This window comes from Natronolimnohabitans sp. A-GB9 (assembly GCF_030848565.1).
GTDB lineage: Archaea > Halobacteriota > Halobacteria > Halobacteriales > Natrialbaceae > Natronolimnohabitans.
The window spans coordinates 1-82,732 of the sequence record NZ_JAVDDV010000012.1 but is presented as its reverse complement, the minus strand read 5'-3'; the positions used below and the strand labels follow the sequence as shown (position 1 = coordinate 82,732).

The following is an 82,732-nucleotide window of genomic DNA, read 5'->3' as shown; positions in this document are numbered from 1 at the left end:
CTCTATAGCAAAACCCGGCGACACCGAGATGGGAGTCGATTCGACAAGGGTGGATGTCACGAACGCGCGATCGAAGACCTGGCGACCTGTTCGTGGCGTTCTACGGATATCTGCGGTGGAGTCATCCTCGAGACGCGACGCGAGAAATAGCTGCCGTTTTCTATAATAGAATAATACTTATGGGTTCTGTGTGAGTACAGTCACACATGGGAGAACGGGCAAAACACCCTGTGCGGACGACCGAGAAATCGTTACGACTCATCGAGGTACTCAACCAGTTCGGGGAAGCGCGACTGACGACGCTGGCGGACGAACTCGAGATGGGCAAAAGCGCCGTTCACAACCACCTCAGCACGCTCGAGAAACACGGCTACGTCGTCAAAGACCCCGACAGCAAGACGTACCAACTCAGCCTCAAATTCCTCGATATCGGCGGCCAGATACGGGGCGAGAAAGACGTCTACAAGGTCGCGGAACCGAAAGTCGAGGAGCTCGCCGAAGCCTCGGGCGAGCTCGTCCATCTCGTCGTCGAGGAGGACGGCAAAGGCGTCTATCTGTGCCGGTCGAAAGGCGAGCGTGCAGTCGAGTTGGACACCTACGTCGGCTGTCGACACCACATGCACAGTACGGCGTTCGGGAAGGCGATCCTCTCACACCTGCCGAGAGAGCGGGTCGACGAGATCATCGACCAACACGGCCTTCCGAGGGTGACACCCCAGACGATCACGTCTCGAGACGAACTCTTCGAGGAATTAGAACGAACGCGCGAGCGTGGCTTCGCGGTCGACGACGAGGAGCGACTCGAGGGACTTCGCTGTATCGCCGCACCGATCAGGTTCAACTCGGATGTCATCGGTGCGATCAGCGTCTCCGGACCGACGACACGGATCGACGACGACTGGGAGTCAAACGAGTTCGTCGATCAGCTCTGCCGGGCGGTGAACGTGATCGAACTGAACAAGTACAACGTGTAGTACGCCGACGGCGACACGTTTCGCGCTTTGCTCTCTTGACTCGAGAGAGCGAACCCATCACGCTCGAGACGTAGTGTTGGTTGCTACCAAACGACTTTAATATTAGAACGTAATACTGTCAACTGCACTCATGAGTACCCATACCGATCGTCTTCACGACCGGAAATTCGTTCGTACGTTCTTTACTACACCGACTGCCGTGGAAGGAGAGGACGACTCTGCCAAGATGCTACGGCGAGCTGCCCAGCTTCGGGGAATGGAAGCTCCGGACGTCTGGGTGCCGGACAACGAGGACGCGACGGCGCCCTCGATGCGTGATGAAGGGGTCGAGAACATGATCGACGTGATCTCCGAACACGGGGCCGACTTCCCCGGCGAGATTCACCCCCGTGTCGTCTGGCACCGGGAGAGTCCCACCACTCGATATCAGGGCTTTCAGCAGATCCTGGAACTCGCCGACCCCGACAACGGCGCCGTCGAACACCTCGATGGGTTCGTGATTCCGGAAGTCGGTGACATCGACGACTGGAAGAAGGCCGACGAGTTCGTCACGATCGTCGAAAACGAGTACGGGTTGCCCGAGGGAAGCCTGGCCATGTCGGTCATCGTCGAGAGTGGGGAGGCCGAACTGGCACTCGCCGACCTTCGCGAGGAGATGGGCAACCCCTCGAACAACTTAGAGCGCCTGTTTCTGCTCGTCGATGGCGAGGTCGACTACACCAAGGACATGCGCGCGATCACGCCCACTGGTGAACTGCCGCCGTGGCCCGAACTTCGCCACAACACCTCCCGTGGTGCGAGCGCGGCCGGGCTGATCGCGATCGACGGCCCGTACGACGACATCCGTGACGTCGACGGCTACCACGAGCGCATGACCGAAAACCAGGCCAAAGGGATGCTCGGTATCTGGTCGCTGACTCCCGGCCAGGTCGTCGAGGCCAATAAGTCACCGCTGCCACCCGAGACCGGCAGCTGGCACCTCGAGGTCGACGACCGAGAGGTCGAACTCGAGGAGGAAGACGGTCGTTACGTGTACGACGGCGACGAGATCGACCTCGAGGAAGCGAGCGACGACCGATACCGGCTTCGCGTCGGCAGTGACGAACGTGAACTCGACGGCGACGAGCTCACCCAGGAACTGCTGGATCGGACCTCCTATATCCCGAGTCTGAACGATATCGTCGACTCGATGGAGGAGTTCGAAGCGGCCAAAGAAGCCGGCAAGGGTGCGATCGCCATGGAGCGATCCGCGACGCTTGCCATCGACGGTATCGAAGTCGATATCAGCAACGACCGCATGTGGGACGAGGCCACGTATCAGGCCGCCCAGACGCCGATCACGCTGTTCCAGGACGTTTACGAGAACCGGCCCGATCAACACGAGAAGTTAGCGGAGATCTACGGTGAGGACCTCGTCGAACGCGCGCTGGTCGTCGGATGATACGGACGGCGCTACCCGATCGCACGTGAACGGCCGCCACCGGCGGCGAGAGACAACGAGGGACTATCGGACAGCTACTGTCTGGGCCCCGATAGGATTAGTGACCGTCACGTCACTCGAGTGACCGGGGGACAGTACCCCGTCCGAATTCTATCGAATATCGTTCGGTCGCGGTCGTGACGATGCTGGGCCACTCGCTGGTCCACTGGTTCGAAACCTCGATCCCGTTCTTCGGCCTCGAGACCCGGAACAGTTCCATATGGTAATAGCTGAACTATCATAACAAGATACTGATTTCCGACCCATAGTATTGCTCCATAATCGCAATATCGATCGATATACAAATCTATACGAATCTTCATCCAAGCATTATTATAACATTTGATTCACATACCCAGTACACCCATATTTTGTATTGTTAGTTCATATGGGATGTTGTACCGATTTGTAGATCCTGATTTCGTTCTGCTCGGCCATCAGTAGATCGTAGCACAATTTCGATATTCAGCCTCGTATTTGTAACAAAATTGTAGGAATTATTTACGCTGCTCTGATAGCTCACAGTTTATTTAGGAGTTGTGAAAGCACTGCAGGTTCTCTTCAACCAGGACGGTTCGTCAGCCACACCACCGAAACGATGAGTAATAGGAGGGGTATCTGCTGCGGTGTGCAGTTGATTATATTGTGTACTTTTGAACAACTACGTCTGGTGATTTCGCTTATAGTAATATCTATGATGCTTACTCGAGTGCGGTTCAGGCGGATCTGTTGAATCCACACCAGATAAGGAGGAACTGACTGCTGAAGCGATGCAGCACGAGAGCTAGTTCAATCTTCGAATGGGACGTCTCGACGCCTCTGATCAGAATCCTACTTTTGTTTAGATTTGATTATTGAGTAGTAGGTGACTCATTTCTAGATGTACCAGCACGGTACAGTATAATAGCCACTGCTTCGACAAGGAGAACAAGTAGAATACTACCCACGATAAACACAGCAGCGATACTCAGGATAAAGATGCTACCGGCTAAAACAAGCGGCGAGCGGCGGTTGTGAGTTGAAGCCTCACGATATACGAAGCGTGCAATGAACGCTTGGATGGCAAGGTAGATGGGGGCACCGATTCCGAATGCAGGCATATAGCAAATTCCTTATCGAGGAGACATATGCTTTCGGGTTATCGTTCAGTTTGCATATCTACTGTCGGCGCTATTTATCGAAGAGTCACTCGAAATCAATTCTTTGAGAACTCTCTATGACTTCCTTTAGAATCGAAAAACCAATGGTTGACTGTGTTTGTTATTTATCCCAACATTTAATACTGAATCACGTTGAGAGAAAATATGGGGAATAAGACGTATTCCATACCAAGTCATGAACGAATTATGGATGGTATTATATTGGCATATATCTCAATTATATTACTTTTCGTATTTTTCGAGAGCGTGGTGTCTATACTTCTTCTTTTAACACTAATGGTTGGATTTACGCTCTATGGTCTGGAAATTCAATCTGATGAACGGCGTTTCGTGGGTCGGATTGGGGTTGTTGGCTACTTCACTATACTGTTCATTATTATGGTAGCTTGAATGGAATAGTTCTGATTGAGTTCTCGAGCGGTCGATCGACACGCCGTGAGCGAAGCGAGGCCAACGTGGGGGGACCTCGGACTGGCGAACGGGGAGCAAAGTGACCCGTGAGCGAAGCGAGCGCAAGTGAGTCGTCTGCACTCAGCGATCACTACCCCTTACAGATCGCCGCTCATACGCTCTACTACTGGAGTCGGAACGTGATCGTTCGTTCACCCGTCGTCGCGTTTGCTTCGACGTCGACGGCCACTGGTTGCCCGATCTCGACGTCGGTTCGGTCGGCATCGGCGACGATACCTGTTATCCTGACGGGACCGAACGACGCGATCGCCGTGACGTATGGCGCGTCGTCGTCGAACTGTGGCGTCGGCACGGCGACCGACGTGTGCGTGACGATCTCGCCGGTCGCCGGGAGCGGTCGCCGTGTCAGTTCGCGATCGCCACAGTGGGGACAGACCCGTCGCGGCGGGAGGAGTCCGTGTCCGTTCGAACACTCGAGGTAGTAGCCGTCCCCTTCCTCGAGGGCGTCGAGGAACTCGTCGAACGCGCCGTCGCGGACGTCGCTCATGCAACCACCTCCAGCGTGGACGCTGGTATCGTTGCATTCGCAGCGCTCATGCAACCACTCCCAGAGCAAAGCGCTGGTATCGTTGCATTCGCAGTGCTCATGCAACCACTCCCAGAGCAAAGCGCTGGTATCGTTGCATTCGCAGTGCTCATGCAACCACCTCCAAAACGTGAACCGTCGCACTGGCGACCGTGCCGCCAGCATTGTGGGCGACGCCAAGCGTTGCGTCTTCGACGGCGTCAGCGCGCGGATGCGATCCCTCGAGCAGCGAGGCCACCGCGATGAGCTGGGCTGCGCCGGTCGCACCGACAGGATGGCCCTTCGCTTTGAGGCCGCCCGAGAGGTTCACCGGAAGCCTGCCGTCCCGACAGGTTTCGCCGCGGCGGGCCGCACCGATCCCCTCTCCATAGCTGTAGAGTCCGAGTCCCTCGAGTGCGAGGACTTCCGCGATCGTAAAGCAGTCGTGGACCTCCACGAGATCGACGTCGGATGGGCCGACGTCGGCGTCGTCGTAGGCCTCCTCGGCGGCGTCGCGGGTCGCCGGCGTCTTCGCGAGCTCCCGTCGATCCTGTAAGGCCATCGTATCGCCGCCGTGTCCCGATCCCGTGATCGCGACCGTCGTCTCGAGGTCGTGTTCGGCGGCGTACTCCGCGGACGTGAGCACGAGCGCAGCCCCACCGTCGCTGATCGGGCAGGCGTCGTACAGCCCAAGCGGCGCCGCCACTTCGGGCGCTTCGATGACGTCGTCGACAGAAATCGCCTGCTGGAAGTGTGCGTGGTCGTTGACGAGTGCGTTCTCGTGGTTCTTGACGGCGATGTGAGCGAGGTCCTCGTGGCTGCCACCGAAGCGATCGAAATACGCCTGTGCCATCAAGGCGTACGCCGCGGGGAACGTGATACCGGCCCTGATCTCGTGGAGATCGTCGGCTGCACGGGCGAGTGCGTCGGTCGCGCCGGCGGTTCCAACGTTGCTCATTCGTTCCATCCCACCGGCGACGACGACGTCGGAGTCGCCGCTTCGGACCGCCCGAACGGCGTCGCGGATCGCCGCCCCACTCGAGGCACACGCGCTTTCGACGCGCCTGCTCGGAGCCGTCGTTCCGAGTGCCTCCGCGGCGATGGGACCCTGGTGGCCCTGATTTTCGGTGATCGTCCCGACGAAGTTCCCGTAAAACACCTCGTCTACGTCCTCGGGCTCGAGTCCGGCATCGTCGAGGGCGGCGCGTCCCGCCGCTGCAAACATGTCCCGCCCCGTCCGATCCTGGTGTGGTCCGAACGGAGTCATGCCTGTTCCCGCGATGATCGTATTCGACATTTGCTACCGTGAATTGATTGTACAGATATGGTTATAGATGTGTCGAACCCAGCCGATACGAACGGCGCTACGGAATTGGCAGTCAGTTTCACGTCCATACAGCCGGCACACTTATATGAGTCGTCCGAACAGACACACGTGATGAACGTCGAGACGATCGACCGCGTCGGTGTCGTCGGCGCGGGAACGATGGGCAGTGGTATCGCACAGGTCGCCGCCACGAACGGCTACGACGTCGTGATGCGCGACATCGAACAGGAGTTCGTCGAGAACGGCTTCGACTCGATCGAGTCGAGTCTCGCCCGACTCGAGGACCGCGACGAACTCGAGGAAGAGCCGGCGACGATCACCGATCGGATCGAGGGAACGACCGACCTCGAGGACCTCGCCGACTGTGACATCGTCGTCGAGGCTGCCGTCGAAGACCTCGAGATCAAGCAGGACGTTTTCGAGGATCTCGACGAGGTGATGGACGACGATGCGGTGTTGGCGACGAACACGAGTACGCTCTCGATTACCTCGATCGCCAGTGCGACCGACCGTCCCGAACGCGTCGTCGGGCTGCACTTCATGAACCCGGTTCCGGTGATGGAGGGTGTCGAGGTCGTCGTCGGCGAGAAGACGACGCCGGCGGTCGTCGAGCTAGCACACGACCTCTCGGAAGACCTGGGGAAGACGACCTGGGAGTCGGACGACAAACCCGGCTTCGTGACGAACCGGATCCTGATGCCCTGGATCAACGAGGGGATTCGAGCGTACGACGAAGGCGTTGCGAGCAAGGACGACATCGACGCGGGGATGGAACTCGGGACGAACGTACCGATGGGGCCGCTGACGCTTGCAGATCATATCGGCCTCGACGTCTGTCTCCACGCATCCGAGACGCTCCACGAGGAACTCGGTGATCGGTACAAGCCTGCCTATCTTCTCAAGCGGAAGGTCGAGGCGGGCGAACTCGGGAAAAAGACCGGGAAAGGGTTCTACGAGTACGACTGATACGGACTGCTGTAACTGGTTACCGCCGATCGCCAGGATGGGATCGGCGATCGGCGGTAATTGACTACAGTAGACCGTATGACTCCGTTGCGATTTCGGATACCCGTTTTCGAGACGCTACTGCGCTATAGATGCTCGTAGATCAGTATCTTTGGGGGACTGGATCGGCGTCTTCGAGGGATGTGGATCAGCGTCTTTGAAATGGCCGCGAACAAAGCGTCCTGCTATCGTGACAACAGGGCGTTACCACGCCCTCCCCAGCCGATTCGCTCGTTCGCGATGCTCACTCGCTTATCCCTCGCACGATTTTGGCAGGCAGCCTCGCTGTTCTCGGCTGCCTGCCGGCGCGCGCCGTTGTACTGATTGTGATCGCTCGAGTGGTCCGTAGAGCAACCGCACTGGTCGCTCGAGGCTCGCCACGATCGTCGAGATGCGGATTGGCCCTACTCCTTGAGGTGGCGAGCGATGATCTTCTTCTGGATCTCGCTGGTTCCCTCGTAGATCGTCGTGATCTTGGCGTCACGGTAGTAGCGTTCGACGTCGAAGTCCTTCGTGTAGCCGTAGCCACCGTGGACCTGGACGGCCTCGTTTGCGACGTCGACCGCGGTTTCGCTGGCGAAGTACTTCGCCATCGCCGCGGACTTGGGATCGACGCCGCTCTCGTTTTTCCGTGCGGCGTCGCGGGTCAGCAGTCGGGCCGCCTGGACGTCGGTCTGCATGTCGGCGAGTTTCTGACCGATCGCCTGGTGTTCGATGATCGGCTGATCGAACTGTTCACGCTCGTTTGCGTACGCGACCGCGGCGTCTAAGGCTGCTTGTGCGACGCCGACGGCCTGGCTTGCGATCGCGATCCGACCGCCAGTCAGGATCGAGAACGCGGCTTTGAGACCGTCACCGACCTCGGTCAGGCGGTTCTCGGCAGGGATCCGGACGTCGTCGAAGATCAGCGTCGTCGTGTCGCTGGCCCGGAGCCCGAGTTTGTCCTCTTTTTTCCCGACCTCGAGGCCGTCGACGTCTTTTGGCACCAAAAACTGCGTGACCGTGTCGGGGTCGTCCCGATCGGTCTTGGCAAAGAGGATGACGACGCCCGCTCGCTCGCCGTTCGTGATCCACTGTTTCTTCCCGTTGATGACGTACTCGTCGCCCTCGAGTCGGGCTTCCGTACTCATCTCGGCTGGGTTCGAACCCGCCTCGGGTTCGGAGAGGGCAAAGGCCCCGACCGGCCGTCCGTCGACCATCTCGGGGAGCCACTCCTCTTTGTGGGCGTCGGTCCCGAACTGTCGGATACACGACGTCGCGAGACAGTGGACCGACAGCGCCGTCGCGACCGCGAGATGACCGTAGGCCAGCTCCTCGTTGATGAGGCTGTACGTGACCTCGTCGACGTCGAGCCCACCGTACTCCTCGGGGACGGTCATTCCCGTAAAGTCCAACTCCGCGAGCCCGTCCCAGACGTCTTCGGGGAACGCCTGCGTTTCGTCCGCTTCGCGAACGTCCTCGGCGACTTCGTTCTCGACGAACTCCCGTATCGTGTCTCGGATCAGCTCCTGCTCACTCGTGAGTTCCATGCCTCGACATTCGTGAGTGGGCTACTAAAGTGTGCGATTCGAATAGAATAGATACTTAGAAATGTGATCCACTCCGAACGTCAGACGCATGACAACGCTTCAGTCGAGGGCAGACGCTATCGAGCGTATCGATGACGGTGACACCGTCGGTGTCGGTGGGTTCGTCGCGGTCGGGATTCCCGAGTATCTCCTCGAGGGGCTCGGCGAGCGCTACGCCGAGACGGGATCGCCGGGCGATCTCACCCTCTTCCATCCGGCCGCCGAAGGCGATCGACAGGGTCGTGGCCTCTCCCATCTCGTCCAGGACGGGATGATCGAACGGACGATCGCCAGCCACTGGGGATTCACGCCGGATCTGATGGAGCAGGTCGTCGAAGGCGAGGTCGAGGCGTACAACTTCCCGTTCGGTGCCATGGATCACCTCCTGCGGGACACCGCCGCGGGGAAACCCGGTACGATCTCCCACGTCGGCCTCGGTACGTTCGTCGATCCGCGCCAGGAAGGTGGGAAAGCGAACGACGCCACGGAAGAGGACCTCGTCGAACTCATCACGATCGACGACGAGGAGTACCTCTTCTACCAGTCGGTCCCTATCGACGTCGCGATCGTCCGGGGAACGACTGCCGACGAGAACGGGAACGTGACGATGGAACGGGAGGCCCTCGAGTCGAACGTCCTCGCCATGGCCCAGGCGGCCCACAACTCCGGCGGGACCGTCCTGGTACAGGTCGAACGCGTCACCGAAGCGGGGACGCTCGATCCGAAGGACGTGGCGATTCCGGGCGTCCTCGTCGACGCGGTCGTCGAGGCGCCGTCCTCACACCACCCACAGACCTACGCCGAGTCGTACAACCCGGCCTACAGCGGCGAGGTTCGTCCGCCGGCTGCCGGCGCGGACGGTGACGACGGCGACGACGAACCCCTCGGCGTGCGAAAGATCATCGCCCGACGGGCGGCCATGGAGCTCGAACCGGACTCGGTGATCAACCTCGGCGTCGGCGTGCCCGAACACGTCCCCGTGGTCGCCGCCGAAGGAAACATCGACGACGAGATCACCCAGACCGTCGAGTCCGGTCCGATCGGTGGCTCCGCCTCCGGCGGAATCAGCTTCGGGACGGCCACCGGCTACGAGGCGCTTGTCTCCTCGACACAGCAGTTCGACTTCTACGACGGTGGCGGACTCGACGTCGGATTCCTCGGGATGGCACAGGTCGACGGCGATGGGAACATCAACGTCAGCCGCTTTGGCTCACAGCTGCCGGGTTGTGGCGGGTTCATCAACATCACACAGAACGCCGACACGGTCGTCTTCTGTGGCACGCTCACGACGAACGGCCTCGAGGTGACCGCCGGCGACGGCGAACTCGAGATCGAACGCGAGGGAGACCAGCCGAAGTTCCTCGAGTCCGTCGAACAGATCACCTTCAGCGGGGAGTACGCCCGCGAGATCGACCAGCCGGTCGTCTACGTCACCGAACGTGCCGTCTTCGAACTCCGCGAGGAGGGCCTGACCCTCGTCGAACTCGCGCCGGGTGTCGACCTCGAGGCGGACGTGTTGGCACAACTCGAGTGTGAGCCCGCAGTCGTCGACGACGTCGGCGAGATGGATCCGCGTCTCTTCCAGGACGAACCGATGGATCTGACCGACGCCGTCAACTGATCCGGTCTCTGTGCCGTGTCTCGGTGCGACCGCGGGATGGTCGCGGGTGCACCGAAACTGACGGACGGCGGTCCGTACGACCGGCGTCACTCCTCGGAACTGATAGCCAATAGTTAACTTCTCACGATTCGAACCGGCGGTTACCATGGTCGATTACGAGAACCTCGTCGTCGAGCGCGACGACGGCGTCGCGACGGTAACCCTCGACAGCACTGCCGGACGAAACGCACTCACACTCGAGATGGCCGACGAACTGGTGTCGGCCGCCACGACGCTCGGTGAGGATCCCGACGTCCGGTGTATCGTCCTCACTCACACTGGAGACTTCTTCGGAACCGGCGCCGACCTCTCACAGCTCTCCGGCGGTGCGGAAGACGCACCACGGCTTCGAACGCTGGCCGGACGCGCCCACGAAGCGATCGTCCAGTTCCATCGGACGGAGACGCCGATCGTCGGCGGGATAAACGGCGTCGCGGCCGGCATCGGGTTCAGTCTCGCACTACTGCCCGATCTGGTCGTCCTCGGGGACGATGCGACGCTGCAGTTTGCCTACCCGGGGATCGGACTGACAGGCGACGGCGGAGCGACGTTTTTCCTCCCCCGACTCGTCGGGCTCCGGACTGCAAAGGAGATCGTCCTCCGAGACAAGCCGATCGCACCCGACGAGGCCGTCGACCTGGGGCTTGCGACCGAAGTCGCGCCATCGGGTGAGTTCGAGGAACGGTTGACGGCGGTCGCCGCCGACATCGCGGACGGCCCGACACACGCACTCGGAACCGCCACCCGGCTGCTCACCGACAGTTACGATCGGAGCCTCGAGTCACAGCTGGCCGCAGAAGCGGACGCGATCGCCGATGCGGCACGGACGGAAGACTACGAACGCGGTCTCGAGGCGTTTTTCGGTGACGGCGATCCCGACTTCGTCGGCCGCTAATACTGCCGGACAGCAGTCAGTACGAAGTCGGTCGTGAATTCGCGAGCGATTTTCGAATAGTTCTGTCCGACGGCGTAACCGGCCGGACGGGACGGAACCACCGCCGTCCTCGAGAAGAGGAACATCTATAGGCGAACCGGCTGAACGTGTCACACATGGACTTTCGCTTTACCGACGAGCAGCGCCAGATCATCGATATGGTCCGCGAGTTTGTCGATGAGGAAGTGGTCCCGGTCGCCGACGAGATCGACCACGAGGACGAGTTCCCCCACGACCTCGTCGACGACCTCGCCGAACTGGGACTGATGGGAATGCCCTTCCCCGAGGAGTACGGCGGTGCCGGACTCGACTATCACGCGTATCCGGCAGCCCTAGAGGAGATCGCCCGCGGATCGGGCGGACTGGGGACGATCGTCGCAGCCCACATTTCACTCGCAGGGAACATGCTCTACGAGTTCGGCGACGAGTCCCAGAAAGAGGAGTACCTCACGCCGCTGGCCGAGGGACGGGATATCGGCGCGTTCGCCCTCTCGGAGGCCGGTGCCGGCAGTGACGTCCCCGCGATGGAGACGACCGCGGAGAAGTGCGAGGCGACAGCCTCGGAACGGAGCGACGTAGCCGCGGAGAAAGACGGCGACGGCTACCGCATCAACGGCGGGAAGCTGTGGATCTCCAACGGCTCGGTCGCGGACACGGTGACGCTGTTCGCCAAGACCGATCCCGACGCGGGCACCAAAGGAGTCTCTTCGTTCGTGGTCCGTCCCGAGGAAGACGACGGGTTCATCGTCGAGGGGACGGAGGACAAGCTCGGTGACAAAGGTTGTCCGACCGCGGAACTTCGGTTCGACGACCTCTGGGTCCCCGAAGATCGGCTGCTCGGCGAGGAAGGCGACGGGTTCGTGCAAGCGCTGAAGACCCTCAACGGCGGCCGGATCACCATCGCCGCCCGATCTGTCGGGATCGCACAGGCGGCTCTCGACGAAGCCCGCGAGTACAGCCAGGACCGCGAGCAGTTCGACCAGCGGATCGCCGACTTCCAGGCGATTCAGCACAAACTGGCCGACATGGACACGAAGACACGTGCCGCACGATTGCTTATGCACGATGCGGCCGACAAGAAGATCCGGGGTGAGAACTTCATCAAGGAGGCCGCACAGGCGAAACTCTACGCCAGTGAAGTCTCGCGCGAAGTCGCCAACGAAGGGATCCAGATCCACGGTGGATACGGCTACACGAAGGACTTCGCCGCCGAGCGCTTCTATCGAGACGCCAAACTCAACGAGATCTACGAGGGAACCAGCGAAGTCCTTCGGAATACGATCGCACAGCAGTTATTGGACTGAGACGGTCTCCTGTCGTCACTGCCCACCGATCGCTGTCCCCGTGTGGCGATCGGCGGGACAGCAGTCCGTATGAAAGCGACCGACGACGCTTCGCTCACCGCTTTTTCGCTCGTCTCTCCCGTTCATCTCCCACTCCGAACCGTCGATCCCGCCGGCGATGTCGAGGTCGTTCTCGAGTCACGTGGTTTGCCCGCGAGCAGATCCTCGAGTAACGCGTCGTGAACGCCGGTTACCGGTCTGGGGCGTTCTCGCGAACGAACTCGACGGTCTCCTCGATGGAGGTTCCGGGGCCGAAGATAGCTGCGACACCCGCTGCTTTGAGTTCCTCGCGGTCCTCCTCGGGGATGACGCCACCGGCCAGGACGAGCGTGTCCGCCTTGGCGCCGTACTCCTCGAGTCCGTCCATGATCTTCGGGATCAGCGTGTCGTGGGCGCCCGACAGGATGGAGATTCCAAGGACGTCGACGTCCTCCTGGACGGCCGCCTGGACGATCTCCTCCGGTGCCTTGTGCAGTCCCGAATAGATGACCTCGAAGCCGGCGTCACGAAACGCCCGCGAAACGACGTGTGCGCCACGATCGTGCCCATCGAGTCCGACTTTCGCTACCATACAACGGATGCTTTGTTGACCCATCTCAGTGCTCATATTTCCGCCTTTCGTATGGGTCCGTATGACTCTATCGAAACGAAGAATCAATACAAGCGTCGTTGGAGTACTTCAACGTGTGTTTCATACGATTACCTGTCGTCACTGCCCACCGATCGCCGACCCCGCCCTGGCGATCGGCAGAACAGCGGGACAGCAGTCCGTATCAGACGGGCGTGATGTTCTCCTGATAGGCGCCGTGGTGGTCCTCGAACACCTGCATGATCTCGCCCATCGTCGCGTACGCTTTCACCGCGTCGATGATCGAGGGCATGACGTTCTCGTCGTTCTCGATCGCATCCGACAGTGCCTCGAGAGTCGCATCGACTTCGGCGTCGTCGCGCTCGTCTTTGACGTGTTCGAGGCGGTCGAGTTGGCGATCTCGCGTCGTCTCGTCGACCTCGAGGATGTCCGGCGAGGTGTCTTCCTCGATGGTGAACTCGTTGACGCCGACGACGACTTCCTCACCGCGTTCGACCCGTTGCTGGTACTCGTAGCTCGCTTCGCCGATCTCGCGATGGAAGTATCCCCGATCGATCCCCTCGAGGACGCCGTCACGGATGGAGCCGTCGCCCATCTCCCTGATCTCCTCGAGATAGGCCATGATCTCTGCTTCGAGTTCGTTCGTGAGCTTCTCGATGGCGAAACTCCCGCCCATCGGATCGACGATGTCGGCCGCTCCCGACTCCTCGGAGATGATCTGTTGGGTACGGAGCGCGACCCGGACGGCTTTCTCGCTTGGCAGGGCCAGTGCCTCGTCGAAGCTGTTGGTGTGTAGCGACTGCGTACCGCCGAAGACCGCGGCCAGCGCCTGGATGGTCACTCGAGCGATGTTGTTCAGCGGCTGTTGGGCGGTCAGGGACTGGCCTGCAGTCTGGGTGTGGAACTTCATGCGTTTCGACTCGGGTTTTTCGGCGTCGTACCACTCCTCCATCACACGGGCGTAGACGCGGCGTGACGCGCGGAACTTCGCGATCTCCTCGAAGATCGAGTTGTGACAGTTGAAGAAAAAGGACAGCTGCGGGCCGAACTCGTCGACGTCGAGTCCGCGGTCGAGGCAGTCTTCGACGTAGGCGAACCCGTCGGCGAGCGTAAACGCTGCCTCCTGGACGGCAGTCGAGCCGGCCTCGCGGATGTGATAGCCGGAGATAGAGACCGGGTGGAACTTCGGCGTCTCGTCGACGGCGAACTCGATGGTGTCGGTGACGATATCAAGCGAGGGCTCCGGCGGAATCACCCACTCGCGCTGGGCGATGAACTCCTTGAGCATGTCGTTTTGTAGCGTTCCACGGATCTCCTCGCGTGGGACCCCCTGCTGGTCGGCCAGCGCGATGTACATCGCGTAGATCACTGCCGCCGACGGATTGATCGTAAACGACGTCGAAACCTCCCCGATATCGATCCCGTCGAAGAGAATCTCCATGTCCCGCAGCGTATCGACGGCGACGCCTTCCTTGCCGACCTCGCCCTCGCTCATCCGATGGTCCGAGTCCAGACCCATCAGTGACGGCATGTCAAACGCCGTCGAGAGTCCAGTTTGGCCCTCGTCGATGAGATAGTGAAACCGTTCGTTCGTCTCTTCGGCAGTCCCGAAGCCGGCGAACTGTCGCATGGTCCAGGTCCGTCCGCGGTACATCGTCGGATACGGACCCCGCGTGTACGGTGGCTCACCCGGGAAGCCGATATCCTCGTCGAAGTCGACGTCTGCGATGTCGTCCGGCGTATAGAGGCGGTCGACCTCGTGGTTCGAGACCGTCCCAAATCGGTCCTTTCGCTCGCCGTGAGCCTCGAGAGTCGGCTCGAGAGTGTTTTCTTCCCACTCCGTTTGCTGCTGGCGGATATCGTCGAGTTCCTGATCGTCGAACATTGAGAGGAACGTCATTATCGATATTCTAAAACTTTATTGTAAACGGTATTATGTATGTGCTGGATCGACAGGCCTGCCAGTTCGAGCGAACCAGTGTGAACACGCCGATTATCGTCGGCTGACCGATCCCACGTTCCGCTTCGATCCCGTCGTCAGCGTCATTTTTAAGCCACCCTACTATCAGTCAATTATACTGTTCGAAAGAACTAACTTTCCGGTCGTGGGGTGTGCCAATCATGGGCATAGATTGCACTGCCACCGTCGCGGAGTTCGAATGGAATGTGCCGGAATCGTATACAGTGACATCGACCGTCGACGAGTACGCCGACGAGATCAGAGATCGCGCCGCTATTCGGTTTCTGGACGCGGACGGCGACCGAACGGAGCGGACATACGCGGACCTCCGGGACGACATGTGCCGTTTCGCGAACGGCCTCGAAGAGTTGGGAATCGGCAACGGGGATCGAGTACTCCATCTGTTTCCCCGCCATCCCGACGCGTTCGCGATTCAGTTGGGCGTCCTCGCAGTCGGAGCACTTCTGGTCCCCTGTTCGTCTCAGCTCCGGGCCAACGACATCGCGTTCCGTGCAAACGACTGCAACGCCACAGCGATTGTCGTCCACGAGTCGCTCACCGATATGGTCGATCCTGTCCTCGAGGAGACGCCGCTCGAGCGAGTCATCGTCCTCGACGGAACCGACGACGGGGACGAACAGCGGTCGACCTTCGAATCCATCGTCGACGACCAGCCAGCCGAGTACGATGGGCCCGAACTCGGCGCCGACGAACCGATGTCGATCAACTACACAAGCGGTACGACCGGCCAGCCGAAGCCGGTACTGCACAAACACCGCTGGATGTACTGCTTCAACCGTGTCAACGCGCCGTACTGGTGGGGTATCGACGAGGAGACGAACCTCGAGGACGAGTTGCTGTGGGCGACGACCGGAACCGGCTGGGCGAAATGGTTCTGGAGCCCGGTCGGTGTCGGGCTGACGACCGGCGCGACACAGCTCGTCTACGACGGCGCATTCGAGCCCGAGACGTTCCTCGAAATCCTCGAGACGGAAGGCGTCACGAAGCTCTGTGCCGTCCCCACGCAGTATCGAATGCTCACCAACGCCGATCTCGAGGCGTACGACGTCGAGTTGAACGATACGCTCTCCGCGGGTGAACCCCTGAACCGCGAACCGATAGAACGCATCGAAGCGGCCTGGGGCGTGACGCCACGGGACGGCTACGGGCAGACCGAGACCATCGCACTCGTGGCCAACTATCCAGGCATCGACGTCAAGCCCGGCAGCATGGGCAAGCCCACGCCGGGTGTCGGCGCGACGATCATCGACGTCGACGAGGAGGAACCGGTCGAACCCGGCGAGGTCGGCGAAATCGCGGTTCCTGTCGACTCTCCCGCGATCTTCGACGGTTATTACGAGAAACCGGACCTCGACGAACGGACGCTTTCGGGCGACTATTACCGGACTGGTGATCTGGCGTCACGAGACGAGGACGGCTACTTCTTCTTCGAGGGCCGGGCCGACGACATCATCATCTCGTCGGGCTACCGGATTGGCCCCTTCGAAGTCGAAGACGCCCTCGTTAGCCACGATGCCGTCGCCGAGGCGGCCGCAGTCGGTAGCCCTCACGACGAGCGCGGAAGCATCGTCAAAGCCTACGTCGTCCTCGCCGATGGGTACGAAGCAAGCGAAGGGCTCACGAACGAACTGCAGGCGTTCATGAAAGCGGAGACGGCACCGTACAAGTACCCCCGTCGAATCGAGTTCGTGGACGAACTTCCCAAGACCTCGAGCGGGAAGATCCGTCGTATCGAACTCCGCGACCGGGAACAGGAGAACCACAGCCAGAGTAGTCACTGAAAGTCAGTGCGCATTCGGTCGCACTCGAGACGCCCTCGCAGGACGACAGGCGTCGGAACGCGATCGGTGTGTGAAGTGGTTTTACGGACTCCTGTACGTCGTTACCGGCGCAACCGCGACCCGGGCTGTGGTTGCACGGTAACTCGTTACAGCAATCCGTATTGTCCGGCAGTATATCAGACGTAGTCCAGGTTCACCTGCGTCACGTTCGCCGCTCGCTGAACGACGTCGGCGATTTCCTCCCGGCGTTCCTGGTCGATCCGACTCCGGGGCCCACAGACACAGAACGCACCGCGTACCCGGTCGCTCTTGTCGAGGATCGGCGCCGCGATACAGACCATACCGGCGATGCGTTCTCCTTCGTCGATCGCATAGCCCTGGCTGCGGATCCGTTCTAACTGTTCGAACAGGACGTCGGGATCGGTGATCGTCTGTGGCGTCACCTCGACGAGTCCGTGTCGATCGACGATCTCGTCGACGCGGTCGGCCGGCATGTATGCGAGCATCGCTTTTCCTGGCGCCGTGGCGTGCAACGGCATGCGGGCACCCGGGTACGCGAACAAGTTGATCGCGTCCGGTCCCTCCTGAACGGCCAGAATTACCGCCTGATCGGCCTCTTCGATCAGCAGCGTCGCGTGTTCACCGGTCTCCTCGGCAACCGTCTCGAGCTCGTCACGGACCGCTTTGAACACCTCCAGTCGGTGTCGTTCCCGGTGGCCAACCTCGAGAAATCGCGTCGTCGTCCGATACTCCGTGCCGTCTTTCGTTACGTATCCCGTCTCGACGAGCGCCTGCAGGTAGTCGTGGGCCGTGCTCACTGGCATATCTAGTTGCTCGGCTAGCTCCGAGACCCCTCGGCCGCCGTTTTCCGCGAGTTCGTCGACGAGCATGAACGCCCGTCGAACTGATTGGTTCGAGCTTTCGGTCATACGAGTGTGCTGTTCCGCCGACTGTAGAAAGCTTTCGGTTATCCCGGAAAGACCTTCGGGAGTATGTTCAGTCAGTCGACCGTTTCCGGGTCGACAGTCAGTACCCGATACCAGCCGATGAGAAGAATGCTGCCTCTCAGCCGTTAGTAGCCGTGAATTCAGCAACCCTGTTCGTTTCAATAGTCGTTATCTCCTTGATCCGGAATAGTCGAATCCCGCTCTCGGTACTCGCTCGATGTCTTCGAATCGTCGCCGCTACGATCGGTCTCGAGTTCGTTTTCGTCAGGGGAGTGAATCCGTACTATCTCGGAGACTGCCGAGAACGGGACTCAGCGTCGACCTCGATGCTGTTTCGGTAGACTCGGAACACTATCCGAACACGCTATCGGAGGAGAACACGGATTCTCCGCATCTACAGGTCTGAAATCTCCGTTCCCGATCAGACAGCGTTTCACCATTGCCGGACCGGTTCGTGTGACACTGTACTGCTTATCCCCACTCACACCGAGTATTACGATAGTATGGTTGTAAATAGATCGAACGTGTTCCTCGTTACACTGGTTCGTTCTCGAGGACAGCGGGGACGAACACCTCGACTGCCGATCGATTACAGTCCAATCGCTGGAACCGATTTCGTCCGGTTCGGCGCGTCATTGATCGTGTTCGGCGAATGCGTTTCCGGCGTCTTCGGCCATCTCTTTCGCTTCGATATGGGAGTAGGAATCTCGAACCACGGCTTCGCTGTTGTCCAGCAGACGAGCGGCAGCGGTAAACCCGCGCTGTCGAACCATCACTTCGCCAGCACCGCGGCGACCTCCGTGAGGTGCGAGATAGCCGTGTTTGTCGTCGAGATCGATCTCGGCTCGTTCACACAGACGCCGCATGATCCGGCGGGCACCGTCAGTGTTGATCGACGGTGGCGTCAGTTCGTACTCGCGAAGCGCGTCGAAAACCGCTACTTGACCGGTGAGATCGTCGACGAACGCCTCGATCTCGTCTGCCGACCGGCCGTGTTCGTCTCGGAGACCGGTACGGAGCGTTCCGTAGAGCGTCGGCAGATGAAACGTCGGGAACACCGGCCAGTCGTCACTGGCAGGATCGAGAATTCGTTTGTATCGCGAAATAGGATTTACTGCCTGTTCCGTCACCGATCGATCGGACCAGTTCTGTTTCTTCGCGAGCACCGTCATCGTCCGATCCTCGAGGGAGACGTCACCCCAGCGAAGCCCGTTTCGCCGATCGTCTTTCGGGTCGGCGAAGATCTCGCCGCCGCGGACACCGGAGTAACAGAGCACATAGACGAGCGCCCGATCACGAAACGCCTTGATCGCGTCGAACCCACCTTCATCAACTGCGTCGTGGGCCTGTGCATCGACGTGGCGCGTGATCAGCGTCCGGTGTTCGTCGGTCCAGGCCTGCTGGTCGCCGGACCGTCGGCCGTCGGTTTCGGGAAGTGGCTCCGTCGCAACGTTTCGCTGTGCGTAGTTTGCCTCGAGGAGTCCCTCGCGAACGCACCAGCCGATATACGCGCTGACGTTGGCATAGTACGTGTTCACTGTACCCGGAGCGAGCTCACGGCTCGTGAGTTCGCGTGCGTACCGACGGAACGTTCGCTCGTCGAGATCGGCGAACGTGCCACTACAACGGGGATCGCCGTCGAGCCACTCGAGAAAGTCCTCGACACAACGCTCGAGGTTCCGCCGATAGTTTCCGCTTTCGTCGCCGCCTTTGGACTTCGATCGCAGGAACTCCGCCAGCGGTGTTGCCACCGGTGTCGATCCGGAACTCATCGGCACTCACCCTCGAGAGCGCAGCGCGTGCTAAATTTCATCGTTCGTGATCGACAGAGGGGACGGACACTCATAAAACTACACTTGATTATTGCACTAATCAAGTGTGTTCGACTCGAGGCCCTATTCACCCGAATTCAGCAGGGAGAGGCCGGAAAGGATCCGAATCAAAACGTTGTAAATGCCATATAGCTATATAGAAAAGTAACGAGAGCGGTTGAGACTACAGAGGGTTTAGCAGGCCTGTAGTGCGTATATTCTGGCGACGCAGTCCACTGGTCGTCTTTCAGACACCCTCTTCAGCCGCCAACTCCTATGACTCTTAGAACTGTTCCAGCGATCTTTTGGGATCGCGTTGATTCTCTTCCGTATCAAACCGGAGAAAAGTCTCCGTGGAGCTAAAGACTGTCTGATAAGTAACCCTACCGCCAGTTGGTCCAGCCGTCAAAATAAATTGCTGTACAATAAGCGAGTGTAATTATCAGCTGTTTCACCTAATGAGCTATCCGACGAGGTTTCGAGTGAAATAATATACTGTTGGACAGCACTATTCGACGATCGGTCGCGCGACTGCGGCCATCCCGAGGTGACGGCCTGTACGGAACGTGTGTTAGAACGGAAGTCAGCGATCGAAAACGTCGAAGTAATCGTCGATACTCGATGGGGATAATATTATCAGATCAGACATTTTTTGTCAGTTATGTCTCGAGGTCAGAACCTGACCGCGAATATAATATAGTTGATTTGATAGTTATCACTCGTCAAGTCCGATAAGTAGTTGGGTCACCGACACCGAACGGTCCCTTACAGGTGTATGATAAACTAACACTAATTATAACTAGCCATATATTTGTATGAGACAACAATACTGGGTTACGGTAGATTCGAGGACGATACAATCGACGACAGTATCACGTACTCATCCTATATGAATAACGTATATTAGCCGGCAGACCGAAAACGAGTATCGGTCTCGCTGCCGTTATCGGTTTCACACTCCAGTATTGTTTTGTAGTATATCCCCACTACCATAGAACGAAGCTGGAGCAACCCACTCGACGATCGAAGCCACATATTTGAGTGTTCTGTATTATAACACATATGAAGATCGTCACTTTTAGTGACGTTGAGTAAATAGATCGGATCTCTTTCATATTGGGCCGTTCTCCGAATCAGCGTAGAAAACGACACGAGAGCGAAGGACCGTCGTGAGCAGTGAGTCTGTCCTCTAGTGGCGGTCCACGCCTGCACTGCTGGGTCGAATCCTGCGGTGTCGTCCGATTCGACCCAGCAGTCGACGGGTGGAACGGTACTAGCTCAGCGCATCGGCTCGTCGCCGACGTCCGGGTTCTGTCGGGTGAATTCGACGAGTCGGTCGACGTACGCTTCGAACGGGGGGACCTCGAGTCCGCTTCCGGCGAGTGCACGCGTCGTCGCCGGGCAGGCGTATCGCGTCGGGTGGTCGAGATACGCGAGCGTGTTCGGATCGACGTCGACCGAGGCACGCTCGAGGGCACGTACGCCGGCTCGTGCGATCGATTCGGTCGTCGGGAGCGCCACGTGACGGCGGTCGGCAGCCTCGGCGAGCGCGTCGATGAACTGCGGAACGGGAAGCGGTGTGGGGTCACAGAGCTGATAGACCTCGCCGATCGACGCCTCGCGATCGCTCAGCATGGCGATCGCATCGACGACGAAGTCACGCGGGACGACGTTCAGTTCCGCGTCGCTCGAGCCCGGCAGCGTCACCGCCACCGAAAGCCAGCGCGGTTGGGCAAGCAGTAACTCGAGCAAGTTGTACGGGCCGTCGAACTTGTCGGTCTCGCCCGTTTGGCTATCGCCGACGACGATCGCGGGGCGGTAGACCGTCGCCGGAAATCCGTCGGCCATCCGCTCCTGGACGGCGACCTCCGCGCGGTATTTCGTCTCCTCGTAGTGGTTGTTGAACGACTGGCCCTCCTGAAGGTGGGCTTCGGTGAACACGCCGTCGTATCGACCGCTGACGTAACAGGTACTGACGTGGTGAAAGTGATCGACGCCGAGTTCGGCGGCGACCCCGAGGACGTGTTCGGTTCCGCGGACGTTGACCGCCTCCGCCAGGTCGGCGTCTACCCCGAGGTCGTACACCGCCGCGAGGTGGTAGACGTCCCGTACCGTCTCGAGGGCCTCGAGGTCGTCCCCGAGGCCGAGGTCGGACTCGGTGATGTCCCCCTCGTGCAGGCGGATCGCGTCGGCGGCATCGACGGCGTCAGTACGGTCGATGATCGCCCGTGCCCGGCGCCGCGCCGTCTCGAGGTACTGGGGCTGGACCAGACAGGCGACCGGTCCGTCGCCACGAGCGAGTATGCGCTCGAGCAGCGCCGAGCCCAAAAAGCCCGGAAAGCCAGTGAGGAAGACCTCGGGATCGGTCACGGCAGCCACCTCACGAGCCGGCGCTGGAGGGTCGTCAACCCGGTCATGAACGCGGCGAACCAGCCGGGTGACACGCCCGGCGGGGCGTCGAACGGTCCGATTCGCGAAGTCGCGATCGTCCGTGCGTCGACGTACCGTCGAAGCCCCTCCGGGCCGTGTCGACGGCCGAGTCCGGAGTCACCGAACCCGCCCATCGGGGCATCGACGGCGGCCCAGCCGACCGTATAGGGATCGTTGATACAGACGGTGCCACAGTCGATCTCGTCTGCGACTCGACGGCCACGCGCCCGATCTTCGGTCCAGACGCTGGCGTTGAGCCCATAGGGCGTGTCGTTGGCCCGCTCGATCGCCTCACTCGTCTCTGCGACGGGGTAGACGGAGACGACCGGTCCGAACGTCTCCTCGCAGGCGATCCGCGAGTCGGGGTCGACGTCGGTCAGGATCGTCGGCTCGTAACAGAACGGACCGACGTCGGGACGGTGGCGGCCACCCGAGAGCAACGACGCGCCGTCGTCGACGGCACCCTCGACGTATGCTTCGACGAGTTCGAGGTGGTCGCCGTCGATCAGCGAGCCGACGTCGGGCCCGTACGCGAACTCGAGACCGAGGCTCAGTTTTCGGGTCGCGCCGACGAACGCGTCGAGAAACGGCTCGTATCGGTCCTCGTGGACGTAGATCCGTTCGGGCGCCAGACAGAGTTGGCCCGCGTTCGTAAACGCCCCCTTGACCGCGCCGCGGGCGGCCGTCTCGACGTCGGCGTCCTCGAGGACGACCATCGGGTTCTTGCCGCCGAGTTCAAGCGAACAGCCGATCAGGTTGCGACCCGCCTGCTCAGCGACGGTTCGTCCAGTCTCGGTGCCACCGGTGAAGGCGACGTACTCGACTGCGTCGATCAGGGCGGAGCCGACGGTCGGTCCGTCGCCGGTGACGACCTGGAAGAGGCCATCCGGGAGCCCGGCTTCCTCGAGAAGGCTCGCAAGCGCCAGCGCGATAAACGGCGTGCGCTCGTCGGGCTTACAGACGACGGCGTTGCCGGCGAGCAGCGCCGGGACCGCGTCGGTCATCGCAAGCGTCAGTGGATAGTTCCAGGGGGAGATTACGCCGACGACGCCGACGGGATCGTAGGTGACACTGGCGTCGGCCACGAACGGGATCGCCCCCGATCGGTCCGCATCCGCGAGTATCGCGGGCCCGTTCGCGGCGTAGTACGAACACGTCAGGGGGACGTCGAGCACTTCCTCGAGTGCGTGGTGGCGGGCCTTCCCGGTCTCGAGTTGGACGATATCGAGCAGTTCCGTGCGACGGTCGGAGACGAGATCACCGAAACGCTCGAGGACGGCCGCCCGTGTTTCGATCGGCGTCTCCGCCCAGGACGACTGTGCCGCTCTGGCTCGCTCGGCGACACGTTCGACGTCCGCAGCCGTGCAGCTGGGAACCGTTCCGATCTCGTCGTCGGTGATCGGCGTTCGAACCGGGATCGGCGACCGATCGCCGGTCGGTTCGATACGCGACGCGAGGTCCGTGAGGTGATCGGGGGCGAGACCCGTTTCTCCGTACACCGGCGGGCCTGTTGTCCGGGCCATACCGGCCTTAACACGTCGGCCCATCTATATGTTCGTCGACGTCCCAGCGAACGAGAACTGTTCTCCACCGCTATTCGTCGAGTTCCGTCGACAGCCGCCAGAGCGCGCGATAGAGCGTCCACATGTCACACTCGGCGTCGGTGGCAACCGAGTGGCAACTCTCGAGATACGTCTCGTATCCCTCGATCGAAGAGAAGTCCGAGAACGTGTCTGGCAACCGACCGGCGGCGTCGAGAACGGCGACCTCCCGCTCGCCGACGACGATATACGACGTCGGATCGACAAACAGCAGGTAGGCGGAGGCGAGCGGAACGTCGACGCCCTCGAGCGTGGTTAACCGGGATACCTGTTCGGCGGTGTCCGAGAGTGCGGTGACGTCGTCGATGACACGCTCGACCGTTTCGAAGTCGTTTCGTCCGAATCGCTTTTCGGCCGCCCGGCGTTCTTCGTGAGAGATACCACCGAGGTGGCGTCGGTAGTACCACCTCACGACCCACTCCGCGTCGCGCCAGCCGAACTCACCGCGTTCGAACGCGTCGGGCAGGCCCTCGATTCGCTCCTGCTCGACTGGGTACAGCGGTTCCTCGTCCCGGTATTCGTCGGCTTTCGCCGCGACGGTCGCAGGTGTAAGCTCCACGGTACTCGGTTCGTTTACGGAGTCGACTATGAATGTTTGCCACCGACGACCGTCTCGTCGGTCGACGGTCGGTACGGATTGCTGTACCGATGTACCGGCACAACCGCCGCCCGGGTCGCGGTTGCGCCGGCAATGACGTACAGTAAACCGTCGGATCGCCCGGCACTCGAGTACGTGATATGGACGATCCGACGGCAAAGACATGCGACTCGAGTGACACTCGTATACAGGAGACATGCTTTGTGTTAGAAAGAATCATGGTTCTGGAGAGAGTAATCGCTACACCGCGACTCACAACCGTGGTCGAAACCTGACTTATGTCCGATGATACTCAAGATCCGGTAAAGACGATCTGTCCGTACTGTGGTGTCGGCTGTGGAATCACGGTCCAGCAGGGCGAGGAACCGAGTGACGTCCAGTTCATGCCGTGGGGCGACGCGCCGGTCAACGAAGGGCGTGTCTGTATCAAAGGCGGTGCGGCGACGGAGGTCGTCGACCACGAGGACCGACTCACCGAACCGCTGATCAAGGAAGACGGCGAGTTCCGCGAGGCGACGTGGGAGGAAGCCTACGAGTACGTCGTCGACGAACTCGAGCGCATCCGAGCGGAGCACGGTCCCGACGCGGTGGGCTTTTTCGGCTCCTCGAAGACGATGAACGAGGAGAACTACCTCCTGCAGAAACTCGCCCGCCGCTACGGGACGAACAACGTCGACAACTGCACGCGGATGTGTCACGCCTCGACGGTCTGGGCGTTACGGACGAGTCTGGGCGCCGGCGCGATGACAAACAGCATGGCGGATCTCCGGGACGAGGCCGACGTCTTCTGGATCCAGGGGGCAAACCCCGGCGAGCAGCATCCGATCGCCAACAGCCAGTACTTCCGCCAGGCAGTGCTTGACGGCACGACCGTCATTCAGGTCGATCCCCACGCGAACAAGACGACACGGTCGTTCGGCATCGACGACAGCGATCGACACCAGCACCTCCAGTTGAATCCAGGGACCGACATCCCGCTGTTGAATATCGTCCTCAAGACGATCCTCGAGCACCACGAGGAGCACCCGGAGGACGGCTGGATCGACGAGGAGTTTATCCAGAAGCGCACCGACGGGTTCGAGGATCTGCAAGCGACGCTTGCGGAGTTCGACAAGGCGGCCGCCGCCGAGGAGTGTGGGCTCGACCTCGAGGAGATCGAGCGAGCCGCCGAGAAGTACGCGAAAGCCGACAACGCCGCGATCTTCACCGGGATGGGCATGAGCCAGCACGCCTGTGGCGTCGACAACGTCCAAAACGAGATCAATCTCGCGTTGATCACGGGCAACCTCGGTCGACCCGGGACGGGGGTCAACCCGCTTCGCGGTCAGAACAACGTCCAGGGGACGTCCGACGTCGGTGCGATGCCCAACGTCCTTCCGGGCTATCAGTTGGTCGACGACGATGAGGCTCGCGAAAGCGTCGAGGAGGTCTGGGGGTTCGAGGTTCCCGACGAACCCGGCCTGACGAACGTCGAACTCTCCCACGAGTTCGGTGACTCGGTCAAGGGGCTGTACGTGATGGGAGAGAATCCCGTCATGAGCGAACCCGACGCCAACAGCGTCGCCGAGCGGATCGGGGATCTCGAGTTCCTGGTCGCCCAGGACATCTTCATGACCGAGACGGCGAAGTACGCCGACGTCATCCTGCCGGCGACGACCTGGGCCGAACGCGGCGGGACCGTCACCAACACCGATCGGCGCGTCCAGCGCATGCGTGGCGTCGAGAACGTTCACGAAAACACGAAACACGACCTCGAGATCGTTTCGGAGGTCGGGAAACGACTGTTCGACGACGGCGAGGAGCAGTTCGACTTCGACGACCCCGAAGCGGTCTTCGAGGAACTCCGGCAGGTCTGTCCCATCTACCACGGGATGACCTACGACCTGCTTGGCGAAGACGGCCTCCACTGGCCGTGTTACGAGCCTGGCGACGAAGGTGACCCGTACCTCTACGAAGACGAGTTCGACACCGAGAGCGGACTCGGCCAGATCGAGGGCGTCAGTCATCAGCCGCCGGCAGAAACGCCAGACGAGGAGTATCCGCTGATCCTGACGACGGCTCGTCTCGAGGAACACTACAACACTGGGACGATGAGTACTCGTTCGCCGACGCTCAACCGTCAGACGCCCGAGAACTTCGTCGACGTCCACCCCGCCGACGCCGAACGCTACGGCATCGAGGACGGCGACGAAGTGACGCTCACGTCGCGACGCGGCGAGATTACCGTCGAAGCACAGGTCACCGAGGATATCAAGGAGGGCGTGATCTGGACGACGCCACACTTCGCAGCCGCCTCCGCGAACAAACTCACCAACGACGTCCTCGACGAACGCGCAAAGATCCCCGAATACAAGGCTGCCGCCGCCGAGATCGAAGTCTCGATCGGCGACGATACTGGAAAAGCCGCCGACGACTGAGACGGACCTCTACATCGACTCCCTGACACTTATAGGCGGGTCGTGGGTGTCGGCACTGACGGTCGGTGGTCGTCCGAGACGGACGACAGCGCAGTACGGCCGACCCAAACGTTCTTGCTCCCGAGCGTTACACGTTATCGAACGACAAGAATGAAGGCTACTGTCAAGCCACTCTCGAATCGCCGGGGGGAGTCCGTCGCCGTCCTCGAGCGGGACGCGTTGGCCACGCTCGAGGTCGAATCCGGCGACTACGTCGCTCTCGAGGGGCCAACGGGCGAGTCGACGGTCGTCGAGGTGATGTCCCGCCCGCCGGAGACGGTCGACGAGCGGACGATCCGACTCGGCGACACACAACTCGAGATACTCGAAGTCGAGGTCGGCGATACCGTCACCGTCGAATCGGTCGCCGTGCGGTCGGCCGAACGGGTCGAGATCGCGTTACCCGACGACCTCGACCCCGAGGTGGCGCTGTCGCTCTCCCAGCAGAACGTACTGGTCGATCAGGTGGTGTCGGCGGGGGAGACGGCGACGGTTCCGATCACCGACGAACCGGAGGCCGGAAAGCGAGACGAGACGCAAACGGCACCGGTCGAGATCGTCGACGTCGAACCGACCGGTCCCGTCCGCGTCGAGGAGTGGACGGCGATCGTCGTCGCACCGGAGCCGGCCTCGACGGGAGAGACAGGAAAAGCAGGGACGGCGGCAAGCGGGCGTGAGACGGCGACAAAGGGTGCCGACGAGACGGTCGTCGGAAGCCAGAATACGGACGCTACCTACGACGATATCGGTGGTCTCGAGGACGAACTCGAGCAGGTACGGGAGGTCGTCGAGTTGCCAATGGCCCATCCGGATCTCTTCGATCGGATCGGTGTCGATCCACCCACTGGTGTGCTCCTCTACGGGCCGCCGGGGACCGGGAAGACGCTGATCGCGCGAGCGATGGCCAACGAGATCGGCGCCCACTTCCAGACGCTGTCGGGGCCGGAGATCGTCTCGAAGTACTACGGCGAGAGCGAACAGCGGCTCCGGAACGTGTTCCACGAGGCCGAGGAAGAAGCCCCAGCGATCGTCTTCATCGACGAGATCGACGCGATCGCGCCCAAACGCGAGGACGTCGGCGACCTCGAGCGGCGGATCGTCGCCCAACTGCTTTCCTTGCTCGACGGGATGGACAACAGCGAACAGGTCGTCGTCATCGGAACCACAAACCGCGTCGACGCAGTCGATCCGGCGATTCGCCGTCCTGGCCGGTTCGACCGCGAGATCGAGATCGGCGTCCCCGACGCGGACGCGCGAGCGGAGATCCTCCGGGTTCACGCGCGCGATGTCGCCCTTGGTGATGACGTCGATCTCGAACAGTACGCCGAGTCGACCCACGGCTTCGTCGGCGCCGATCTCGAGAACCTGCTCAGAGAGAGCGCAATGTGTGCGCTGCGGCGGGTTCGAGAGGAGTCAGACGGCGACGATATCCGGATCTCGACCGATCAGTTAGACGGCGTCGAAGTCACCGAAACGGACGTCGAGACGGCACTCCACGGGATCGAGCCCTCCGCGATGCGGGAGGTGTTCGCCGAGGTCCCCGACGTCAGCTGGGGAGACGTCGGTGGCCTTCCGAAAGCGAAGCGAACGCTTCGCGAGGCCGTCCAGTGGCCCCTCGAGTACCCCGACGCGTTCGAGCGGGTATCGCTGCGGCCGGCGACCGGTGTGTTGCTATATGGGCCGCCGGGAACCGGGAAGACACTACTGGCTCGAGCGGTCGCAAACGAAGCCCAGTCGAACTTCATCTCGATCAAGGGGCCCGAACTCGTCGACAAGTACGTCGGCGAGTCCGAACGCGGCATTCGAAACGTCTTCAGCACGGCCCGACAGAACGCACCCGCCGTCCTGGTGTTCGACGAGATCGACGCCATCGCCGGAACGCGTGGCGGCTCCGATGGATCGAACGTCGGGGAGCGTGTCGTCTCCCAGCTCCTGACCGAACTCGATGGGCTCGAGGAACTCGAGGACGTCGTGGTGCTTGCGACGACCAACCGCCCGGAGCTCATCGACGACGCGTTGCTCCGTGCCGGCCGCTTCGAACGGCACGTTTTCGTCGAGCCGCCGGACGAAGTTGCGCGTCGCGAGATCTTCGAGATCCATCTCCGCGACCGACCGCTCGCGGCTGACGTTGATGTCGGGACACTCGCCGCCAGAACCGACGGTGCTGTCGGTTCCGATATCGAGGCGATCTGTCGGACCGCGGCGATGAACGCCGTCCGCGAATACGTCGAGGCGAGCGAGCGAGGAGGGCCCCACGTCGAGGAGATCGAACTGGCGAGCGATCACTTCGAACGGGCGCTCGAGGAGACCGAACGCTCGACGGCCGGCAACGAGTCACGATGGGAACATCCCGACAGCTTCGACGAACTCGAGGGCGAGTGATCGAGTTCCGAACATCACCAATATTGCTAAGGGGAATCGCGGCTAGTGTTGTCTTATGTCACACGACCTCCCACATGTTCGACTGGGCGAACACGCAGAAGCGGACGAAGACGAAGACAGCGAGGACATCCCTGTTCGAACGGTCGAGTATCTCAACTACGAGGTGTTAGACGAACACGGCTGGGAGCTCGACGACGACGATCTCTTCGAAAAAGCAGCCGACGCCGACCTCGACGACGCCGACCACGGGACGATCGAGGTCCGCGGTCGCACGTACGTTCTCGACGCCGCCGAGGCAGAGGGCTACGAGTGGCCCTTCGAGTGCCGTGCCGCGTCGTGTGCGAACTGCGCGGGAATCGTCTACGACGGCGAGATCGCGATGGATATGGATCTGATCCTGACCGAAGCGGAGGTCGAAGAGCGTGGGATCGTCCTCACGTGTCAGTCGGTACCCGTAAGCGACGAGGTAAAACTCATCTACAACGCGATGTATCTCGACTATCTGCAGGACCGCGTCATCGGCGTCCGCGAAGTTTGATATGGACTGCTGTCCGGCAGTCTGACAGTCGCCGCAGTCTCGAAGGAGAAGGCCTATGTTGGGTCGATCGAAGCAGGAACTGTATGAACGAGAATCGGACCGTCGTCGATATTCTCGAGCGGGTGCGGGAGTCGCGTCGACGAAAACGCTGTCCCGACTGTGACGGCGTCGTTTCGATCCGTGGATTCAGAGGCGAATACCGCTGGGAGTGTGCGAGTTGTGATGCAGTCGGGATCGGATACACGAGCCGTGAGGCCGCACTGAAGGGGATCCGGAAACGGCGTCGGTGAGACTGTCGGCCAGCGGTCAGTAATACTGTCGGACCGGCCACAGTCGCGCGACCGATCATCGAATCATACTTCCGGACAAAACGATGCACACACCGATCGCACTCGAGACGCTGTCGCGGAACGCGACAGGCGTCGAGGCGCGATCGGGTGTTTACTGACTTTTGTCCGGTAGTATCAGTAGTATGGCCCCTCGAGGAGTTCGAACACCCGCCTCGTGCGTTCGTTTCACTCAACGGACGTGGTAGTCACGGTGCCCTGGAGATACGGTATGGGTTTATACCTGTGTCGGTGGGACGGCGAGACGGGTTTATGCCTATCGAAAATCTCGCCCGAAGCGACGTCGTAACGGCACAGAAAGACGAGCCCGTTCAGGAACTCGCGACACGTATGGACGACTCTCACGTCGGCAGCGTCGTGATCACGGACGGCGATGAACCGACCGGAATCGTCACCGACCGTGATCTCGCGACACGCGTGATCGGCGACGGGATGGATCCGACCGAGACGACAGCACACGACGTCATGTCCGACGATCTGACGACCGTCGACCACACTGCTGGGTTCTACCGGGCAACCGAGCTAATGAGCGAGCACGGCATCCGCCGTCTCCCCGTCTGTAACGACAGCGAAGAGCTGGTCGGGATCATCACGGCCGACGATCTCAACGAACTCCTCGCAGACGAGCACATGCAGCTCTCGGACGTCATCCAGGCCCAGCGACCCGAATACTGAGACGGACTGCGATCCGTTAGATCCGGCGAGACCGCGGGCTGTCGTGCGGCCGTGCCGGAGACGTGATGGTATCAGGACTCGAGTTGGTCCAGCGCCGTCTCGAGTTTCTCGTCCGGGGCCTGATCGGTGACGATCTGTTCTTGCTGGTAGTCTCTGATGGCTGTGGTATCGACGTCGATATCGGACTCGTCGAGCGCCTCGAGGACCGTCGCGAGGACGATCGTCTGTTGCTCGAGTCGGGACTCTAAGCTGTTTACCTTCTCGAGGGTTTGCTCGGAGAACTCGGTGAGGGAAGCCGAAAGCTCTTCTACGTTCGCCTCGGCCTGGGAGAGACGTCGTTCGCCGAGACTGATCGTCGCGAACTGTTCGACCTCTTCGATGTCGTCCGATAACTGCTCGATATCGGTCCGGATCTCCTCGAGTTGGTCCTCGATGACTCGTTCGACGTGTTGCTCGAGGGTCGGCTGTGTCGACGTGTCGGCCTCCCCCTCGGTCGACGGCTCCTCGATCGATTCGTCCGCCGCTACGGCACCGTTGCCCTCCTTACACGTCAGGACGTGACTCCTGTACGATCCCGGCAGTGGATGTTCCTCTCCACAGTGTGCACACACTGGCATATGCGACCAATCAACATGGACGTGCAAATACCTTTAGTGTATTTTCCGTTCTACTATCGGTTCGGAAGAATCGATTCTGGGTGGTGACATCGAGCGACGAATCGGCGTCGCGTCGTCACGTCGTCTCGTCGACCCGTTCGGACGCCTGCAGGATGAACGATCGCTCGGGCGGGGGCGCGGCGTGGAGTTCGATGTCCTTGACGAGTCGGTAGTACTTCCGATTGCCGCGCTGGTAGTGGTCGACGATCCCTGCCTCTTCGAGCACCGAGAGGTGATGGACCGCGGATTTACCGTCCATTCCGACGGTTTCGGCCAGTTCAGAGACGTACTTCGGTTCCCGAGAGAGCTCTCGAATGATCTTCAGGCGGCGGGTGTTCCCTAACACCTCGAGCAGAGACATGGGTTTGGATAGGATACCGGAACAGTTGAGTGTTCCGTCAGTTGTGAGCCAGTAGCATACCTTCGTTGTCACGCACATTTATGTTCAGTGTCGTGGTTACGACTCCCATGGGGAATGACATCGAGTTTCCAGACGACGAGACGTCCGAGCGCAGGGTCATCACGGATGGGTTCTTCGAGCGAGAGGTCCATCTCTCACGGACGGAAACCGCCAGTTTCCTCCGTGAGATTGCCGACGCCCTCGAAGACGACGCGTCACTGACGGTGTCGGGGAGCACGTGGGAGATCCCCTTCGAGTACCGCGAACCGATCGAGGTCGAAGTCGAGTTCGGCGGTCGCCGGGAGAAAGAACTCGAGATCGAACTCGAGTTCGAACAGGCACGGGAAGGTGGCGGGCTAAGCGTCGAGTAACTGGGCGACCGTGTTCCGGCCACGGTATTACTTCGGCGTCTATCACTGGCGACGACGACTCCGATCGATAGCCGCCGCGGCGGTCGTCGTCGCGCTCGCGACCGTCCTCGGACGCCGAACGCAACGGCTGGATCGCCGACTCGGTGCGGCAGCGATCGCACTCGCCGCGGTCGGCTACGGGGGACGGCGAGCGTCCCGACTCGTCTCACCGCCACCGTGGCACCTCGAGCGGTACAAGTACGACGCACTCGCCTCGCGGCTCCCCCTCGATCGCGCGGATCGCATCCTCGACGTCGGCTGTGGGACCGGCCGGTCGCTGGTCGGGCTCGCCCCACACGTTCCGAATGGGTCGGACGGCCCGGATGTGCTCGGTATCGACGTCTTCGACGATCGGGTAATCCTCGGGAACGGCCCGCAACTAGCGCGGCGGAACGCCGACCGCGCTGGGCTCGCGGTCGACCCGATCGCCGGCGACGCAGCACGGCTGCCCCTCGACGACGGGGCGGTCGACGTCGTCACCGCCTGCCGCGTCCTGCACGATCTCCCCGAACCAGCGGCCGAGGCGGCGCTGCGGGAGTGTCGACGCGTCTGTCGCACCGATGGAACAGTTGGAATCCTGGAGTTGCCCCTCCTTCCGGACGGCGCCGACACCGATCCCGACGGCGAGTCGAACGCCCCTCGAGCGACTGACTCCTACTGGCTCGACCGAATCACTGCGGCCGGGTTCACGATCGATACCGCGATGCGACTCGAGCGAACCGGTGGCGGGGAGCCGTATCTGATCGTCGTCGCCAGTCCGGAGTCGTCCTCGAGCGAGTAGCGCCGTCGTGGTGAGGGCGATCCCGGTCAGCGCGCCCGATCAGGGATGATATGGTCTGCTGTCGTCACTGCCCGCCGATCGCCGACCCGTCCTGGCGATCGGGACAGCAGTCCGTATGAAAGGTTTACAACCGGAGTCGTGGGAGCCAGACCCCGTGTGTGAGACATGAGTATAGGTCGGATTCCGTTCGGCGCAACCGGGCGATCGATCCACGAGCCACGACCGCGGCGAGCGGTGATCTAACCCCATGAAAGCCGTCGTTTTAGCCGGCGGATACGCGACCCGACTGTGGCCGATCACGAGACAGCGGCCGAAGATGTTGCTTCCGCTCGGGGAGACCACCGTCATCGATCGAATCTACACCGAACTCGAGTCGGACGATCGCATCGAGACGGTGTACGTAAGCACGAACGAGCGGTTCGCAGCCGACTTCGAGGCGCATCTGGAGGCGCGTTCGTACGACAAACCACAGCTGTCGGTCGAAGAGACGCGTGCCGAAGGCGAGAAGTTCGGCGTCGTCGGGGCGCTCGAGGAGCTGATCGACCGCGAGGGGATCGACGACGATCTGTTAGTGGTCGCCGGCGACAACCGCTTCGAGTTCGAAATCGAGCGCTTTCTCGACTACTTCGAGCAGCGGGCGGCACCGACGATCGCCGTCTACGACGTGGGCGAACCACAGCGGGCCACCGCCTACGGGGTCGTCGATCTCGACGGCGACCGCGTCGTCGACTTCCAGGAGAAACCCGACGATCCACCGGGAACCCTCGTTTCGACCGGCTGTTATGCGTTTCCTCGCGAGACACTGCCCCTGTTTCAGACGTATCTCGAGGCGGGAAACGAGCCGGACGAGCCCGGCTGGTTCGTCGCGTGGCTCCAGTCGCAGGAACCGACGTACGCCTACGCGTTCGAGGAAAACTGGTTCGACATCGGGACACGAGAGAGCTATCTCGAGGCCGTCGCCTGGCACCTAGACGAGCCACGGGTCGCCGAGACGGCATCACTCGAGAACGTCACGCTCGGCGCGAACGTCCACGTCATGTCGGGAGCAACCCTCGTCGATACCGACCTCGAGCGTGCAGTGATATTCCCGGACGTGAGACTCGACGGGGCGACCGTCCGCGGGTCGATCGTCGACGAGGGTGCCGAGCTCGCCGGCATCGACCTTCACGACGCGATGGTCGGGGCGTACACCCACATTCCGGATTCGGACAGCCCGACGAAGTGATCGCGAAGTGACGTTTCGTACTGACCGCCGTATCGGGATCGTCAGCTATCGGGTGACTCGGCGCTAACCGGGACACAAAACACCGGCACGTCGGCCTGACGGACGACGTTTTCGGTAACGCTGCCGAGAAACCACTGTCCGATTCCCGTCTGACCGTGCGTTCCCATGACGATCATATCGACGTCTCGCTCGGTGGCATACGAGAGGATCACCGTCGCGGGCGTGCCGGTCGTGATCGAGCCGGAGACGCTGACGTCGACGTCGTCGGCACGCTCCCGGACCGCTTCGATCGCGTCCTCGCCCTGGCGCTCGAGTTCTCCGAGAACGTCGCCGGGTTCTTGAGACCCCGAAAAGCGGCTCGTGTCGACGGAGTACAGGGCGTGTACCGTCGACTCGAGCCAGGCCGCGAGTGAGATCCCCCACTCGGCCGCGATCGCGGCACCGTCGCTGCCGTCCGTCGGCAGGAGGAACTGTTCGAACGTCGCGTCGTCGATCGAAGCGACACCGGCGGCAGGGGGAACGGCGAGGACGGGCGTTCGGGCCGTCCGGAGAACGTTTTCGGTGACGCTGCCCAGAAGGAACCTGTCGAGCCCCGACCGACCTTTCGTCCCCATGGCGATGACGTCGATCTCCCGTCGGCTGGCGTACTCCCTGATCGACTGAAACGGCGTCCCGCGTTTGACCGCGGTCGTGACCTCGAGGTCCGCGTCGTGGTCCCGTGCCAGTCTCGAGATCGTCTCGACTGCGTCCGTCGCGTTCTCCTCGAGCGACGCGAACGCGTCGTCGTCGGGATCGACCGAGTCGTGGACGTCGACGACCGACAGGACGTGGACGTCGGCGTCGAACCGCGACGCGAGTGCGATCCCGAGTTTCGCCCCCGCGAGGGCCCCCTCGCTGTCGTCCGTCGGTATCAGCACCGATTCGATGAGCCGGCTCATGGACGTAGATCCGCTTTCACCGTCTCGGTGGATAACTGTGTGGGGGCCGGTCGTCGCTCACAACGGCCCGTTTCGCCCCGTCGTGAGCCGAAGGCACAGCGATCCGTCTCAACACTCGAGATCACGGGCCTCGACGAAGGTCTCGAGCAGTTCCTCGAGTTGGCGAGAGAGCAGAAACCGGTCGCGTACGTGCTCGCGAGCGTTCGCCCCGAAGGTCGTCCGGCGCGTCTCGTTCTCGAGGAGGGAGACGACGCGATCGGCAGCGCCTTCGACGTCGTCGGGTTCGACGAGATACCCGTTTCGCCCGTCCTCGACCTGGAGCGGAATGCCACCCACGTTCGAGCCGACGACCGGCGTTTGCTTCCAGAGGGCTTCCGAGACGACCAGTCCGAACCCTTCGCGAAGCGACTTCTGGACGACGACGTCGGAGCAACGTTGCAAAACGTTTACCGTCGTATCCGGGAGGTCGGTCAGGACGTGTACGTCCGGATCGTCGACGGCCTCGGCAGCGACGCGTTCGTACAGCTCGATTCCCTCCGGGTCGTCGCCGGCCATGCCCCCGACCAGCGCCAACTGAAGTTCCGGGATTGCCTCGCGGGCGCGGCGAAACACCGCTAACGTGCCGAACTGGTCTTTCCAGGGGTCGAAGCGAGAGACCTGACTCACGACCGGGGTTTCGAACGAGAGCGGGTCGAGTCGGTCGCACTCGGCTGCGATCGTCTCCTCGTCGAGCGATCGGTTCTTCGGCGCGAGCGGATCGATCGAGGGATGGATCACGCTCTTCGTCGGGGCGTCGATCTCGGCCCCGTAGACCGACCGGCTGAAGATCGCGTGGTCGACCCGGTCCATGTACTCGGAGACGAACGCGAGGTACGCGTCGTCCGGGTCGGTGAGATCGACGTGACAGCGCCAGAGGATCGACGCGTCCGGCATCGCGTCTGCGAGCCGCTCGAGCATCCCGAGTGGCTGGGGGTCATGAACCACGACGACGTCGTACTCGGCATCGAGTTCGGCCGCGTTTCGCTCGGCCGTCTCCCGGTAGGTCGATTTCATCGCCGACGTCAGCCGGGGACCGTTCCCCTGAAGGCCGTTGTGGATCGCCTTGGTCACTTCGAAGAAGTCGTCGTCGGCATCCATGACGAGCCAGTCAGTGTCGATGCCGAGATCGTCACACACCGGCACGATCGATCGGAGCAGTTCTGCGACGCCGCCGCCGGTCGCAGTCGAGTTGAGATGGAGGATGCGGACGTCCTCCAGCGCCGCGGCGAGTTCCCGAAGCCGCTCGAGTCGATCGTGACTCGTCACGGCGGCGTACCCCTCGATCGATCGGTCCGGTAATGATGGGGCGTGCATCGTCCGTACGCCGCAGTACGAGGACGACGCTGGTATCTGTTGGGGCCGGAACCATCACACCGAGAGCGGAGGGGAGAGCTCCGAGGGCGGCTGTACACGGCAAAAAATCGTAAATCGGCGGTCGCGCTACGCTTCCATCGAGAAGACGGCCAGGCGGGTGTCACGCCCGCCGGGGCCGCGGCGGAGCCAGCCGCTGCCGCCGACCTGAATCGCGACGTACTGCGTTTCGGTCTCGGAGTCGTACCAGCTCATCGGGCTGCCGGCGATCGAAGACTCGCCGAGGTCGTACTCCCAGAGGCGCTCGCCGGACTCGCCATCGTAGGCGATGAAGTTGCCGTTCTGAGTGCCGCTGAAGACGACCCCCGTCTCGGTCGTCATCAGGCCGCCCCAGATATAGGCCTCGCTCTCGATCCAGTCGCGCCAGACGCGTTCGCCCGTCTCCGGATCGATCGCGACGATGGCACTGATCTTTCCGTTGTAGTCGTCGGGGACTGCTTCCGTCTGGTCCTCGAGGATGCCGCCCCAGTACTTCTTGCCCTCTTCGTACTCCTCGAAGCGCCACCAGGCTTCCTGGGGCGAGTTGTTCATCTTGAAGTAGGCGAGCCCGGTCTCGGGGTTGTACGCCGGTGGCTGCCAGTCGTTGCCACCCATCGCACCGGGCATGAACGGCATGCGACGACCCTCGTCGATGTGCGGAATCATCCGGTACATGTTCAGCTGCTGGACGCCGGGTTCGCTGCGCTCTAGGAGTTCGCCAGTGTCGGCGTCCATCGTGTAAACCCACCCGGTCTTGCCCGCGGAGATGACGACGTCGGTCGTCGTGTTGCGGTGTTCGATCTCGAAATCGCGGATGAAGATCCGCGGCGCCGCGGAGTCGTAGTCCCAGACGTCGTGTGCGACTTCCTGGTGTGTCCACATCCGCTCGCCGGTGTCCATATCGAGTGTCAGCGTCGAGCAACTGTTGCGATTCGGCCCCGGACGGACCGAGCCGTCGAAGTCCGGCCCCGGGTTTCCGATCGGGAGGTGGAGCCGGCGGTTCTCGACGTCGATCGTCGCGTTCATCCAGTTTGTCGCACAGGACTGATTGATGCTGTCGCCGACCCACTCCTCTTCGGGTGAGGTCCAGGTGTGCCACAGCTCCTCGCCGGTCTCGGCGTCGAGGGCCTTGTGGAAGCCCCGGACACCGTACTCGCCGCCTGCGCTGCCGGTGAAGATCATCCCGTCGAAAGCGATCGGCGCCCACGTCGCCGAGTACCCCTCTTCGTGGTCCGCAGTCGACGTGTACCACTCCTCTTCGCCCGTGTAGCGGTCGAGCGCGACGACACCCGAGTCGAGCGTCGTCATGAACACCTTGTCGCCGTGGACGGCGACGCCCCGGTTGTTGTCGTCACAACACAACACGACGTCAGAGGGAACGGCGTACGTGTAACTCCAGAGGATATCACCCTCTCGAGCGTCGATGGCTTTGACGTGATTCGGTCCGTTTGACTGATACATCACCGGCGGATCTCCGGGGACGATCAGCGGCGTCCCCTCCATACTCGAGCCAGCCCCGACGTCGAGGACGTACTCGACCTCGAGGTCGGCGACGTTGTCGGGCGTGATGACGTCCGCCGTCGTCCGTCGGTGTTGTTCGTACCCCCCACCGTAGTTGAGCCACGATTCGGGGTTGTCGGGCGACTCGCGGATCATCTCGTCGGTGACGTCGAACTCCTCGATCCGGTCGACGTCGTGTTGGTGTGTAACCGACTTGTCGGGGGAACCTAGTACCCGATATCCCTGGTCCGTTTCGCGAACGATCGTATCCTTTGCGGCCTGAACGGCCCTGTCTTCTTCGAGTGACATTGTGTATTACCTCGCTTTCGGTGGTGCGCGCATTTCCTCAGTGATCCAGAACATGTGCTTGCAGATCTCTTCCTGGTTGACGATCATGATCGCCGCGCTGGCGGTGATCGCCGCTGTCAGCTGTGCGTCCGACAGCTCGTCGTCCTCGGCGACCTCGAGTGCGGCTTTCGTCAACAAGGCGAACCCGCCGAGCATCGCCTTGATGTCCCAGTAGCCGTCGTCTAAAATCTCGTCGGTGATGAGAATCCGTTTCTGCCAAAGGTGGACGTCGAGTGCCTTGATCCAGAGCAAGACGCCACCGGCCGCACGCTGGTGGAGTGGCGGGACGTGTTCGACGTCGAACTCGACCTCCTCAGGAATGTCCTTTGCCGGGACCCACCGTGCGAGCCGCGTGTTGTTGTTGACGACGTCCATCACGACTGCGAGCCGTTCGCGCTCGTCGAACCCGAGCGACTCGAGTTCGTCGACCAGCGCGTCCGAACCGATCAGTTCGTGGGCTGTCTCCTCGATGTGCTCGGGTGTGAACTGCGGGAGGTTCGCTTCGAGGCTCTCGAAGAAGTCGACCTCGACGAGGTGATCGTAGACTCGCCACCCCGGTTCGACGAGTTCGCGATAGAGTACCTCCGGCTCCGTCTCACCCTCCGGAATCCCTTGCTCGCGAACCTCGGGGAGTCGGTCGAGTTGCGCCGACAGGTTCTCGAGTTCGGTCTCGAGCAACTCGGTATCGAGTTTCCCCGAGAGATCGCTCCGGATCGTCTCTCCCATCGAGGCGAACTCGGGGTCTGTCTCCCCATCGATCGACTCGCGTAATCGCTCGAGCGTCAACTGATCACCCTCGTCGACTCGGTCGGCACCGAGCGTGCGGACCAGTTGCCGCTGTCCTTCAGTCGTAATATGTGCGTCTGTCATGTCTGTTATCCGGCGTGGCACATGTTGTCAGCTGCCACTCCATGTATGGTGGCAACGTTCGCCAGTATAGGACTTGTTATATGGAAATGACGGGTAAGACCTGAAATTATATAATGATCAATATATTTTTTGAATCCGGCAGACGATAGCGGGTGCGACACGGATCGACGACCGAAACGAAGACGACAGCCGACTTCGACTCGAGACACAGCGGCGACGATCGAGATTCGGCGCATATGGACTGCTGTCGTCGATCGCTGACTCCGGGTAATCGGCTACAGCAGTCCGTGTCAGGAACTCGACTCATCCCCCCAGTCGGGACGCTCTCGCGGCGGTGCGAGGACGCCGATCCCGACCGCCGGTTCGGACGAGCGGTTCTCGGCGCCGTGTAACTCCCGGCTCGGGAATCGATAGCAGTCCCCAGGAGACAGCGTCACCTCCTCCCCCTCGACGAGCGCGACGAGCGATCCGCTGAGTACGTAGCCGATCTGCTCGTTGTGATGGCGATGCGGTGGGAGCGTCGCCCCGGGGTCGATCCGCCAGTACTTCACGCTCGCCTCGCAACCGATCGCGAGATCGCCGAGGTACACCCCGTCAGCGACCTCCTCAAGTGTCGTCTCGTCGGCGTTTCGCATTTCCATGATAACACACCACACAACACCCATCCACGGAGGGTCTTATAAAAATTCACGAGAAACCTTTAACTGTGGATTCGTGATTAGCGCCATATGGATGCCAGACAATAACACACTAAGGCTGTTCCACCTCCCGTTCTCGTTCGTGCTCCCCCAGCGGGTCGCAGCCGAGCGAGGCTACTTCGAAGCGGAGGGACTCGAGGTAGAGTTGGTCGAACGCGATCGGCGATCGGTAACGGTCAAATATATTCCCGCAGCGGAGACGTTGACCGGCGATTACGAGGTCGATCTGTACCCCGTCTGCAAGTGGGAGAGTCTGAAGCGAACGTGGCGGATGGACGACGGACAGGTCGTCGCCAACGGGACCTTCGCCGACCAGCCGTACACGGTCTTTACCCGGCCGGAGACGTCGATCGAGTCACCGGCAGATCTGGCTGGTGTCGACGTCGCCGTCAACCGCCGAACCGGACAGGAGTACACTGCGATGCGGGCCCTCGAGGAACACGTCGCCCCCGAAGACATCCAGCTCGTCCACCGCGGGATGCCCACCGACCGCCTGCGAGCGCTACGCGACGGCGAAGTAGACGCCGTGACACTGCTCGATCCTCAGGCCACACTCGCGGAGTATCTGGGCTTTCAGTCGATCCTCGAGTTCGAAAACCACATGGGGATCGTCGGCGCCGAGGACGTCGATGCCGAGATCGTCGACTCGTACGTCGCGGCGTACACCCGAGCCGCCCGCGACATCAACGAGAACCCCGGCGAGTTCCGCGAGGAGTACCTCGACATGCTCGAGAAAGACGCTCGAGTCGCGCCCGATCTCTTCGAGGACGTAGACATGGACGAACTCGAGTCACGCGTCTCGGTCCCGCGCTACGAGGTGCCCGAAACCGCCGATCGGCAGGATCTCGGAGCCCAACTCGAGTGGATGAAAGATCGCGATCTGATCGACGGCGAGGCCGAGATCGACGCCATCGTCGCACCGCTGGGGTGATCACCGTGGAGACTACCGACGCCGTCGACATCGAGAGCCAGCAGTCCGAGCTAGACGCCCACCACGGCGAGCCCGGTGATCGACCCGTGTTGCGGGCCCGGTTCGAGCACAACGGCAGCCCGCGGTACATGCTCTATACCATCAAGCGGTTCGGGCTCGATCACGACCACGGGTTCCACCTCGACGTCCAGCTCGTCTCGGACGAACTCGAGGGTGGCGTCGAGACCGTCGAGGCGAAGCTCCAGGACGGCGACGCCGACCTCATCGACATCGACTACATCTCGACGGCACGCGAACGAGCGGAGGGGGCACCCATCGTCGCCATCCACCCCTACGGACGGACGGTCGGCGGCCTCGTGGCGCCGACGGAGTCGCCGATCGAGGACCTGACCGATCTGCCGGGCCACCGCATCGGCGTCGTTCGCCGCCTCGATAAGAACTGGATCCTCGTCCGAGCCGCGTGCCGAGAGTATCACGGGTTCGATCCTGACGAGGAGGCGACGCCTGTCGAGTCCGGCTCGAAGGTCCGGCTCACCGAGATGCTTCGTACCGGCGAGGTCGACGCCGTCCTCCAGTTCTGGCCGATCGTTCCCGAGATCACCGAGACCGGCGACTACCACGAGGTGTTGCCGATGTCGCGACTCGTCCAGGACCTCTCGGAGGCCGACCGTAAGCTCCCGATCTCGACGTTTCTCACGAGCGAGCGCTATCTCGAGGCAAATCCCGACGCCGTCCGCGGGTTCAAGGGAGCCTACCGGGATGCCGTCGATCGGCTCACGAGCGACGACGACCTCTGGATAGAGATCGGCGACCGGCTGATGTACGAGGACGATCCCGAGATCGTCCGGGCGGTCCGGGACGGCTGGCGGGACATGGTCGTCGCCGACTGGGACGAGGAGACGGTCGCCGGGATGGAACGGCTGTTCGACCACCTCCACGACGTCGCGGGGGGTGATGCCCTCGGCGTCGATCACCTCCCGGAAGGGATGTTCCAGCTGGAGGTGTAAGATGGAGACCGTTACCTTCCAACTCAACTGGGAACCGAACGGGTTCCAGGCACCCTACTTCCTCGCCCGCGAACGGGGCTTCTACGAGGAGGAGGGGCTCGACGTCGCCTTCCTCGAGGGACACGGTTCGCCCTTTGCCGCCGAGCAGGCCGCTCGCGGGGAGGCCGCGTTCGCCCTCGCCGGCGCGAGCGCCGTCCTCTCCGTCCAGAGCCAGGGACACGAGCCACTGGCCGTCGCGGCGGTGACGGCGAAGACCCCAGCGGCGATCTACACCCTGCGTGACGTCTTCGGCGAGGCCCTCGAAGAGCCCGAGCAACTCGTCGGTCGGACCGTCGCTCCCTCTGCAACCAAGACGCGGATCCTGACCGCCCAACTGCTCAAGGACGCCGGAATTCGGGAGGAGGTCGACCTCCTCGAGGTCGACCCCCACACCCACCACCGCGTCCAGCACAAGGTCCTCGATGGGAGCGTCGACGCGGCCGTCGGCGTCGTCACGAACGGCCTCGAACTCGAGTACGAACACGAACGGACCGCCGACGAGCTCCCGATCGGGGATCACCTCGACGTCTACGGCATGACGCTGGTCACGAATCCCAAGTTCGCGGCCGAAGAGCCCGAGACGGTCAGGTCGTTCCTCCGCGCGACGGCCCGCGGCTGGGCTGTGGCGACGGAAGCGCCCGCGGCGGCCGTCGACGCGCTGCTCTCGCGGAACGCGACGCTGGAGCGGCGCCGACGGATCGAACGCGAGAAGTTCGAGACGGCCGCTCGAGACCTCCAGTTTACGCCACACGTCGAGTCCGAAGGGTGGGGCAGCCACGATCCGGACCGGTGGCGACGCCTCGGCGAGACGCTCTCCGAGACCGACCTGCTCGAGGGCGAGATCGACCCGGACGCCGTCTGGACGAACGACTACCTCGATCCGGAGGCCGCGGTCGTCCGCGAGTACGCCGAACGGGTGTCACCGTAACGATGCGCGCCGTCGATCACATCAACGTCGACGTCGCGGACCTCAAGGCGACCTACCCGTTCTACCGGGACGTCCTCGAGTTGTCGGTCCGTCGCCCCCCGGAGGAGTTCCACGGCGAACACGCGATGTTCGAGGTCGGCGACACCGTCGTGACGCTCGTGGAGACGGGTCGCCCGGACGGATGGGAGCCGTCCGATCTCGAGCATCCACTGGACAAGGCCCACCTCGCGTTCGAGACCGCTCGGTCGCGCTACGACGCGCTGGTCGACGAACTCGACGACCAGTTCCCGAACCAGGGTCCCTACGACTGGGACGCGTTCGAGGGGTTCTACTTCCTGGACCCGGACGGGAACCTGCTCGAGGTGATTACCGTCGAGCCGCCGGACGGCAAACGGGATCGACCGCTGCTTACACACGACGACGTGACGTAGTATGGCAGACATCGTAGTGTGGGATCGACGGTAACGGTCCGATTCCCCGCGGTTCAGTTCCCAATATAACGGTTAGTACGAATGATTTATATTCGCCTCCGTGGACAGACGGTAACGGTGAGAGTGTGACTCACATGCATACACGTCGCGGGATGCTCGCGATCGGTGCCGGAATCGGTGTCTCGGGGTGTCTCGGAACGATCGGGGACGACGGCTCGGGGGAGGGCGTCCGAGAGTCGGTGACGCTGTTGCTCAACTGGAACATGAGCGGGCTTCACGTTCCCTACGTCGCTGCCCGCGAGAACGGGTTCTACGAGGAGGAAGGGATCGAGGAGGTGGAACTCGAGAGCGGCGACGGCTCCGACTTTGCGGCGAATCAGGCCGGGCTCGGAAACGTCGAGTTCGCGATCTCGAGCAGCGACCAGCTCCTGACGGTCAACAGCGAGGGGCTGTCCCCGCTTGCCGTCGGGATCGTGATGCAACGGAACCCGAACGTCGTCTTCGCGGATCGAGACGAGTTCGGCGAGCTCACCGATGCCGAACAGCTCGAGGGCGCCACGGTCGGCAGCGGCCCCGGAATGGTGCGGACGATGACCGAGGCGTTTCTCGACCACCACGGCGTGTTGGATACCGTCGACTACGTCGATGCAGGGTTCGATACCGTCCAGCAGTTGCTCGGCGGCGAGATCGACGCCGCCGGCGGCGTGTTCAGCGACGTCGTCGACGCGGAACACCAGGGCGCCGAGATCGACGTCCTCGAGATTCAGGACGTCGTTCCCTCCTATGGCCACCTCATCACGACCGACGAATCGTTCGCCGAGGAGCATCCGGACACCGTCAGCGCGTTTCTTCGAGCGACCGCCAGAGGGGCCGTCTGGGGGATCGAAAATCCCGACGAGGCGATCGACGCGCTCGTCGACGTCCAGCCGGAACTCGGCGAGGTGCGAACGAACCAGGCCGACAAGTGGGCGGAGATGCACGGCGGATACATGCGCTCCGAGACTGTCGAGACCGAGGGCTGGGGCGCGAGCGCGTCGGAGCCGTGGGACGAAACCTACGAGACGCTCACCGAAGCCGGCGTCCTCGAGAACGACGTCGATCCGGACGACGTGTGGACGAACGAGTATCTCGACACCGACGACGAGTACATCTCGGAGTACGCGGAACTGACCGAGACGTGACCGATGTGTGAGCACAACCGGCGTTCCGATGGCTCGATCTGAGGGATCGACGCTCGAGGGGAGCAACGAACGACGCGACGATCGGAGTCGCGGTCGACGGTTCGAACTGCCGTCGATCGGCCGCGACACCGTCGGGAGCCCCGGCGACGTCGTTCGGTGGCTCGTCGAAGTAGCGGGTCCGCCGGCGCTGGTGCTCGGCGCGTTGCTCGCCGCCTGGCACGCCGTCGTCGTCTACTACGGAATCCCGTCGATCATCCTTCCGTCACCGGGAGACGTCGGAACGGCCCTCGTCGAGACGCACCCGACGTTGCTCGGAGACGCAGCGATTACGGCCGTGACGGCCGCTATCGGACTCATCGTCGGTGGAGTCGTCGGTGCCGTCCTCGCGTTCGCGATGGTCCACTCCCGGACGGTGGCGAACACGGTGTTACCGTACGTCGTCGCGCTCCGGATCGCCCCACTGATCGCGATCGCACCGCTGTTGTTTCTCTGGTTCGGCCGTGGCGTGCCCGCTCGTGCCCTCGTCGTCGTCACGCTGACGATCTTCCCGATCACGATCGCGACGCTCGACGGACTCCGACAGACGCCCGAGGCGTACCTCGAGTTGATGGAGACGGTCGACGCCTCGAAGACCGAAACCTTCCTCTACGTCCGCGTTCCTGCGGCCGCGCCGAGCGTCTTCGCCGGGCTGAAGATCGCCGCGACGCTTGCCGTCATCGGCGCGATCGTCGCCGAGTTTGTCACGCTCAACGCCGGTCTCGGCTACCGGGTGTTCGAGACGGCCGCGTACCTCCAGACGTCGGAGACGTACGCTGCCCTCGTCGTCCTCTCGCTGCTCGGGATCGTCTTCTACCTCGTCCCGGTCGCGATCGAACGCCTCGTCTGGCACACCTGAGACGGACAGCAGACCGATGATAGACGCAGATTCGAACGTAGTACGGTCAGCTCCCGCCACCCTCGAGGTCGAGCCAACTGTCGACGCCCCGCTGGAGGGCGACGACTCCGCCGTAGAGCAACAGTCCCTCGAGCAACAGGACGAGCAACGCGGCGAGCATAATGTCCGGGCTGACGTTTTCCGACCCCATCAGGATGAGAAAGCCCAGTCCGTTGTCCGCGACGACCCACTCCGCGACGACGGCACCGACGACGGCAAGCGTCACCGACTGTTTGAGCCCCGCGAAAACGCCGGGGATCGCGTACGGGACGTCGACGTAGCGAACGCGCTCAAGCGGGCCCGCGCCGACCGACCGCAGCAGTTCGCGGTGTCGTGCCGGCGCTCGGTCGAGGCCCGCCGCCGTGTTCAACACGAGCGGAAAGAACGTGATCATCGCGATGAAGACGATCGCCGTCCCCATGCCCGTCCCGAGGTAGATGAGCAACAGCGGCGCGATCGCGAGCTTCGGCAACACCCTGACGGTGACGAGATACGGGTATATGGCTCGTCGAAACCACGGTACGTAGGCGACGAACGCCGCGAGAGCGATCCCCGAGACGATCCCGACGAGACCGCCGTAGACGACCTTCTCGAGCGTATACCAGGCGTTGATCGCGTACAGCTCGGGGTTGCCGATGAGTCGCGCGAGGACGGCGTCCGGCGGTGGTAACACGAACGACGGTACGTCGGTGACGACAGTGATCGCCCACCAGCAGGCGACGGCGGCGACGAGTGCGGCCGCCGGATAGATCGCGTCGGTCGCGGCGAGACGGATCCGTCGGTTCATTCGTAACTCTCGTGTAACGTCTGGCGTACCGCCGCGACCTGTTCCTGGAACGCTCGAGAGCCGAACACGTCGGTATCACGTGGGGTCGGAAGATCGATATCGAACGTCGCCTCGATCCGTCCCGGCTGGTCGCGCATTACCACACACCGCTCCCCGAGAAAGACTGCCTCGGGGACACTGTGGGTGACGAAGACGATCGTCTTGCGCTCCTGGCGCCAGAGCGACCGGATCTCGGCGCCGAGTTCGTCGCGGGTGATCTCGTCGAGTTCGCCGAACGGTTCGTCCATCAGGAGGACGTCCGCACCGAGATGGAGCGCGCGAGCGATCGCCACCCGTTGTTTCATCCCGCCGGAGAGTTGGCTCGGTCGAGCCTCTTCGAATCCGTCGAGTCCCATCGATCGCAACAACGCGTGTGCTTTCTCTCGCTTTGGCGACTTGTCCGCCATCGTTCGAAGAAAGACGACGTTCTCGAGCGCGCTCTTCCAGGGAAACAGCGTGTGCTGTTGAAAGACGAATCCGATATCGCCGGCTTCCTGTGCGGCGGCCGGCACTCGGTCGTCGATTCGGACGCGCCCGGCCGTCGGCTCCTGAAGGCCACCGACTGCACGCAGCAGGGTCGTCTTCCCACAGCCTGAAGGACCGACGATAGTGACGAACTCCTCCGGTTCGATCCGCAGATCGACGTCCGCGATCGCCGTGAAATCGTCGAACGTAACCGTCAAGTCGTCGAGTTCGATCATGGCTCCTCCGTGAGTAGCTGTCCCTGCTCGAGTGCCGTCCGAAGCCTATTCCACGTCCGCTCGCACTGCCATCCCCACCCGTGTTCGCGCGTGTCGTCGCTGCCACCGAACTCGGTCGCGGCCCGCTCGAATGTCGCCCGAACGCGGTCCGGTCCGTCGTCGCCCAGTTCGGCGATCCGGGCCGCCGCCGGCCCGGGTTCGCGACTCGCGTCCGCCCATCCGCCGGCCGTACCGGCGAGAAACGCCGCGAAGTCGTCGCGTCGCTCTCGAAGCGCGCCCTCGTGGACGACGATCGTCGGCCCGTATATCGGGAAGTGGTCGGTAACGAGGAGCGTATCGACCGTCTTCCCGCGCCGTTCTAGATGTTGTGGGTCGGTGACCGATCCGGTCACGACGTCGGCACGTCCCGACAGGAGTGCCTCGCGTTCTTCTCCGGCCGTCTCTACGATCTCGATGGCGTCCTCGAGTGCCGTCTGTGAGATGAACAGACGGCCGAGGACGCCGGTCTCGGAGTGAGGCGGCATTCCGATCCGTCGATCGCGGAGCTGCTCGACGCTGCGGAGTTGCTCGCCGAACACGTCTCGGACGGTATACAGCACCGTCATCGCACGCTGATAGAGTACCGCGATCGGGACGATCGGCGCCCCCGACGCTCTGGCTCGAAGGACCGTCGCGGCACCGGCGATCGCGACGTCCGCCTCGCCCGAACGCACCCGGTTGAGCGCACGTAGCGATCCCTCACAGTGCTCGAGGCCGACGTCGACACCGTACTCGTCGTACCACGTCGACGTCGACGTCGACGCCGTCGCCGTATACAGCGGGACGTGGAGCCCGTTCGGGTGCCAGTTCAACGCGACCGTCAGTTCGTCGTCCCCCGCCGCCTCCGGTGGCCCATCCGCCGTCGACGATTCGTCCGAAAAGATCCCAGCCGCCCGCTCGAGAAGCGTCCTCGCGTGGGCCTCGTAGACGCGACGGCGACTCGAGACGAGATCGACGGTCGGCTGCCACGCCGACGGTGGGCGCCCCTGGGCGTCGGTACTGACCGTCGTGTGCTCGATCAACCCGACGTCCTCGAGTTGCGTGACCGCGTTGCTGACCGGCGATCGACTCAACCCCGTCCCGACCTGCAGTTGGACCATCGTCGCGGGCTCGCACTCGGGTTCCCGCTGGGCTCGCAAGAGGAGATACGCGAGCACCCGCGCGGCCGTCCGCCCGAGTCCGACCGCGAGATCCGCGACGACGGTTCGATCGTCGTCGTCGAGCACCCAGAACGTTCGTGACTCCATTCATGCCAACACATAACGTAATTCGGTATAAGGGTATCCCCGCTGGAATCGGTAGGCGGGTAGCGAGTCGAACGGGCTAACCAAATTCACTAGATTTAGTTTACATATGTTCCAAGGTATCGATTATCACTGTTCCGTTAGTTTACTGTGCGTAGACACTGCGATCCAGTTTCGTCCGTGGTAGTAAGCTAGCAGACGAACTGGATCCGACACTGATCGGTGTAGGCCAATTGGCGGGGCGTGCAGGATCGTCTCGATCCATTCACCCCCTCCGACGAACGATGCCGGCACGTCACGCAGGTGTCGCCCGTTTGACGGCACGTTCCGACCGACCGTCGCTTACCGCGAGCGGTCCACCTGCTCGATTCGACTCGAGAGCTAGTAGTGTCGGTATTATGATAAACAGTCCACTCCCAAATCGTCGTCTTACCGTCGAACGGTTACGATACAGGCTCGACCTATATCATCAGCTCCTTATCATATTCTATCGAGAGCAGCCGGGATCGTACCGGGACGATCATCGTCGGGACGGTGTTTTTCCACTGAAATACGGTTGTTATCGTGGGTATTATGTATCAATTGTTCGAATTTCTTTCGGGCGGCAGAATGTCGATCAGTCGAAACGGCGTTCGGCTTCGATCGACTGATCGACCGATCGGTCGAGCATCCCGGCTCGTGAACCGGACGACGGGAAACTAGTTCACGCTGGCACTCGAAGGAGCCGTTCGCATGCGTGCAGATAACACTGATACTGCGACGGCGGAAGTCGAGATCGATCGCGCGAGCGTCCTGCGTGCGATCCGTATGGACGAAGCGGACGTCCAAAACGTCGGTGTACTCCTCGACGACATCGTCGAGTTGTTCACCACGTTCGAACAGTTAGAGCCGATCCACACCCGCCGAGTCGTCGAGGAAGCGCGAGTGAGTGGGACACTAAGCGACGGCGAGTACGAGGAGTTCCTTCGCTGGATGATCAACACCGAACTGATCGAGGAGGCCGATCAGTCCGGTCACTACCGTCTCAGCGACGCCGTCTCGGCAACGGCAACTCGAGCGGAATCGAACAGCGAAGGAGACTGAATAGATCGCCCGGAAACACGAAGACCGAGCTGGTATCTCGGATGAAGTTTCGCAGGAACCGATCTCCGAACACGAGCGCGAGAACCGCCCCGACGAAATTGAAGCAGAGATCGAGCACAGTGTCGCGTTTCCCGTAGGCGACGAGGATGGGTTCGACACCGAATCGACGAGCGGTCATGTGAATCGCGTACTCCAATAGTTCCCAGAGGACACCAGCGACGGTGACGGTACCCAGAACGGCCACTCGAGGATCACGATTCCGGCGACGGGCAACGGCGTGGGCGAGTCCACCGAGGAGGGTCGCCGAGTGAACATGAGTAAGGTGGTCCCACCAGCCGACGTCGTCGTACGGTCCCAACATGCCGACGGCGTGTGTAAGCATCGCAGTGACCGCATAGACGCGTTGCCACGGCCGGAACTCGATGCCGTATCGACGTTCGATGAGGTCGGGGAGAAACGATCCAACGAGGGCGACGACGGCGTTTACGACCGCACCAGGATTCCGTCGACGGAGCCCGACAGCGAATACGAGGACGAGCGAGGACCTCGTGGCACGGACGATCGTTTCGGCCACCGACGCTCGTATCGTTGCCATACTCGTGATAGGTGCGGGGCGACCGTAAAACGAGGCGTCGGCCTCGAGTCGTGTCCGAACTCGATATTCCGATCCATGTCAATAGATCGCATCGAACGGACGTAAAACCCTCGCCGACACGTCACACCGTTTATGAGCCGTCGGGGACCTCGTTTTTCACGACTCGCTTTATATCGAAGCTACCCCCTCAGCTAACGCTTTCCAATATAGTAACAACTGAAACTGTTCGTACACCGATCGCACAGCCCTCATGCGATCGGGTGCGCACTGACTTTCATACGGACTCCTGTACGTCGGTACCGGCGCAACCGCGACCCGGGTTGTGGTTGCGCCGGAAAATCGGTACAGCAATCCGTATCAGTGGCTGCTATAACTCTCGAAGGGCTGCTCCCGATGCGACACGTTATGTGTTCGATAATTAATATATTACAACCGTATGTACGTAATGGATAGAACGTCTGGAAGAACTAGACACCACGGCGACGACGCTGATCGAGTCGTTGGGTTAGCAAGCGTTCAGAACCGACACCCGATGTGTTTTCACGTACCAGTAGTCGGTTTCGAACGAACCTTCTATTACTGATAGAAAGGAGAGTAGCAGCACCGTACGGACACTCGCGGATCACTATAAGTAATATTTATGTAGATTATCTACCAGTACAGTATTGGGAAAGTATAAAAATATCCCGAGCCCGAGGCGCTTCTCGGCGTTATCGCGTAAAGACAAGACGACATCGACCTAGCCGATCAAGAACCCGATTTAAACGAGTCCTGCTGAGAGTATACGGACCAGTTTCCTCCGATCGGAACTACACGACTAATAACCACGTTGTGAGAGATCGATCGGAATAGACGCCCAGACTACCATAAGCGGGTTGGGGACTCCTTCTCCCGTCAGGTTCGATAGCGAGTCGAGTATCCCAATAGTATTGCTTATTTTCTACACTACTATAGCAGCAGACCCTCGTATTAATAATTAATTTGTCAGTATTGGTTTCCAAATACGAAAACAGAGAGTAGGGGGAGTGCGTATCCGTTACCAGTTACTGGAAGGACCGACGAGCCGGGCGAGAACAGAGCCAGCAGTTTTGACTACCGATATCGTATCTTATGTCCGATCGCATGTTGAACGGAAACGCGTCTTTGGGCCGGACGATTCGACTCCAAGCGTGAGAAACCAGTGTCTCAGTTTCCGCTTGGATCGTCAGTTATACTCGGTCGCGCCGTGGTCGACTCGAGAGGGTCGTACTTTCCCGTGTTCTTCGAGTTCGTGGGCGTTGAGTCGGCGCTGCAGGTCGGCACTCGAGCCCACGGCGAAGTATGTTTTGCAAACTGGACATTTGTCGACGAGAAGTTCGGTTGCAGTCATGGTATTGTAGTGAGGATGGTGGTCACTGATCGAATAACGACTCGAGTTCGGTCATTCTCGCAGTGATCGTGTGCTCGACGGGTGCACTCGGGGCTCTCGAGTGATGACAGTCATCGTTGCGTACGCCAGCGGCTTTTAGTGGGGACTACCGTCTGAAGTAGATACGAGGAGTTTAACGGTGAAAATTGCCGTGAGACGTCGAGTGATCGACGTCACTCGACGATAGATGCCGCTGAGATACTCGTTCCGAGACCGATCTCGAGTAGACTCGTTTCTCGTGGCCGAATCACAAGCAGACCAGTTGCGGCTCCCCGTCGGTGACGAACGCTTTTGGCGCTGCTAGTGCTATCGTAACACGCCATAGGAATGGGTCTAATTCGCACAGTAACGACATCCCTCCGCCAGCCGGAGTACACAGGGGAGCACCGATGTCTCCCGTGTACGATCGTCAACGTCGGTCTCGCAGCCGCGCTGGCGGTCGGAGTCAGTCTCGTAGCGACCGGTGGGCTCGGAGTCGGCGTGTTCCTCGCCGCTCTCGCAGTGATCTACCTCCGGGGCTATCTCGTTCCCGGAACGCCACGACTCACCGAACAGTACCTTCCGGCGTCGGTGTTGGGTCTGTTCGGGAAAGCCCCGGTCGGGGATCGGTCGCTCGAGGCGCCGACAGCTGACGATCCGTGGGAGACGCTGGTGGCCGCTGGCGTCGTCGACCGAAATGACGACGAAATCGCCCTCACCGCGGCGTTTCGAGAGACGCTACAGCGAGCAGCGAATCGGCGATCGGAACCACCCGACGCCGACGACGTCGCGGCGCTCGTCGGTGCGAACACGGTCGAATCGAAGGGACCACAGTCGTTTTCGATCGATGGCAACCAACTGCTTCGCTGGGAGTCAGCTGCCGCGCTCGTCGCCGACGTCGCGGCCGTCTCGGTTCTTCGGGAACGACTCGACTGGGACGTACTCGACGGCGACGACCGACTAGAACTCCTCCGGCGGATTCGCCTCCTCCTCGAGCGGTGTCCCGCCTGTGGGGGAGCCGTCGAACGAAACGACGAGCGTCTCGATCCGTGCTGTCAACCGCCGCATGTCTCGGTCTGGACGACCTGCCGGGAGTGTGGTGATCCGCTTGGAGACGTGACAGTTCCCGAGGAGAGTGTGGAGACGTTGGCGCTATTGATGAGTGACGAAACGGCGGCGACCGTCTCGGATTGAGGCGGCCGCTTCGCGATTCGAATACTCGAGACGGTAAGTCGGCTCACGATGGTCGTCGGTACGACGTTCGATTTCGGTTCGTTCTGATGCCAAAATGCTGCCGTCGCGGGGTTTCACCCCGTTCCTGGCTCATCGGGTGGGCAGCGACGTCGTTGCTGGTCGCAGTCAAAGCTATGCGTTCGAAGATCTGACCGATCTTGAACAGTTCTGGCGGACGGTCGGATGATGGCTCACTATCGGGCTGAAGCGTGATGACGACTGGTGGTGTATCGTTGTGATATTCGGTATCGAAATCGAGGTCGAACCGTTCGGCAGCAATACAGAAATTCTCGATAGCACCACCTCAAGCCAGCGATCGTCGTCTGCGTGGATCTTAGTTGTTCGTTCTCATACTACCGGACAACAGTCAGTAAACACCCGATCGCGTCTCGAGTGCGATCGGTGTGTGCATCGTGTTGTCCGGAAGTATCAATGACGAACTCCCAGGGTTGAGAGTTGTGACTCGATGGGGCGAAGATGGCGTACTGGAGGAGAAATCGCACACGTTTCGTGAGCAGCTCGTTGGCTGGAAAGTCCGTCGCATCGAGCCTCCAGACATCGGTTGTTAGATCATAGCGTTCCATGTGATTACCTCACTCACACCACCCCATTGAGACTACCGCTACAACCCCATTCCAGCCACGAAATATCGACTGGCACCGATACGAGATACGGCTGTGTATCTTGTACGCCTCGCCCAACGTATCCAGCAGTTGGGAAAATAACTGAATCAGACAGTTCGGAAGTTGAGGTCAGCGTGAGAAGTTGATTAAACAGCAAGCTTTTTCCACACGGTATGAAAAGAGAGAATTATCCGAGATCTACAGCCGAAATATGGGCAGGGCAACGATTCGTGACGGCATCCGGATCGCTCGCGTCGAGTGGCTACGTCACCGCCGCGAGCGCAACGGACGGTGGAGCGAACGGCTGCTAGTCGCCGCGTTGTTCGCAGCTGCCGTCGTCCTCGGAGTCGGTGCGTTCGCGGCCGGGCGCGTCGTCACGACGACGCCCCTGGCGAACGGGATCGGCCTGTTCGCGAGTCTCCTCTTCGTCGCACTGGTAGCACGAAGCGGGTCCATGACCCACGACCGGTTCGAGCGATTGAACGAGACGTTTCTCCTGACGACGGTCCCGACCAGGGCCGCAGCCGTGGGGCTAGTGCTGTTCGTCGGCGCTCGAGTCGCGGCCCGGGTTGCGCTCCCGACCGTCAGCGTCGCGATCGGTGCTGCGCTCGGATTGCAGGCGCCTGTCCTGGCCGTGACGACGATGGTGGCGATCGCTGCACTGGGAAGTCTCGCCGTCGCGGTCGGTGTCACGGGCCGTCTCGCCGCTCGTCTCGTGGGGATGCGAATCGCCCGTGCACGACTCCTCCGGGATCTGTTCCTCATGTTCGCGTGGCTCCCCCTGCTGATCGGCTGGTTCGTCATCCGGGAGGTGTCGCTATCAATCGTCGATCTGCTCACCTGGGTCGACGTCCAGCCCGTGGCGTGGTTCGGCGACCTCGCGATCGTGGGTGTACGATCTGCCGGCATCGGTGATCCCGTTCGCGGACTCGCCGCGGTCGGGCTGCTGGCTGCGATACCACTATTGATCGGCGCGACGACCGTCCTCTTGCGCCGGATCTGGGAGACAGAACCCACTGACTCGAGCCATCGCTCCGTCTCTCGATCGCTCGTCGGTGACGGTCCGCTGGAACGGCTCCTCGCAGGACGGATTTCCCGCCCGATGCTCACTGTCGCCCGCGAGCGCTTCCTGCTCGAGCGCCGTGTCCCGCGGGGCCTGTTGTCGACGGGGTACGTACTGCTGTTCGTCGGCGTGATCCTCCTCCCGGCGTTCGTGTTCAGCGGCACCGCGGCGTTCCTGCTCGTCCCGATCGTTCTGGGGATGGCCGCCGGGATCACGTTCGCTATCGGTCCGCTCGAGGTAGAATACCGGACGCTTCCGATGCTCCTGACGACCGTCAGCGGGCGGGCCGTCGTCGGCGGCTTGGTGACGGCGGCGCTGGTCGTCGGCGTTCCCGCGGTAACGCTGGTGGTGCTCTCACTCGGACTGCTCGGCCCCGTTGGGGCAGCAGAGACGATCGCGGTTGTCCTCGTCGGGGTTGCCGTCTGTGCGTGTACCGCGGCGACGACCGCTGCGATCGACATGGCCGTCGACCGCGACGACGTCGCCACGGTCCCGTTTTTCTTCACCAGCATTCCCGTCTACGCCGAAACCGGAGCTCGACCCTTTCTGCGACTCGCCGGGACCTTCGCGGTCGTCACGCTCGTCAGCATCCCTGCGATGGCGGGGAGCACGGCGGCGGTCTACGACCATCCGACTCTCAGGGCCGTTCCGACGAGCGCTGTCCGCCTCGGATCGCTGCTGGTGACGGTTCTGCTGGCCCTCGTCGTCGCCACGATCGCGTTCCGGATCGCCGTCCGACGATACCGAGCGATAACACTAAACTGAACACATGACAGACCGATCGAACGACGTTCCGACCGACGCATCGGCGAACACCGAGACGGAAGACCCCGAATCCGCTGACACACCGGCGAGCACCGTTACCGACGACTCTACAGCGTCCATGGAGCCGGCCATCGTCACTCACGATCTGACGAAACGGTACGGTTCGACCACGGCCGTTGGCGGACTCGATCTCGAGATTTCGGCCGGGGCGATCTACGGCTTTCTCGGCCCCAACGGCGCAGGGAAGACGACGACGATCCGGATGCTGACAGGGCTGCTCCCACCGACCGGCGGTGAGGGTCGGGTCGCCGACGCGCCGATCACCGATCGGGAACGGCTCGTCGAGTACGTCGGTTACCTCCCCGAATCGCCGCCGATCCACGAGGAACTCACCGCTCGCGAGCAACTCGAGTACCACGGGGGCCTTCGCGGGATGGAGCCGGACGCGATCGACGCGCGGGTCGAGGACCTGCTCGAACGGTTCGACCTCGCTGACGACGCCGACGACCGGATCGTCACCTACTCGAAAGGGATGCGCCAGAAGACGGGATTGATCCAGGCAATCATGCACGACCCTGACGTGGTCTTTCTCGACGAACCAACCAGCGGCCTCGATCCGCGCGCGACGCGGACAGTCCGGAAGGTACTGTCGGAGTTGGCCGCTGACGGCACAACGATCTTTCTCTCGACGCACGTCCTTTCGGTCGTCGAACGGATCGCGACCGAGGTCGGCATTCTCTACGACGGAGAACTCGTCGAATCCGGCCCGCCAGACGAGTTGATTGCCCGCCTCGAGCAGGGCGCGGACTCGACGCTCGAGGATGTCTTCCTCGAGGTGACGACCGAGACGTAATGGTACGACGAACGCGCCGTGAGCGAAGCGAGCGGCAAGTGAGTACGTGTCGTAATCAAACGGCCCGGTTTAGTGCAGGTGACTTACTATCTACTGTTAGGTACCGATGTTTCGACTCCGCAGCCAGTCGGCGTTCTATCCGACCAACGAGCGACCGGTAGCGATCCGCCGGCTACCGCATTGCGTGTACAATAGTTCAATGTGTTAGTGTACACGAATCCCTAGGGTTATTTCGCCGACCATCGACGGTGACGGGTATGCAGATGGGTGACACCCCACGGAGAAGGTATCTCGGTGCCGTCGGCTGTCTCGTCGGCGGGGCCGTACTCAGTGGTTGCGTCGGTGGGGAAGGCAACGGCGACGACGTCCTCGGCGATCCGGAATATGCCGAAAACCGACCCGATCCAGGCGGCGTCTCGATGGACGAACTTCCCGACCTCGACGGTGAACTCACCGTCTACTCGAGTCGAAGTGAGACCCGAGTCGGCGAGTTGCTCGAGTACATCGACGACGAGTACGACGAACTGACACTCGAGGTCAGATACGACGATACGGCCGATCTGGTCAACACGATCGAGACGGAAGCCGAAACGCCGGCCGACGTCTTCTACGGGAGTGAGTCTCAATCGATGACACACCTCAAGGAAGACGGGTATACCGCCGAACTCCCCGACGACGTCCTCGAGATGGTCGATACCGGCTCCGTCGACCCGGACGGACATTGGGCGGGCTTTACCCGACGGTTTCGGGCAGTCGCGTACAACGCAGACGTGTTCGACGAAGACGAACTTCCGGACGACATCTTCGCCTATGCCGAGGACGACCGGTTCGCAGACGACATCATGTGGCCACCGGATCAGGGATCGTTCCAGGCGTTCGTGACTGCCATGCGGCAGCTTCACGGCGAGGAGGAAACGCGTGAGTGGGTCCGCTCGATGGTCGACGACCAGAACATCGAGGCGTCACCCGGTGGCGACAGCGCACTGGCACAGGCCGTCGGCGACGGCGAGGTCGGCGTCGGATTGACCAACCACTACGTCGTGCGCGACCACGGTGGCGAAGACCTCGAGTTGACCTTCACGAGCGGCGACGCCGGGGCGATGTACAACGTTACCGGTGGGACGGTCATGGAGGGAAGCGAGCAACGGGAGACCGCCGCCGACTTCGTCGCACACCTGCTCTCGGCGGAAGCCCAGGAGTACTTCGCGACGACGACGTGGGAGTATCCCACCATCGATGGCGTCGATCCTCTCGACGAGCTTCCGGGGACAGACGAGTTCGAACCGCCCGAACTCGACCTCAACGAGCTCTCGGAGCTCGAGCCGACGCTCGAACTACTCCGAGAGGAAGGGATACTGTAGTCGTTCGTGAAGACGGTCTCGACTGACGGTCGTCGGTTCGAGCAATCGGTCGACACACCCTAGTACACACCAATGACGGCACCGGATCCGTTCGACTTCGAGACACACTCCAGCGGGAAACCACGCTCATCGAGAGCGAACCGCGAGACCGATGCCGACGTCGGTCGCGGCGACGGATCGACGCTCCCGCTCGGGCTCACGCTGCTTGCGGGAGCCGTCGCTGCGGTCGTCGTCGTTCCGATTCTCTGGATCGTCGTCGTCGCGTTCAGCGTCGATTTCGACCGGCTCTGGTCGATCGTCTTTCGGTCGCGCACGCTCGAGATTCTGGCGAACACGATCGTACTCGTCGGCGTCGTCACGACCCTCTCGGTGCTGATCGGCGTCCCACTTGCGGTACTCACGACGCTTACGGACCTCCCGTTCAGACGGTTCTGGATGGGCGCGCTCGCGCTTCCGCTCGTCGTCCCGAATTTCACCGGCGCGTTCGCGTTCATCTCCGTCTGGGGGCCACAAGGGCTCGTCCAGTCGATGCTCGAACCGTTCGGCGTCTCCTCGCTGCCCGAGCTGTACGGCTTCTGGGGGACCGTCTTCATCCTCACGCTGTACAACTATCCGTTCGTCTACATCACGACGATCGCGGGGTTGCGAGCGTTCGACAAGACGTATCTCGACGCCGCCCGCTCGCTCGAGAACGACCTCCGGGGCGTGTTCACACAGGTCGTCTTTCCGATGGCCAAGCCAGCGATCGTAGCCGGGGCGTTGCTTGCAGCACTCGAGACTGCAGGCGACTTCGGCGTTCCCGCGATGTTGCGGTTCGACGTCCTCACACGCCAGATCTACGTCGAGTACAACGCGTTGGCACACGACTACGCCGCGATGTTGTCGCTGCAACTGGTCGCGATCACGCTCGTGATTCTCGCACTCGAGTCACAGGTTCGCGATCACAAACGGATCCACGGCGAGGCCCGTGGCGAGTCGCGCTCGTACACGCTCCGGCTCGGTCGGTGGACGTGGCCGGCGCTTGCGGTCTGTGCTGGCGTCTTCCTCCTCAGTATCGTGTTGCCGGTGGGCTTTCTGCTCTGGTGGCTCGTCCGGGGTCCGGAGGTGTACGTCGGCTCGCTCGCGTTCGAGTGGGAGTACGCGCTCAATTCGATGACCGTCTCGGCGCTGGCAGCCGTCATCGCCGCGCTCCTCGCGCTGCCGGTCGCGTATCTCGCCGCCAGATACCGGTCGGTCGTCTCGGGCCTCCTCGAGCGAGCGACGTACGTCGGCTTCGCGATTCCGGGCGTCGTCATCGGGCTGAGCCTCGTCTTCTTCGGGTCGACGTATCTTCCGTCGCTCTATCAGACCGTCCCGCTCGTCGTGTTCGCCTACGTCGTACTCTACCTGCCACTGGCCGTCGGCTCGGTTCGGACGTCGGTCCTGTACGTGAACCCACGTGTAATCGAAGCCGCGAGATCGCTGGGGTCGACACCGTTGCAGGCGTTTCGACGGATCACGTTCCCGATGATGCTCCCCGGCGTCGCCGCCGGTGCGGCGCTCGTGTTCCTTCACGGGATGAAAGAGCTTCCGGCGACGTTGCTGCTTCGACCGTCCGGGTTCGAAACGCTCGCGACGTTCATCTGGGGCGCCGAACGAAACGCCTACTACGGCTACGCGGCGATCCCGGCGCTCGTCCTCATCTTTGTCTCGGGGCTCGCGATCGTCGCGGTGTTGTCCCGTGGCGACTACGAGTACTGGACGCGATTCTGGACGTGGCTCCGGTCGTTCGTACGAAACGGCGACGAGAGCGGCCCGGACGACGAACCGATCGGGGAACCGACCACACCCCTGCGAAGCGACGGCAGTCACGCGGTCGATCGCGCGGCAAACGAGCGGACCGAACGAAAGCCAGTCCTCGAACTCGAGGGCGTAACGAAGGCCTACGACGGCGAGATCGCGGTCGACGACCTCTCGCTGACGGTACAAGACGGGGAGCTACTCACGTTGCTTGGACCCTCCGGCTGCGGGAAGACGACGACGCTGCGGCTGATCGCCGGCTTCGAGCGACCCGACGCGGGAACGGTCCGCATCCACGGCCGGTCCGTCGCCGACGGCGGCAACGACGAATTCGTCCCCTCGGAGGGGCGGGACGTCGGTATCGTCTTCCAGGAGTTCGCGTTGTTCCCTCACAAGACCGTCGGAGAAAACGTCGCCTACGGACTGCACGACACGTCTACCGACGAGGCCGACGAGGTCGTCACCGACTTGCTGGATCTCGTCGGCCTACGACAGTACCGGCGAAGCTATCCACACGAACTCTCCGGCGGGCAGAAACAACGCGTCGCACTCGCCCGATCGCTCGCTCCCGAGCCCGACGTCCTGTTGCTCGACGAACCGCTCTCGAATCTCGACGCCGGATTGCGAATTCGAATGCGGGAGACGATCACCTCGATTCTCGACTCCGTCGACGTCACTGCCGTCTGGGTCACCCACGACCAGGAGGAAGCGCTCTCGGTCGGCGACCGAACGGCGGTTTTAAACGGCGGCGTCCTCGAGCAGGTCGACGGACCACGGGACGTGTTCATGGAACCCGACTCGCGGATGGTCGCGGAGTTTCTCGGGCGGACGAGCTACCTCACCGGTCACGTCGACGGTGCGGCCATCGATACGCCCATCGGTCGTCTCGAGGACGAGCGCGTTACGCGAGTCGATCGGGTTCGATCGGAGACCGTCGACGTCCTCGTCCGCCCGGACGACGTTGCGATCACGCCGACGGACGAGAACGGGAACGCGGACGGCCGGATCGTCAACCGCCAGTTCATGGGGACGGTCGTTCGGTACCGGATCGCACTCGAGAACGGCGACGTCGTCTGGTGTCGTCACGACCACGAGGAGTGGTACGACATCGACACGCCAGTCGCCGTCTCTATCGAGGCGACACATCCGCTCCCGGTGTTCGGTCGATCCGACTCGAGTGACGGGCTGTAACGATATCGTTCGATAATATCATTCCGGTCGGTCGTCTATTTGGACGACGATGGCTACCGACGACGCCGACTCGCCGACCGTCTCGTCGACCTTCCGGCAGTTCTTCTCCCTGCAGCGGGACGTGCTGGTGCTCTCGCTGGCGATGTTCGCGTTCAGCCTCGGCTTTCAGATGACCAATCGATTCCTCCCGGACTATCTCGTGTACCTCGGCGCGACCGGGTTCGTCGTCGGACTGTTCGCCACGCTCGGGAACGTCATCGGCGCGATCTACCCGTACTACGGTGGGATCGTCTCGGATCGGGTCGGTTCACGATACGCGTTGACCGTGTTCGGGTTCCTCTCGACGTTCGGGTTCGGAATCTGGCTGGCCTCCGCGTACGTCCCGGCGATCGATCTGGGTGTGACTACCGTCGAGCCGTGGGTCTGGGTGTTCGTCGGCTTACTGTTGGCCCAGTGTTGGAAGTCGTTCGGCATCGGGGGCCATTACGCGATCGTCAAACAGAGCACCGATCCGAGCCGACTGGCCCGTGGGTTCGCCAGCACGGAAACGTTCCGGCGGACGGCGTTTCTGATCGCCCCGCTGATCGTCGCCGTCCTCGTGGCCGACGAACTCATGCCCGGGTTCCTGTGGGTTCTCGCGATCGCCATCGTCTTCGCCGTCCTCGGAACGGTCGCCCAGCACCTGTTGTACGAGGCCGAAGCGGACACCGTCGGTGAGGAGTTCGAGGCCTATCGGTAGCCAAAACCGTTCTCGAGAGACGAGAGACGTGGCTGACAAGCGGCGGTCAGTCTCGATCGACGTCCCGGACGTCGGTCGAGTGACACTCCGGGCAGGTAAGCGTCCCCTTGGTCGGAATCCGGGCATCGCTTCGGGGGAAGGTTACGCGACACTCGGCACAGCGAAGGAGCGCGTCGCCTCCCGTATCGGGACACACCCGTGGCAGTCGTCGGTCTCCGTCGGAACGGTCCATGACACGCGTGTCGCTATCCACGACAATAAATACCACACCTCAATTCCCGTCGGTACGAGAGGGAAGCCGTTACTCGCCCTCGAGTGGCTGTCCGCGGCGGTCGATGCGGGTGGTCGGGAGGCCCGCTCGTTCGGCGTGTTCTTCGACGGCGGCCTCGTCTTCCGCCTGATAATGACAGAACGTGCCCGTGATTCGTTCGTCTTCGTTCCGAAGGACCTCGGACTCGACCCAGCGGATGTCGACGCCCTCATCGCGAAGTTCCTGTAAGACCGCTCCAGACTGTTCGGCGGCCGCATCGAGTTCGTCCTCGGTGATCGGTTCCTCGAGTGCACGGAGGATGAGGAAGCCCTCCAGCTCGTCGTCGCTCATGATCCACGCTAACATAGACCGGTGTATTCGATAAGTGTTTGCCTCGCTCGCAACAGTAGACAGACGAATGCGAGCGGTGGAGACGTTCCCCGTGCTGTGACCCGGCGAAACCGCAGACCGATCGTGGCTGTGTCGCACCGACTGGTACGGACTGCTGTCCGGCAGTCAATCCTCGGACCCGGTTTTGCTGGCCTCGAGGTCGACCGACGGCGGCTCGTGGGTGCCGAAGTCGGGGTGGGTCTCCTCCATCCAGATTACGACCAGTCCGCCGGAGAGGAACATCGCGATGGCGGTACCGTAGAAGGCGGCCTCGATCGAGAGCAGATCGACCGAGAGGCCGATGAGGATGGCCCCAACGGCGTAGCCCAGATCACGCCAGAGCCGGTAGACACCGAGGCCGGTCGAGCGCCACAGGGGGTGGGCCGCGTCGCTGGCGACCGCGATCAGATTGGGGTAGTGCAGTGCCATCCCGACGCCCGAAAGCCCCGAAAAGAGGATCCAGAGGTAATACCCCTCGACGAGCACCATCCCGAGGACGCCCGCGCCGGCGAGGAAGAAGCCGGCGACGATCGGCGGCTTGCGCCCGACACGGTCACCGAGTCGGCCGGTGTAGACCTGCAGGAAGTACGCGGCGCTGTGGACGCCGACGACGACTCCCACCTGAGCGACGTCTAAGCCCTGAGCGACCAGGAACAGCGGGAAGGCGATCCAGACGAGCGTATCGACGAAATTCTCGACGTGGCCCGCCTGTGCGGCCGTAAACAGCGTCCGGTCCTTGTAGGTCGCACGCTTGACGATCTCGGTAAAGGAGAGGTCGGCCTCGTTCTTTCCGCCGTCGGCTTCGACGCCGTCGTCGTCGAGTCCTTCCGCTTCCGCTTTCGCGTAGGGCAGCGTTTCCTCGATCAGGACGACGGCGATCAGCAGGGCGACGACGATCACCGCCGCGAGGAAGTAGAACGGCTCCGGCCGGAGGCTGTACTGAGCGGCGATCACGCCCGTCAGCCACGCCCCGGCGGCGACGCCGGTGTAGCCAAAGGCCTCGTCGAGCCCGGCGGCGAGCCCACGCTCGTCGGGGCCGGCGAGTTCGATCTTCGAGATCATGCTCATGCTCCAGGCAACGCCCTGGTTGATCCCGAGCAGGACGTTCCCGACCGCGATCCAGCTCCAACTCGGCGCGAAGATGAGGATAAAGGGAATCGGAACGGCGGCGACCCAGCCCGCGATCAGGATCGGTTTCCGGCCGTAGGCGTCGGCCCACTTCCCCGAATACAGGTTGAGGATCGCCTTGACGATCCCGAAACTCACGACGAAGGAGCCGATCACGAGAAGCGACTCGACGCCGAAGGTCTCCTCGCCCATGATGGGCACCACGTTGCGCTGGGAGCCCATCGTGAGCCCGACGGCAAAGACCGTGACGATCTGCAGGGTGAACTGCTGCCAGTTCCGACGGATTCCCTGTGCGTACTCGCCGCTCATGGGTTATTCGGCCGCACAACGGTTGGGACCGAGTTCGAGTTCGTCCGCCTCTTCATCCGAAATCTCTTCGGTGCCGACGTTGGCGAGTTTGATCCGCTCGAAGTTCGCCGGCTGGTCCGGCACGTCGCCGGCCAGTTCCGCGACTACCGTCTCGCGGTCCTGGCCGAAGACCTCGTTTCGCTCTTCGACCTCACTCAGGCGGGCTGCCACCGGCGGCTGGGGACTGCCGGGGTCGTGAGCCGGCAACACGAGTGGGTCGCCGTCCTGATTGCGAAGGCGCTCTAAGCTCTCGGAGAGCGTCTCAGCGTTGTCCTCGACGTCCGTATCCTCGAGTCCGGCGTCGACGCCGAGTTCGACACGACCGACGCTGTCGTGAAAGAGCGTATCGCCGGTCAGGAGGGCTTCGTCCTCGAGGGCGTAGGTGACGCTGCCAGGGCTGTGGCCGGGCGTGTGGATCACATCGATCGCTACGGCACCGACCTCAAGGACATCGCCGTCCTCGACGTGGGTGGCACCGATCCCGTCGTCGTCGGCAGGGTGGAGGTAGTAGGGCGCGTCGTGGGCCTCGGCGAGGCTCTGCCCGCCGGAGACGTGGTCGGCGTGGGCGTGGGTGTCGAAGACGCCCGCCAGATCGGCGTCGTAGGCCTCGAGGATCGCCTCGTACTCCTCGGTGTACTGAGAGGGTTCGAAGACGGCGGCCTCGCCCTCGGAGATCAAGACGTGAGAGAGACAGCCCGTGCCAGGGCGGGCGACCTGGACCAACGCACCCTCGAGATCGGCCTCGAGTTCGGCGTGGCGGTGGACGCGTGCCCAGCCGTTCATGCCGTTCTCGAGGGTTTTGGCGTCGTAGCCCTCTTCCTGGAGCAACTCTGCTGCGTCCCCTGCGAGCACACCTGCAGCACAGACGGTGACGATCTCCTCGTCTTCGGGGAGTTCGGCCAGCGTCTCGGCTGCCGCGTCGGGGTCGTCTTTCAGTTCGTCGTAGACGTCGACGTTCTCGCTTCCCGGAACGTGCCACTCGGCGAACGACTCGGCGTCACGGACGTCGATCAGCGTGACGTCGTCATCTCCCTGCTCGAGTCGCTCGGCGACGGTTTCCGGCGTAATCTCTGACATCGATAGCTGATAGGGAGAGCGAGGGCATATCAGCAGTGCCAGTTATGACCGGCATCGTTATTGAGGGCAGGGGCCACGTACGATCTATGAGCATGTACGAAGTCTCGTTTAAACTCCGCCACGAGTGTCCCTACCGGGGGCTCTCCGAGCGGTTTCCGGCGGTGTCGATCCGGGAGTGGTACCTCCAGGACTGCCAAATCCTCGAGCTCACCGCGCCGGAGGCCGGCGACGACGAACTGCTCGAGGAGATCGACGAACTCGGGTCGGTGCTTCACACCACGATCGACGGCTCGGACCTGCACGTGATCGTCCAGTCGTGTGCCTGTCCCATCGAGGAGTCGATCATCCGTCGGTTCGAGCGCCACAACTGCGTACACCTCCCGCCGACGGTGTACCGAAACGGCTGGGAGCACTACTCCGCGATCGGATTCGACGAGAGCGACGTCACTGCCTTGCTCGCCGAACTCGACGAGGATCGGGAGATCGACGTCCTCTCGAAGACCTCGATCGAGGAGCGCCACGTCCCTCACAGTTCGCTGTTCTCGGTCGACCGTCTATTCGACGGGCTCACCGATCGCCAACTCGAGGCCCTGCGGATCGCGCTGGACGCGGGCTACTACGACCAGCCCCGGAACGCGTCGGTCGCCGAACTCGCCGAAGAGACGACCGTCGCCAGGGCGACCTTCGAAGAACACCTGCGGAAGGCGGAGAACAAACTCGTCACGAACGCCGGGCAGTTCGTGCGACTCCTGACCGAAACGCAGGGAGACGTGTTGCGTGCGGAGACACAGCGTGTGTCGCCGACCGCCGAGGGCGATTGATCGAGTCTTGCCCTCGAATCGTGCTGTCCGACAGTATCACGAGCGCGGCTCGAACTCGTGTAACACCGCCTCGCTCTCGTCGTCCCATTCGGTGTCGTGTGTCGCTTCGATGCGGCGCTTGTACGCCTCGAGGTTCGGCGACCCCTCCGCACGGGCATCCTCGTCGGTGAGTTCGCCCAATCGTCGATGCTCGACGTTCGTGACCTCGAAGACCGTCTCCTCGATGACGAAGGTATCGCCCTCCGCTGCGTGGGGATCGCCGCGGTGTAACTGCGTGATCTCGCCCTCGAGGGCCTTTCGTCTGATCCGCTCTGCCGGCAGTAACTCGGCTGCGTCGATGCGTGCCATACGTATCGATTCGGCGCGTTCGTCTCAAATATTGTGGTCGTCGGAGCAGTCCGTATCATACGGTCTCACGGACGGTGACCAGCCAGTTTAGTACCGTTCCACCCGTCGACTGCTGGGTCGAATCGGACGACACCGCAGGATTCGACCCAGCAGTTCATACGGACTGCTGTAACTAGTTACCGCCGATCGCCAGGACGGGGTCGGCGATCGGCGGTAATTGACTACAGAAGACCGTATCAGGCGTGGACCGCCACTAGTCGTCGGACGGAGCCGCCGCGCCGCTTCCCCCGCTGCTGACGCCGGTTCCGGGACCAATCTCGATCTCGAGTTCTGCGAGTTTCTCGTCAGGGACGACCCCGTCGACCCAGCCGCGGTGGTCGTAGTACTCCTCTTTCATCGCCTCGAGTTCACAGTACTCGCCTTCGCTTGCGCCCTGACCGGGCGTCTCGCCTTCCTCGAGGAAGACCTCGGGCAGGGAGTCGTCGTCGCCGTCGAAGCCGACGAGGTTGTTGTAGTAGCGCTCTAAGTTGTAGATGCGCTCGCCGGCCTCGAGCAGTTCGTCCTCGGTGACGTCGAGGCCGGTCATCCCGTTGTACTGGAGGACGTACTCTTCGATTCCTTCGGCGAAGGCGTTGAACTTGCAGATGTCGAAGCTGTCGGAGATGGCGTGGAGATCCTGGAACTGCGCGGTGAGTTCGCCTTTCCCGTCGTGCTCGTAGGGATCGACCTTCTCCGGGATGCCCAGGATTTCGGCCGCTGGCGTGTACCCTCGGAGATGACAGGCACCACGGTTCGAGGTAGCGTAGCCGATTCCCATCCCCTTCATACAGCGTGGGTCGTAGGCAGCAATCGCCTGTCCCTTGACGTCGAGTCGACAGTCGTGAGCGTCGACAGCGTCGGCAAAGCGCGCCTGGCCCTCCGCGAGGAGGTCCGCGAGTTCGCCTTCACGGGTAGCGATGCGTTCGATCATCTCGATCATCGTGTCGGCGTCACCCCAGTCGATGCCGTCACCGTCCCCGACGTCCTCGAGATAGCCGTTCTCGGTGGCGTCCATCGCCATCGCCAGGATGTTGCCGACTTCGATCGTGTCGACCCCCATGTCGTTACAGCGGTCGATCATCACGGCGATCGTATCGCGGTCGTCGTTGAGCGAGTTGGTCCCCAGCGCCCAGGCGGACTCGTACTCGTAGGACTCCATCCGGACGTTCATCTCCTCGCCTTTGTGCATGACGTCGACCTCGACTTCCTTCTTGCAGGCGACCGGACAGGAGTGGCAGGTCGGCTCGTCGACGAGGATGTTTTCGCGGACGTTCTCACCGCTGATCCGCTCGGCGTCGATCACCGTCTCGCCGTCCGCTTCGGCCTCGTTGTACGCGTCGCCGGACGTGTAGCGGCCGTTTTTCGTCGGGTGGCCGTCCATCTCCTCGGTCATGTTCATCAGGACGTTCGTCCCGTACATCGAGAGGCCACCCTCGTTGGGTGCGGTGACGTCGGATTCGGTGATCGCCTGCATCGCCTGCTGGTGGCCCTCTTTGAACGTCTCCGGATCCGCCGGCTGGGGCATTTCGGTGGCCGATTTGATGACGATCGCTTTCAGCCCCTTGTTGCCCATCACACAGCCCGTGCCGCCGCGACCGGACGCCCGGTCGTCCTCGTTCATGATGCAGGCATACCGGACCTCGTTCTCGCCGCCAGGTCCGATCGCCATGATCGAGAGGTTCTTGCCGTACTCGCCGTCGACCTCCTCCTCGACCGTCTCACAGGTCTCGTGGACGCCCATCCCCCAGAGGTGAGCGGCGTCGCGAAGTTCGACCTCCCCGTCCTCGACGTAGGCATAGACCGGTTCCTCGGCCTGACCCTCGAACAGGAGTCCGTCGAAACCGGCCCACTTGAGGCGGGCACCCGACCAGCCACCGTGGTGGCTGTCCGTGACGGTGCCGGTCAGCGGCGACTTCGTACAGACGGCGATTCGACCGCTCATCGTCGTCTGCGTTCCCGAGAGCGGTCCGTTCATAAACGCCAGCAGGTTGTCCGGCCCGAGCGGATCGACGTCCGGCCCCTGGTCGAAGACGTACTTCACGCCGAGGCCACGGGCCCCGATGTACTTCTTCGCGTCCGCCTCGTCGATTCCCTCGTACGCGACGCCGTCGGTTCCGAGATCGATTCGTGCAACGTGGTCCTGAAAGCCGCCAATAGCAGTCATGTGTTATGAGTTCTTTTTGATGAGAATCTGGCCAGTGCTCTGAACGAGTACGGTGTAGCCGTAGTACGAGAAGGTGATACAGCCTGCTTTACCGACGGTTCCGTCGACAGATTCGAACGCCCTATCGAGTGCGTTCGGATTGATGCTGTCGCTCAACGGCGGGAGGTCGTCCGGACTTTCGTCTTCGTATTCCGCGATCGTCCGGACGATCCGATCACTCACCCACTTCTCACCAGCCCAATCGTGGTGCAAGTGATGCGTCGGACGATCAGTTGCCGAGTTTCGGGCACTGCTCATAGGGTTGCTATTGACACACACATAAATGACGTTTGACGAGTAATATTCCCTGTCTTTAAGTACCCGATATATGGCGGGGAACTCAGTTCACCCGTCAAACGACAGTTCTACACATTATAAATGTAAATACGATTTTAATTATTAGAGTGAAGTAGGCTATTCACGTTCTAAAAGCGTAATACGGAAGGATATATAGATGACAAACTAATTGATGGTTTATATTTGGATTTCCTCGAGAGCCAGCTCGAGGCGATCGGTGAAAACGAGGCTCATACGGACTGCTATCCGACGGTATCAGTGACGACAGAAGGCCGCATCACTCGGTGTCCTCGTCGATCAGCGCTGCGGAGATCAGGTTTCGCATTCCACGCCGAAGCCGACCGCTCATCGCCGTCGAGGAGACACCGATCTCGTCGGCGACGTCGCTCAGTGCCATGTCCCGCGGTTCGTTGAAATAGCCACATCGATAGGCCGTCGTGAGTGCCTCGACCTGTTCGTCAGTCAGCCCGAAGGAGACGTTCGTTCCGGTATCCGTGTTCCCATACACCTCGATGATGTCGAAGTTCATGTCACACTCCGCTGCGTACTCCCAGATCGTATTGAGCGCATCTCGACCCGGCAACTGGAGTTGGACGAACCAGCCGCGGCGTCTGGTCTCCGCACGCAGCATGAACCCGTTGACACTCGTGACGACGGGACTCAACAACTGCGTTCCGTTCGGATGTTCGATGTAGTAGATGAACGTCCCGTCGTTTGCGTCGACGAGTTCGTACCTGTCGATAGTCGGATCGCGGTCGAGATACGCCTCCAGTTCGTCGGGATCGTCGTACTCGATGAGAAACGGAAAGACGTCGGAGTCCGGGTCGGTGTTCGCTTGCGTTATCACTTCGATCTCGATATCCTCGAGGCGCCGTAGCGTCGGGACGAGGGCGAGCTCGTCGTGTTCGATGTATGCTTTGACCGTTATCGACATCGCTGTACTGGTCTCCGTTGTGCTCGTTTCCACGACTGTTCGCGCCCACCGGAACAGAGTGTCACCGCTGGGTCCGTCTCGATCGACCGTATGAGCATGTCACACACTGTCTCGGGGATCGTTATAAGAGTATGGTCGAAGGGATGCTACCAATTATCCGGCCGTACGACCGTCCATAACGGTGTACACTGAAGAGGTCGCAGCTGCGACGAATCACTCATACTGTCGGACAGAACTATGCAACGCTCGGTCGCACGACAGTCCTCGAGGAGTGGTGAGCCGAATCGCTGTCTATCAGTAGTCCGATGGGAAAAGATCTGTCTCAGTACGTAATGAGCGCGATCGCAACGACCGCGAGGATAATACCGGCAACTTTCGACGGTGAGACCGGGTCGCCGAGGATAGTGATGCCGATAAGCGCTGCGACGACGAAGTAAAGCGCGCCGACGGTCGTCACGGTCGCAGTCGAACCGATCGATAATCCGACGTACGTCGCGACGAGACCGATGGCAGCGAAGACGCCGGCGACGACGGCGAACACCCCTCCCTTCGGCGTGACGGCAAGTGACGCCCCGGAGACGATTACGTATCCGACGGTCAAGGCCGTCGCGACGGCATACGAGATCGCTGCCGCCGTCACCGGAGCGATCGACTCCGAGGCGTAGGTGGCAGCGACGACCCACAATCCCCACGTTACCATCGTGATCCCGCCGAACAAGACACCCGAGTTCACGCGAGCCGCTCACCTCGTTCGTCTCGGCCCCGTCTGAAACGACGTGACGTCGAATCATACTGCCGGACAGCACGATGCACCGATCGGCCGCGTGGCTGCTGTCCGGCAGTATCGGTTACCGAGTTCATGGGACGATCCATACAACGAATATTGTTGCGTACCCCCGATGGCGATTGACGTGGAATACTCCACCCATTCAAATACCAGCCCAACTGGGGTTTCGATCACTGGCGGTGGATGTCGCTCCCGTTCAGTTATAAATAGTGTGTTCACCCACGTACGAGTACAGTGACGGACGAGCACGGAAACTGCAAGATCGATCGAGTCGCCCGGCGATGGGCCCTCGAGACCATCGACGAGCAACTTCTCGAGCGACGGGAGGCAGGTGCCAGTCTCCGCGACTTAGAGCAGTTCTTCAATCGGCAGGTACTCGCAGCGGCGATGGCAGAGGCAGGAATCGAAACCGTAGACGGTGAAGTCGAGAACCTGTATCACCTCCTCACCGACGACGACGTCAGCGCCGGAACGAGAGTCGAAGCCGAGTCGCGACTCGAGCGACACGGGCTCGACCCGGACGCGGTCGAAAGCGATTTCGTCAGCTATCAGACCGTCCGGACGCATCTAAACGACTGTCTGGACGTCGATACGAACCGGGAGTCGGGACTCGAGCCGACAGACGGGAAGAACATCGTGTTCAAACTCCTCTCCCGGACCGAATCGATCACGGAGCGAACGATCGATCGGCTCCGCTCGAGCGGGCATCTGACGATCGGAACGCCGGAAGTAACACTCAGCCTCCGCGTCGCATGTTCGGAGTGTGGTGAGGAGTATCCGTTCGGTCGGCTCGTCGACCGAGGGGGCTGTTCGTGTCAGGAGGACGACCAAGCAAGCGACTCCGAAACCGAGCGATGACGAGAGGCTGGACGGTCTCGAGAGCGCACGAGACCGACGACAGCACAAGGTTGAATACGTCAGATACGCTACTGAGCGATCAGTGACCAGCGGCGTCTCAGCTATCCATGTCAGTAAATAGTCCGGATCCGGAATCGAAAAGCGAGTTGGGAGAGGTACACGTCAGCGTTCGGAACGTCGGCGGCATCTCCGAGGGAGAAATGACGCTTTCAGAGGGCGTGACGCTTCTCTCGGGTGAGAACGCGTCGAACAAGTCGTCGTTTCTGCGCGGGCTGGCCGGCGTACTCGGCGGCCCCGCACCGCCGATCAAAAGCGACGCCGAGTCCGGATCGGTAACGCTTCGAACGGCCGACGACGAGTACGCCCTCGAGATCGAGAACCGAAACGGGGAGCCTGTCGTCACCGACGCGGATCGAGTTTCCGACCGCGCCGACCTCTGTGAGCTGTTCGTCGCCCTCGACGAGACGAATCCGATTCGGCGGAACGTCCTCACGGACGGGGATCTCTACGAGCTGTTGATGCGACCCGTTGATACCGACGCGATCGAAGCGGAGATCGAGCGACTCAAAGCCCGAAAAGACGAACTCGACGATCGCCTCGCGGAGGTAGACCGCATGGAAGACCGACTCCCGACGCTGCGAACGCGTGCGAATACGGTCCGAGACGAGATCGAGGAGATCGAGGCCTCGCTTCGGGAGAAACGCGAGGCGATCGACGAGCGAGAGACGGCAGCGGAGACGGGTGGACACGATGTCTTCGACCAACTCAAGGAGACGCGATCCAAGCGCGAGACCGTCCGCAACCGGATCGAAACCCAACGGGACGCGATCCGGTCGCTCGAGGACGAACTCGAGGACGTCCGCGAGCGACGCGAGGAACTCGAGTCGACGGACGCGTCGGGAACGGGAGACGTCGATGCGATCGAAGCAGAGATCGAGCAGCTCCACCACCAGAAACAGCAGCTGTCGACCACGATAAACGCGTTGAGTCCGATCGTCGAGATGAACGACCAGCTGTTAGACGACGAGAAGGAGATCCCCGAGGAGATGAAATCGGACGAGATCGTCGCCGAACTCGATCCGTCGTCACGGTCGATCACCTGCTGGACGTGTGGCAACACCGTCGAACGAGCGGAGATCGCCGAACAAGTTCGCGTCGTGCGGGAGATTCTCCAGGAAAAGCGCACCCAGCGTGAGACGCTCACCGATCGCATTCAGTCACTCGAGGAGGAGAAACGACGACTCGAGCGCCAGCGCGACGAGCGCGAGCGACTCGCGGAGAAAGCAGCGTCGATCGAGGACGAGATCGACCGCCGCGAAACGAAACTGGCCGAGCTCCGCGAGCGTACGGCGTCGCTCGACGACGAGATCGACTCGCTACAGGCAGACGCCGAGGAGCTCGACGAACGGGACGACGAACTGCTCGAACTCTACAACGACGTGAGCGATCTCGAGTACGAGCGGGGACAACACGAGAACGAGCTGAGCGACATCGAAGACGAGATCGCACACCTCGAGGACGAACTCGCGAAACGCGACGACCTCGAGGACGAGCGCGATTCGGTGGCCACGCAGCTTCGCGAACAGCGAGATCGGATCGAGTCGCTCGAGCGCGAGCTGGTCACGACGTTCAACGAATCGATGCAGCGGGTACTCGACAGGCTCGAGTATCGGAACATCGAGCGCGTCTGGATCGAACGGCTTACGACTGCCGACGACTCGCTGTCCGCAACCGAGTTCGAACTGCACGTCGTTCGCTCGAGCGAGGACGGCGCTGCCTACGAGGACACCGTCGAGAACCTGAGCAAGAGCGAACGCGAGGTGATCGGGCTCGTCGTCGCCTTCGCTGGCTATCTCGCACACGACGTCGCAAACGAGCTTCCGGTGATCGTCATCGACGCCGTCGAAATGCTCGACGCGAACCGGATCCGCGGACTCCTGGAGTTCTTCGAACGCCACGCCGAACACGTCGTCGCCGCCGTCCTCCCCGAGGAGGCAGCGGAGCTCGAGGAGCGCTATCCGACCGTCTCGACGTCCTCGTTCGCCGTCGACGCCTGATACGGGACCGATCAGCCGCTATCGGTCCATCGTCGCCCGCACCGTCCGGATCGCTGCGGCGTTTTCGGCCACGTCGTGAACCCTGACGATGTCGGCGCCGCGTTCGGCCGCCATCGTCGTCACCGCAAGCGTTGGAGATAATCGTTCTCCGAGTCGACAGCCGACGTCCTCGAACAGCGACTTCCGGGAGTGGCCGACCATGACCGAACAGCCAAGCGCCTGGAGCTCTTCGAGTCTCGCGACCAGTTCGAACGAGTCGGCGGCCTCCGTTCCGAATCCGAGTCCGGGATCGACGACGATCCGGTCGCGGTCGAGACCGGCACGCTCCGCGAGTAAGACGGTCTCCGAGAGCTCGTGAAGCACGTCCTCGACGACGTCGTCGTACGTCGCGCTCCGGTCGGGATCGACCGGTGTTTGGAGGCTGTGTGTGAGCGCGAGTACGGCGTCGTGGTCGGCCGCGACGAACCGCATCTCGGGATCCTCGAGGCCGGAGACGTCGTTGACGATGTCGGCACCGGCCTCGAGCGCTGCGTCGGCGACCGCCGCCTTCCGCGTGTCGACCGAGATCGGGACGTCGAGATCCGCGATCCGTTCGATCACCGGAACGACGCGGTCGATCTCCTCGGCGACCGACACCGGATCGGCGCCGGGACGAGTGCTCTCGCCACCGACGTCGACGATATCGGCCCCGGCGGCGACCATCTCGCGAGCGCGCTCGACCGCTGCGGGGACGCGATCGTAGGCACCGCCGTCGGAGAAGCTATCGGGCGTGACGTTCAGGACGCCCATCACCGCCGGCTCGCGGTCCCACGGCGATCCGTCGGATCGCTCGTCGGTGTCGACGGCACGACGGAGCTGACTCGAGACGTGAGCGAGCCCGAGTTCGTCGTCGGCAAGCGAGTCGATGAGCGTCCGAAACTGCGAGGACGTTCCCGAGAGGACCGCCGTGACGCGTCGGCCAGCAGTGTCGGTCTCCGAGAGGACACACGTGCCACCGACCGACTCGAAGACCCGCTCGAGGCGGTCGGCCTGCTGGGCGCGCAGGTACGTCTTGATCGTTCGGTGGACGGCCTCTTCGGCGGCGGTCTCGGCAGTCCGGGTCGAGACGTCTGCGCTCGTAAACGCGGCCTGTGCCCGCTCGCGCGTGGGCGTACGTTTCGGGATCTGAAGTCGTGTCCAGCGGTCGCGCGCTTCGGCGACGGCGTACAGCGAGCCGGCGACGAGCACGCAGTCGTCCTCGTCGGCCGCCGAGAGCGCCCGTTCGGTCGCCTCGAGGACGGTTCCAGCGCGGTCGATCCGGTCGGCGTGACCGTCGAACGCTGTCGCGAGCGCGTCGGCGTTCTCGGCGCGTGGGACCGCCGGTTCACAGAGATAGAGCGTCTCGGGTGACGGCAGCGCCGCGGCCATTCCCCGGTGGTCTTTCTCAGTCATCGCCCCGAAGACGAGGTGGAGATCGTCGTACGCGTACCGATCGACGAGTTCGGCAAGCGTCTCGCAAGCGCCCGGGTTGTGTGCGCCGTCGAGAATCACGAGTGGCGCCGTCGACATGATCTCGAACCGGCCCGGCCAGTGAGCCTTCCGGAGGCCGCGTGCGATCGTCTCCGGATCGACGTCGGCGACCTGTTCAGCCAGCATCGCCGCGACGCCGGCGTTCGTCGCCTGGTGGTGGCCAAGCAGCGGAAGCGTCGTCTCGAGTGACCACTCCGGCGTCGTAATCGAGACGTCGCTTTCGATCCGCGACGCCAGCCCGTGTTCCCGAGCGATCACGTCCGCGTCGTCGCTCCCGACGGTGATCACGTCCGTCTCCGAACGGATCGCCTCGAGAGCCGCGCCGTCGGCACCGGTCACGAGCGGGGCGTCGGCCGGCGTGACCTGTGCTTTGTCGCGGGCGATCTCCTCGATCGTCTCACCGAGGATGCCCGTATGCTCTAGCGTGACGCTCGTCACGGCGCTGGCAACCGGATCGACGGCGCTCGTGGCGTCGTACCGGCCGCCGATCCCGACCTCGAGGACGGCGACGTCGACGTCCTCGGCGGCGAAGTGGGACATAGCGAGGGTCGTGAGGACTTCGAAGTACGTCGGCGTGTCGTCGGCCTCGCGGAGCCGTTCGACGTGGTCGTCTATCTCGTCGACGAACTCTCGGACCCGTCGTTTCGGGATCTTCCGACCGTTGACTCTGATTCGTTCGCGGAGGTCGTTCAGGTCCGGCGACGTATAGAGGCCGACGTCGAGGCCCGCATCACGAAGAATCCGATCGAGCATACACGCGGTACTTCCCTTGCCGTTCGAGCCGGCAATCTGGACACAGTCGAGGTCCTCGTGTGGGCGATCGAGTTGTGAGAGCAACGCAGCAGTCGTCTCCGTGCCGAGTTTGGGTCGACACCGCTGTAACGACTCGAGGTAGTCGACCGACTCGTGATACTCCATACCAAACGTGGCACGGGGCGACAGTATTAATCTGTCGCCGAGATGGTAGCCCACACGGTTTATCACGGTGTAACCCGACACTCGTGACCATGGCGTCCGAAACGACAGACAACCGTGCAGCGGCGGAGCCGTACCTGAGGGAGTTCGAGGCGACAGTACGGGCGATCGACGACACCGAGGTCCGACTCGAGGAGACGTACTTCTACGCCGAGGGAGGCGGACAGCCGGCCGACCGCGGGACGATCGGCGGCATCGACGTCGTCGACGTCCAAAGCCGGGACGGTGAGACGGTTCACACGCTCGAAGCGGAACCCGATTTCGAGGCCGGCGACACCGTCACCGGCTCGATCGACGACGAGTTCCGGACCTACTGTATGCGAGCCCACACCGCCAGTCACGTCCTGTACGGCGCCGGCCGCGAACTGTTCGACGAACACGGCTACGGCGGCTTCGGCATCGATTCCGAGAAAGTGCGACTCGACTTCGAGACCGACAGGGACCCAGACGAGGTGAACGAACTCACCCTCCAGCGGCTGGTCGACGAGGTCGTCTGGGAGTCGCGGGACGTCTCCTGGCGAGAGATGGACGCGGCGCAGGCGCGGGACCGCGACGAGATCGTCTTCAACGAGACCGGTGGGACCGAGGGGGCCGAAACGGTCCGTCTCGTCGAGATCGACGACTGGGATATCGCCGCCTGCGGCGGCACCCACGTCGAGAACACCATCGAGATCGGTCCCGTCACCGTCCTCGAGGTGTCGAACCCGGGTGCGGGACTCGTCCGCGTCGAGTACGCGGTCGGCCCGGCGGCCGTTCGCGCACGGCTCGACGAACGGCGGGCCGCGACCCGCGCTGCTCGAGCACTGGATACGAACGTCGGAACACTTCCCGATCGTGCGAGCAGCGTCGTCGACGCGAACGCGGCTCTCGAATCGGAACTCGAGACGCTGCGCGAGCAACTGCTCGAGGCACGTCTCGAGTCGCTGGTCGACGACACCGTCTCGAAAGCCGGCCAGGAGTGGGTCGTCGGCGAGCTCGCGGTCGACGGGATCGGACCTAACGACGTCTCGGATCGCGTGCGGAAACTCGCGGGCGACGTCGGCGACGTCGTCGCACTAACCGGTGGAAACGGAAACGAGAACGCGTTCGTGGTCGTCGGTACGACCGGCGAGACGGACGCGAGCGAGGTCGTCGACGACGTTACGGCGACGTTCGGTGGCGGTGGCGGCGGCGGGCCGACGTTCGCACAGGGTGGTGGCCTCGAGGGCGAGCCGACCGCAGTCGTCGACTACCTGCGAACGGAGTCGTAGGATTCTGGCGACCACTTTTCAACCCGTCATTCTATCGACACGAATGGTGAGAGCAAACACGTCCTCTCTCCGCGATTTCAGGAGGACCAAGGTTCATTAGCGGCGGTCTGAAACGGGTGAGTGGATGTCACTAGCACAGCGCGAGCCGTCCCTCGAGGCGGCAGACCGACCGGTACGTGTATCCAGGATCGATCGACGACGGCCGACGAACGAACGCGAGCACAACGCCTGGAGGTGGAACCGATGAGCCGTGACCGAACCGAGATTACGATCGTCGGCGACGAGGATTCGGGAGTCATCGCCGACGCGACCGACCTGCTGTTCGAACACGACGTCGACATCGTCGACCTCGATCAGGCCGTCCGGGAGGGAACGTGTCGAACGACGCTCCAGGTCGAAATCGACGAGATGACGGTCTCACGGGATCGGTTCCGCGAGGAATTGGACGACCTCGCCGACGAGTTCGCCGTCGACGTCCAGGTTCGGTTCCCCTCGAGTTGCGAGAATCAGTCCCTCGCCGTCCTCGTCACCAAAGAGAGTCACTGTCTGGAGGCGCTGCTCGAGGCCTGGGAGAACGACGAACTCGGCGCCGACATCGAAGTCGTGATCGGGAACCACGATATCCTTCGGCCGCTCGCAGCGGCCTACGACGTCCCGTTCTACGACATTGGCGACGAGAACGGGACGCCCGACGAGGGCGAACTGCTCGAACTCCTCTCGGAGTACGAGATCGACCTCATCGCGCTGGCCCGGTACATTCAGATCCTCTCCCCGGAGGTCGTCTTCCGGTACGAGAAGCGGATCATCAACGTCCATCCGAGCCTGCTTCCGGCGTTCCCCGGCGCAGCGGCGTACAGACAGGCCCACGAGGCGGGCGTTCGGATCGCCGGGGTGACGGCCCACTACGTTACCACGGACCTCGATCAGGGGCCGATCATCACCCAGCGGGCGTTCAACGTTCCCGCTGGCGCGTCCGAAGCGGATCTCAAAGAACGCGGCCAGCCCCTCGAGGCCGACGCCCTCCTGGAAGCGATCCGACTCCACCTCGAGGACGAACTCGTCGTCGACGACGGCCAGACGAAACTCGCCGATCCGGACGGCGCCGACACGCAACTCGGCGCACCGACGGCGCTGGATCAGGCAAATCCCAGTCGACCGATCGACAACCGCGAGGAACTCGTCGCCGACGGGGAGACGACCGCCGTCGCGGACGACTGAACGCGCTCGTATTTCTCATCGGCGGCCACTAGATCGACATCGAGAGGCGCGTACCGACGATCGTGCTGTGAAGTGAATAACACTGATATCAGTGTGAAGCAATCGAGACTGAGGATTCGATACAGGAGCCACCGCCTAACACGACAGATCAACTGACGGAGAAGTTCGGTTCTACCGGGTCCGAAACACATCCTGAGACCGGTGGGTACGCTCATACGGTCTCCTGTCGTCACCGACCGGCGATCGCCAGGACGGGGGCGGCGATCGGCGGGTAATCGGGACAGCAGTCCGTATCAGTCGTCGTCGGCCGCTACCGGCGCACTCGAGGAGCCGTCGATATCCAGCTCGCCCTCGGAGGGAATCCGCACGCTCGAGACCTTGTACTCGGGGATGCCGCTGATGGGGTCGAACGACTCGCCGGTGAGTTCGTTGGCCGCGCCGGCGGCGAAGTGCATCGGAATGAAGACGACGCCCGGATCGACGCGGTCAGTCAATTGTGCGCGGACGGTGATCGCACCTCGACGTGATTCGACCGTCACGGTCTCGCCGTCCGAAACACCGAGTCGATCGGCCGTCTCGGGGTTGATCTCGACGAAGCTCTCGCCGACGTGGGACATGATCCCGTCGACCTTCCGCGTCAGCGTCCCGGTGTGGAAGTGATACAGCACCCGTCCCGTCGTCAGCGTCAACGGATACTCCTCGTCGGGCAACTCGCCCGGCTGGCCGAGGTCGGCCGGCACGAACCGGGCCTTCCCGTCCTCGAAGTTGAACCCGTCCGCGTAGAGATACGGCGTCCCCGGATCCGCCGCGTCCCGACACGGCCACTGCAGCCCGCCCTCCGACTCGAGGCGCTCGTGGGAAATCCCGCCGTAAATCGGCACCAGCTCGTTGATCTCGTCCATGATCTCGGCTGGCGACTCGTAGTCCCACTCGTAGCCAAAGCGAGTCGCAAGCGCCTGGAGGATCGCCCAGTCCTGGCGGGCCGCCCCCGGCGGTGACAGCGCCTGATTCACCAACTGGACCCGGCGCTCGGTGTTCGTAAACGTCCCCGCCTTCTCGGCGAAACTCGCCGCCGGCAACACGACGTCGGCGTGCTCGGCCGTCTCCGTCAGGAAAACGTCCTGGACGACCAAAAAGTCCAGTTCCTCGAGGGCGTCCTCGGCGTGGCCGAGAGCCGGTTCGGACAGCGCCGGGTTCTCGCCCATCACGTACATCCCCCGGACGTTGCCCTCGTGGGCTTCCGTGAACGCTTCCGGTACTGTCAGCCCGGGTTCGCTGGGGGGCCGCTCGCCCCACACGGTTTCGAACGCCTCGAGGACGTCGGGATCGTCGACCGGCTGGTATCCCGGCAGGCTGTCGGGTAGCGTCCCCATGTCACCACCGCCGCCCTGGACGTTGTTGTGGCCACGAAACGGCGACAGCCCCGCGTTCGGCTTCCCGAGGTGGCCGGTCACCAGCGCGAGGTTCGCCAGCGCCAACACGTTCTGTGTGCCGTGGGAGTGTTGGGTCATCCCCATCGCCCACCCGAACACGCACGTCTCGGCGGTCGCGATCGTCTCCGCCGCCGTGGCGAGGTCGTCCGGAGCGACCCCACAGAGGCGTTCGACTTCCGCCGGCGTGAACGGCTCGACTTTCCGCTTCAGTTCCTCGAAGTTCGTCGTCCACTCCTCGATGAACGCCTCGTCGTGGAGGTCGTGTTCGATGATGTACCGAGTGAGCCCGTTGATCCAGGCGACGTCGTGGCCCGGCTCGACGCGCGTATACTGGTCGGCGTGGTCGGCGATGCCGACCTTCCGCGGATCGAAGACGAGCAGCTCCGCGCCGTCGCGGACGTTCTGTTTGATCCGCGTCGCCAACACCGGGTGGCTCTCGGTCGTGTTCGACCCCGTGATCAGGTAACAGTCGGTGTTCGCGACGTCCTCGATCCGGTTGGTCATCGCGCCGTAGCCGACGGTCTGTTTGAGCGCCGCCACCGTCGAGGAGTGACACAGTCGCGCGCAGTTGTCGATGTTTTTCGTTCCGAGGACCTGCCGGGCGAACTTCTGCATCAGGTAGTTCTCCTCGTTCGTACACTTCGAGGAGGCGAAACACGAAATCGCGTCCGGCCCCGCCGCCTCACGGATCGACGACAGCCCCTCGACGACCCGCGCGAGGGCCTCCTCCCAACTCGCTTCGCGAAGTTCGCCGTCGTCGCGGACGAGTGGCTGCTCGAGACGGCCGTCACTGTCGACGAAGTCGTAGCCGAACTTGCCTTTGACACACGTCGAGAAGCCGTCGTTGGCCGGCGCGTGGTCGGCGTCGATCGGACGCACGCCCAGCACTTCCTCGTCGTCGGTGTAGACGTCGAACCGACAGCCGACGCTACAGTAGCCACAGGTCGTCTCCGTCGCCTCGACGTCCGCGAGGCGGTGGTCGGAAACTGCCTCGGCGATATCGAACATCTGCCCCTCCGAGAGCACGCTCGAGGCGACGTGTTCGGCGGCGTGTTCGGCCTCGAGGAAGGCGCGCTCGCCGAGATCGGTGGCGCTTCGTTTCGCTCGTGCCATGAGGCCGGCGACGCCCGACAGTTCCTCGTCGTCGCCGCCCTCGGCAGCCGTCGCCGCACCCGACGCGGTCGCGGGAGCGCCAGCGTCGTCGGGGTCGTAGTCGACGGTCGTCCCGATCGAGTTCTTCTGGGTAAAGCCGGGAATCGGCAGCGTCGCGCTATCTGCGAGTCCCGTTTCGGTGATCGAGCCCGTCGGACAGACCGTCGCACAGTGGCCACAGGAGACGCAACTCGAGGCGGCCATCGCCTCGCTGTCGTTTTGGAAGGCGATTCGAGTGTCCGAGCCGCTGCCCTCGAGACGAAGGACGCCCTCGACCTGGACGTCGTTGCAGGCTTCGACACAGCGGTTACAGAGAATGCACTTGTTGCGGTCGATCTGGATGAACGGCGAGGTGTCGTCGAGGGGTTCGTACGCCTCGCGGTCGTCGAAGACACCGTAGCGGGGATCTTCGACCTCCTGTTCGATCGCCGTATCCTGCAGTTCACAGCGGCCGTTTTTCCCACAGGTCGTACACCGAAGGTTGTGGTTCGACAACACCAGATCGAGGTTGACGTCCCGCGTTTCGCTCGCGTCCGGCGTGTCGGTGTGAACCGTCAGCCCCTCTTCGGCCGGGAAGCTACAGGAAGGGACCAGCCCGTGACTGTCGGTCTCGACCACACACGTCCGACAGGTGCTGCGAGGCCCGATCTCGTCGCTGTGCTCGTCGTGACACAGCGCCGGTACGTCGTCGGCAACACCCGCCTCCTCGAGGGCGTCGAGCAGGGTCGCGCCGGGGTCGACGGTGACGGAGCGGCCGTCGACGGTCAGCGTCGCGGGTTCGGTAGCGCCTGCGGGTTCGGGGTCGTTTGCCGTCCCGGTCTCGAAGTCCTCGGTCAGCGGCGTACTCGGTTGTGGGTCTGTAACGTCGGGAACGCGTGGAATCGGATTCTCGGAACTCATTCTGAACACTCTCCAGTGGGACATCGCCCGTCGGCGTGGGCGAGAAACTCGGACTCGAAGGCGGTCAGCGCCGTCGTCACCGGCCGGGCAGCGTCACGGCCGAACGCACAGAGACTCGAGCGGTTCATGACGCGAGCCAACTCGCGGACGTCGTCGATCGCGTCCGCGTCGCCGTACACCGAGCGCAACAACTCGGTGAGCTGTGTCGACCCCTCGCGACAGGGGACACAGCGCCCACAGTTTTCCTCGTGGGCAAACGCCGCCCGACGACCCGCAAAGGCGACCGCACAGCGATCCTGGCTTAGCAGTTCGACCGGCCCAGCAGTGTCGAGATCCGCCGCAGTCAACTCGTCGGCGTTCGTCGGAACGTCGAGAGTCTCCGTCAGCCCACCGAAGACGCCGCCGACGGCGGCGGCTTTCAGCTCACCCTCGAGCGAAACGGGCTCTCGGAGCGTCGAGAGGGTGTCGTCGGTCGCGAGTTCGACAGTCGCTGTCGCGGCGACGTCGCCGCAGACGTCGAACAGCCGCGTCCCCGGATCGTCCTCGACACCGGGGAGGTCGCCGTCCGCGAGCGCGAGCCGTCGGAGCTGGGCGAGCGTTCGCGGCGTGTGTAACACGGTCGGTCGTCCGAAGAGGCCGTGCTCTTCGGGACCCGGCGGTCGGCGTCGGGCCTCGAGGCGGTCGTTCCCCTCCAGGGCCTCGAGGGCCATCGTCGGCTCGCCGGCGACGTACTCGTCGGGTCCCGCGACGACGTCGATCGACACGTTCGCGACGGATTCGACGACGTCGGCGACGGCGGTCGCGTTGCGATACGCTCGCTCCTCGGTCTCGGTAACGAAGACGACGACCGTCGGCGCGCCGACGGCGTCGGCGACCGCGGCCGCGGGATCGATCACGGCAAACGGGTCGGCCGCCAACAACAGTGCGTCGGCCGTCGCCCGCGAATCGGCCTCGTTGGCGTGGACGACGACGACCGGCTCACCGTCGGCCTTCCGGACCGTTCGCCAGGTGTCGGCAACCGGTTCGTCGGCGGCGATGTCGCCGCGGCCGCGACCGCACAGTCCGGTTGCAGCCGCCCGTTCCAGCAGTTCGTCACCGTCTCGAGCGCGAGCGAGCAGCTCGCCACGTGCGAGGTAGTCGTCCTCGCTTGTCGGGACGACCCAGCCGCAGGCGTCGAGAACTCGACGGTCACCGGCCGCGAGCGGTCCCGTCTCCGGGATCGGGAGCGTCGCCCTGTTCTCGTCGTGAGAGAGGACGCTCGAGGCCGACGCCGGCTGTTCGCCGTTCCGTACCGATTCGATCACGTCCCGAACGGTGGCGGGAGAACACCGCGGGACGAACGCCGTCCAGTCGTCGACGGTGGCCATAACGAGCGGATCGAGGGCGTCGACCCCCGTCGGACCGACTTCGGCGATCTGGACGGTATCGGCTGCCTCTCGAGCCGTCTCGAGCACCGCCGTCGCGTCACCGGACCGCCCGGATACCCTGACGGCCGGTGTCGTGCCGACGACGCCACGTGCAGTCGTCATAGTGGGGCCGAAGGCGACCGACAGTGTAAGTGTTGTCACTCGAGCCGATACGTTTGCGGACGGTCGCAGTCGCGCGACCGATCGTTGAATAGTGCTGTCCGACAGTATTAGTCGGCGACCGCAATCGCCTCGATCTCGACGGCTGCCCCTTTCGGAACCGAGCCGGCCTCGACGGCGCTGCGGGCGGGCGGTTCCGCTTCGAAGAACTCGCTGTAGGCCTCGTTGAACGCCTCGAAGTCGTCGATATCGTCGAGGAAGACGGTCGTCTTCAGGACGTCTTCCATCGCTAGTCCCTCCGCCTCGAGGATCGCTTCGACGTTTCGGAGACACTGTCTCGTCTGCTCGTCGACGGGCTCGTCGTCTAGCAGGTCGCCATCGGCCGTCATCGGGAGCTGACCCGCGGTGACGAGGAGGTCGCCGTTTGTCGTCGCTTGACTGTACGCGCCAACGGCTGCCGGCGCATCGTCGGTGCTGATAACGCGTTTCATGTCCGCACATACCGGTTCGGATACCTTAAA

66 protein-coding genes and 1 pseudogene are annotated in these 82,732 nt (G+C 62.4%); 33 read left to right on the top strand and 34 right to left on the bottom strand.

Going from position 1 to position 82,732, the window contains the following annotated elements; all coding sequences use genetic code 11:
- The first annotated feature begins 206 nt into the window (after positions 1-206).
- Both RBH26_RS15085 and aceB read left to right on the top strand, forming a co-directional pair.
- Positions 207-974, top strand: a complete 768-nt coding sequence (locus tag RBH26_RS15085) for an IclR family transcriptional regulator (protein WP_306759203.1) — start codon at positions 207-209, stop codon at positions 972-974.
- A 130-nt stretch (positions 975-1,104) separates the two neighbouring features.
- Entirely contained in the window at positions 1,105-2,415 is a 1,311-nt protein-coding gene (gene aceB / locus RBH26_RS15080) for a malate synthase AceB (RefSeq protein WP_306759202.1), read from the top strand.
- Positions 2,416-4,188: 1,773 nt separating this feature from the next.
- Here aceB and RBH26_RS15075 read toward each other — a convergent pair.
- The gene (locus tag RBH26_RS15075; protein ID WP_306759201.1) at positions 4,189-4,572 is read right to left on the bottom strand and encodes an OB-fold domain-containing protein; all 384 of its coding nucleotides are present in this window, start codon (positions 4,570-4,572) and stop codon (positions 4,189-4,191) included.
- Between the two features lie 148 nt (positions 4,573-4,720).
- Positions 4,721-5,887 carry a beta-ketoacyl synthase N-terminal-like domain-containing protein gene (locus RBH26_RS15070; RefSeq protein WP_306759200.1) on the bottom strand — a complete coding sequence of 389 codons (1,167 nt, stop codon included), beginning with the start codon at positions 5,885-5,887 and terminating at the stop codon, positions 4,721-4,723.
- A gap of 141 nt (positions 5,888-6,028) precedes the next feature.
- Here RBH26_RS15070 and RBH26_RS15065 point away from each other — a divergent pair, with 141 nt between their 5' ends.
- Positions 6,029-6,883, top strand: a complete 855-nt coding sequence (locus tag RBH26_RS15065) for a 3-hydroxyacyl-CoA dehydrogenase NAD-binding domain-containing protein (protein WP_306759199.1) — start codon at positions 6,029-6,031, stop codon at positions 6,881-6,883.
- Between the two features lie 443 nt (positions 6,884-7,326).
- Here the strand turns inward: RBH26_RS15065 and RBH26_RS15060 are convergent, their stop codons facing one another.
- Positions 7,327-8,451, bottom strand: coding sequence for an acyl-CoA dehydrogenase family protein (locus RBH26_RS15060; RefSeq protein WP_306759198.1), 1,125 nt, complete (start codon positions 8,449-8,451; stop codon positions 7,327-7,329).
- An 88-nt stretch (positions 8,452-8,539) separates the two neighbouring features.
- Between RBH26_RS15060 and RBH26_RS15055 the strand changes: the two genes are divergently transcribed.
- The 3 genes from RBH26_RS15055 to RBH26_RS15045 all read left to right on the top strand — a co-directional run bounded on the left by RBH26_RS15055 (position 8,540) and on the right by RBH26_RS15045 (position 12,388).
- Positions 8,540-10,111: a CoA-transferase gene (locus tag RBH26_RS15055; RefSeq protein ID WP_306759197.1), complete on the top strand. Its 1,572-nt coding sequence runs from the start codon at positions 8,540-8,542 to the stop codon at positions 10,109-10,111.
- Between the two features lie 145 nt (positions 10,112-10,256).
- Positions 10,257-11,045 carry an enoyl-CoA hydratase/isomerase family protein gene (locus RBH26_RS15050; RefSeq protein WP_306759196.1) on the top strand — a complete coding sequence of 263 codons (789 nt, stop codon included), beginning with the start codon at positions 10,257-10,259 and terminating at the stop codon, positions 11,043-11,045.
- A gap of 155 nt (positions 11,046-11,200) precedes the next feature.
- A complete protein-coding gene (locus RBH26_RS15045) occupies positions 11,201-12,388 on the top strand; it encodes an acyl-CoA dehydrogenase family protein (protein ID WP_306759195.1) in 1,188 nt (395 codons plus the stop codon).
- Positions 12,389-12,617: 229 nt separating this feature from the next.
- Here the strand turns inward: RBH26_RS15045 and RBH26_RS15040 are convergent, their stop codons facing one another.
- Both RBH26_RS15040 and RBH26_RS15035 read right to left on the bottom strand, forming a co-directional pair.
- Complete coding sequence (locus tag RBH26_RS15040) at positions 12,618-13,034, bottom strand: cobalamin B12-binding domain-containing protein (protein ID WP_306759194.1); 417 nt, start codon at positions 13,032-13,034, stop codon at positions 12,618-12,620.
- Between the two features lie 166 nt (positions 13,035-13,200).
- Entirely contained in the window at positions 13,201-14,901 is a 1,701-nt protein-coding gene (locus tag RBH26_RS15035; protein ID WP_306759206.1) for a methylmalonyl-CoA mutase family protein, read from the bottom strand.
- Positions 14,902-15,137: 236 nt separating this feature from the next.
- Here RBH26_RS15035 and RBH26_RS15030 point away from each other — a divergent pair, with 236 nt between their 5' ends.
- Positions 15,138-16,778 (top strand): AMP-binding protein, encoded by a 1,641-nt coding sequence (locus RBH26_RS15030; protein WP_306759193.1) that lies wholly within the window; start codon positions 15,138-15,140, stop codon positions 16,776-16,778.
- Between the two features lie 176 nt (positions 16,779-16,954).
- On the opposite strand, the gene RBH26_RS15025 is transcribed toward RBH26_RS15030, so the two are convergent.
- From RBH26_RS15025 to RBH26_RS15005, 5 genes are all read right to left on the bottom strand, one after another.
- A complete protein-coding gene (locus tag RBH26_RS15025) occupies positions 16,955-17,707 on the bottom strand; it encodes an IclR family transcriptional regulator (RefSeq protein WP_306759192.1) in 753 nt (250 codons plus the stop codon).
- Positions 17,708-18,357: 650 nt separating this feature from the next.
- On the bottom strand, positions 18,358-19,497 hold the full coding sequence (locus RBH26_RS15020) for a phage integrase SAM-like domain-containing protein (RefSeq protein WP_306759191.1): 1,140 nt from the start codon (positions 19,495-19,497) through the stop codon (positions 18,358-18,360).
- A 1,317-nt stretch (positions 19,498-20,814) separates the two neighbouring features.
- Entirely contained in the window at positions 20,815-21,915 is a 1,101-nt protein-coding gene (locus tag RBH26_RS15015) for an SDR family oxidoreductase (protein WP_306759190.1), read from the bottom strand.
- A complete protein-coding gene (locus RBH26_RS15010; protein ID WP_306759189.1) occupies positions 21,903-23,489 on the bottom strand; it encodes a succinic semialdehyde dehydrogenase in 1,587 nt (528 codons plus the stop codon). Before RBH26_RS15010 ends, RBH26_RS15015 begins: the two co-directional genes overlap by 13 nt.
- Before the next feature lie 70 nt (positions 23,490-23,559).
- The gene (locus RBH26_RS15005; protein WP_306759188.1) at positions 23,560-24,126 is read right to left on the bottom strand and encodes a hypothetical protein; all 567 of its coding nucleotides are present in this window, start codon (positions 24,124-24,126) and stop codon (positions 23,560-23,562) included.
- A gap of 317 nt (positions 24,127-24,443) precedes the next feature.
- Here RBH26_RS15005 and fdhF (RBH26_RS15000) point away from each other — a divergent pair, with 317 nt between their 5' ends.
- From fdhF (RBH26_RS15000) to RBH26_RS14980, 5 genes are all read left to right on the top strand, one after another.
- Positions 24,444-26,582 (top strand): formate dehydrogenase subunit alpha, encoded by a 2,139-nt coding sequence (gene fdhF / locus RBH26_RS15000; RefSeq protein WP_306759187.1) that lies wholly within the window; start codon positions 24,444-24,446, stop codon positions 26,580-26,582.
- Between the two features lie 150 nt (positions 26,583-26,732).
- A complete protein-coding gene (locus RBH26_RS14995; RefSeq protein WP_306759186.1) occupies positions 26,733-29,003 on the top strand; it encodes an AAA family ATPase in 2,271 nt (756 codons plus the stop codon).
- 55 nt (positions 29,004-29,058) lie between these two features.
- Positions 29,059-29,541: a ferredoxin Fer gene (fer, locus tag RBH26_RS14990; RefSeq protein ID WP_306759185.1), complete on the top strand. Its 483-nt coding sequence runs from the start codon at positions 29,059-29,061 to the stop codon at positions 29,539-29,541.
- 83 nt (positions 29,542-29,624) lie between these two features.
- Positions 29,625-29,831 carry a hypothetical protein gene (locus RBH26_RS14985; protein ID WP_306759184.1) on the top strand — a complete coding sequence of 69 codons (207 nt, stop codon included), beginning with the start codon at positions 29,625-29,627 and terminating at the stop codon, positions 29,829-29,831.
- A 309-nt stretch (positions 29,832-30,140) separates the two neighbouring features.
- Positions 30,141-30,563 (top strand): CBS domain-containing protein, encoded by a 423-nt coding sequence (locus RBH26_RS14980; protein WP_306759183.1) that lies wholly within the window; start codon positions 30,141-30,143, stop codon positions 30,561-30,563.
- A gap of 71 nt (positions 30,564-30,634) precedes the next feature.
- On the opposite strand, the gene RBH26_RS14975 is transcribed toward RBH26_RS14980, so the two are convergent.
- Positions 30,635-31,180: a hypothetical protein gene (locus tag RBH26_RS14975; RefSeq protein ID WP_306759182.1), complete on the bottom strand. Its 546-nt coding sequence runs from the start codon at positions 31,178-31,180 to the stop codon at positions 30,635-30,637.
- A 115-nt stretch (positions 31,181-31,295) separates the two neighbouring features.
- Complete coding sequence (locus tag RBH26_RS14970) at positions 31,296-31,580, bottom strand: metalloregulator ArsR/SmtB family transcription factor (protein ID WP_306759181.1); 285 nt, start codon at positions 31,578-31,580, stop codon at positions 31,296-31,298.
- A gap of 107 nt (positions 31,581-31,687) precedes the next feature.
- Here RBH26_RS14970 and RBH26_RS14965 point away from each other — a divergent pair, with 107 nt between their 5' ends.
- From RBH26_RS14965 to RBH26_RS14955, 3 genes are all read left to right on the top strand, one after another.
- Positions 31,688-31,990, top strand: a complete 303-nt coding sequence (locus RBH26_RS14965) for an amphi-Trp domain-containing protein (RefSeq protein ID WP_306759180.1) — start codon at positions 31,688-31,690, stop codon at positions 31,988-31,990.
- Positions 31,991-32,000: 10 nt separating this feature from the next.
- Positions 32,001-32,810: a class I SAM-dependent methyltransferase gene (locus RBH26_RS14960; RefSeq protein WP_306759179.1), complete on the top strand. Its 810-nt coding sequence runs from the start codon at positions 32,001-32,003 to the stop codon at positions 32,808-32,810.
- A gap of 247 nt (positions 32,811-33,057) precedes the next feature.
- On the top strand, positions 33,058-34,035 hold the full coding sequence (locus RBH26_RS14955; RefSeq protein ID WP_306759178.1) for an NDP-sugar synthase: 978 nt from the start codon (positions 33,058-33,060) through the stop codon (positions 34,033-34,035).
- 41 nt (positions 34,036-34,076) lie between these two features.
- On the opposite strand, the gene RBH26_RS14950 is transcribed toward RBH26_RS14955, so the two are convergent.
- The 5 genes from RBH26_RS14950 to RBH26_RS14930 form a co-directional block, all read right to left on the bottom strand.
- Positions 34,077-34,973, bottom strand: coding sequence for a universal stress protein (locus tag RBH26_RS14950; RefSeq protein ID WP_306759177.1), 897 nt, complete (start codon positions 34,971-34,973; stop codon positions 34,077-34,079).
- A gap of 108 nt (positions 34,974-35,081) precedes the next feature.
- On the bottom strand, positions 35,082-36,326 hold the full coding sequence (locus tag RBH26_RS14945) for a glycosyltransferase (protein WP_306759176.1): 1,245 nt from the start codon (positions 36,324-36,326) through the stop codon (positions 35,082-35,084).
- A gap of 126 nt (positions 36,327-36,452) precedes the next feature.
- Complete coding sequence (locus tag RBH26_RS14940) at positions 36,453-38,171, bottom strand: PQQ-binding-like beta-propeller repeat protein (protein ID WP_306759175.1); 1,719 nt, start codon at positions 38,169-38,171, stop codon at positions 36,453-36,455.
- Positions 38,172-38,177: 6 nt separating this feature from the next.
- Positions 38,178-39,080, bottom strand: a complete 903-nt coding sequence (locus tag RBH26_RS14935; protein WP_306759174.1) for a hypothetical protein — start codon at positions 39,078-39,080, stop codon at positions 38,178-38,180.
- Between the two features lie 290 nt (positions 39,081-39,370).
- A complete protein-coding gene (locus RBH26_RS14930) occupies positions 39,371-39,721 on the bottom strand; it encodes a cupin domain-containing protein (RefSeq protein WP_306759173.1) in 351 nt (116 codons plus the stop codon).
- A gap of 91 nt (positions 39,722-39,812) precedes the next feature.
- Between RBH26_RS14930 and RBH26_RS14925 the strand changes: the two genes are divergently transcribed.
- From RBH26_RS14925 to RBH26_RS14900, 6 genes are all read left to right on the top strand, one after another.
- Positions 39,813-40,709, top strand: coding sequence for an ABC transporter substrate-binding protein (locus RBH26_RS14925; protein ID WP_306759172.1), 897 nt, complete (start codon positions 39,813-39,815; stop codon positions 40,707-40,709).
- Positions 40,710-40,714: 5 nt separating this feature from the next.
- Positions 40,715-41,716, top strand: a complete 1,002-nt coding sequence (locus RBH26_RS14920) for an ABC transporter substrate-binding protein (protein WP_306759171.1) — start codon at positions 40,715-40,717, stop codon at positions 41,714-41,716.
- 1 nt (position 41,717) lies between these two features.
- Entirely contained in the window at positions 41,718-42,683 is a 966-nt protein-coding gene (locus tag RBH26_RS14915; protein WP_306759170.1) for an ABC transporter substrate-binding protein, read from the top strand.
- A gap of 2 nt (positions 42,684-42,685) precedes the next feature.
- Positions 42,686-43,114 carry a VOC family protein gene (locus RBH26_RS14910; RefSeq protein WP_306759169.1) on the top strand — a complete coding sequence of 143 codons (429 nt, stop codon included), beginning with the start codon at positions 42,686-42,688 and terminating at the stop codon, positions 43,112-43,114.
- A 134-nt stretch (positions 43,115-43,248) separates the two neighbouring features.
- On the top strand, positions 43,249-44,295 hold the full coding sequence (locus RBH26_RS14905) for an ABC transporter substrate-binding protein (protein WP_306759168.1): 1,047 nt from the start codon (positions 43,249-43,251) through the stop codon (positions 44,293-44,295).
- A gap of 7 nt (positions 44,296-44,302) precedes the next feature.
- Positions 44,303-45,190, top strand: a complete 888-nt coding sequence (locus RBH26_RS14900; protein WP_306759167.1) for an ABC transporter permease — start codon at positions 44,303-44,305, stop codon at positions 45,188-45,190.
- A gap of 46 nt (positions 45,191-45,236) precedes the next feature.
- Here the strand turns inward: RBH26_RS14900 and RBH26_RS14895 are convergent, their stop codons facing one another.
- Genes RBH26_RS14895 through RBH26_RS14885 form a run of 3 tightly spaced genes read right to left on the bottom strand, consistent with a single transcriptional unit; the run spans position 45,237 to position 48,042 of the window.
- Positions 45,237-46,016 carry an ABC transporter permease gene (locus tag RBH26_RS14895; protein ID WP_306759166.1) on the bottom strand — a complete coding sequence of 260 codons (780 nt, stop codon included), beginning with the start codon at positions 46,014-46,016 and terminating at the stop codon, positions 45,237-45,239.
- Entirely contained in the window at positions 46,013-46,756 is a 744-nt protein-coding gene (locus RBH26_RS14890; protein WP_306759165.1) for an ABC transporter ATP-binding protein, read from the bottom strand. Before RBH26_RS14890 ends, RBH26_RS14895 begins: the two co-directional genes overlap by 4 nt.
- Complete coding sequence (locus RBH26_RS14885) at positions 46,753-48,042, bottom strand: ABC transporter substrate-binding protein (protein WP_306759164.1); 1,290 nt, start codon at positions 48,040-48,042, stop codon at positions 46,753-46,755. The genes RBH26_RS14890 and RBH26_RS14885 overlap by 4 nt, the downstream gene beginning before the upstream one ends.
- 729 nt (positions 48,043-48,771) lie before the next feature.
- Here RBH26_RS14885 and RBH26_RS14880 point away from each other — a divergent pair.
- Positions 48,772-49,122, top strand: a complete 351-nt coding sequence (locus RBH26_RS14880; RefSeq protein WP_306759163.1) for a hypothetical protein — start codon at positions 48,772-48,774, stop codon at positions 49,120-49,122.
- Here RBH26_RS14880 and RBH26_RS14875 read toward each other — a convergent pair.
- Positions 49,064-49,717 (bottom strand): hypothetical protein, encoded by a 654-nt coding sequence (locus RBH26_RS14875; RefSeq protein WP_306759162.1) that lies wholly within the window; start codon positions 49,715-49,717, stop codon positions 49,064-49,066. The genes RBH26_RS14880 and RBH26_RS14875 overlap by 59 nt on opposite strands.
- 1,735 nt (positions 49,718-51,452) lie before the next feature.
- On the opposite strand from RBH26_RS14875, the gene RBH26_RS14870 reads away from it, so the two are divergent.
- The 6 genes and pseudogenes from RBH26_RS14870 to RBH26_RS14845 all read left to right on the top strand — a co-directional run.
- On the top strand, positions 51,453-52,298 hold the full coding sequence (locus RBH26_RS14870; protein ID WP_306759161.1) for a hypothetical protein: 846 nt from the start codon (positions 51,453-51,455) through the stop codon (positions 52,296-52,298).
- Positions 52,299-53,171: 873 nt separating this feature from the next.
- Entirely contained in the window at positions 53,172-54,788 is a 1,617-nt protein-coding gene (locus RBH26_RS14865) for a hypothetical protein (protein ID WP_306759160.1), read from the top strand.
- A gap of 118 nt (positions 54,789-54,906) precedes the next feature.
- Complete coding sequence (locus RBH26_RS14860; protein WP_306759205.1) at positions 54,907-55,641, top strand: ABC transporter ATP-binding protein; 735 nt, start codon at positions 54,907-54,909, stop codon at positions 55,639-55,641.
- 257 nt (positions 55,642-55,898) lie between these two features.
- Complete coding sequence (locus RBH26_RS14855) at positions 55,899-57,002, top strand: extracellular solute-binding protein (protein WP_306759159.1); 1,104 nt, start codon at positions 55,899-55,901, stop codon at positions 57,000-57,002.
- 72 nt (positions 57,003-57,074) lie between these two features.
- Positions 57,075-59,972 carry an ATP-binding cassette domain-containing protein gene (locus tag RBH26_RS14850; protein WP_306759158.1) on the top strand — a complete coding sequence of 966 codons (2,898 nt, stop codon included), beginning with the start codon at positions 57,075-57,077 and terminating at the stop codon, positions 59,970-59,972.
- Positions 59,973-60,021: 49 nt separating this feature from the next.
- Positions 60,022-60,699, top strand: a pseudogene (locus tag RBH26_RS14845) (MFS transporter); the annotation flags it as partial.
- A gap of 58 nt (positions 60,700-60,757) precedes the next feature.
- Here the strand turns inward: RBH26_RS14845 and RBH26_RS14840 are convergent.
- The 4 genes from RBH26_RS14840 to RBH26_RS14825 form a co-directional block, all read right to left on the bottom strand.
- Positions 60,758-60,943, bottom strand: a complete 186-nt coding sequence (locus RBH26_RS14840) for a hypothetical protein (RefSeq protein WP_306759157.1) — start codon at positions 60,941-60,943, stop codon at positions 60,758-60,760.
- 69 nt (positions 60,944-61,012) lie between these two features.
- Positions 61,013-61,312, bottom strand: coding sequence for a DUF4242 domain-containing protein (locus tag RBH26_RS14835; protein ID WP_306759156.1), 300 nt, complete (start codon positions 61,310-61,312; stop codon positions 61,013-61,015).
- Positions 61,313-61,477: 165 nt separating this feature from the next.
- Entirely contained in the window at positions 61,478-62,788 is a 1,311-nt protein-coding gene (locus RBH26_RS14830; RefSeq protein ID WP_306759155.1) for an MFS transporter, read from the bottom strand.
- A gap of 3 nt (positions 62,789-62,791) precedes the next feature.
- Positions 62,792-63,904 (bottom strand): rhodanese-like domain-containing protein, encoded by a 1,113-nt coding sequence (locus RBH26_RS14825; protein ID WP_306759154.1) that lies wholly within the window; start codon positions 63,902-63,904, stop codon positions 62,792-62,794.
- Positions 63,905-63,990: 86 nt separating this feature from the next.
- On the opposite strand from RBH26_RS14825, the gene RBH26_RS14820 reads away from it, so the two are divergent.
- Entirely contained in the window at positions 63,991-64,725 is a 735-nt protein-coding gene (locus RBH26_RS14820; RefSeq protein WP_306759153.1) for a helix-turn-helix domain-containing protein, read from the top strand.
- A 36-nt stretch (positions 64,726-64,761) separates the two neighbouring features.
- Here RBH26_RS14820 and RBH26_RS14815 read toward each other — a convergent pair whose 3' ends face one another.
- The 5 genes from RBH26_RS14815 to RBH26_RS14795 form a co-directional block, all read right to left on the bottom strand.
- Positions 64,762-65,073: an ASCH domain-containing protein gene (locus RBH26_RS14815; RefSeq protein WP_306759152.1), complete on the bottom strand. Its 312-nt coding sequence runs from the start codon at positions 65,071-65,073 to the stop codon at positions 64,762-64,764.
- Positions 65,074-65,326: 253 nt separating this feature from the next.
- A complete protein-coding gene (locus RBH26_RS14810) occupies positions 65,327-67,276 on the bottom strand; it encodes an aldehyde ferredoxin oxidoreductase family protein (protein WP_306759151.1) in 1,950 nt (649 codons plus the stop codon).
- Positions 67,277-67,279: 3 nt separating this feature from the next.
- Entirely contained in the window at positions 67,280-67,498 is a 219-nt protein-coding gene (locus RBH26_RS14805) for a HalOD1 output domain-containing protein (RefSeq protein ID WP_306759150.1), read from the bottom strand.
- Positions 67,499-67,889: 391 nt separating this feature from the next.
- Positions 67,890-68,546: a helix-turn-helix domain-containing protein gene (locus RBH26_RS14800; RefSeq protein ID WP_306759149.1), complete on the bottom strand. Its 657-nt coding sequence runs from the start codon at positions 68,544-68,546 to the stop codon at positions 67,890-67,892.
- Between the two features lie 322 nt (positions 68,547-68,868).
- Complete coding sequence (locus RBH26_RS14795; RefSeq protein ID WP_306759148.1) at positions 68,869-69,279, bottom strand: EamA family transporter; 411 nt, start codon at positions 69,277-69,279, stop codon at positions 68,869-68,871.
- A 288-nt stretch (positions 69,280-69,567) separates the two neighbouring features.
- Here RBH26_RS14795 and rdfA point away from each other — a divergent pair, with 288 nt between their 5' ends.
- Together rdfA and RBH26_RS14785 are read left to right on the top strand one after the other, a co-directional pair.
- Positions 69,568-70,191 (top strand): rod-determining factor RdfA, encoded by a 624-nt coding sequence (gene rdfA, locus RBH26_RS14790; RefSeq protein ID WP_306759147.1) that lies wholly within the window; start codon positions 69,568-69,570, stop codon positions 70,189-70,191.
- A 107-nt stretch (positions 70,192-70,298) separates the two neighbouring features.
- On the top strand, positions 70,299-72,248 hold the full coding sequence (locus RBH26_RS14785; protein ID WP_306759146.1) for an archaea-specific SMC-related protein: 1,950 nt from the start codon (positions 70,299-70,301) through the stop codon (positions 72,246-72,248).
- An 18-nt stretch (positions 72,249-72,266) separates the two neighbouring features.
- On the opposite strand, the gene folP is transcribed toward RBH26_RS14785, so the two are convergent.
- Complete coding sequence (gene folP, locus RBH26_RS14780) at positions 72,267-74,675, bottom strand: dihydropteroate synthase (protein WP_306759145.1); 2,409 nt, start codon at positions 74,673-74,675, stop codon at positions 72,267-72,269.
- 89 nt (positions 74,676-74,764) lie between these two features.
- On the opposite strand from folP, the gene RBH26_RS14775 reads away from it, so the two are divergent.
- Complete coding sequence (locus tag RBH26_RS14775; protein ID WP_306759144.1) at positions 74,765-75,982, top strand: alanine--tRNA ligase-related protein; 1,218 nt, start codon at positions 74,765-74,767, stop codon at positions 75,980-75,982.
- A 243-nt stretch (positions 75,983-76,225) separates the two neighbouring features.
- Positions 76,226-77,200 carry a formyltetrahydrofolate deformylase gene (locus RBH26_RS14770; RefSeq protein WP_306759143.1) on the top strand — a complete coding sequence of 325 codons (975 nt, stop codon included), beginning with the start codon at positions 76,226-76,228 and terminating at the stop codon, positions 77,198-77,200.
- A gap of 293 nt (positions 77,201-77,493) precedes the next feature.
- On the opposite strand, the gene fdhF (RBH26_RS14765) is transcribed toward RBH26_RS14770, so the two are convergent.
- From fdhF (RBH26_RS14765) to RBH26_RS14755, 3 genes are all read right to left on the bottom strand, one after another.
- Complete coding sequence (gene fdhF / locus RBH26_RS14765; RefSeq protein ID WP_306759142.1) at positions 77,494-80,685, bottom strand: formate dehydrogenase subunit alpha; 3,192 nt, start codon at positions 80,683-80,685, stop codon at positions 77,494-77,496.
- Positions 80,682-82,214, bottom strand: a complete 1,533-nt coding sequence (locus tag RBH26_RS14760) for an NADH-ubiquinone oxidoreductase-F iron-sulfur binding region domain-containing protein (RefSeq protein ID WP_306759141.1) — start codon at positions 82,212-82,214, stop codon at positions 80,682-80,684. The genes fdhF (RBH26_RS14765) and RBH26_RS14760 overlap by 4 nt, the downstream gene beginning before the upstream one ends.
- Positions 82,215-82,321: 107 nt before the next feature.
- A complete protein-coding gene (locus RBH26_RS14755; RefSeq protein WP_306759204.1) occupies positions 82,322-82,702 on the bottom strand; it encodes a Rid family detoxifying hydrolase in 381 nt (126 codons plus the stop codon).
- Between the last annotated feature and the right edge of the window lie 30 nt (positions 82,703-82,732).

Excerpts from the sequence above, each read along its gene's own strand:
- RBH26_RS15085 (WP_306759203.1), top strand. The coding sequence starts at position 207 with ATGGGAGAACGGGCAAAACACCCTGTGCGGACGACCGAGAAATCGTTA.
- aceB (WP_306759202.1), top strand. The coding sequence starts at position 1,105 with ATGAGTACCCATACCGATCGTCTTCACGACCGGAAATTCGTTCGTACG.
- RBH26_RS15075 (WP_306759201.1), bottom strand. The coding sequence starts at position 4,572 with ATGAGCGACGTCCGCGACGGCGCGTTCGACGAGTTCCTCGACGCCCTC.
- RBH26_RS15070 (WP_306759200.1), bottom strand. The coding sequence starts at position 5,887 with ATGTCGAATACGATCATCGCGGGAACAGGCATGACTCCGTTCGGACCA.
- RBH26_RS15065 (WP_306759199.1), top strand. The coding sequence starts at position 6,029 with ATGAACGTCGAGACGATCGACCGCGTCGGTGTCGTCGGCGCGGGAACG.
- RBH26_RS15060 (WP_306759198.1), bottom strand. The coding sequence starts at position 8,451 with ATGGAACTCACGAGTGAGCAGGAGCTGATCCGAGACACGATACGGGAG.
- RBH26_RS15055 (WP_306759197.1), top strand. The coding sequence starts at position 8,540 with ATGACAACGCTTCAGTCGAGGGCAGACGCTATCGAGCGTATCGATGAC.
- RBH26_RS15050 (WP_306759196.1), top strand. The coding sequence starts at position 10,257 with ATGGTCGATTACGAGAACCTCGTCGTCGAGCGCGACGACGGCGTCGCG.
- RBH26_RS15045 (WP_306759195.1), top strand. The coding sequence starts at position 11,201 with ATGGACTTTCGCTTTACCGACGAGCAGCGCCAGATCATCGATATGGTC.
- RBH26_RS15040 (WP_306759194.1), bottom strand. The coding sequence starts at position 13,034 with ATGAGCACTGAGATGGGTCAACAAAGCATCCGTTGTATGGTAGCGAAA.
- RBH26_RS15035 (WP_306759206.1), bottom strand. The coding sequence starts at position 14,901 with ATGTTCGACGATCAGGAACTCGACGATATCCGCCAGCAGCAAACGGAG.
- RBH26_RS15030 (WP_306759193.1), top strand. The coding sequence starts at position 15,138 with ATGGGCATAGATTGCACTGCCACCGTCGCGGAGTTCGAATGGAATGTG.
- RBH26_RS15025 (WP_306759192.1), bottom strand. The coding sequence starts at position 17,707 with ATGACCGAAAGCTCGAACCAATCAGTTCGACGGGCGTTCATGCTCGTC.
- RBH26_RS15020 (WP_306759191.1), bottom strand. The coding sequence starts at position 19,497 with ATGAGTTCCGGATCGACACCGGTGGCAACACCGCTGGCGGAGTTCCTG.
- RBH26_RS15010 (WP_306759189.1), bottom strand. The coding sequence starts at position 23,489 with ATGGCCCGGACAACAGGCCCGCCGGTGTACGGAGAAACGGGTCTCGCC.
- fdhF (WP_306759187.1), top strand. The coding sequence starts at position 24,444 with ATGTCCGATGATACTCAAGATCCGGTAAAGACGATCTGTCCGTACTGT.
- RBH26_RS14995 (WP_306759186.1), top strand. The coding sequence starts at position 26,733 with ATGAAGGCTACTGTCAAGCCACTCTCGAATCGCCGGGGGGAGTCCGTC.
- fer (WP_306759185.1), top strand. The coding sequence starts at position 29,059 with ATGTCACACGACCTCCCACATGTTCGACTGGGCGAACACGCAGAAGCG.
- RBH26_RS14985 (WP_306759184.1), top strand. The coding sequence starts at position 29,625 with ATGAACGAGAATCGGACCGTCGTCGATATTCTCGAGCGGGTGCGGGAG.
- RBH26_RS14980 (WP_306759183.1), top strand. The coding sequence starts at position 30,141 with ATGCCTATCGAAAATCTCGCCCGAAGCGACGTCGTAACGGCACAGAAA.
- RBH26_RS14975 (WP_306759182.1), bottom strand. The coding sequence starts at position 31,180 with ATGCCAGTGTGTGCACACTGTGGAGAGGAACATCCACTGCCGGGATCG.
- RBH26_RS14970 (WP_306759181.1), bottom strand. The coding sequence starts at position 31,580 with ATGTCTCTGCTCGAGGTGTTAGGGAACACCCGCCGCCTGAAGATCATT.
- RBH26_RS14965 (WP_306759180.1), top strand. The coding sequence starts at position 31,688 with ATGGGGAATGACATCGAGTTTCCAGACGACGAGACGTCCGAGCGCAGG.
- RBH26_RS14955 (WP_306759178.1), top strand. The coding sequence starts at position 33,058 with ATGAAAGCCGTCGTTTTAGCCGGCGGATACGCGACCCGACTGTGGCCG.
- RBH26_RS14950 (WP_306759177.1), bottom strand. The coding sequence starts at position 34,973 with ATGAGCCGGCTCATCGAATCGGTGCTGATACCGACGGACGACAGCGAG.
- RBH26_RS14945 (WP_306759176.1), bottom strand. The coding sequence starts at position 36,326 with ATGCACGCCCCATCATTACCGGACCGATCGATCGAGGGGTACGCCGCC.
- RBH26_RS14940 (WP_306759175.1), bottom strand. The coding sequence starts at position 38,171 with ATGTCACTCGAAGAAGACAGGGCCGTTCAGGCCGCAAAGGATACGATC.
- RBH26_RS14935 (WP_306759174.1), bottom strand. The coding sequence starts at position 39,080 with ATGACAGACGCACATATTACGACTGAAGGACAGCGGCAACTGGTCCGC.
- RBH26_RS14930 (WP_306759173.1), bottom strand. The coding sequence starts at position 39,721 with ATGGAAATGCGAAACGCCGACGAGACGACACTTGAGGAGGTCGCTGAC.
- RBH26_RS14925 (WP_306759172.1), top strand. The coding sequence starts at position 39,813 with ATGCCAGACAATAACACACTAAGGCTGTTCCACCTCCCGTTCTCGTTC.
- RBH26_RS14915 (WP_306759170.1), top strand. The coding sequence starts at position 41,718 with ATGGAGACCGTTACCTTCCAACTCAACTGGGAACCGAACGGGTTCCAG.
- RBH26_RS14910 (WP_306759169.1), top strand. The coding sequence starts at position 42,686 with ATGCGCGCCGTCGATCACATCAACGTCGACGTCGCGGACCTCAAGGCG.
- RBH26_RS14905 (WP_306759168.1), top strand. The coding sequence starts at position 43,249 with ATGCATACACGTCGCGGGATGCTCGCGATCGGTGCCGGAATCGGTGTC.
- RBH26_RS14895 (WP_306759166.1), bottom strand. The coding sequence starts at position 46,016 with ATGAACCGACGGATCCGTCTCGCCGCGACCGACGCGATCTATCCGGCG.
- RBH26_RS14890 (WP_306759165.1), bottom strand. The coding sequence starts at position 46,756 with ATGATCGAACTCGACGACTTGACGGTTACGTTCGACGATTTCACGGCG.
- RBH26_RS14885 (WP_306759164.1), bottom strand. The coding sequence starts at position 48,042 with ATGGAGTCACGAACGTTCTGGGTGCTCGACGACGACGATCGAACCGTC.
- RBH26_RS14880 (WP_306759163.1), top strand. The coding sequence starts at position 48,772 with ATGCGTGCAGATAACACTGATACTGCGACGGCGGAAGTCGAGATCGAT.
- RBH26_RS14875 (WP_306759162.1), bottom strand. The coding sequence starts at position 49,717 with ATGGCAACGATACGAGCGTCGGTGGCCGAAACGATCGTCCGTGCCACG.
- RBH26_RS14870 (WP_306759161.1), top strand. The coding sequence starts at position 51,453 with ATGGGTCTAATTCGCACAGTAACGACATCCCTCCGCCAGCCGGAGTAC.
- RBH26_RS14865 (WP_306759160.1), top strand. The coding sequence starts at position 53,172 with ATGGGCAGGGCAACGATTCGTGACGGCATCCGGATCGCTCGCGTCGAG.
- RBH26_RS14860 (WP_306759205.1), top strand. The coding sequence starts at position 54,907 with ATGGAGCCGGCCATCGTCACTCACGATCTGACGAAACGGTACGGTTCG.
- RBH26_RS14855 (WP_306759159.1), top strand. The coding sequence starts at position 55,899 with ATGCAGATGGGTGACACCCCACGGAGAAGGTATCTCGGTGCCGTCGGC.
- RBH26_RS14850 (WP_306759158.1), top strand. The coding sequence starts at position 57,075 with ATGACGGCACCGGATCCGTTCGACTTCGAGACACACTCCAGCGGGAAA.
- RBH26_RS14840 (WP_306759157.1), bottom strand. The coding sequence starts at position 60,943 with ATGGACCGTTCCGACGGAGACCGACGACTGCCACGGGTGTGTCCCGAT.
- RBH26_RS14835 (WP_306759156.1), bottom strand. The coding sequence starts at position 61,312 with ATGAGCGACGACGAGCTGGAGGGCTTCCTCATCCTCCGTGCACTCGAG.
- RBH26_RS14830 (WP_306759155.1), bottom strand. The coding sequence starts at position 62,788 with ATGAGCGGCGAGTACGCACAGGGAATCCGTCGGAACTGGCAGCAGTTC.
- RBH26_RS14825 (WP_306759154.1), bottom strand. The coding sequence starts at position 63,904 with ATGTCAGAGATTACGCCGGAAACCGTCGCCGAGCGACTCGAGCAGGGA.
- RBH26_RS14820 (WP_306759153.1), top strand. The coding sequence starts at position 63,991 with ATGAGCATGTACGAAGTCTCGTTTAAACTCCGCCACGAGTGTCCCTAC.
- RBH26_RS14815 (WP_306759152.1), bottom strand. The coding sequence starts at position 65,073 with ATGGCACGCATCGACGCAGCCGAGTTACTGCCGGCAGAGCGGATCAGA.
- RBH26_RS14810 (WP_306759151.1), bottom strand. The coding sequence starts at position 67,276 with ATGACTGCTATTGGCGGCTTTCAGGACCACGTTGCACGAATCGATCTC.
- RBH26_RS14800 (WP_306759149.1), bottom strand. The coding sequence starts at position 68,546 with ATGTCGATAACGGTCAAAGCATACATCGAACACGACGAGCTCGCCCTC.
- RBH26_RS14785 (WP_306759146.1), top strand. The coding sequence starts at position 70,299 with ATGTCAGTAAATAGTCCGGATCCGGAATCGAAAAGCGAGTTGGGAGAG.
- folP (WP_306759145.1), bottom strand. The coding sequence starts at position 74,675 with ATGGAGTATCACGAGTCGGTCGACTACCTCGAGTCGTTACAGCGGTGT.
- RBH26_RS14775 (WP_306759144.1), top strand. The coding sequence starts at position 74,765 with ATGGCGTCCGAAACGACAGACAACCGTGCAGCGGCGGAGCCGTACCTG.
- RBH26_RS14770 (WP_306759143.1), top strand. The coding sequence starts at position 76,226 with ATGAGCCGTGACCGAACCGAGATTACGATCGTCGGCGACGAGGATTCG.
- fdhF (WP_306759142.1), bottom strand. The coding sequence starts at position 80,685 with ATGAGTTCCGAGAATCCGATTCCACGCGTTCCCGACGTTACAGACCCA.
- RBH26_RS14760 (WP_306759141.1), bottom strand. The coding sequence starts at position 82,214 with ATGACGACTGCACGTGGCGTCGTCGGCACGACACCGGCCGTCAGGGTA.
- RBH26_RS14755 (WP_306759204.1), bottom strand. The coding sequence starts at position 82,702 with ATGAAACGCGTTATCAGCACCGACGATGCGCCGGCAGCCGTTGGCGCG.